This is a genomic window from Dactylosporangium sp. NPDC051484 (assembly GCF_040689395.1).
Lineage (GTDB): Bacteria > Actinomycetota > Actinomycetes > Mycobacteriales > Micromonosporaceae > Dactylosporangium.
Window position 1 is genome coordinate 1 of sequence record NZ_JBFAZX010000005.1, and the last position, 114,951, is coordinate 114,951.

106 protein-coding genes and 3 pseudogenes (1 of these 109 only partly in view) are annotated in these 114,951 nt (G+C 71.3%); 49 read left to right on the top strand and 60 right to left on the bottom strand.

The features are described 5' to 3' along the window. Window positions 1-265: transposase (locus tag AB0367_RS10910; RefSeq protein WP_366226408.1), on the bottom strand; the 265-nt coding region annotated here is incomplete at its 3' end. 775 nt (window positions 266-1,040) lie between these two features. Here AB0367_RS10910 and AB0367_RS10915 point away from each other — a divergent pair. The 4 genes from AB0367_RS10915 (at window position 1,041) to AB0367_RS10930 (ending at window position 3,793) form a co-directional block, all read left to right on the top strand. Beyond that, the gene (locus AB0367_RS10915; RefSeq protein ID WP_366226052.1) at window positions 1,041-1,430 is read left to right on the top strand and encodes a transposase family protein; all 390 of its coding nucleotides are present in this window, start codon (window positions 1,041-1,043) and stop codon (window positions 1,428-1,430) included. 127 nt (window positions 1,431-1,557) lie between these two features. Beyond that, window positions 1,558-1,722 (top strand): hypothetical protein, encoded by a 165-nt coding sequence (locus tag AB0367_RS10920; RefSeq protein WP_366226053.1) that lies wholly within the window; start codon window positions 1,558-1,560, stop codon window positions 1,720-1,722. After that, complete coding sequence (locus AB0367_RS10925) at window positions 1,665-2,162, top strand: transposase (protein ID WP_366226054.1); 498 nt, start codon at window positions 1,665-1,667, stop codon at window positions 2,160-2,162. The genes AB0367_RS10920 and AB0367_RS10925 overlap by 58 nt, the downstream gene beginning before the upstream one ends. A gap of 323 nt (window positions 2,163-2,485) precedes the next feature. Continuing rightward, window positions 2,486-3,793: an MFS transporter gene (locus AB0367_RS10930; protein ID WP_366226055.1), complete on the top strand. Its 1,308-nt coding sequence runs from the start codon at window positions 2,486-2,488 to the stop codon at window positions 3,791-3,793. Window positions 3,794-4,021: 228 nt separating this feature from the next. Here the strand turns inward: AB0367_RS10930 and AB0367_RS10935 are convergent, their stop codons facing one another. Continuing rightward, window positions 4,022-4,759 carry a carbon-nitrogen hydrolase family protein gene (locus AB0367_RS10935; protein WP_366226056.1) on the bottom strand — a complete coding sequence of 246 codons (738 nt, stop codon included), beginning with the start codon at window positions 4,757-4,759 and terminating at the stop codon, window positions 4,022-4,024. A gap of 155 nt (window positions 4,760-4,914) precedes the next feature. Between AB0367_RS10935 and AB0367_RS10940 the strand changes: the two genes are divergently transcribed. Both AB0367_RS10940 and AB0367_RS10945 read left to right on the top strand, forming a co-directional pair. Continuing rightward, window positions 4,915-5,670 (top strand): Clp protease N-terminal domain-containing protein, encoded by a 756-nt coding sequence (locus AB0367_RS10940; protein WP_366226057.1) that lies wholly within the window; start codon window positions 4,915-4,917, stop codon window positions 5,668-5,670. Next, entirely contained in the window at window positions 5,667-6,641 is a 975-nt protein-coding gene (locus AB0367_RS10945) for an asparaginase domain-containing protein (RefSeq protein ID WP_366226058.1), read from the top strand. The genes AB0367_RS10940 and AB0367_RS10945 overlap by 4 nt, the downstream gene beginning before the upstream one ends. 40 nt (window positions 6,642-6,681) lie before the next feature. Here AB0367_RS10945 and AB0367_RS10950 read toward each other — a convergent pair whose 3' ends face one another. The 11 genes from AB0367_RS10950 to AB0367_RS11000 form a co-directional block, all read right to left on the bottom strand. Next, on the bottom strand, window positions 6,682-7,890 hold the full coding sequence (locus tag AB0367_RS10950; protein WP_366226059.1) for a HAMP domain-containing sensor histidine kinase: 1,209 nt from the start codon (window positions 7,888-7,890) through the stop codon (window positions 6,682-6,684). Window positions 7,891-7,900: 10 nt separating this feature from the next. Then, window positions 7,901-8,566: a response regulator transcription factor gene (locus AB0367_RS10955; protein WP_366226060.1), complete on the bottom strand. Its 666-nt coding sequence runs from the start codon at window positions 8,564-8,566 to the stop codon at window positions 7,901-7,903. Between the two features lie 176 nt (window positions 8,567-8,742). Beyond that, window positions 8,743-10,140 carry a PQQ-binding-like beta-propeller repeat protein gene (locus AB0367_RS10960; protein ID WP_366226061.1) on the bottom strand — a complete coding sequence of 466 codons (1,398 nt, stop codon included), beginning with the start codon at window positions 10,138-10,140 and terminating at the stop codon, window positions 8,743-8,745. Next, entirely contained in the window at window positions 10,137-11,501 is a 1,365-nt protein-coding gene (locus AB0367_RS10965; RefSeq protein ID WP_366226062.1) for a PQQ-binding-like beta-propeller repeat protein, read from the bottom strand. The genes AB0367_RS10960 and AB0367_RS10965 overlap by 4 nt, the downstream gene beginning before the upstream one ends. Further along, window positions 11,498-12,886: a PQQ-binding-like beta-propeller repeat protein gene (locus tag AB0367_RS10970; RefSeq protein WP_366226063.1), complete on the bottom strand. Its 1,389-nt coding sequence runs from the start codon at window positions 12,884-12,886 to the stop codon at window positions 11,498-11,500. The genes AB0367_RS10965 and AB0367_RS10970 overlap by 4 nt, the downstream gene beginning before the upstream one ends. A 327-nt stretch (window positions 12,887-13,213) precedes the next feature. Then, window positions 13,214-15,181, bottom strand: coding sequence for a 1-deoxy-D-xylulose-5-phosphate synthase (dxs, locus tag AB0367_RS10975; RefSeq protein ID WP_366226064.1), 1,968 nt, complete (start codon window positions 15,179-15,181; stop codon window positions 13,214-13,216). A 258-nt stretch (window positions 15,182-15,439) separates the two neighbouring features. Continuing rightward, complete coding sequence (locus tag AB0367_RS10980) at window positions 15,440-16,585, bottom strand: hypothetical protein (protein WP_366226065.1); 1,146 nt, start codon at window positions 16,583-16,585, stop codon at window positions 15,440-15,442. 91 nt (window positions 16,586-16,676) lie between these two features. Then, window positions 16,677-17,036, bottom strand: coding sequence for a hypothetical protein (locus tag AB0367_RS10985; RefSeq protein ID WP_366226066.1), 360 nt, complete (start codon window positions 17,034-17,036; stop codon window positions 16,677-16,679). After that, the gene (locus AB0367_RS10990) at window positions 17,033-17,782 is read right to left on the bottom strand and encodes a type I 3-dehydroquinate dehydratase (RefSeq protein ID WP_366226067.1); all 750 of its coding nucleotides are present in this window, start codon (window positions 17,780-17,782) and stop codon (window positions 17,033-17,035) included. Before AB0367_RS10990 ends, AB0367_RS10985 begins: the two co-directional genes overlap by 4 nt. Window positions 17,783-17,896: 114 nt before the next feature. Then, complete coding sequence (locus AB0367_RS10995) at window positions 17,897-19,096, bottom strand: class I SAM-dependent RNA methyltransferase (protein WP_366226409.1); 1,200 nt, start codon at window positions 19,094-19,096, stop codon at window positions 17,897-17,899. Between the two features lie 2 nt (window positions 19,097-19,098). Continuing rightward, window positions 19,099-21,102 carry an APC family permease gene (locus AB0367_RS11000; RefSeq protein ID WP_366226068.1) on the bottom strand — a complete coding sequence of 668 codons (2,004 nt, stop codon included), beginning with the start codon at window positions 21,100-21,102 and terminating at the stop codon, window positions 19,099-19,101. Window positions 21,103-21,200: 98 nt separating this feature from the next. Here AB0367_RS11000 and AB0367_RS11005 point away from each other — a divergent pair, with 98 nt between their 5' ends. Continuing rightward, the gene (locus AB0367_RS11005) at window positions 21,201-21,866 is read left to right on the top strand and encodes a TrkA family potassium uptake protein (RefSeq protein ID WP_366226069.1); all 666 of its coding nucleotides are present in this window, start codon (window positions 21,201-21,203) and stop codon (window positions 21,864-21,866) included. After that, window positions 21,863-22,564 carry a TrkA family potassium uptake protein gene (locus tag AB0367_RS11010; RefSeq protein WP_366226070.1) on the top strand — a complete coding sequence of 234 codons (702 nt, stop codon included), beginning with the start codon at window positions 21,863-21,865 and terminating at the stop codon, window positions 22,562-22,564. Before AB0367_RS11005 ends, AB0367_RS11010 begins: the two co-directional genes overlap by 4 nt. A gap of 3 nt (window positions 22,565-22,567) precedes the next feature. Here AB0367_RS11010 and AB0367_RS11015 read toward each other — a convergent pair whose 3' ends face one another. From AB0367_RS11015 to dut, 4 genes are all read right to left on the bottom strand, one after another. Further along, a complete protein-coding gene (locus tag AB0367_RS11015; protein ID WP_366226071.1) occupies window positions 22,568-23,272 on the bottom strand; it encodes a DUF3159 domain-containing protein in 705 nt (234 codons plus the stop codon). A gap of 6 nt (window positions 23,273-23,278) precedes the next feature. Further along, window positions 23,279-23,668, bottom strand: a complete 390-nt coding sequence (locus AB0367_RS11020) for an OB-fold nucleic acid binding domain-containing protein (protein WP_366226410.1) — start codon at window positions 23,666-23,668, stop codon at window positions 23,279-23,281. Between the two features lie 66 nt (window positions 23,669-23,734). Then, entirely contained in the window at window positions 23,735-24,412 is a 678-nt protein-coding gene (locus tag AB0367_RS11025; RefSeq protein WP_366226411.1) for a DUF3710 domain-containing protein, read from the bottom strand. Between the two features lie 95 nt (window positions 24,413-24,507). Beyond that, window positions 24,508-24,987 (bottom strand): dUTP diphosphatase, encoded by a 480-nt coding sequence (dut, locus tag AB0367_RS11030; RefSeq protein WP_366226072.1) that lies wholly within the window; start codon window positions 24,985-24,987, stop codon window positions 24,508-24,510. A gap of 52 nt (window positions 24,988-25,039) precedes the next feature. Between dut and AB0367_RS11035 the strand changes: the two genes are divergently transcribed. Continuing rightward, window positions 25,040-25,507, top strand: a complete 468-nt coding sequence (locus AB0367_RS11035) for a DUF3093 domain-containing protein (RefSeq protein ID WP_366226073.1) — start codon at window positions 25,040-25,042, stop codon at window positions 25,505-25,507. Here AB0367_RS11035 and AB0367_RS11040 read toward each other — a convergent pair. Together AB0367_RS11040 and AB0367_RS11045 are read right to left on the bottom strand one after the other, a co-directional pair. Beyond that, on the bottom strand, window positions 25,486-26,319 hold the full coding sequence (locus AB0367_RS11040; protein ID WP_366226074.1) for a hypothetical protein: 834 nt from the start codon (window positions 26,317-26,319) through the stop codon (window positions 25,486-25,488). The two genes, AB0367_RS11035 and AB0367_RS11040, sit on opposite strands and share 22 nt — an antisense overlap. Before the next feature lie 130 nt (window positions 26,320-26,449). Further along, window positions 26,450-26,746, bottom strand: a complete 297-nt coding sequence (locus AB0367_RS11045) for a DUF4193 domain-containing protein (RefSeq protein ID WP_350545298.1) — start codon at window positions 26,744-26,746, stop codon at window positions 26,450-26,452. Between the two features lie 378 nt (window positions 26,747-27,124). Between AB0367_RS11045 and AB0367_RS11050 the strand changes: the two genes are divergently transcribed. Further along, a complete protein-coding gene (locus AB0367_RS11050; RefSeq protein ID WP_366226076.1) occupies window positions 27,125-27,670 on the top strand; it encodes a LytR C-terminal domain-containing protein in 546 nt (181 codons plus the stop codon). A gap of 220 nt (window positions 27,671-27,890) precedes the next feature. Here AB0367_RS11050 and AB0367_RS11055 read toward each other — a convergent pair whose 3' ends face one another. Beyond that, a complete protein-coding gene (locus AB0367_RS11055; protein ID WP_366226077.1) occupies window positions 27,891-28,697 on the bottom strand; it encodes an inositol monophosphatase family protein in 807 nt (268 codons plus the stop codon). Between the two features lie 250 nt (window positions 28,698-28,947). Between AB0367_RS11055 and AB0367_RS11060 the strand changes: the two genes are divergently transcribed. Next, a complete protein-coding gene (locus AB0367_RS11060) occupies window positions 28,948-30,618 on the top strand; it encodes an RNA polymerase sigma factor (RefSeq protein WP_366226078.1) in 1,671 nt (556 codons plus the stop codon). 327 nt (window positions 30,619-30,945) lie between these two features. After that, window positions 30,946-31,179: a hypothetical protein gene (locus AB0367_RS11065; protein ID WP_366226079.1), complete on the top strand. Its 234-nt coding sequence runs from the start codon at window positions 30,946-30,948 to the stop codon at window positions 31,177-31,179. Window positions 31,180-31,311: 132 nt separating this feature from the next. On the opposite strand, the gene AB0367_RS11070 is transcribed toward AB0367_RS11065, so the two are convergent. Then, window positions 31,312-33,033 (bottom strand): DEAD/DEAH box helicase, encoded by a 1,722-nt coding sequence (locus tag AB0367_RS11070; protein WP_366226080.1) that lies wholly within the window; start codon window positions 33,031-33,033, stop codon window positions 31,312-31,314. A gap of 291 nt (window positions 33,034-33,324) precedes the next feature. Further along, on the bottom strand, window positions 33,325-33,603 hold the full coding sequence (locus tag AB0367_RS11075; protein ID WP_350545315.1) for a DUF3039 domain-containing protein: 279 nt from the start codon (window positions 33,601-33,603) through the stop codon (window positions 33,325-33,327). Window positions 33,604-33,664: 61 nt separating this feature from the next. Between AB0367_RS11075 and AB0367_RS11080 the strand changes: the two genes are divergently transcribed. Together AB0367_RS11080 and AB0367_RS11085 are read left to right on the top strand one after the other, a co-directional pair. Beyond that, a complete protein-coding gene (locus AB0367_RS11080) occupies window positions 33,665-34,573 on the top strand; it encodes a pseudouridine-5'-phosphate glycosidase (protein ID WP_366226081.1) in 909 nt (302 codons plus the stop codon). Between the two features lie 37 nt (window positions 34,574-34,610). Further along, the gene (locus tag AB0367_RS11085) at window positions 34,611-35,498 is read left to right on the top strand and encodes a PfkB family carbohydrate kinase (protein WP_366226082.1); all 888 of its coding nucleotides are present in this window, start codon (window positions 34,611-34,613) and stop codon (window positions 35,496-35,498) included. A 27-nt stretch (window positions 35,499-35,525) separates the two neighbouring features. On the opposite strand, the gene AB0367_RS11090 is transcribed toward AB0367_RS11085, so the two are convergent. Together AB0367_RS11090 and mscL are read right to left on the bottom strand one after the other, a co-directional pair. Then, a complete protein-coding gene (locus AB0367_RS11090; RefSeq protein WP_366226083.1) occupies window positions 35,526-35,873 on the bottom strand; it encodes a DUF3099 domain-containing protein in 348 nt (115 codons plus the stop codon). A 38-nt stretch (window positions 35,874-35,911) separates the two neighbouring features. Next, window positions 35,912-36,388: a large conductance mechanosensitive channel protein MscL gene (mscL, locus tag AB0367_RS11095; RefSeq protein WP_366226084.1), complete on the bottom strand. Its 477-nt coding sequence runs from the start codon at window positions 36,386-36,388 to the stop codon at window positions 35,912-35,914. A gap of 202 nt (window positions 36,389-36,590) precedes the next feature. On the opposite strand from mscL, the gene AB0367_RS11100 reads away from it, so the two are divergent. The 4 genes from AB0367_RS11100 (at window position 36,591) to AB0367_RS11115 (ending at window position 41,420) form a co-directional block, all read left to right on the top strand. Continuing rightward, window positions 36,591-37,130 (top strand): hypothetical protein, encoded by a 540-nt coding sequence (locus tag AB0367_RS11100; RefSeq protein ID WP_366226085.1) that lies wholly within the window; start codon window positions 36,591-36,593, stop codon window positions 37,128-37,130. A gap of 457 nt (window positions 37,131-37,587) precedes the next feature. Next, complete coding sequence (locus tag AB0367_RS11105; protein WP_366226086.1) at window positions 37,588-38,718, top strand: tryptophan dimethylallyltransferase family protein; 1,131 nt, start codon at window positions 37,588-37,590, stop codon at window positions 38,716-38,718. A 25-nt stretch (window positions 38,719-38,743) separates the two neighbouring features. Then, the gene (locus AB0367_RS11110; RefSeq protein ID WP_366226087.1) at window positions 38,744-40,120 is read left to right on the top strand and encodes a tryptophanase; all 1,377 of its coding nucleotides are present in this window, start codon (window positions 38,744-38,746) and stop codon (window positions 40,118-40,120) included. A 31-nt stretch (window positions 40,121-40,151) separates the two neighbouring features. After that, window positions 40,152-41,420, top strand: a complete 1,269-nt coding sequence (locus AB0367_RS11115) for a styrene monooxygenase/indole monooxygenase family protein (RefSeq protein ID WP_366226088.1) — start codon at window positions 40,152-40,154, stop codon at window positions 41,418-41,420. An 87-nt stretch (window positions 41,421-41,507) separates the two neighbouring features. Here the strand turns inward: AB0367_RS11115 and AB0367_RS11120 are convergent, their stop codons facing one another. The 4 genes from AB0367_RS11120 to AB0367_RS11135 are packed head-to-tail and all read right to left on the bottom strand — an operon-like array spanning window position 41,508 to window position 45,383. Next, window positions 41,508-42,059: an ATP/GTP-binding protein gene (locus AB0367_RS11120; protein WP_366226089.1), complete on the bottom strand. Its 552-nt coding sequence runs from the start codon at window positions 42,057-42,059 to the stop codon at window positions 41,508-41,510. Between the two features lie 18 nt (window positions 42,060-42,077). Continuing rightward, on the bottom strand, window positions 42,078-42,443 hold the full coding sequence (locus tag AB0367_RS11125) for a DUF742 domain-containing protein (protein WP_366226090.1): 366 nt from the start codon (window positions 42,441-42,443) through the stop codon (window positions 42,078-42,080). After that, complete coding sequence (locus AB0367_RS11130) at window positions 42,433-42,834, bottom strand: roadblock/LC7 domain-containing protein (protein WP_366226091.1); 402 nt, start codon at window positions 42,832-42,834, stop codon at window positions 42,433-42,435. Before AB0367_RS11130 ends, AB0367_RS11125 begins: the two co-directional genes overlap by 11 nt. Before the next feature lie 32 nt (window positions 42,835-42,866). Further along, the gene (locus AB0367_RS11135; RefSeq protein WP_366226092.1) at window positions 42,867-45,383 is read right to left on the bottom strand and encodes a nitrate- and nitrite sensing domain-containing protein; all 2,517 of its coding nucleotides are present in this window, start codon (window positions 45,381-45,383) and stop codon (window positions 42,867-42,869) included. Between the two features lie 410 nt (window positions 45,384-45,793). Between AB0367_RS11135 and idi the strand changes: the two genes are divergently transcribed. After that, window positions 45,794-46,333 (top strand): isopentenyl-diphosphate Delta-isomerase, encoded by a 540-nt coding sequence (gene idi, locus AB0367_RS11140; protein ID WP_366226093.1) that lies wholly within the window; start codon window positions 45,794-45,796, stop codon window positions 46,331-46,333. 53 nt (window positions 46,334-46,386) lie between these two features. Here the strand turns inward: idi and AB0367_RS11145 are convergent, their stop codons facing one another. Then, window positions 46,387-47,046, bottom strand: coding sequence for a hypothetical protein (locus AB0367_RS11145; RefSeq protein WP_366226094.1), 660 nt, complete (start codon window positions 47,044-47,046; stop codon window positions 46,387-46,389). A 162-nt stretch (window positions 47,047-47,208) separates the two neighbouring features. On the opposite strand from AB0367_RS11145, the gene AB0367_RS11150 reads away from it, so the two are divergent. After that, window positions 47,209-47,781, top strand: coding sequence for an HhH-GPD-type base excision DNA repair protein (locus AB0367_RS11150; protein WP_366226095.1), 573 nt, complete (start codon window positions 47,209-47,211; stop codon window positions 47,779-47,781). A gap of 28 nt (window positions 47,782-47,809) precedes the next feature. On the opposite strand, the gene AB0367_RS11155 is transcribed toward AB0367_RS11150, so the two are convergent. Further along, window positions 47,810-48,238, bottom strand: a complete 429-nt coding sequence (locus AB0367_RS11155; protein WP_366226096.1) for an SRPBCC domain-containing protein — start codon at window positions 48,236-48,238, stop codon at window positions 47,810-47,812. A 78-nt stretch (window positions 48,239-48,316) separates the two neighbouring features. On the opposite strand from AB0367_RS11155, the gene AB0367_RS11160 reads away from it, so the two are divergent. From AB0367_RS11160 to sigB, 6 genes are all read left to right on the top strand, one after another. Next, on the top strand, window positions 48,317-48,784 hold the full coding sequence (locus tag AB0367_RS11160; RefSeq protein WP_366226097.1) for a heme-degrading domain-containing protein: 468 nt from the start codon (window positions 48,317-48,319) through the stop codon (window positions 48,782-48,784). A gap of 43 nt (window positions 48,785-48,827) precedes the next feature. Further along, window positions 48,828-49,328 (top strand): hypothetical protein, encoded by a 501-nt coding sequence (locus AB0367_RS11165; RefSeq protein ID WP_366226098.1) that lies wholly within the window; start codon window positions 48,828-48,830, stop codon window positions 49,326-49,328. A gap of 186 nt (window positions 49,329-49,514) precedes the next feature. Further along, on the top strand, window positions 49,515-49,811 hold the full coding sequence (locus tag AB0367_RS11170; RefSeq protein WP_366226099.1) for a hypothetical protein: 297 nt from the start codon (window positions 49,515-49,517) through the stop codon (window positions 49,809-49,811). 17 nt (window positions 49,812-49,828) lie between these two features. Further along, window positions 49,829-51,331 carry a methyltransferase gene (locus AB0367_RS11175; RefSeq protein WP_366226100.1) on the top strand — a complete coding sequence of 501 codons (1,503 nt, stop codon included), beginning with the start codon at window positions 49,829-49,831 and terminating at the stop codon, window positions 51,329-51,331. Further along, complete coding sequence (dtd, locus tag AB0367_RS11180) at window positions 51,331-51,753, top strand: D-aminoacyl-tRNA deacylase (protein ID WP_366226101.1); 423 nt, start codon at window positions 51,331-51,333, stop codon at window positions 51,751-51,753. Before AB0367_RS11175 ends, dtd begins: the two co-directional genes overlap by 1 nt. A 117-nt stretch (window positions 51,754-51,870) precedes the next feature. Next, window positions 51,871-52,878: an RNA polymerase sigma factor SigB gene (sigB, locus tag AB0367_RS11185; RefSeq protein WP_366226102.1), complete on the top strand. Its 1,008-nt coding sequence runs from the start codon at window positions 51,871-51,873 to the stop codon at window positions 52,876-52,878. Window positions 52,879-52,945: 67 nt separating this feature from the next. Here sigB and AB0367_RS11190 read toward each other — a convergent pair whose 3' ends face one another. After that, window positions 52,946-55,564 carry a GNAT family N-acetyltransferase gene (locus tag AB0367_RS11190; protein WP_366226103.1) on the bottom strand — a complete coding sequence of 873 codons (2,619 nt, stop codon included), beginning with the start codon at window positions 55,562-55,564 and terminating at the stop codon, window positions 52,946-52,948. A 39-nt stretch (window positions 55,565-55,603) separates the two neighbouring features. On the opposite strand from AB0367_RS11190, the gene AB0367_RS11195 reads away from it, so the two are divergent. Continuing rightward, window positions 55,604-55,870, top strand: coding sequence for a DivIVA domain-containing protein (locus tag AB0367_RS11195; RefSeq protein WP_366226104.1), 267 nt, complete (start codon window positions 55,604-55,606; stop codon window positions 55,868-55,870). 84 nt (window positions 55,871-55,954) lie between these two features. Here the strand turns inward: AB0367_RS11195 and AB0367_RS11200 are convergent, their stop codons facing one another. Next, a complete protein-coding gene (locus AB0367_RS11200) occupies window positions 55,955-57,133 on the bottom strand; it encodes an acetoin utilization protein AcuC (RefSeq protein WP_366226105.1) in 1,179 nt (392 codons plus the stop codon). Further along, window positions 57,130-57,921, bottom strand: coding sequence for a sulfurtransferase (locus tag AB0367_RS11205; RefSeq protein WP_366226412.1), 792 nt, complete (start codon window positions 57,919-57,921; stop codon window positions 57,130-57,132). The genes AB0367_RS11200 and AB0367_RS11205 overlap by 4 nt, the downstream gene beginning before the upstream one ends. A gap of 392 nt (window positions 57,922-58,313) precedes the next feature. On the opposite strand from AB0367_RS11205, the gene AB0367_RS11210 reads away from it, so the two are divergent. The 3 genes from AB0367_RS11210 (at window position 58,314) to AB0367_RS11220 (ending at window position 60,554) form a co-directional block, all read left to right on the top strand. Continuing rightward, complete coding sequence (locus AB0367_RS11210) at window positions 58,314-59,021, top strand: metal-dependent transcriptional regulator (protein WP_366226106.1); 708 nt, start codon at window positions 58,314-58,316, stop codon at window positions 59,019-59,021. Window positions 59,022-59,183: 162 nt separating this feature from the next. Beyond that, on the top strand, window positions 59,184-59,555 hold the full coding sequence (locus AB0367_RS11215) for a helix-turn-helix domain-containing protein (protein ID WP_366226107.1): 372 nt from the start codon (window positions 59,184-59,186) through the stop codon (window positions 59,553-59,555). Between the two features lie 30 nt (window positions 59,556-59,585). Next, complete coding sequence (locus AB0367_RS11220) at window positions 59,586-60,554, top strand: hypothetical protein (RefSeq protein ID WP_366226108.1); 969 nt, start codon at window positions 59,586-59,588, stop codon at window positions 60,552-60,554. Here the strand turns inward: AB0367_RS11220 and AB0367_RS11225 are convergent. Together AB0367_RS11225 and lhgO are read right to left on the bottom strand one after the other, a co-directional pair. Further along, a complete protein-coding gene (locus AB0367_RS11225) occupies window positions 60,541-61,092 on the bottom strand; it encodes a hypothetical protein (protein ID WP_366226109.1) in 552 nt (183 codons plus the stop codon). The genes AB0367_RS11220 and AB0367_RS11225 overlap by 14 nt on opposite strands. 10 nt (window positions 61,093-61,102) lie before the next feature. Further along, on the bottom strand, window positions 61,103-62,284 hold the full coding sequence (lhgO, locus tag AB0367_RS11230; protein WP_366226110.1) for an L-2-hydroxyglutarate oxidase: 1,182 nt from the start codon (window positions 62,282-62,284) through the stop codon (window positions 61,103-61,105). Window positions 62,285-62,338: 54 nt separating this feature from the next. Between lhgO and AB0367_RS11235 the strand changes: the two genes are divergently transcribed. Then, window positions 62,339-63,529, top strand: coding sequence for a lysylphosphatidylglycerol synthase transmembrane domain-containing protein (locus tag AB0367_RS11235; RefSeq protein ID WP_366226111.1), 1,191 nt, complete (start codon window positions 62,339-62,341; stop codon window positions 63,527-63,529). An 18-nt stretch (window positions 63,530-63,547) separates the two neighbouring features. Here AB0367_RS11235 and AB0367_RS11240 read toward each other — a convergent pair whose 3' ends face one another. Continuing rightward, window positions 63,548-63,925, bottom strand: coding sequence for a GNAT family N-acetyltransferase (locus tag AB0367_RS11240; protein ID WP_366226112.1), 378 nt, complete (start codon window positions 63,923-63,925; stop codon window positions 63,548-63,550). Window positions 63,926-64,020: 95 nt separating this feature from the next. Between AB0367_RS11240 and AB0367_RS11245 the strand changes: the two genes are divergently transcribed. Continuing rightward, on the top strand, window positions 64,021-65,022 hold the full coding sequence (locus AB0367_RS11245; protein ID WP_366226113.1) for an ADP-ribosylglycohydrolase family protein: 1,002 nt from the start codon (window positions 64,021-64,023) through the stop codon (window positions 65,020-65,022). 44 nt (window positions 65,023-65,066) lie between these two features. Here the strand turns inward: AB0367_RS11245 and AB0367_RS11250 are convergent, their stop codons facing one another. Beyond that, complete coding sequence (locus AB0367_RS11250) at window positions 65,067-65,831, bottom strand: hypothetical protein (protein WP_366226114.1); 765 nt, start codon at window positions 65,829-65,831, stop codon at window positions 65,067-65,069. Beyond that, window positions 65,815-66,738, bottom strand: coding sequence for a DNA-processing protein DprA (locus AB0367_RS11255; protein ID WP_366226115.1), 924 nt, complete (start codon window positions 66,736-66,738; stop codon window positions 65,815-65,817). Before AB0367_RS11255 ends, AB0367_RS11250 begins: the two co-directional genes overlap by 17 nt. 724 nt (window positions 66,739-67,462) lie before the next feature. On the opposite strand from AB0367_RS11255, the gene AB0367_RS11260 reads away from it, so the two are divergent. Beyond that, on the top strand, window positions 67,463-67,615 hold the full coding sequence (locus tag AB0367_RS11260) for a hypothetical protein (protein WP_366226116.1): 153 nt from the start codon (window positions 67,463-67,465) through the stop codon (window positions 67,613-67,615). Further along, on the top strand, window positions 67,612-68,652 hold the full coding sequence (locus AB0367_RS11265) for a hypothetical protein (protein WP_366226117.1): 1,041 nt from the start codon (window positions 67,612-67,614) through the stop codon (window positions 68,650-68,652). Before AB0367_RS11260 ends, AB0367_RS11265 begins: the two co-directional genes overlap by 4 nt. A gap of 153 nt (window positions 68,653-68,805) precedes the next feature. Here AB0367_RS11265 and AB0367_RS11270 read toward each other — a convergent pair whose 3' ends face one another. The 6 genes and pseudogenes from AB0367_RS11270 to AB0367_RS11295 all read right to left on the bottom strand — a co-directional run bounded on the left by AB0367_RS11270 (window position 68,806) and on the right by AB0367_RS11295 (window position 75,493). After that, window positions 68,806-69,954: a protein kinase family protein gene (locus tag AB0367_RS11270; protein ID WP_366226413.1), complete on the bottom strand. Its 1,149-nt coding sequence runs from the start codon at window positions 69,952-69,954 to the stop codon at window positions 68,806-68,808. A gap of 63 nt (window positions 69,955-70,017) precedes the next feature. Continuing rightward, the gene (locus tag AB0367_RS11275) at window positions 70,018-70,551 is read right to left on the bottom strand and encodes a hypothetical protein (RefSeq protein WP_366226118.1); all 534 of its coding nucleotides are present in this window, start codon (window positions 70,549-70,551) and stop codon (window positions 70,018-70,020) included. Next, on the bottom strand, window positions 70,529-71,113 hold the full coding sequence (locus AB0367_RS11280) for a hypothetical protein (protein ID WP_366226119.1): 585 nt from the start codon (window positions 71,111-71,113) through the stop codon (window positions 70,529-70,531). Before AB0367_RS11280 ends, AB0367_RS11275 begins: the two co-directional genes overlap by 23 nt. A 202-nt stretch (window positions 71,114-71,315) precedes the next feature. Beyond that, window positions 71,316-74,189: a vitamin B12-dependent ribonucleotide reductase gene (locus tag AB0367_RS11285; protein WP_366226120.1), complete on the bottom strand. Its 2,874-nt coding sequence runs from the start codon at window positions 74,187-74,189 to the stop codon at window positions 71,316-71,318. Window positions 74,190-74,465: 276 nt separating this feature from the next. Next, window positions 74,466-74,888, bottom strand: a pseudogene (gene nrdR, locus AB0367_RS11290) (transcriptional regulator NrdR); the annotation flags it as partial. 284 nt (window positions 74,889-75,172) lie between these two features. Continuing rightward, a complete protein-coding gene (locus AB0367_RS11295) occupies window positions 75,173-75,493 on the bottom strand; it encodes a LysM peptidoglycan-binding domain-containing protein (RefSeq protein WP_366226121.1) in 321 nt (106 codons plus the stop codon). A gap of 439 nt (window positions 75,494-75,932) precedes the next feature. Between AB0367_RS11295 and lexA the strand changes: the two genes are divergently transcribed. Beyond that, window positions 75,933-76,613: a transcriptional repressor LexA gene (gene lexA / locus AB0367_RS11300; RefSeq protein ID WP_366226414.1), complete on the top strand. Its 681-nt coding sequence runs from the start codon at window positions 75,933-75,935 to the stop codon at window positions 76,611-76,613. A 935-nt stretch (window positions 76,614-77,548) separates the two neighbouring features. Here the strand turns inward: lexA and AB0367_RS11305 are convergent. Then, on the bottom strand, window positions 77,549-79,447 hold the full coding sequence (locus AB0367_RS11305; RefSeq protein ID WP_366226122.1) for a hypothetical protein: 1,899 nt from the start codon (window positions 79,445-79,447) through the stop codon (window positions 77,549-77,551). An 87-nt stretch (window positions 79,448-79,534) separates the two neighbouring features. Further along, window positions 79,535-80,860 carry a GTPase HflX gene (gene hflX, locus AB0367_RS11310; RefSeq protein WP_366226415.1) on the bottom strand — a complete coding sequence of 442 codons (1,326 nt, stop codon included), beginning with the start codon at window positions 80,858-80,860 and terminating at the stop codon, window positions 79,535-79,537. A 255-nt stretch (window positions 80,861-81,115) separates the two neighbouring features. On the opposite strand from hflX, the pseudogene AB0367_RS11315 reads away from it, so the two are divergent. Next, window positions 81,116-82,507, top strand: a pseudogene (locus tag AB0367_RS11315) (NAD-dependent malic enzyme); the annotation flags it as partial. A gap of 109 nt (window positions 82,508-82,616) precedes the next feature. Here AB0367_RS11315 and dapF read toward each other — a convergent pair. The 3 genes from dapF to AB0367_RS11330 are packed head-to-tail and all read right to left on the bottom strand — an operon-like array spanning window position 82,617 to window position 85,076. Next, window positions 82,617-83,471, bottom strand: coding sequence for a diaminopimelate epimerase (gene dapF / locus AB0367_RS11320; protein WP_366226123.1), 855 nt, complete (start codon window positions 83,469-83,471; stop codon window positions 82,617-82,619). Between the two features lie 4 nt (window positions 83,472-83,475). Continuing rightward, window positions 83,476-84,378, bottom strand: coding sequence for a tRNA (adenosine(37)-N6)-dimethylallyltransferase MiaA (gene miaA, locus AB0367_RS11325; protein WP_366226124.1), 903 nt, complete (start codon window positions 84,376-84,378; stop codon window positions 83,476-83,478). A 17-nt stretch (window positions 84,379-84,395) separates the two neighbouring features. Next, window positions 84,396-85,076 carry a class III extradiol dioxygenase subunit B-like domain-containing protein gene (locus AB0367_RS11330; RefSeq protein WP_366226125.1) on the bottom strand — a complete coding sequence of 227 codons (681 nt, stop codon included), beginning with the start codon at window positions 85,074-85,076 and terminating at the stop codon, window positions 84,396-84,398. A gap of 196 nt (window positions 85,077-85,272) precedes the next feature. Between AB0367_RS11330 and AB0367_RS11335 the strand changes: the two genes are divergently transcribed. Then, entirely contained in the window at window positions 85,273-86,481 is a 1,209-nt protein-coding gene (locus AB0367_RS11335; protein WP_366226126.1) for a DUF349 domain-containing protein, read from the top strand. A 77-nt stretch (window positions 86,482-86,558) separates the two neighbouring features. Here AB0367_RS11335 and AB0367_RS11340 read toward each other — a convergent pair whose 3' ends face one another. Further along, complete coding sequence (locus AB0367_RS11340; protein WP_366226127.1) at window positions 86,559-86,732, bottom strand: hypothetical protein; 174 nt, start codon at window positions 86,730-86,732, stop codon at window positions 86,559-86,561. A 110-nt stretch (window positions 86,733-86,842) separates the two neighbouring features. Then, complete coding sequence (gene miaB / locus AB0367_RS11345) at window positions 86,843-88,306, bottom strand: tRNA (N6-isopentenyl adenosine(37)-C2)-methylthiotransferase MiaB (protein ID WP_366226128.1); 1,464 nt, start codon at window positions 88,304-88,306, stop codon at window positions 86,843-86,845. A 249-nt stretch (window positions 88,307-88,555) separates the two neighbouring features. On the opposite strand from miaB, the gene AB0367_RS11350 reads away from it, so the two are divergent. The 5 genes from AB0367_RS11350 to AB0367_RS11370 all read left to right on the top strand — a co-directional run bounded on the left by AB0367_RS11350 (window position 88,556) and on the right by AB0367_RS11370 (window position 94,886). After that, complete coding sequence (locus tag AB0367_RS11350) at window positions 88,556-89,302, top strand: amino acid ABC transporter ATP-binding protein (protein ID WP_366226129.1); 747 nt, start codon at window positions 88,556-88,558, stop codon at window positions 89,300-89,302. 108 nt (window positions 89,303-89,410) lie between these two features. After that, complete coding sequence (locus tag AB0367_RS11355) at window positions 89,411-90,376, top strand: glutamate ABC transporter substrate-binding protein (protein ID WP_366226131.1); 966 nt, start codon at window positions 89,411-89,413, stop codon at window positions 90,374-90,376. Between the two features lie 61 nt (window positions 90,377-90,437). Beyond that, entirely contained in the window at window positions 90,438-91,094 is a 657-nt protein-coding gene (locus AB0367_RS11360) for an amino acid ABC transporter permease (protein ID WP_366226132.1), read from the top strand. Further along, window positions 91,091-91,963, top strand: a complete 873-nt coding sequence (locus AB0367_RS11365; RefSeq protein ID WP_366226133.1) for an amino acid ABC transporter permease — start codon at window positions 91,091-91,093, stop codon at window positions 91,961-91,963. The genes AB0367_RS11360 and AB0367_RS11365 overlap by 4 nt, the downstream gene beginning before the upstream one ends. A 43-nt stretch (window positions 91,964-92,006) precedes the next feature. Next, on the top strand, window positions 92,007-94,886 hold the full coding sequence (locus AB0367_RS11370) for an ABC transporter substrate-binding protein (RefSeq protein ID WP_366226134.1): 2,880 nt from the start codon (window positions 92,007-92,009) through the stop codon (window positions 94,884-94,886). A gap of 39 nt (window positions 94,887-94,925) precedes the next feature. On the opposite strand, the gene rny is transcribed toward AB0367_RS11370, so the two are convergent. The 7 genes and pseudogenes from rny to dhaM form a co-directional block, all read right to left on the bottom strand. Continuing rightward, a complete protein-coding gene (gene rny, locus AB0367_RS11375; RefSeq protein WP_366226135.1) occupies window positions 94,926-96,707 on the bottom strand; it encodes a ribonuclease Y in 1,782 nt (593 codons plus the stop codon). A 1,400-nt stretch (window positions 96,708-98,107) separates the two neighbouring features. Then, a pseudogene (locus AB0367_RS11380) lies at window positions 98,108-98,653 on the bottom strand (regulatory protein RecX); the annotation flags it as partial. 1,185 nt (window positions 98,654-99,838) lie between these two features. Then, window positions 99,839-100,888, bottom strand: coding sequence for a recombinase RecA (gene recA, locus AB0367_RS11385; protein ID WP_366226136.1), 1,050 nt, complete (start codon window positions 100,886-100,888; stop codon window positions 99,839-99,841). Between the two features lie 156 nt (window positions 100,889-101,044). Next, a complete protein-coding gene (locus AB0367_RS11390; protein ID WP_366226137.1) occupies window positions 101,045-101,245 on the bottom strand; it encodes a DUF3046 domain-containing protein in 201 nt (66 codons plus the stop codon). A gap of 10 nt (window positions 101,246-101,255) precedes the next feature. Then, window positions 101,256-102,509: an MFS transporter gene (locus AB0367_RS11395; protein WP_366226138.1), complete on the bottom strand. Its 1,254-nt coding sequence runs from the start codon at window positions 102,507-102,509 to the stop codon at window positions 101,256-101,258. Between the two features lie 32 nt (window positions 102,510-102,541). Then, window positions 102,542-102,802 (bottom strand): HPr family phosphocarrier protein, encoded by a 261-nt coding sequence (locus AB0367_RS11400; RefSeq protein ID WP_366226139.1) that lies wholly within the window; start codon window positions 102,800-102,802, stop codon window positions 102,542-102,544. Next, window positions 102,786-103,169, bottom strand: coding sequence for a dihydroxyacetone kinase phosphoryl donor subunit DhaM (gene dhaM / locus AB0367_RS11405; RefSeq protein ID WP_366226140.1), 384 nt, complete (start codon window positions 103,167-103,169; stop codon window positions 102,786-102,788). The genes AB0367_RS11400 and dhaM overlap by 17 nt, the downstream gene beginning before the upstream one ends. A 65-nt stretch (window positions 103,170-103,234) precedes the next feature. Between dhaM and dhaK the strand changes: the two genes are divergently transcribed. Beyond that, on the top strand, window positions 103,235-104,230 hold the full coding sequence (gene dhaK, locus AB0367_RS11410) for a dihydroxyacetone kinase subunit DhaK (protein WP_366226141.1): 996 nt from the start codon (window positions 103,235-103,237) through the stop codon (window positions 104,228-104,230). A gap of 2 nt (window positions 104,231-104,232) precedes the next feature. Further along, window positions 104,233-104,865: a dihydroxyacetone kinase subunit DhaL gene (dhaL, locus tag AB0367_RS11415; RefSeq protein ID WP_366226416.1), complete on the top strand. Its 633-nt coding sequence runs from the start codon at window positions 104,233-104,235 to the stop codon at window positions 104,863-104,865. Here the strand turns inward: dhaL and AB0367_RS11420 are convergent. Further along, the gene (locus AB0367_RS11420) at window positions 104,840-105,982 is read right to left on the bottom strand and encodes an acyl-CoA dehydrogenase family protein (protein ID WP_366226142.1); all 1,143 of its coding nucleotides are present in this window, start codon (window positions 105,980-105,982) and stop codon (window positions 104,840-104,842) included. The two genes, dhaL and AB0367_RS11420, sit on opposite strands and share 26 nt — an antisense overlap. A 164-nt stretch (window positions 105,983-106,146) precedes the next feature. Between AB0367_RS11420 and AB0367_RS11425 the strand changes: the two genes are divergently transcribed. From AB0367_RS11425 to AB0367_RS11435, 3 genes are all read left to right on the top strand, one after another. Then, on the top strand, window positions 106,147-107,361 hold the full coding sequence (locus AB0367_RS11425; protein WP_366226417.1) for a bifunctional pyridoxamine 5'-phosphate oxidase family protein/GNAT family N-acetyltransferase: 1,215 nt from the start codon (window positions 106,147-106,149) through the stop codon (window positions 107,359-107,361). Continuing rightward, entirely contained in the window at window positions 107,337-107,978 is a 642-nt protein-coding gene (gene leuE / locus AB0367_RS11430) for a leucine efflux protein LeuE (protein ID WP_366226143.1), read from the top strand. Before AB0367_RS11425 ends, leuE begins: the two co-directional genes overlap by 25 nt. Before the next feature lie 77 nt (window positions 107,979-108,055). Next, entirely contained in the window at window positions 108,056-112,555 is a 4,500-nt protein-coding gene (locus tag AB0367_RS11435) for an ATP-dependent helicase (protein ID WP_366226144.1), read from the top strand. 135 nt (window positions 112,556-112,690) lie between these two features. Here AB0367_RS11435 and AB0367_RS11440 read toward each other — a convergent pair whose 3' ends face one another. Next, window positions 112,691-113,467, bottom strand: a complete 777-nt coding sequence (locus AB0367_RS11440; RefSeq protein ID WP_366226418.1) for an SAM-dependent chlorinase/fluorinase — start codon at window positions 113,465-113,467, stop codon at window positions 112,691-112,693. A 19-nt stretch (window positions 113,468-113,486) separates the two neighbouring features. Here AB0367_RS11440 and AB0367_RS11445 point away from each other — a divergent pair, with 19 nt between their 5' ends. After that, window positions 113,487-114,425, top strand: a complete 939-nt coding sequence (locus tag AB0367_RS11445) for an LLM class F420-dependent oxidoreductase (protein ID WP_366226145.1) — start codon at window positions 113,487-113,489, stop codon at window positions 114,423-114,425. A 370-nt stretch (window positions 114,426-114,795) separates the two neighbouring features. Continuing rightward, window positions 114,796-114,951, top strand: the 5' end (the start) of a protein-coding gene (locus AB0367_RS11450) for a cellulase family glycosylhydrolase (RefSeq protein ID WP_366226146.1). 1,059 nt of this gene lie beyond the right edge of the window; only the first 156 of its 1,215 coding nucleotides appear in the window; it begins with the start codon at window positions 114,796-114,798; the stop codon falls past the right edge of the window.

Consider the following 114,951-nt stretch of genomic DNA (forward strand, 5'->3'; position numbering starts at 1 on the left):
GCAGGATGTCGCGTTCCTCCTCCAGCTCACGGACCCGCCGCCGCAGCTGCGCGTTCTCCTCCTCGACCGAACCGGCCGGCTGCGGCCTCGCCGAAACCATCGCACCGCCAGCCCGCCGCTGGTCATCGGCCCGAACCCAGCTACGCAACGTCTCCCGATTGACGCCCAGATCGTCGGCGATCCGCGCGATCGTCGCTCCCGGCCGAGACCGGTACAACGCCACCGCGTCGGCCTTGAAATCGGGCGGGTAGTGCTTGTTCACCATCGTGTTCCAGGACTCCTGATCTCCCGGGACCATCAACATCCCAGGTTCAAGTGTCCAAGATCAGGGGGCAACTCCCCCCGACCGAAACCGCCGCCCCGAACGGCAGTCCATAATGTCAGATGGTGCACGCACATGCCCGCGATCCAGTGCACCGGGGTCCAAGCGATTTGCTCCCGGTGCGGCCGATCTCGTGACTCACGGTCACGGCAACGCGGAAGAGTAATCTTTGCATGGGTCCGGCTGTGGCATCCGGCCGAACCGATTTCGTCCGTCGCCGTCAGTGGACGGGGACCGAATCCGCCAACGTAACTGAGAATCCTTGACGACTTGGTCTCGCTATTGCTGTCGAAGCCCAGCATGCTCATGCCGAACGTCGGGGTTCGGAGCGTCGGGATCGTCTCGAGCTATGTGTCGAGTGCCAGCTTGGCGTCATGATCATTCGACATGATGTGGTCCCAGGCAGATGGTCAGGCCACCGGGCGGATGCGATCGACGGTCTTGTCGTGAAGTGCGGTTTCCAGCCGGTCGCGGGCGCCGGTGTGGCAGGCATGGCAGGAACACGCGCACGTCGTCCAGGGTCAGTCCGGCGGCCAGCAGGTGGCGGATGCGGACCCGCACCGCGGTCTGCTCGTCGTAGATGCGGTTACCGCTGGAGGCCCGTTCGCGATGTCCGGCTCAGGCTGTCAACGCTCTCGTCGACTTGGATCTGACCCTCTTTTCGTGATCAGAGACTAACCCCCGGCTTCCAAAAATCCACTGTGTATGGTCGGCCGCCATGCGAGTTTCTGATCTTGCTGTGGTTCTGCCTCACCTGGCAGCTGTGGTCGTTGAGAAGGTCGAACGCGTGGCATCTGGGCTGCGATTACACGTGCGAGCGAGGTCTCGCCGGGCCGCGTGTCCGCGGTGTAGCCGCCGGTCGAGCAGGGTGCATAGCCGATACGAGCGTCGCTTGACCGATGCTGCGGTGGCCGGCTCCCCGGTGGAGTTGCGGTTGCGGGTTCGCCGGTTCTTCTGCGACGTAGATCTCTGCCCGGCCCGGACCTTCGCAGAACAGATTCCGGGACTGACCAGCAAATGGGCGCGTCGCAGCCCGCTGATGCGCAGATCGCTCGAGATCATCGCGCTCGCCCTGCCGGGCGAGCCGGCGCCCGACTGGCCATGCTGATGGGTCTTGCGGCCAGCCGCAGCAGCATGCTGCGCCTGATCCGCGCGCTCCCGGACCCCGCTGATGGTGAGGTGACGGTTCTGGGCGTTGATGACTTCACGTTGCGCCGGGGCACCGCTACGCGACCGTGCTGGTCGACGTCGATACCCACCGTCCGATCGAGGTTCTTGCCGATCGGCGGGCGGAGACGTTGCAACGTTGGCTGGGCAGCGGCGTCACCAACGCCGTCACGTTGTGCGCCGAGCTCCGCGAGCGCGGCTACCGCGGCAGCACTACCACCCTGCGCACCTAACTACGTCCGCTGCGGGCCGCTGCCGGCCGACCACCGGCACCACGACGGCCACCGAAACCTCGCCAGCTCACCAGCTGGCTGCTCACCCACCCAGACCGGCTCACCGACGACGACCGCGACCAACTCGCCCAAGCGCGTGCCGCCTGCCCGCACCTCGACGCCCTGGCCACCACATCTCGGCCTTCGCCGAGATCCTGACCGCCCGACAAGGACAGCGACTCAACGACTGGATCACCACGGTCGAAGCCGACGACCAGCCCGACCTGCGATCCTTCACCGCCGGCCTGCGCCGTGACCACGACGCCGTCGTCAACGGACTGACCCTGACCTACAGCTCAGGCGTGGTCGAAGGACACGTCAACCGCATCAAGATGATCAAGAGACAGATGTACGGCCGCGTCAACCTCGACCTACTCCGCAAACGAATCCTTCTCACTTGATCAGGTCGATATGCCTCTCATGCAATCACTGACACCGAGGGGCCAGTGAGGCTCCGGGAGCGTCCGGTACTGAAGTGGCCCAGCAAAACCTTGTTACCCGAGTGAGGATCTTTAGCTAGGGTGAGGACCGTAAGTGATCCCGTGAGGAGCTGAGGCATGGTCGGTCGTTCGAGCGCGCGTTGACATCGTAGGCCGTGATCGGCCTGTCATCGCGTGCTGCCCTTGATAAGCGCGGCATAGCGAGCCTTCCTACCTACCACCGTCAGTGCATTCATGCACGACGGTAGGTGGACCTTGCCCAACGCCTCTCAAGGGATACCCCTGTGCCGTCCAACTCCTCCGCCTTCTCCGATTCTGCTCGGCCCGACAGCCCACCTAGCCTGTGGCGCAACTCGAGTTTCCGCAGTCTTTGGGCAGGGCAGACAGCCTCACAGCTGGGTGAACAATCCGGCTTCATTATTCTGCCGCTGATCGCTGTCTTGACGCTGGACGTCGACCCTGGCCAACTCGGCGCCCTGCGTGCCGTCGAGCAAGCACCACAACTGCTGCTCACGCTCTTCGCCGGCGTGTGGGTGGACAGATGGCAAACCCGCACCGTCATGGCGCTGTCGGACCTCGGCCGTGCCTTGATATTCAGCGCAGTCGCCGCTTGCGCCCTGGCCGGGCTTCTCAGGCTGCCGATGCTGCTGGCCTGCGCCTTGACCGTCGGCGTCCTGTCAGTATTGTTCAATACGGCTTATCAGGTGTCACTGGTACGCCTGTTGAAGCGCGATCAGCTCCTGCACGGCAACAGCGCGATCGAAGCGAGCCGGTCCGCCTCCCAAATGACAGGTCCTGCCCTGGGAGGGGCGTTGGCGGCGCTGCTGTCAGCACCGCTGGCCATCGTGTCCAGCGCACTGTTCTTTAGCGCTTCGTTCCTAGCCATCGCTCACATCCGCCACCGCGAGACGATCCCGCAGCATCCGAACGGTCCACGCAAGATGCGGCAGAACATGCGCGAGGGCATCCGCTTCGTTACCGGCAACAAAATCCTGCGCACGGTGAGCCTCGCCTCGGCAGCGTTCCAGCTGTCCCTGGCCGCCACGACGACCGCCTACCTGCTCTTTCTCCCACGAGAACTACACCTGTCCGCTGCCGTCATCGGATTAGCGCTAGCGGCCGCAGGACCCGGCGCTCTGCTAGGCGCGCTGCTCGCCGCACGCCTACCCAGCCGCCTAGGCTACGGTCCAGTCCTCATAGCCGCTGCCGTGGTCGGAAACGGCATCATGCTGTTCCTGTCCGCGCTGCGCGGCAACTCGCTGACCACCATCTGCGCACTCATCGCGATCAACTTCACGTTCGGCGCATGCGGACAACTGATCAACGTCAGCATCATCGCCGTCCGACAAGCTGTCACCCCCGGCTTCCTGCAGGGTCGCGTCGCCGCAACAATCAGCTTCGCCGGCATGGGCATGAGTCCGCTCGGGGCCCTGATCGGCGGCCTCCTGGCCGACCACCACGGGCTTCGCGCCGCTCTGCTCATCTCAGCTAGCGGCCTATTGATGTCTCCCATATTGATGATCTTGTCTCCACTTCGCCGACTAGGACGGATCGTTCCCAGGCCAGACCCGACCTATGAACAGGCGCACTGACGCTGGCCTATCAACACACGCTTGCCAGAACCTGCCGTAGCCTTTGCGACATCACGGAAAGTGGGTCAGATCCAGTCTTGCGGGAGCGTCAACACAGGCGCCGACCGCGGCCGGTTCCGCGCCGCCTCCCGCTGGCCTACCACGACCCAGCCAACACCGACCTGAATCTGTTCGCCATCGAACTGATCGGTGATGCAGCCTGTCGTCGGCGTGACGGCACTTTCAAGGTCAGCGGATGTCGGCGACGACCATACCCGTCGTCATCAAGGGCACCTGCGCCACGACCTCGGCGCGCGGGCTGATCACGCTGGTTGGACCCCAACCGATGCGGAACTCGTCGCGTTCACCGGTAACGTCAGCCGACACCAGCCACATACCGGTTTCCCGGACACGTTCAGCGCGGATGGCGTGGTGCAGATCCTTCCAATGCAGCGCGGCAGCGTGACGCATCATGTTCTGGGCTGGCACGAGGAGCAGCCGTGCCCCCTGGGTCACGATTGGCGCCGCGGCTTCGCCGAATTGCGTGTCGTAACAGATGTTGATGCCGAACCTGACACCGCGCAGTACGAAGGTCGGGAAGGCATCGCCCTTCTCAAACAGGAACTCGCCGGGCACGAGGTGGGTCTTGCGATAAGCCCCCACCAGTTCGCCCTGCGCGACGACGACAGCCGTGTTGAAGTACCTGCCATCAGCCTGTTCGATGACGCCGAACACGAGTGTCTGCCCGATCCGTGCCAGCCTCTGCAACACCACGGCGAACCGGGCAGAGTCGAGGCTGAGCGCATGCTCGCGCACATGCTGCTCCTCCACAAGATAGCCCTGCAGGAAGCACTCCGGGAACAACAACAGATCCACGTCTTGTGCGTCGGCTTGCGCTGCGAAGCCCTCGATACACAACAGTGCTCGTTCGATGTCGCCGAGGAACTCCGGCGTCTGGCAGGCGCCAACCCGCAACCACCCGCGCACGCCCCGATCCTAAAGCGCAACGACAGCACCGCTGCGAACAATCCGGCCGCACTTTCGATGAGACAGCACAGCGCGATCGACCCGCTGCCGTTCATGCGCGCCCACGGCACCCCCACCGGCTAGACATGTAACCCTAGTGGGGGTATACAGGGGGTATGCCGAAAATCAACGTGTACCTTCCCGACGAGCTGGCCGAGGCCGTTCGCGAGGCCGGCGTGCCCGTTTCCGCCGTCTGCCAGCGTGCCCTGGAGCAGGCGGTGCGGCGCATCACCGCGATCCGCGAGACCGTCCTCGGCGACCTCGACGACGCCGCCCTCGCCGCGCGGCTGCCCAGCTTCACCGCGCGTGCGCGCACCGCGCTGCGCCTGGCCGCCGATCGATCCGCCGACCCAGCCGACCCAGCTAGCGCGACCGGCGACGCCGCGGTCGGCACCGGGCACGTGCTCGGCGGCCTCGTCGCCGAGGGCGACAACCTGGCCCTGCACGTGCTGCGGGCGATCGAGATCGAGCCGGACCGGGTCGTGCGCGAGCTCGCCGCCCGGCCGCTCGCCGAGGCCGGCGGCGACGGTGCCGCGCGGCACTTCAGCGCCCCGGCCGCCGGCGCCCTCGAGCTGGCCGTCACCGAGGCGACCGCGCTCGGGCACAACTACGTCGGCTGCGAGCACCTGCTGCTCGGGCTCATCGCCGAGCCCGACGGCACGGGCGGCCAGCTGCTGCGCTCGCTCGGCGCCGAGCTGCGCCTGACCCGCCGGGCGGTCGCCGCCGCCCTGGCCGGATACGTGCACCTGCGGGCCACCCAGGCCGCCGCCCAGGCCGCCCCGCCCGCCACCGACCCGGTCATGGCGGCGCTGGCCACGCTGACGGAGCGCATCGAGCGCCTGGAACGGCAGAACCGGCAGGACACCGCATGACCCGGCGCGTGCTGCTGCTGGCCACCAAGGACACCATCGCGTACGGGCACGAGTCCGTCGCCACCGGCGCCGAGCTGCTCGCCACGATCCCGGCCGACCGGCTCGCCGCGGACGTCGCCGTCGAGGACGTCCTCGCCGAGCCCGGCTGGGACATGACCCCGGGCACGATGCTCGCCCTCGCGCGCCGGGCCCGCGCCGCGATCGCCGAGGACGGCTTCGACGGCGTCGTCATCACGCACGGCACCGACACCCTGGAGGAGACCGCGTACCTCGCCGACCTGCTCGCCGGGCCGGCCGCCGCACGGGGCACGATCGTGCTGACCGGCGCGACCCGGGCACTCGACGAGCTCTCCAGCGACGGGCCGCGCAACCTCGCCGCGGCGATCGCCGCCGCCGCCGACTCCGCGCTCGCCGGGGCCGGGGCGGTCGCCTGCCTCAACGACGAGCTGCACGCGGCTCGCTGGGTCACCCTGGCCGACGCCGCCGGCGTGGCCGCGTTCTCCTCCGCGCCGCACCCGCTGCTCGGCCGCGTGACCGGCGGCAAGCCCGGCGAGGGGGTCGAGCTGCTCGCCGCCCCGCCGCCACGCCCGCCCGACCCGCGCGGCGACCCGGAGACCGACGTCGCCCTGATCAAGACGTACCCGGGCATCGACGGGGCGCTGCTCACCGCCGTGGTCGACGCCGGGGCGCGCGGCGTGGTGCTGGAGGGCACCGGCATGTTCAACGTGCCGGCCTCGCTACTGGCCACCATCAGCGACCTCACCGAGTGGGACATCCCGGTGGTCGTCGCCTCCCGGTGCCGCACCCGCCCGGTCGCCCTCGACGCGCTGCCGCTCGGCACCGCCCTGGCCGGCAAGGTCGGCGCGATCGGCGCCCGCGGCCTCGCGCCCGCCAAGGCCCGCGCCGCCCTTATGGTCGCCCTCGGCGCCGGCGGCGTCGCGGCCGCCCGCGACTACTTCGACCGGCTCTGAACCGACCGGCTCCGCAGGAGGAGATAGCCCGCGATCACATCTATCGGGCCGCGGGCCGCACCGTCGCCGTGCCGCTGAGGACCGGGGTGACCGCGGCGGCGGGCAGCGACACGGTGACCTCCAGGCCGCCGCCTTTCAGCGCGATCGCGCTGACCCCGCCGCCGTGCGCCTCGCAGACCGCCCGCACGATCGACAGGCCGAGCCCGGTGCCGCGAGCCCCGGTGCGCTCCCGCCCGCCGCGGCGGAACGGCTCGAACAGCGCCGGCAGGTCGGCCGGCTCGACCTCGAAGCCGGTGTTGCCCACGACGAGCCAGGCGAGGGTCTCGTCGGTGCCGGTGCGCACCCAGATGCGCCCGGCGAGGTGGTTGTACCGGACCGCGTTCTCGATGAGGTTGCCGGCCAGCCGCTCCAGCAGGCCTGGGTCGCCGACCACGTTGGCCGGGGTCAGCTCGGTGCTGACGTCGAGGCTGAGCCGCTGGATCTCCTTGCCCATCGCCGACAGCGCCACGGCGACCCCGGTGGCCAAGTCGGTGCTCACCTTGCGGCCGAGGCGCCGGCCGGCCTGCGCCTCCGTGCGGGCGAGCAGCAGCAGCGACTCCACGAGCGCGTTGGCGCGCATGGAGGCGTCGCGGACCACGGTCGCCATCCGCCGGTACTCCGCGACGTCGGCCTCGGGGTCGTCGAGGGTCACGTCGACCTCGGTGCGCATCACCGCGAGCGGGGTGCGCAGCTCGTGCGAGGCGTTGGCGACGAACCGCTTCTGCGTCTCGAACGCGGCCGTGATCCGGTCCAGCATCGCGTCGAAGGTCTTCGCCAGCTCCGAGACCTCGTCGTCGGCGCCGTCGTAGTTGATCCGGGCGTCGAGCGACTCGCCGGACAGCCGCTGGGCGGTGCTGGTGACCTTCTGCAGCGGCCGCAGCGCCCGCCCGGCCACGATGTAGGCGCCGGCGACCCCGACCGCGCCGATGAGCAGCAGCGCCAGGCTGCCGCGGGTGAGCAGCTCCCACTCCGCGGAGTCGACGAGTTCGGTCTGCCAGGTGTGCGCGTCGACCTCGGTGCCGTTCTCCAGCACCACCCGGGTGCCGGGCTGCAGCTGGTCGGCGGGCTTGAGCGCGCCGTCGACGAGGATGTAGGCGAGCACGACCAGCACCAGCCCGGCCCCGACGAGCAGGATGCCGTTGAGCAGCGTGAGCCGCAGCCGCAGCGTGGGGCGGAACACGGCGGCGCGGCGCGCGTCGTAGATGGTCATGGTTCGGGCCTCACTGGGGTGCTCTGGTGCGGTATCCGGCGCCGACGACTGTTTCGATGAGCGCCGGCTCGCCGAGCTTCTTGCGCAGGGTCATCATCGTCACCCGCACGGTGGTGGTGAACGGGTCGGCGTTGGCGTCCCAGACCCGTTCCAGCAGCTCCTCGCTGGACACCACCGCGCCACGGGCCTTGAGCAGTTCCTCCAGCAGGCCGAACTCCTTGCGGGTCAGATCCAGCGGCTGCCCGCCGCGGGTGGCGACCCGCTTGGCCTGGTCGAGCACCAAGTCGCCGATGGTGAGCACCGGCGGGGCGGCCGGGGTGGCCCGCCGGCCCAGTGCCTGCACCCGGGCGACGAGTTCGTCGAACGCGAACGGCTTCGGCAGGTAGTCGTCGGCGCCGATCTGCAGCCCCTCGACCCGGTCGGCGACGCTGCCGCTGGCGGTCAGCATCAGCACCCGGGTCAGCGCGCCCGAGGCGACCAGGTCGGCGCAGATCTCGTCACCGTGCATGCCGGGCAGGTCCCGGTCGAGCACCACGACGTCGTAGCGGGTGACCATCGCCATCTCGTGCCCGCGCGTCCCGTCGTAGGCGACGTCGACGGCCATGCCTTGCCGCCGCAGTCCCCGAACGATCGCGTCGGCGAGGTTCGTCTCGTCCTCGATCACCAACACGCGCACGCTTCACCCCCTAAGCCGAGTTGCGCCCCGAGGCCAGCCCGAGCCAGTCTCGTGCCGGGGACGTGAAGTCCCCGTGAAAGCACCGTTCGAGCCAATGTAACTACCCCGACAACCTCCACGGGTGTACCGAGTCGCCGGCGGCCAGGCACGACAGCCGGTACCGGTGCACGGCCGGGCTAACCGCCCGCGGTCACCGGCAGCCTCCAGACGGTCAGGTCTCCGACCACACCGCAGGCGACGAAGCCGCCGCCGGTGACGCACCTCGGCTCCCCGGCCCAGGAATCGCCCCGGCCGAAGACCGCGATCCGCCCGGACGCCGGGTCGAGCAGCCCGACCACGGTGGCCCGCTGCCCCTCATCGCGCCGCCACACGACGCCCCGCCCGCCGGGCGCCCGGATGGCGCGCCAGCCGTCGAGGCGGTGCCGTGGTGTGCCGGTGCGCCCATCGACGACCAGCAGGTCCGGCAACGGCCGCCCCTCCTCGCCGAGGCGGCCGAGCACCAGGTCGCCCCCGGCGTCGCCGAAGATCAGGTCGTAGGCCTCGACGCGCCACACCTGCTCGCCGGTGGCCGGGTCGTAGGCCGCCAGCCCGTGGCTGTCGGTGGTGCACCAGCGCCCCGGCGCGCAGCCGGTCAGCACGGCGGACGGCTCGGAGACGTCCAGGTGCCACAGCAGCCGGCCGGTGGCCAGGTCGTACACGTCTTCGCTGGCCTGGCGGTCGCGGTGCGCCGGGTGGAGATCCCGAAAACCGACCGCGACCTGCCCGGCGCGCGCCCCGGGCGCGGACAGGCCGTCGTCGTCGCCGAGCACGAAGTGTGCGGAGCTGCTGGAGCGCTCGATCCGGTAGGTGCGCTCAACCGCCCCGTCGGCCGGGTCGTAGACGCGCAGCGTGCCGTCCGGGTCCATCACGGCGAGCGAGCTCACGCCGTACGGATTGCGAGGGTCGCGGCCGTAGGACGAGTTCGAGCCGGCCGGCACGACGAGGGTCCACGCCACCGCGCCGGTGCGCGCGTCGACGGCGAGCACCCGGCTCTCCGGCGGCACCCTCTCCGCGCCCTGCTCCGGCTCGGCCTTGCTGAGATCCGACGTCAGGATCCGGCCGCCGACCATACCTACCACCCTCGCCCCGCCGCGGCGCCACAGCTCGGCGCCGGTGCGCGCGTCGCGCACCGTCACGGTGGCGAGCGCTGGGTCGTTGGCGCTGTACTCACTCAGCACCACCACGCCCGCGTCGGCGAAGGCGAGCTGCTGACCGTCGTCCAGCTCGGTACTCCACAGCACGGCGCCCCCGGCCGCGTCATAGGCGTCGAGCCGGTGGCCGCCCGCCCCGAGGGACCGGGTGACGAACAGCCGCCCATCGCCCAGCGTCGCGTCGCTGACCCCGGCGCCGATGTGCAGCAGCGGCCCGGAGACGGCCGCGTCGGCGACCGGCAGCCCCGCGGCAAGCGTGGCGACGAGCAGCAGCGCGGCCAGGCGCGTCCCCGCACTCGCGCGGCGCCGCGGCCGCAGCGTGTCCGGCGGCGCCCACGGCTCGGCCGCGCCGAGGTCGATGACGACCGGCTCGGACCCGGTCACGGCCACCTCCACACAGTCAGGGTGCCGCCGGCGGTACAGGCGACGACGCCCGCCCCGGCGGCGCACCTCGTCCCGAGGCCCGTGGCGACGCGTCCGAGCACGGCTACCCTGCCGGAGCCCGGGTCATAGACCCCGACGAGCGCGTCGCGGCGACCGAGGTCCGGCAACGTCATGAGGACCGTCCGGCCGGAGCCCGCGTACCAGCCGTCGAGGCGGTGCCGCACCGCACCGGTGCGAGCGTCGACTGCGAGCACCACCGGCTCGTGCGACGGCGCCGCGGACGTGCCGAACCCGCCAAGGACGACGATGTCACCGACCAGCCCGAAGACGCTGTTGTACTCAGCGACACGCCAAACCTGCTCGCCGGTGCCCGCGTCGTAGGCCCGCATGCCTTCCCCGTCGACGCGGCACCAACGCTCGGGCGCGCAGGCGAACAGGGGCGTGTAGAACGCGACGTCACCCTGCCACAGCAGCCGCCCGGTGCCCCGCTCGTAGGCGCCGACGATGGCCTGCCTGCCCGCCGTGGCGACGACCACCTGCGCGGCGCCGGTCGTGTACGCGAACACCGGGCCGGACCGCTCCAGCCGTTCCCGGCGTACGACCGCACCGGTGGCCAGGTCGTGCGTCCGCAGCACGCCGTCCGGGCCAAGCTGGGTGAGCGACTCCAGCCGGGCTTCGTCGCCGTCGAGCCCGTGCAGCTCGACCCGAGCCCCGGCCGGCGCGGTCACCGTCCACGCCGCCGCGCCGGTGCGCTCGTCGACGGCGACCAGCGTGGTCTCGGGCGGCGACTCGCCGCCCCCGGCCCCGCCGGCCCCGCCGACCTCGCCGGCCAGGTCCTTCAGGATGATCCGGCCGCCGGCCGCTCCCCGGTCCTCCGCCGCGTCGCGCCGCCACAGCTCGGCGCCCGTGCGCGCGTCGCGCACCACGACCCGGCTGGGCGCGAAGGCCCCTTGGGGGTACCGGTTGGTCAGCACCACCACATCCGCGGTGGCGAACGAGAACGCCTGGTTGGGCTCCAGCGGTGCGCCCCAGAGCAGCCGGCCGCCGGGCGTGCGCGCCTCCACCCGGAGCGCGCCGTCCTCCACCGCCCGGGTCACGTACAGCCGGTCGCCGGTCACGTGGACGTCGAACATCCGGCCGGGGAGCGTGAACACCGGCCCGCCGGGCGGCGCGTCCGCGGCCGGCAGCAGCACAGCGAGCACTGCGGCGGCCAGCAGTGCGGACCCGCGCCGCCGGCCGGCCCAGCCGCCCCGGCCCGGCCGCCCCGCCCTGCCCGGGCGCTGCGGCCGTGGCGGCTCCGGTGGCGCCCAGCGCTCGACAACGCCCAGGTCGATCACGGGTCCGGTCGCGACGCCGGTCACGGCAGCGCCCAGACGTGGAGGAAGCCGACGGCGAGGCAGGCCAGCCGCCCGGCGGTGGCGGCGCACACCGGCGAGCCGTAGAAGTCGCCGGCCCGGCCGATCACCTCGACGGTCCCGTCGCCAGGGTCGATCCGGCCGATCACGGCGTCGGTGTTGCTGACCAACCGCCAGACGAAGTACCCGGGGGCGCTGTCCATGCGCCTGTCGCAGCCGTGCGTCAGGCGCCAGTCCCGTTGGTGCCAAACGACCGCGCCGGTGCGCGCGTCGAACGCCGCGATGTCGTCGGGCCTGGACTCGTCGGCGGGCGGCCGGTGCAGCAGCAGCCGGCCGGGCACGGCGCCGAGTATCGAGCTGTAGCCCTCGGCGCGCCAGAGCCCGGCTCCGGTGGCCGCGTCGAGCACGTCGATGCCGTCCTCGCCGAAGACGCAGTACCCGTCGCCAAGACACGGGGACGGCCCGTCGTACGCCGGCACGACCCGGCCCGCTACGGGCCATTGCCACAGCAGCCGCCCGGAGGCGCGGTCGTAGATGTCGGTACCCGTCCCGCCGGCTCGCCAGACCACCTCCTGCCCGGACGCGCCGGCCTGGTGCCGGGCGACCGGGCCGGACCAGTCCAGTCGGTACGTGCCGGTGACCGCTCCGGTGGCCAGGTCGCGCACCCCCAGCACCCCCTCGGCGTCGAGGTCGCTCACCTGCGTCACCCACGGGCATTCGGAGTTGAACGGGCTCGGCACCGTCCCCGGCGGGAACTCGGCCCGCCAGGCCTCGGCGCCGGTCTCGGGGTCCAGCGCGATGTACCGCTCGTGGTGCGGCAGCGACGCCTGCGCCACCGACGGGTCCTCGGGGCCGCCGTACGCCGGGTCGAACCCCCGCGGCTCGTCCGGCCACGCCAGGTCTTCGGTGTGCACCAGGCCGCCGGCCAGCCCCGCGAACCGGGCCCGCGGCTGCTCCCACAGCGGCGCGCCCGTGGCGGCGTCCAGCGCGACGAGCCGCCCGGCGTGTCTGCCGCCCTCGTCCACCCCATCGAACCGCAACAGCACGATCCGCTCGGTGAGCGTGACGAACGACTCGTTAACCTCAGTGGTCCGCTGCCACAGCACCGTGCCGAGCCGCGCGTCGATGGCCTCGATGACGGGCTGCCCACCGCCGGCCCGGTACCGCACGACGACGAACCGCCCGCCCGCGGCCTGCAGCGACACGACCTGGGAGTCGATGCTGTACAGCGGCGCGAGGTCTCGCGGCGCGGCGCTCGCGGGCAGCAGGCTCACGGCCACGGCCAGCACGAGCGCGCCCCAGCCCCACCACCGCCGGCGCCGCCGCACGACCGGCCGCGGCGCGGGCTCCCAGGGCGTGCTGATGTCGAGTTCGATGATCGCTTCGGGCACGGGCCCCCTCTCCTCGCCTGAGAAGAGTCGCACGCGCGCCCAGCGGTTTCCGTCCCCGCGGCGGCCGTTCGCCCGGACAATGGATAACTCCAGAAGCGGCCGCGTCCGGGTTTATCCGACTTATCCGCATGTAGCGCCCTGGTCATCGCGGACGGCCGTGAGATTCGGGTCGAAATCCAGACACTGGAGAGGCCCGGACGCCTCGGGACGACGGCTCGCAAGACGCGGACGCCCGGGTCGCCGCACATGGCGACGGCCCGGGCGCAGACGCTCAGCGGCCGGTCAGCGGCGCGGAGCGCGGGAGGACAACGGCGCGGAGCAAGGGGATCAGCGGCGCGAGGCGCGGTCGCGGACGGCCGGGGCGGCCGGCAGCGGGGCGGGCTCCTCGATCCGGCTCACCCACTCGGTGACCTGCCGGGCCACGTCCTGGGCGGTCAGGCCCAGGTCGGCCAGGATCTCGTTGCGGGTGCCGTGCGCGTGCCAGCCCTGCGGGACGCCCAAGTCGCGCAGCGGCACCCACACGTCCGCGTCGCGCAGGGACTTCGCGATCGCGTCGCCCACGCCGCCGGTGCGCACGCCGTCCTCGAGGGTCACGACCAGGCGGTGCTCGCGGGACAGGGCGACCAGCTCGACCGGGACCGGGCGCACCCAGCGCGGGTCGACGACCGTCACGCCGTAGCCCTGCTCGGCCAGGCGCGCGGCCACGTCGACCGCCATGTGGGCGAACGCGCCGACGCTGACCAGCAGCACGTCCTTACGGGCGTGCTCGGCGAGCACGTCGACGCCGCCGAAGCCATCCACCCCGCCGACGCGGCGCAGGGCCGGCAGGTCGGCCGGGACCGACCCGGTCGGGAAGCGCAGGATCGTCGGGCCGTCCTCGATGCCGACCGCCTCGCGCAGCTCCTCGCGGACCGTCTGCGCATCGCGGGGGGCGGCCAGGCGCAGGCCGGGCACCACGCCGAAGACCGACATGTCCCAGATGCCGTAGTGCGACGGGCCGTCGGGGCCGGTGATACCGGCCCGGTCGAGCACGAACGTGACCGGCAGCTTGTGCATGGCCACGTCGAGCAGGACCTGGTCGAAGGCGCGGTTGAGGAAGGTCGCGTAGACGGCCACGACCGGGTGCAGGCCGCCGATGGCCAGGCCGGCCGCGGCGGTGGCGGCGTGCTGCTCGGCGATGCCCACGTCGAAGGCGCGTTCCGGATACTTGCGCATGAGCTTGGCGATGCCGGTCGGCTCGGCCATCGCGGCGGTGATGCCGACGATGTCGGCGCGCTCGTCGGCGATCGCGACCAGTTCCTCGGCGAACACGCCGGTCCACTTGACCGACGCCGGCGCCAGCAGCTTGCCGGTCTCGATGTCGAAGGCGCTGCCCGGGCCGTGCAGGCAGTCGGCCTCGTCCTCCTCCGCGGGGCGGTAGCCGAAGCCCTTGCGCGTCACCGCGTGCACGATCACCGGGCCGCCGAAGTTCTTCGCCTTGCGCAGCGCCGACTCGACGGCCTCCAGGTCGTGGCCGTCGACCGGCCCGACGTACTTGATGCCGAGGTCCTCGAACATCGCCTGCGGCGCGATGGCGTCCTTGATGCCCTTCTTGACCGCGTGCAGCACCTCGTACAGCGGCGGCCCGACCAGCGGGGTGCGCCCCAGGTTGTCCTTGACCAGGTCGAGGACCTTCTCGTAGCCGGGGTTGAGCCGCAGGTTCGACAGGTGATCGGCGAGGCCGCCGATGGTCGGGGAGTAGGAGCGGCCGTTGTCGTTGACGACGATGACCAGCGGGTTTCGGGCCGCGGCGATGTTGTTCAGCGCCTCCCAGCACATGCCACCGGTCAGCGCGCCGTCGCCGACGACGGCGACCACGTGCCGGGGCTCGCCGCGCAGCGCGAAGGCCCTGGACAGCCCGTCGGCGTAGGACAGCGCGGTGGAGGCGTGCGAGTTCTCGATGATGTCGTGCTCGCTCTCGGCCTGGCTCGGGTAGCCCGTGAGCCCGCCGCGGCGGCGCAGGAGGTCGAAGCCGTCCTGGCGGCCCGTGACGATCTTGTGCACGTACGCCTGGTGGCCCGTGTCGAACAGGATCCGGTCCTTCGGCGAGTCGAAGACGCGGTGCAGGGCGAGGGTCAGTTCGACCACGCCGAGGTTAGGACCCAAATGACCGCCGGTGCGCGAGACCTTCGCGATGAGGAAGTCGCGGATCTCCGCGGCGAGCACGTCGAGCTGCTCGGCGGTAAGTTTCCGAAGATCACCCGGGGCCCGGACCGTGCTCAGCAGGGACGCGGCCTCGTTCTCCTCTGTGCTCATGCCCGCCGAGTCTAGTGTGGTCGCGCCGTAGCGCACCTTGGCCGATCGAATCTTGACATGTTCCACACATCCCGGTCACATAGGGCGGCCGGCGACCGCCGCAGCAACCGTGCGGTGTGCTTGCTGCACGAACTCGCCCGGACGAACGTGCCCGGACGAACGTGCCTGGCCGAAGGCGGCGCCCGCGACCACCCCCGTGGGTGAGCGAGCCGACCACCTCCGCCAGGTCCCCATCCCACCCGTGCCGGCGGTGTGGCGTCAGGCCGGCGGCGCGACCCACTCCGACCGCGGGGTCGGGGTGATGCCGATCTCGGCGGCCAGGGTCGCCGTCGACAGCGGCTCGTGCCGGGCGCGCATGTCGGCGTAGGCGGTCACGACGAGCACGTCGGTGAGCGTCCGCACGCCGGCCGAGAGCAGGCCCGAGACCAGGACGCGGGCGATCACCGCGGCCGTGGTCGCCGTCGCGACCCCGGCGACCCGGGTGCCGTCCGGCACCACCGGGGTGTCGGAGGGGAAGGCCACCTCGATGACCTGGCCGATCACGTACGCGATGACGCCGACCGCGAACAGCAGGCCCGCGATGGTCGCCACCCGGGCGATCGCGCTGCCGAAGTCGCGGTGGAACAGCTGGAAGCAGCGGCCGATCCCGGCGCCGCCCCGCTCGAACGTCACCACGGCCGGCAGGACGAGGAAGACCGCGTACAGGTAGATGCCCGGCAGGACGCAGGCGCAGAACCCGACGATCATGATCAGCGAGGCGAGCACCTGCCAGCCCCACAGCGGCAGGCACCGGCGCACCGCGAGGCCCAGCGCGGCGCCGAGCCGGGGCGGTTGCCCGGCGGCGACCGAGACCGCGATGTGGTTGCCGGCGACCGTGACCGCGGCGGCGACCAGGGTGCTTGCCACCAGGGCGCCGATGGCGACGGCGAACACCCCGAGCAGCGGGGACAAGTCGGGCATCGTCCCGGGCTCGGCGGCGTCGGCGGTCCGGATGAACTTGTCGATGGCCTTCGTTCCGTACAGGGCCTCGGGGATCGCCACGACCAGGCCGGCGAAGAGGCCGACGAACTGCAGCGCCAGCAGCTGCTGCCAGGCGCCACGGAAGATCGCCAGGCCGCGCTGCCACCAGCCGGAGTAGTCGGGGCTGATCAGCGGGTCGAAGCCCGCCTGCTGCCCGGCCGCCGGCACGCCGTACCCGCCGGTCGGCGCGGCCTGGTACACGACGTACGCCTGCGACGGGTCATAGTGCCCGCCGTACTGCGGCACCGGCGGGACGGGCGGAATCGGACCCGGCGGGGGCCCGAACGGCTCGCCGGGCGCGCCCGGGCCCGGCCCCGACGGCGGCGCGAACCCCGCGTCGCCGGACGGCTCGTCGGGTCCCGGTGTCGTCGGGGGCTGCGTCATGTCTCCTCCGTATCGCCGGCCGCGCGGCGCGGCACGACACAGAAGAAGAAGATAGGGGCAACCGCGCCGGTCGCGGCGACCCGCCCGGCGCTCAGCGCGACGGCGCGGGGACCATCTCCGCATACACGATGGTCAGGGCGAGCCCGGCCAGCCACACCCCGGCGCTCCACCACACGGTGGCCCGCCCGGTCGCGGCGGGTTCCCGCCCGCGCAGCGTCATGACCGCGAGCACCGCCGCGACGACCATCACCGCGACCCCGGCCCCCCACACGGTCCACGCCGCGGGGGTGCGGTGCACCTTCACGCTGCTGAGGCCGAGCGCGGCCTGGCCGATCGCGAAGACGAACACGACGGTGAACAGCACGACGCTCTGTGCGATGGTCTTGCGCAGCGCACGCAGCGAGTCGCGCCGCGGCGCCTGGTCCGGCGCGGGCGGTTCCGGCTCCGTCACCCGCGGACCCCCGCGGCCCGGCGGTGCTCGGCGTAGCCCGGCGAGAACGTCTCCAGCAGCCGGACCGTCTCGGCGAACGGCAACTGGCCCGGAGCCGGCCGACCGCCGATCGCGGAATACGTGATCCGGGAGCCGAGCAGGGGGAAGAAGACCCGCGAACCCGCGCCCTCGGCGCCCATGCCAATCACGATCATGGAGTCGTACCGCACGAGCAGCCCGGCGAGCACCCGCAGGTCCCCCGGCCCGAGCGCCATGGTGCTGATCTTGACGAAGTCGGCCCCAGCGGCCACGGCGGCCTCGACCGTCGCGCGCAGCGCCGCCTCGTCCGGGGTCGCGTCGAAGTCGTGGTACGACACGATCACCAGCCGGTCGGCGGCGTGCGCCGCGGCGACCACGCCGGGCAGGATCGCCGCCGAGGAGAGCTCCACGTCGACGGCGTCGACCTCGGGCAGGACCGCCTCGAACAGCGCCAGCCGTCGCGCGTCGTCGCCGGGCCAGTGGCCGCCCTCGGCCTTCGAGCGGATCGTGGCGAGGGTCGGCAGGCCGGCGGCGCGGAACGGCGCGACCGCGCGCAGGACGTAGTCGGGGTCGGTGCTGCCATACCAATCGATGCGCAGCTCGGCGAGGTCGACCCCGAGCGCGCGGGCGCGCGCCGCGTCGCCCTCGGCGTCGTCGTCGCCGAAGCTGACGGCGACGAGCGGCACCCCGCCGGCCAGGCGCTCGCGCAGCGTTGCCAGCGTTGCCATGGACTCCCCCTGCCTTTCGACAGTGGGAGTCTACGGCCCGGACGCGGCTCAGGACGGCCAGGTGCCCTCGCGCCCGCCCTCCAGCAGCGCGATCATCCCGAAGCCGGCGGGGTGTCAGCGTGGGGTCAGCAGGCCGATCGTCTCGAAGTGTTGCGTCATCGGGAAGCTGTCGAACGCGCGCAGTGACGTCAGCCCGTAGCCATGTTCGCCGAAGGTGCGCACGTCCCTCGCGAAGGCCGCCGGGTCACACGCGACGTATGCCACGGCGCGCGGGCCGCGGGACGCGATCAACGAAACCACCGCCCGGCCGGCGCCGGAGCGTGGCGGGTCGAGGACCACCACGTCGACGGTGCGCCAGCTCGGGTTGGACAGCACCTGCGCCACGTCGCCGCGGACGAACGTCACGTTGCGCAGGTCTCGCAGGGCACGCCGGCCCGACGCCACCGCGCGTTGCTCGGACTCCACGACCGTGACGGGGCCGCAGTGCGGGGCCAGGGCCGCGGCGAAGACCCCCGCGCCGCCGTAGAGGTCCCACGCCCGCTCCCCCTCCGCCGGGCGCAGCATGTCCAGGACCGTGGCCGTGAACGCCTCGACGGCGTGCGGGTGTACCTGCCAGAAGGCGCCCGGGTCCAGCGTCCACTCGTGACCGGCGGCGTGCTCGCGGACCGGGGCGGCGGGGGACGTCACCCGGCCCGTGCGGGAGGCGCGGGTCACGGTCGCGGTGTCGCCGGACGAGGACACGACTGCCTCGATGGTCGCGCCCGGGGGCCACGTGCGCTCGAGAATCGGCAGGGCCTGGATCGCGGGATGGGCGATGCGGCAGCGGTCGACGGGGACGATGCCGGAGGAGCGATGGCGGTGGAAACCGGCCCGGCCCTCGGCGTCGACGGCGTACTGGACCCGGGTGCGCCACGACAACGGCCCACCGGGTAGCGCCTCCACCAGTTCCGACAAATCCGATACAGACGACAAATCAGAAAGGTCCGAAACACCGCCGAGCCGCGTCAGCTGCTCGCGCAACACCTGCGACTTCAAGCGGCGCTGGGCGGGCCACGACGCGTGCTGCCAATCGCAACCGCCGCACGCGCCTGGGCCGGCGAACGGGCACGGCGGGATGACCCGATCCGGCGAGGGCAGGAGGATCTCCACCGCGTCGGCGCGCAGGAAGCCCTTGCGACGGTCGGTGACCCGGGCCCGCACCCGCTCGCCCGGCAGCGCGTGACGGACGAAGACGACCTGTCCCTCGTGCCGGGCGACGCAGATCCCGCCGTGCGCGACCGGCCCGATCTCGAGCTCCAGCAGTTCTGTGGCCATGCTCACGACTCCGGGGTGGCGGTCGAGCGCGGTCCGCGCTTCGGGCCCCGGCTCAGGGTCGCGTCGAGGCGGTCGATGTCGACGTCGCCGATGGAGCTGAGCTGCCACGGGACGCTGGTCACCATCAGGCCGGGCTCGAAGAGCAGGCGGCCCTTGAGGCGCAGCGCGCTCTGGTTGTGCAACAGGTGCTCCCACCAGCGGCCGACGACGTACTCGGGGATGAAGACGGTCACCACGTCGCGCGGCGAGTCGCGCCGCTTGTTGCGCACGAAGTCGAGGATCGGGCGGTTGATCTCGCGATACGGGCTGTCGACGACGGTGAGCGGGACTGGGATGCCGCGCCGTTCCCAGTCCTCCTGCAGCACGCGGGTGTCGTGGTCGTCGACGTTGACGGTGAGGGCGGTCAGGGTGTCCGGCCGGGTGGCCTGCGCGTAGGCGACCGCGCGCAGCGTCGGGCGGTGGACCTTGCTCACGAGTACGACCGCGTGATTGCGCGCGGGGAGCACCGGCCGGTCCTCGGAGGGGGTGAGCTCGCGGGCGACGGTGTCGTAGTGCTTCTTGATGCCGACCATCAGGAAGTAGATGACGATCATCGCGATGATGGCGATGTACGCGCCGAGCAGGAACTTGGTGATGAGGACCACGACGAGCACGGCACCCGTCAGGGTGAGGCCGATCATGTTGATCGCGCGGGACCGGATCATCTGGTTGCGGACCTGCTTGTCGCGCACGGTGCGCAGCAGCCGGTTCCAGTGCCTGATCATGCCGGCCTGGGAGAGCGTGAAGGACACGAAGACGCCCACGATGTACAGCTGGATGAGCCGCGTGACCTCGCCGTTGAAGCCGACGATGAGCACCATGGCCGCCAGCGCCAGCAGGATGATGCCGTTGGAGAACGCCAGCCGGTCGCCGCGGGTGTGCAGCTGGCGCGGCAGGTAGCGGTCCTGGGCGAGGATCGAGCCGAGCACCGGGAAGCCGTTGAAGGCGGTGTTGGCCGCCAGGAACAGGATCAGCGCGGTGATGATCGCGACCACGTAGAGCATGATCGACCCGGCACCGAAGACGGTCTGCCCGAGCTGGGTGGTGACGGTCTTCTGCACGTAGTTGGCCGGGCCGCTCTCAATCTGGCTCGGGTCCTCCACGAACTTCAGGCCGGTCTTGTTGGCCAGCAGGATGATGCCGAGCAGCATCGTGATCGAGATGGTGCCGAGCAGCAGCAGCGTGGTCGCCGCGTTCTTGCTCTTGGGCTCCTTGAACGCCGGCACGCCGTTGGAGATCGCCTCGACGCCGGTGAGCGCCGCGCAGCCGGAGGAGAAGGTGCGCAGCAGCAGGAAGGCCATCGCCAGGGTGGTCATGTTGGTGTGCTCGGCGTGGATGACGAGATCGGCGCTGGGCGCCTTGAGGTCATCGCCGAGCACGAAGATCTTGAAGAACCCGGTGATGACCATCCCGATCATGACGATCATGAAGCCGTACGTCGGGATCGCGAACGCCGCCCCGGACTCCCGGATGCCACGCAGGTTCACGGCCGTGAGCAGCGCGATCGCGATGATGGAGATGGCGACCTTGTGGGTGGCGACCCATGGCACGACCGAGCCGAGGTTCGCCACGCCGGAGGCGGTCGACACCGCCACGGTGAGCACGTAGTCCACGAGCAGGGCGCTGGCCACCGCCACCCCGAAGCGCGAGCCGAGATTGACCGTCGCCACCTCGTAGTCGCCGCCGCCGGACGGGTACGCGTGCACGTTCTGCCGGTAGCTCGCGACAACTGTGAGCATCACCACGGCGACCGCGAGCCCGATCCACGGCGAGATCGTCAGCGCCGTCGCGCCCGCGATGGACAGGGTCAGCAGGATCTCATCGGGCGCGTACGCGACCGACGACAGCGCGTCAGAGGCGAATACCGGCAGCGCGATGCGCTTGGGTAACAGTGTGTGTTTGAGCCGGTCCGAACGGAACGGTCGACCCAGGAGCAGCCGCTTCATCAGGGAGGTGGGACTGGCCACGACGTCTAAGCGTACGGGCCGCCCCTCCTGCTGATGCACGGGTGGCACCGCACATGACATCCTCGTGTCTGAGTGCCGAGGGACACGGAGGCGGGGACGTGCACGTCGTGATCATGGGTTGCGGACGCGTGGGTTCCACGCTGGCGCAGATTCTGGAACAGCGCGGTCACACCGTCGCGGTGATCGACATCGACGCCGACGCGTTCCGCCGGCTGGGCTCGGAATTCCAGGGCACAACGGTCAACGGGGCCGGCTACGACCGCGAGGTACTGCTGCAGGCCGGCATCGAGCGCGCGGACGCGTTCGCGGCCGTCTCCTCGGGCGACAACTCGAACATCATCTCGGCCCGGGTGGCGCGCGAGACGTTCGGCGTGGGCCGGGTCGTGGCCCGCATCTACGACCCGAAGCGCGCGGAGGTCTACGAGCGCCTCGGCATACCGACCGTGGCGACGGTGCGCTGGACGGCCGACCGGATGCTGCGCCACCTGGTGCCCGAGGGCAACGTGGAGGTCTGGCGCGACCCCACCAGCACGGTCTCCATCGTCGAGGTACCGATGCACCCTGACTGGATCGGGCACACCGTCGGACAGCTGGAGCAGCGCAGCGGCACCCGGCTGGCCTACCTCATGCGCTTCGGCCTGGCGATGCTGCCCACCGAGTCCACCGTGATCCAGGACGGTGACCTCGCGTTCATGTTGCTCACCGACGAGATGGTCAGTTCCGTGACGAAGGTCACCACCTCCGCACCCGAAGGGGGACATTGATCATGCGTATCGCAATCGCCGGAGCCGGCAACGTGGGCCGCTCCATCGCCAAGGAGCTCGTCGACAACGGCCACCAGGTCATGCTGATCGAGCGGGTGCCGCGGATGGTGCGCCCCGAGCGGGTGCCCGCCGCCGAGTGGATCCTCGCCGACGCGTGCGAGCTGTCCAGCCTGCAGGAGGCCGACCTCTCCTCGTGCGACGTGGTCGTCGCGGCCACCGGCGACGACAAGGTCAACCTCGTGGTCTCGCTGCTGGCCAAGACCGAGTTCGCCGTACCGCGGGTGGTCGCCCGCATCAACCGCGCCGAGAACGAGTGGCTGTTCAACGAGCAGTGGGGCGTCGACGTCTCGGTGAGCAAGCCGCGGCTGATGGCGGCGCTGGTCGAGGAGGCGGTGTCGGTCGGCGACCTGGTCCGCCTGATGACCTTCCGGCAGTCCGAGGCCAACCTGGTGGAGATCACGCTGCCGGACAACGCGCCGTATGTCGGCCACCCGGTCCGCGACGTCCCGCTGCCGCACGACACGGCACTGGTCGCGGTGCTGCGCGGACGGCGGGTGCTGGTCCCGACCCCCGACGACCCGCTCGAGGCGGGCGACGAGCTGGTCTTCGTCGTCACGTCGGAGATGGAGGACTCGGTGCGTGCCGTGATGCTCGGGGAGGACAGCCTGGAGAAGGCCCGCGACCGGCGCGGCCCGTAAGCGCTAGACCTCTGGCTCTGGCTCCGCGGGCTCGTCGCGCAGGATACGGCGGGCCTGCCAGACGGTGAGGGCGGCCAGCAGCGCATACGGCGGCCAGCCCAGCGCCAGGCGGGCGATGCCGAGCAGGTCGTCGGAGTTGGCGCTGCTGTCGCGGTAGAGGAGCACCTGCACGCCGAGTTTGAGCGCGTAGACGACCGCCCACACCACCGTCAGCCAGATGAACGCTCGGCGCAGCCGGGTGTTGTCGTACCACCGGGAGGTGCCGCCGTCCAGCGTCACCGACCACAGCCAGCCCACCAGCGGCCGGCCGATGAGCACCGAGACCACCATGCCCACCACGTAGCCGACGGTGAGCAGCATGCCCGGCAGGTAGACGTCCTTGGCGTCGCCGCTCTTCCACGCGATGTACGCGCCGATCCCGATGCCGAACACACCGTTGAGCGCGTGCCGGGTCGGCTCGCGGCGGGAGAGGCGGTAGACCGCCATCGCCAGCGCCGCGCCGACGGCCACGATGAGCGAGGTGCGCAGCGACCACCACTTGTAGTGCCCGCCCAGGAAGTTGACCACGATGAACAGCGTGATCGGGATGCTGGACTCGATGAGCCCCCGCGCACCCCCGAGCTGCTGGGCCATCTGCACCGAGAAGGGTGGTAGCGGCTCCTCCTCGCCCGCGGCGGTCTCGGCCTTGGTCTCGTTACCTGGCTGCATCCGGCCTCATCGTGGGGTCTCGAGCTCATAGTACGGGTTGTAGAGCACCTTGCGGCCATCCCGGACCGCGATGCGGCCCTTCGCCGAGATGGCCCGACCCGGCTCGATGCCGGCGATGTGCCGTCGGCCCAGCCACACCAGGGTGACCAGGTCGCTGCCGTCGAAGAGCTCCGCCTCCAGGGTCGGCAGGTTGGTGCGCGGGGTGTAGACCACCGTGCGTAGCCGGCCCTTGAGGCTCACCACCTGCCCTCGCTGACACGACAGCGCGGGCATGCTGCCGCACTGCTTCGCGTCGCGCTGCAGCTCCTCCGCGTCGAGCTCGGAGTCGCTCGCGGTCAGCCGGCGAAGAAATCTTCGCAGGCCCCGCTCCGGCACCGCTTCACTGTCCGTGGCCATGCTGACGGTGCCACCCTTCCCTTCGGCCGTCATGACACCCCCGCTACGACGGTACGCGCTTTTCCTCTATTTGCGACGTGGCCTGGGCGACGGCTTTCGGCCGGCGGCGGCCGCGCCGTTGGCACCCGCCTCGCCGGCCCCGTCCTCGTCGGCCTGCGGCTCGGCACCGGCCTCGGCGACCTCCTTGGGCAGGTGCAGCGGCAGCGGTTCGCGCACCGGCATGGCCTCGTGGCCGCGATCGACGACCAGCTTGCGCAGGCACTCCAGCAGCGGCGGGGCGACGGACGGGTCGACCGCGGCCGGGCCCTGAAAGACGGCGCGGACCAGCCAGCGCGGGCCGTCGACGCCGACGAACCGGATGTCGGTCAGGCCGTCGGGGGTGCGGACCCGGGCGCGCAGCTCGCTGCCGTAGTCGCCGTCGACCTCCTCGGCCGCGACGCCGTCGTTGAACAGCTGCTTGCGGATCTCAGCGCGGACCTCGTCCCAGATGCCCTCACTGCGCGGCGCGGCGAAGACGCCCAGCTGCAGCGCGCTTTCCTGGGAGACCAGCACGATCTGCTGGATCTTGCCGTCGTTGTCGGCCTGGACCCGCACCTCGACGCCCTCGACCGCGGGCACCTTGAGCGCGCCGAGGTCCAGCTGGGCGATGCCGGTCGGCGCCTCGGTGACGTCATACGGGCCCTCGGCGCGCGGCGACTTGCCGGAGCGGGGCTCGTCGTCGTCCTCGGCCGCGGCGGCGTCCAGATCGTCGTCAAGCTGCTCGTCGAACGACTCCTGGCCCCGTGCGGCGAGCGTGTCCGGCTTGGCGTGCCGCCCGCTCCCGCGATTGCGCGAGAAGATCACTGCTCTGCCTCCAAGATCGCTGCCGGTGCGAGCCCGGCATGCCCGCCGGTGGACCCGTGGCCACCGGCCCCGCGCACAGTATCGGGAAGGTCCTCGACGACGTGGAAGTGTGCCCGCTCCACGCGCTGGATCACAAGCTGGGCAATCCGGTCACCACGGCATATCTTCGCCGATACCGCTCGATCGTGATTGATGAGGTTCACCAGGATTTCGCCCCGGTAGCCCGCATCCACGGTGCCCGGCGCGTTGAGCACCGTCACACCCATCCGCGTGGCGAGCCCGGAGCGCGGGTGCACAAGGCCGACGTACCCGGTGGGCAACGCGATCGCGATCCCGGTGCGCACCAGCGCCCGCTCCCCCGGGCCGATCTCCACGTCCTGCGCCGCGAACAGGTCGGCCCCGGCGTCGCCCGGGTGCGCGTAGGCGGGCAGCGGCAGGCCCGGGTCGAGCAGCCGCACGAGCACGTCCATCACCATGCCTTCCATCCTGCCGGGTCCGCTCGGCGCGTGAGCACGTACCCTCGCCTACGTGGCACAGCCGAACCCGTACCGTGAGCGACTCAGCCTGTCCTGGTGGCTGTGGCTGCCCGCGCTCGCCGTCGCGGCCGCGCTGGCCGCCGAGGTCAGACTGGGCGCCCCCGGCGCGGCCACGTGGGTCGCCTACCTGGTGCTGCTGCCGCTGACCGTCGGCGGGCTCTGGCTGCTGGGCCGCATCCGCGTCGAGGTGTCCGACGGCGAGCTTCGGGTCGACGACGCGCGTATCCCGCTGCGGTACGTCGGCGAGGTGACCCCGGTGAGCGCCGCGGACAAGCGCGACCTGCTGGGGCCGTACTCGGACCCGGAGGCGTTCGTCGTCCAGCGGCCGTGGATCGGCGGCGCCGTGCGGGTGGAGGTCCGCGACGAGGCCGACCCCACACCGTACTGGCTGGTCAGCACCCGGCGGCCGGAGGCGCTGGCCGCCGCGCTGCGGGAGGCTCAGGCCTCGATCACGCGCTGATCCGGCGGCGCGGCCAGGTCCCTGCGGATGTCGTGGCCCAGCGACAGGGTGGCGCGGCGGTTCAGGAAACCGCCGACCGCGGCGCCGGTCAGGAACGGCCCCAGGGTGCTCAGGTTGCGCCCGAAACGCCTCAGCAGCCGGTCGCGCAGCTCCTTGCGCAGCGCGGTGCCCATGGCCGCGGCCACGCTGCCGCCGACCCGCAGCGGGTTGACCCCGCGGCGCTCGGCCCACGCCTGGATCAGCGTGATCGCGCGCTGAGTGCCGTTGCCGGGGATGGGGTGTCCGTACACCGCATGCAGCTCGCCGATGAGCTTCATCTCCACCGCCACGACCGCGACGGTCTCGGCGGCGAGCAGCACCGGCGCGGAGAGCAGGCTCGGCGTGGCGACCCACTCGACCGCGGCCACGCCGCCACCGGCCGCACCGATGCCGGCGGTGACCCGCGAGGCGTTGCGGACGAGCCGCTCGGCCAGGGCGTCGCGGTCCAGGCCGGGGTGGTGCGCCCGCAGGGTGTCCAGGTCGCGCACGGGGATGTACGGCGCGACGCGGGTCACCGTGTCGGTGACCCAGGCGATCGCCTTCTGGGGCCGGAACAGGTCCCTGAGCCCCCGCTCGCCGAGCTCGATGCGGACCAGCCGGCCCAGCATGCGCCGGCGGTCCTCGGCGGGGACGTCCTCGCCGGTCAGCGCGACGACGGCCTGCGACAGCTCCGCCTCGTCGGCCGGGCCCGCGGCAGCACCGGCCCGCCCCTCCGGCTGGACGGGGGCGTTCTCGGCCGCCTCGTCGGCGGGCACCGGCTCGACCATCGTCAACCTCCGGGGGGTACGGAAACGGTCGCCGCTTCAAACTGAAGCACGCCGCCGCCAGGTTCGCGTGATCAACTCGTGGTCACGGCGCTCACCGCACCGGTCCTGCCGCGTGTGCGGCCACGCGGCAGAACGGTCACACGCACTCGCGGCAGATCAGCTCCCCGTTGCGCTCGGCGGCCAGCTGGCTGCGGTGGTGCACCAGGAAGCAGCGCGAGCAGCGGAACTCGTCGGCCTGCATCGGCAGGACCTTCACCGTCATGTCCTCGTCGGCGAGGTCGGCGCCCGGCAGCTCGAAGTTCTCGGAGAGGTCGGAGTCGTCGACGTCGACGGTCGCGGACTGCGCGTCGGTGCGGCGGGACTTGAGCTCCTCGAGGCTGTCCTCCCCGAGGTCGACCTCGTCGCGACGTGGCGCGTCGTAGTCGGTGGCCATCGGTGTTCACACTCCCAATTTCGTGTCGCCGGTCAGGTTGGGCGCCCGAAGCAACGTTGTCTTCTACATCCAAGGGCGGCGTACCTTACCGCCCTTGAACGTTTGTTGTACGCCCACGCGCGGAAACTTGTTCCCACTGTGACCGAGGCGACACAACGATCTTGCCGGAGCGTGCCCGGGGGCCCGCCGCGCGGCGATGCGACGATACCGCCCGTCCGAGACTTCTGTGGGGAGTCATCCCACGACGCCGAGTAGGAACTTTGTGGTATGTCGGTGGGGACTTCAGCATCTCCCGCGCGCAGGCGCTAACCTCTCCGGCAGCCAGAGCGTCTTCTCTGGTGAAGCAACGACGTTCGAGGCGGGCGCGGGGAGCGAGTCATGAGTTTTGCGCGGGTGAGAGCACTCGCGGTGATCGGCGCACTTATCGTCGCCGCGGGGGTGTTCGTGATCGTCGCCGTGGTGAAGGACCGCCAGGGCGGGTCGGCCGCAGACGCGGGCAAGTGCGCCGAGGGATCGGTGACGGCCAACGCCAAGCTGCCGACACAGGAGGAGGTCAAGGTCACCGTCTACAACGCCACCAACCGCACCGGCGCTGCCTCCGACGTGGCCAACGACTTCATCAGCCGGCGGTTCAAGGAGGCGAAGGTGGTCACCACCGCGCCCAACCCGCCGGTGAACAAGCCCGGCGACGTGGTCGCGGTCATCCGCTTCGGCCCGCAGACGGTCGGCGCGGCGTGGCTGGTGCGCGCCTACTTCCTCGACCAGGCCCGGACCGAGTTCGACAAGGCCCGCGAGGACGACAAGGTGGACATCATCCTGGGCGGCAGGTTCCGGCAGCTGCCGACGACGACCGAGGTCAACCAGGCGATCGCGGCGCTGGGCAACCCGGAACTGCCCGAAGGCACCTGCGCCCACGACGCGTGAGCGACGACACGAAGCACGACACCTGAGCCCCGACGAAGCCTGAGGCACGACGACGCCCGAGCCATGTGACCGCGCAGCCCCCGCAGACACCGGGGGCCCGGTCGTCGACCCCGTGACCGGCGGTGAGCCCCCGACCGGCGAGCCGCCGCCCCACGGCGGCCTCCCGGCGGCGGGCGCCGGGTCACGGGGCGGTGGGGACCCGCGAAGAGCGGGCGGCCGCTCACGGACCGCCGGCGGCGTCCAGCTCGCTCAGGTGGTCGTGCAGGGCGGGGTGCAGCCCGGGCGGGGCGGCGATGAGCATGTCCGGGCCGGGCGGCGCGCCGTCCAGGCCGGTCACCAGGGCACCCGCCTCGGCGGCGATCAGCCCGCCGGCGGCGTGGTCCCAGGGGTTGAGGCCCTTCTCGTAGTAGGCGTCGAGGGCCCCCTCGGCGACCAGGCACAGATCGATCGACGCCGCGCCGAAGCGGCGGATGTCGCGGATGTGCCCGATCAGCCCCGCCAGCACCCGGGCCTGGTGCAGCCGGCGCTGGGCGGCGTAGCCGAAGCCGGTGCCGACCAGCGCCTGGGCCAGGTCGGTCTCGCCGGACACGGTGAGCCGGCGGTCCCCGGCGAAGGCCCCGCCACCCCGGGTCGCGGTCCACTCCCGGCCCGTCGCCACGTTGCGCACGACGCCGGCCACCACGACTCCGTCGACCTCGGCGGCCAGGGACACCGCGTACTGCGGCAGGTCGTAGAGGTAGTTCACGGTGCCGTCGATCGGGTCGAGGATCCAGCGCACGGCGGCCCGGTCCCGGTCGCCGCCGTACTCCTCGCCGAGCACCGCGTCGCCCGGGCGCGCCTCGTGCAGCCGCTCGCGCACGTGCCGCTCGACCGCGCGGTCGGCGGCGGTGACCACATCAGTGGCCGTCGACTTGGTGGCGACGGCCGCGACGCCGTCGGCTCGCATGCGCCTGGCCAGGTCGCTCGCGGAACGGGCGACGGAGAGGGCAAGGGGCAGAAGTTCAGCCGGTCGGTCCATGGTCACCATCCTTACAAAGGCTCCTCGGGCCCTTCCTGGCCCATCCGTTCGGTCACAAGAAGGGCGCTCAGCCCCCTCAAGAGGGGATGTTGGGGCGAGAGAGCGTTACAATTCACGCGCTGCCCGCTGTCGTTAGTGAATCCGCCCGGAGTCACGGCACACGGGAGCCACCAAAGCAACCCGGCCACTCAGCACGGCCGCGCCGTGCGCGAACCGGCCGCACCGGCCGTCGCTCGCTCTTCGCACCGGAAGGTCGTTCGTGACAGCAGCTCACCAGCCCAGCGTTGACGTACGCTCCCTCGCCGACGCGCTGATTGCGCGTGCGACCGCCAACGGCGGTCATCTCACCTCGGCAGAGGTCGCGCAGGCGGTCGACACCGCAGACGTAACCCCAGCGCACGCCAAAAAGCTGCTGAGGAGCCTGGCCGAGGCGGGCGTGACCGTCGTGGTCGACGACTCCGCCCACAGCCGGCGCCGGGTGGCCGCGGCCCGCTCCGCCACCCCGGCGTCCAGGGCGGCCACCGCCAAGGCAGCGCCGGTCCGCAAGGCACCCGTTGCCAAGCCGCTCACAGCCGTCGAGTCCGCGCTGGACCCGGCGGCGGCGAAGAAGGTCCCAGTGAAGAAGGCCGCGCCATCGGCGCCCACCGCATCCGCCGCGGCTGCCGCCGCGCCCGCCGCCGTGGCCCCGGCCGCGACACCGGCGAAGAAGGCCCCGCCAGCCAAGAAGGTGGCGGCGAAGAAGGCGGCGCCCGCCGTGAAGAAGGCTTCGCCGGCCGGGTCGGCCGATCCGGCCGCCCCGACGGCCGGCTCCGGCGACGAGCCGGATCTCGAGGAGCTCGACGACGCGGCCCTGGCCGCCGAGATCGAGGACGTCGTCGTCGAGGAGCCGGTCGAGGCGACCAAGGCCGCCGAGGCCGACGCCGAGGCCAACGCCTCCGACGACGACTTCGCATGGGACGACGACGAGTCCGAGGCCCTCAAACAGGCCCGGCGCGACGCCGAGCTCACCGCCTCCGCCGACTCGGTCCGCGCGTATCTCAAGCAGATCGGCAAGGTCCCGCTGCTCAACGCCGAGCAGGAGGTCGAGCTCGCCAAGCGCATCGAGGCCGGCCTGTATGCGGCCGAGCGCCTGCGGGCGGCCGAGGAGGCCGGCGAGCCGATGACCCTGCCGGCCAGCCGCGACTTCATGTGGATCTCGCGGGACGGCGAGCGGGCGAAGAACCACCTGCTCGAGGCCAACCTCCGGCTGGTCGTGTCGCTCGCCAAGCGGTACACCGGCCGCGGCATGGCCTTCCTGGACCTCATCCAGGAGGGCAACCTCGGCCTCATCCGCGCCGTGGAGAAGTTCGACTACACCAAGGGCTACAAGTTCTCCACCTACGCCACCTGGTGGATCCGCCAGGCCATCACCCGCGCCATGGCCGACCAGGCCCGCACCATCCGCATCCCGGTGCACATGGTTGAAGTGATCAACAAGCTCGGGCGTATCCAGCGCGAGCTGCTCCAGGACCTGGGCCGCGAGCCCACCCCGGAGGAGCTGGCCAAGGAGATGGACATCACGCCGGAGAAGGTGCTGGAGATCCAGCAGTATGCGCGCGAGCCCATCTCCCTCGACCAGACCATCGGCGACGAGGGCGACAGCCAGCTCGGCGACTTCATCGAGGACTCCGAGGCGGTCGTCGCGGTCGACGCGGTCTCCTTCTCGCTGCTGCAGGACCAGCTCCAGCAGGTCCTGCAGACGCTGTCGGAGCGCGAGGCGGGCGTGGTGCGGCTGCGGTTCGGCCTCACCGACGGCCAGCCGCGCACCCTGGACGAGATCGGCCAGGTGTACGGCGTTACCCGCGAGCGGATTCGCCAGATCGAGTCGAAGACCATGTCGAAGCTGCGCCACCCGTCGCGTTCTCAGGTGCTGCGCGACTACTTGGACTGAGCCCTGATTGACCGCTGACTGAACGCTCATTTTCGCTCTGCGCGAACCCGGGCCGTCCCATTTGGGGCGGCCCGGGTGTGTTTCCGGTCACGGAGGGCATTACAGGAGACGTGGCGGCGCGCCAACCCACTTGTGATCGCAGGCAAGGCGCGATAGGAAGCACGTAGCGGGTAGTTCGGATCCCAACTGGAGCCGGACTCTCGGCACGACCGAAGTGTGACGTCGGTCCCGCACACCAGACGGGAACGATGTCGGGCTACACGGTGTTGAACCATCTGTGAACGACGCAAGGACGCGTTCGTCGGTGACGATCAGAGGAGGAAGGCGATGACCCCGACCCTCACGCCGCCGCCGGAGACGGCGGCGCCCCCCGCCGCCGAGGAACGGTGCGACCGCTGCAGCGCGGCAGGGAAACTTCGAGTCAGGCTCGCCGAAGGCGGCGATCTGATCTTCTGTGGACATCACGCCAACAAGTACGCCGACCAGCTGGTCAAGATAGCTGTCGAGTATGCCGTCGCCCCGGACTTCTCGTGGCGCGGTTCGGAGCTCTCGGCCGGCTGAGACCGATACCTGTTACCTCAGGGCGTCCCTTCGGGGACGCCCTGAGGTCGTTTTCAGGCCCTGGAGATCCCGACGCCGCGCCCCGTGCCGGTCGCCAGGGCGCTGGAAGCCTCGCAGGGCCGCCGGGCGGCCTCACAGGGTCTGGATCGTGGCGATGCGCTCCTCGAGCTGCTCGATGGTCGCCTGGGCGCTCGGCGGGCCCCCGCACAGCCGGCGCAGCTCAGCGTGGATCTTGCCGTGCGGCAGGCCCGTGCGGTGGTGATGCGCGGCGACCAGCGTGTTGAGCTGCCGGCGCAGCACGATGCGCCGCTCCCCCGCGGTGCGCGGCTGCGCTGGAACGTCCGGGGCGGCCGTCGCCGTCGCCGCAGGCCCGCGCCGGCGCTCGGCCGCCGCCTGCTCCGCCTGCCGCTTAGACAGCAGCGCCGAGACCTGGTCCGGGGTCAGCAGGCCGGGCAGCCCGAGATACTCCTCTTCCTCCGGTGTCCCGGTCTGCGCCGGCAACCCGAACGTCGCCCCGTCGAAGATGACCTGGTCGAGCTCGGCGGTGGCGGACAGCGCCTCGAAGCTCTTCTCCAGCTCACCCGAGGCCTTCTCCTCGCGGTTGGCCCGCTCCAGCTCGTCGTCGTCGAAGCCGTCCTTGCTCTTCGGCTCGCCGAGCACGTGGTTGCGCTGGGCCTCCAACTCGCTGGCCAGCTCGAGCAGGTGCGGCACGCTGGGCACGAAGACCGTCGCCGTCTCGCCGGGCCGGCGGGCGCGCACGAAACGGCCGATCGCCTGGGCGAAGAACAGCGGGGTGGAGGCGCTGGTCGCGTATACGCCGACGGCCAGGCGCGGGATGTCCACGCCCTCGGACACCATGCGGACCGCGACCATCCAGCGCTCGTTCGACCCGCTGAACGTGGCGATGCGGCCGGACGCGCCGTCGTCGTCGGAGAGGACCACGACGGCCTTCTCGCCGGTGAGCTCGCCCAGGACCTTCGCGTAGGCGCGGGCCGACTGCTGGTCGCTGGCGATGACCAGGCCGCCGGCGTCCGGCATGCCACCGGCGCGCAGGTTCTGCAGGCGGGAGTCGGCGGCGCGCAGCACCTGCTGCATCCAGTCGCCGGTCGGGTCGAGCGCGGTGCGCCAGGCCTGCGCGATGAGGTCCTGGGTCATCGGCTCGCCAAGGCGGGCGGCCAGCTCGTCGCCGGCCGACGTCCGCCAGCGGGTCTCGCCGGAATACGCCAGAAAGATGACCGGGCGGACGACGCCGTCGCGCAGCGCCTCCGCGTAGCCGTAGACGGTGTCCGAGCGCGACCGGGCGATGCCGTCGGACCCGCGCTCGTACTCCACGAACGGGATCGGGTTGTCGTCCGAGCGAAACGGCGTACCGGTGAGCATCAGCCGCCGCACGGCCGGCTCGAACGCGGCCTTCACCCCGTCGCCCCACGACTTCGAGTCGCCGGCGTGGTGAATCTCGTCCAGCACCACCAGTGTGCGCCGGGTTACCGTCCGCCGCTTGTGTACGGCGGGGGCGATGCCGACCTGCGCATAGGTGACGACGGTGCCGTGGAAGTCGGAGGCGGCGTGCACGTCGGAGTTGCGGAACCCGGCGTCGAGGTCGATGCCGACCCGGGCCGCGGCCTGCGCCCACTGCGTCTTGAGGTGCTCGGTCGGGGTGACCACCGTGAGGTTGTCGATGGTGCCGTCGCCGAACAGCTCCAGCGCGACACGCAACGCGAACGTGGTCTTGCCGGCGCCGGGCGTCGCGACGGCCAGGAAGTCCTCGCGCTTGCCCCGCAGGTACTCCATCAGGGCCTTGCGCTGCCACACCCGGAGCGTCTGACCTTGCTGCACCACCGGACGCGGCGGCATGCGGCACCCCTCCCCGTTGAACGTCACATCGCGTGGTCCCGTCGCCCCGGCCCGTCCGGCCCGGCACGTTACCCGGCCCGTCCGGTCGGTTTCGATCAGCTCCGACCAGCTCCCGACCAGCACGGCCCGGCGCGCTGCCCGGCCACGTCATCCGGTTTGTCGCCTTGGCCCGTTTGGTCGGGGCCTGGGCGCATGAAAACGCCCTCGCGTCAGCGCGGACCGCGAAGGCGTTGACAGCCTAGCGGTCCGCGCTGACGCGAGGAGCGGCGATGGGACGAACCGAGCCGAATGTCACGGAGTCGGGTCGTCGTTCTGGACCACGTTCTCGTAGATGTCCTTGCACACGGGGCAGACCGGGAACCGGCTCGGGTCGCGCGAGGGCACCCAGAGCTTGCCGCACAGCGCCCGTACGGGTGTCCCTTCGATCATGGCCTGCATGATCTTGTCTTTCGGCGCGTAGTGCGAGAACTTCTCGTGGTCGCCGGCGTCGTAGCGGTAATCGGTGCTGGTCTGCTCTTCGACGCGCTCGTCGGTGAGAGTCCCGCCACCGTTCTCGGGAGTGGTCGTCACGGGTCTCAGTCTGCCAGGCTCGACGCGAATTGGCCCACATCGGCAGGGCTATCGTGGGCTGGTGATCAACCACGCCATCCGCTTCGGCCCACATGTCGAGGCCGCCCGCAACGCCGGCGCGCCGATCGTCGCGCTGGAGAGCACCATCATCTCGCACGGCCTGCCCCGCCCGGCCAACCTCACCGTGGCGAAGGAGATCGAGGCGACGGTCCGCGCGGCCGGCGCCGTGCCCGCCACCATCGGCATGATCGGCGGCGAGATCGTGGTGGGCCTCGACGACGCCGAGATCGGGCACCTCGCGGCGAGCGACGACGTGGTCAAGCTGTCCGTGCGCGATCTCGCCCCGGCCGCCGCCACCCGCGCCGACGGCGCCACGACGGTCGCCGCCACCTCGGCGATCGCGGCCCGCGCCGGCATCGCCGTCTTCGCCACCGGCGGCCTCGGCGGTGTGCACCGCGGCGCGGCGTCCACCTTCGACGAGTCCGCCGACCTGACCGCGCTGTCCCGCCTGCCGATCACGATCGTCTGCGCCGGCGTGAAGTCGATCCTCGACGTCGGCGCGACCCTGGAGCGCCTGGAGACCCTGGGCGTCAGCGTGGTCGGCTACGGCACCCGCCGCTTCCCCGGCTTCTACCTCACCGACGCCGGCTACGACCTGGACTGGTCGGCCGGCGACCCGGAGGCGGTGGCCGAGATCATCCGCGCGTCCCTCACGCACGACCTGCACCGCGGCGCCCTGGTCGTGGCCAACCCGCTGCCCGCGGACGAACAGCTCGACCCGGCCCTGCACGACCGGGTCCTGGCCGAGGGCCTAGCCGGGCTGGAGCGCGACGGCATCACCGGCAAGGAGGTGACGCCGTACCTCCTGTCGCACTTCCACGTCGCGACCGAGGGCCGGAGCCTGGACGTGAACGTGCGCATCATCCTGCGCAACGCCGACCTGGCCGCCCGCATCGCCGCGGCCCTGTGATCCGGCATCGCCGGTATCGGCCCGGCGGCGACGTGCGGTGAGCGTGGTGGTCATCGGCGACGTCGTCACGGACATCCTGACCGTGCACGAGGGCCCGCTCGCCATCGGCTCGGACACCATCGCCAGCGTGCGCATCGGCGGTGGCGGGTCGGCGGCCAACACGGCGGCCTGGCTCGCGGCGGCGGGGTGCCCGGTCGTCTTCGCCGGGGTCGCGGGCGACGACGAGCCGGGAGACGCGCGGGTCGCCGAGATGCGCGCCGCGGGCGTGACGACGAGCGTGCGGCGGGTGGCCGGGGCCGCGACCGGGACCGTGGTCGTGCTGACCTCCGACGCCGAGCGCACGATGTTCACCGACCGGGGTGCGAACCGGCTCCTGGACCGCTCCGACGTCGAGCGGGCGCTCGGGCTGCCCGAGGTGCGGCACCTGCACCTGTCCGCCTACGTGCTCTTCGACGCCGACTGCGCCCCGGCCGGGCGGTACGCGCTCGCGGAGGCCCGCCGCCGGGGGCTGACCACGAGCCTGGACGCCGCGTCGGCCGCGCCGCTGCAGCGCATCGGGGCGAGCGCGTTCCTGGCTTCGGTACCCCGGCCAGGCATCCTGTTCGCCAACCTGGACGAGGCGCGGGTGATCGCCGGGCCCGGCGGCGGGGCGGACACCGCCGCGCTGGCGCGGGCCTTGCTGGCCCACGCGGACGCGATCGTGGTCAAGTCGGGGCCGGGCGGCGCCACCTGGGCGGCCCCGGGTGAGGTCGTGCACGCGCCGGGGGTCGCGGTGGCCGGGGTGGTCGACCCGACCGGGGCCGGCGACGCGTTCGCCGCGGGCTTTCTGGCGGCGTGGCTCGGCGGCGCCGGGCCGGAGGCGGCGCTGCGCCGCGGCAACGAACTCGGCGCGCGGGCGGTGTCCAGGCTGGGCGGGCGCCCCTGACGCCCTTCGGCCGGCACAGGGGGCGTATCAGTCGGGGTCGATGACCCGATGCTGGTGCTCGTCGAGGGCGTGGCCCGGGTCCGGGTGGGACGTCGCGCGGCGGCGCAGCCGGTTGCGGAGCCTGTTCTCCGCGCGCGGGGGCGCGTCGTTGGCCAGCAGCACCGCGATCATCGGCAGCCCGACACCGCCCAGGAAGCAGAGGGTGAGCCACAGCCACAGCAGGGGCGGGCGGGCCGCGACCAGGATGGCGGCCATCACGATGCAGGCGGCACGCAGGAGCATCATGACCACATATCGCACCTCACGGGCGCGAAGCTCCTGTTCGGGGCTGCGCGCCGCATCGGTGATCAGCTGCGGTCGTTCCCTGCGGGCCATTAACCCGAGTCTGCCACGCCCCCGTGGCCGGCTGTGACTCAGGTGGCGGTCGGCTTCGTGGGTGGGTTCTGCGCCGCGGAGTAGGCGGAGCCTTCCAAGAGCGAGGCAACGCTCGCGCCCTGCTCGCGGGCCGTGGTCCCGGTGGCCAGCAGGTCGCGGATCTCGGTCAGGAGGCGGATCTCGTCGCTCGGCGCCTCAGGTTCGGGTGCGATGCCACGCTTGCGGCGCTCGGCGAGCTTGTTCATGGGCACCACGATCAGGAAGTACACCGTCGCGGCCGTGAGCAGGAAGGTGATCACGGCGTTGACGAACGCGGGCCACTCGAACACCTGGCCGCCGATCTCGAAACCTTGAGCGCCCTCGATGCCGATGCCGCCGCTCATCGCGATCAGCGGCTGCAAGAAGCCCTTGGTGAACGCGGTGACGACGCCGTTGAAGGCGGCACCGATGACGACGGCGACGGCAAGCTCGATGACGTTGCCGCGCGAGATGAAATCCCGGAAACCTTTCAGCACGTAGGCACCTTACGGCCGGGCGGGGCACCATGCACACTCCCGTCCGGCCCGAATCCCGTGCGCCGTTCGCACGGGCCGCGGCCGGGCGGGAGCGCTCTCAGCCGCGGCGCGCAGCTCGCCGTGCACGCACTCACCGCCCGGGCCGCGGAGTCTGTACGACAGGGCGGGGCGCCCGGTCCTCGTCGAGGCGACCACCTACCGCGTGGCCGGGCACAGCACCTCCGACGACCCGCGCCGGTATCGCCGCGGACGACAAGGTCGAGGCGTGGCCCCGGCGCGACCCGATCGCCCGCCTGGAGCGGCTCGTCCGCACCCGGGACTGGGCCGACCAGCGCCGCTTCGACGAGCTCGAGGAGGAGGCGGCGCAGGTCGCGACCGAGACCCGGGCCGCGTGCCTAGCGCTGCCCGACCCGAGGCCCGAGGACATCTTCCGGTTCGCCCTCACCGAGGAGACCGAGCCGCTGCGCGAGCAGCGGGAGTGGAAGGAGACACACCGCACGTCATTTCACGACGCATTGATGGCGCCGCCTTCGGCTTGAACGGCGCCATCCAGCATGGCCAATGCCGTCGATGCGACCGATCACAGCGTCCGGCAGCCGGGCCAGGTCCGCGTGCCACTCTCGGTCGTTTGTGCCGATGCTCGGCACGGTCGATGTCGTTTGCGCCGATGCTCGGCACGGTCGATGCTCACCTCTGGCCAGATCCGAACCGCGAGCTCCCGGGGCCGAGCCCTGCAGGCTAGCACGTCCGGGCACCACACCTCGCTACCGAACGGTAGCGCCGACGCCCGCCTCAAATCGGCGCGGCTTGCGCTCAGTGAGCGATCCAACACGACTAGGCCGCCACGTCAGGAGCCCTCGGCGCCACATTGTTGCACCTCAGCCAACAGTGCTCCGCGCATCATATCTGATTGCCGTCGGCCAATGTCACTGTCAGCGACAGAATGGCACCCGATTGTGAGCATCATCTCACTCGACTCAGCGTTATCAGTCGACCACGATGTTGGCGCAGGATGATCCTCTAGCCGACTGAGTCGATGTCAAACCGCGCTGCCCGAATCTCCGACAACGCCGATTGCGACGCTCTGTGGCGTCAGCAGCACCCGTAGCAACAGGCGCGATCAACCCCGAACGCCCACGCGTAGGTCACGAGCAAACGCGAGGCGAAGCCGATTTGATCAACCCCGGGAGGACTGGTTCATGGATGGTTTGTCCGTTTTCGAGCACTTGAGTGGCCAATTGACACGCTTGTGCGATGTGGCGGAGCTCGATCCGGATGCGCCTGTGGACCTACTGAGGGATCTTCTCGGTCCCGTCGGATCTCGCCGATTGTCCGACCCTCCGGCGTGGCCGTCGGACGTCGCGGACGATCACACGCCCGTCGAGTTCTCGATCGCGTACAACGAGGGGGAGCCTCCCTCGTTGCGGATTCTCGGCGAGGCGATGGGCTCGCCACCCAGCGTGCTGACGAACCTGTCCGCCGCACACGAATTTCTCCGCACGCAGGCGCATCGGTTCGGCCTGTCCACGTCGCGCTTCGATCGAGTCCAAGATCTCTTCGCCACGGAGCAGCCCCAGGGGGAGTTCTCCCAATGGTGGTCGCTGGTGTTTCGCAGCGGCCGCCGGCCCGAGCTCAAGGTGTACTTCAATCCTGAGGTCGAGGGAGCGCAGCGAGCGCCGGAACTGGTGGCCGAAGCGCTGCACCGGCTCGGGTTGGGTGCGGCGTACCGGGCCATGCTGGACCATGCTGTCCGGCCAGGCGAGCTGGGCCAGGGCGATCGGCTGACGTTCTTCGCGCTGGACCTGCACGACGGGCCGCACTCCCGCGTGAAGCTCTACCTCACCCATCACAACGCCAACGTCCTGGACGTGGTCCGGGCGGCCGGCGTGGTCGACGGCGTGGACGTGGCGGCACTCGCCGAGTTCTGCGCGGTGGCCGGCGGCGGCCCCGGCCCGTTCGACGGCCGCCCGCTCGTGGGCAGCTACACCCTCACCGGGGATGCCGACACGCCGGTTGGCTACAGCTTGTACGTACCGATTCGAAGCTACGTCCACGACGACGAGGAAGCCCGGGACCGGGTGGTGGCGCTGCTCGCCCGGCACGGATTCGACAGCTCAGCGTTCGATCGGGCGCTCGCCGCGGTGACCCAGCGGCCCCTTCGCGCCGGCGTCGGGCTGATCGCGCACGTCTCGCTGCGGCTGGGCCCGCCGCGACCAGGTGTGACCGTCTACCTGTCCGCCGAGGCGTACCAGGTGGCTCCGCCGCGTCCACGGCAGACACCGGCCCTTCGGAACATCGCGAAGCGCCCGGCCACCCGGACCGCCGCCTGACCCCGCTGACTTCGAGGAGTTCGTTATGAATATCCAGCTGCCGCCGCCATGGCGGATCAAGGTCGTCGAAGAGATCCCCTTCCTGAGCGAGGAGGAACGCCGGCAGGCCTTGGCCGAGGCCGGCTACAACCCGTTCAACCTGCGCGCGGACCAGATCACCATCGACCTGCTGTCCGACTCGGGCACGGGCGCCACCTCGGCCGCGCAGGAAGCCGCCGCCGCGCTCGGCGACGAGTCCTACGCGGGAGCACGATCGTGGTTCCGGTTCCGCGATGAGGTCGGCGATCTCACCGGGTATCCGCACATCCTGCCGGTTCACCAGGGCCGGGCCGGTGAGCGCATCCTGTTCACCAGCCTGCTCAAACCCGGCCAGGTCTGCATCAGCAACACCCACTTCGACACCACCCACGCCAACGTCCAAATCGTCGGCGCCGAGCCACGGGACCTGCCGTGCCCCGAGGCGGCCGACCTCGACAGTGCGGAACCGTTCAAGGGCAACATCGACCTCGCCGCGCTCGAGCGGACCCTGACCGGGCCCGAAGGACCCAAGGTCGGCCTGGTCCTGATGACCATCACGAACAACGGCCTCGGCGCGCAACCGGTGTCCATGGCCAACCTCGAAGCGGTCGGCGAGCTGTGCCGGCGTCACAGCGTGCCGTTCTTCCTCGATGCGGCGCGATTCGCCGAAAACGCCTGGCTGGTACGCGAGCGGGAGCCGGCCTACAGCGACTGGACGCCGCGGCAGATCGCCACTCGCGCGTTCCAGCTCGCCGACGGATGCCTGGTGTCCCTGAAGAAGGACGGGCTGACGGCCATCGGGGGATTCATCGGCCTGCGCGACGACGACCTGCACGCCGCGTGCGAGGCGAACCTGATCGCGACCGAGGGGTTCTCCACCTACGGCGGGCTGGCCGGCCACGACCTGGAGCGGCTTGCCCAAGGGCTACGGGAGGTGGTCGAGCCGGCATACCTGCGGTCACGGGCCGCCTCTACCGCCCGGCTGGCGCAGATGATCAACGATGCCGGCGTGGAGACCATCCAGCCGCCCGGCATCCACGCCCTGTACCTCAACGCCGGCAGGCTGCTGCCGCACCTGTCACCGCACGAGTTCCCGGGCCACTCCCTGGGGTGCCAGCTGTATCTCGACGGTGGCATTCGCTGTGCCGAGCTCGGGTCGCTGTATCTGGGCGGCATGGACGACGCGCACCGGCTGGTGACCCCGGCGCCCTTTGAACTCGTACGGCTGGCAATCCCACGCCGGGTCTACACCGACGCCCACCTTGAATACGTGGCCTCGGTACTCGCCGGCATCGCCAAGGCACCCGAGCGCGTCCGCGGGTACCGGATCGTCTCATCGCCGCCTCTGCTGCGCCACTTCAAGGTGAGGCTGCAGCCACTGTAGGCCGTGATCTCGACCCTGAAAGGGAGCACCGATGCGCAGAGTCCTGATCGTGGGCGCCGGCCAATGCGGCCTGTTGCTCGGCCATGGCCTGCTCCAGGCAGGCAACTACGAAGTGACCATCCTGACGGCGCGGACACCTGACGAGATCCGTCAGGATCGGCCGACCTCCACCCAGGTCATGTTCGGCCCGGCGGTGGCCATCGAACAGCAGCTCGGACTCGACCTGTGGGCGGCCGAGACACCGGACATCGCCGGGCTGCACTGGACCGTCGCCACCCCCACCGGCGACCGCCTCGACATCTACGGCGCCCTGGACGCACCGGCGCGAAGCACCGACCAGCGGGTGAAGATGGCCGGCTGGCTGGAGTTGTTCGAGAAGCGCGGCGGGACCGTGCACACCGCGAACATCAGCATCGGCGAGCTCGACGAGATCGCCGAGTCCGGCCGTTACGACCTGATCGTCATCGCCGCCGGCCGCGGCGACCTGACGGCACTGTTCGACCGGGACCCAGCTCGCTCCCCGTACACCACACCGCAGCGCGGTCTGGCCGCCGCCTACGTCAACGGCATGGACCGCGAGCCGCGCACCGACCTTTGGCCCAACGTCACGTTCACCGTCCTGCCCGGCGCCGGCGAGCTCATCCTCATCCCGGCGCTGACCACGACGGGGCCGTGCGACATCCTGTTCTGGGAGGCTGTACCCGGCGGGCCGCTGGACGTGTTCGGCGACCGTCCCGACCCGGACGAGCACCTGGCGCGGGCCGTCGGCCTGATCCGCGAGCACACCCCGTGGCTGTACGAGCGCTGTGCCAACGTGGAGTTGACCGACTCCCGCGCCACCCTGACCGGCCGGTTCACTCCCACCGTGCGGCGACCGGTCGGCGAGCTGCCCTCCGGCGCGCTCGTCCTGGGCGCCGCCGACGTGATCGTCACCAACGACCCCGTCGTCGCGCAGGGCGCCAACGCCGCCGCACGTTGTGCCGCCGCCTACCTGACCGCGATCCTTGACCGCCGCGACGACGATCCGTTCGACCGTGACTGGATGCACAGCACCTTCGAGCGGTTCTGGGTGGACACCGCCGCGCAGATCACCAACGTGAGCAACGGGATGCTCCAGCCGCCGCCCGAGCACGTCCAGCGCATCCTGGGCGCGGCGACGCAGCACCCGGAGGTGGCCAATCGCCTCGCCAACGGGTTCGCCGACCCGAACCAGCTCGTCGACTGGTTCATGACCCCCGACGGCGCCGACCGCTACCTCGGCCGGATCGCGGCCCACGCCTCGGCCGACGCCGGCCGTTAGGCTGCTCCGATGCCCGGCCGGCTTGCGGCGGCCGGGCATCGGATCAACCCGAAGCTGCGTGCGTGGCGAGCGCCGTCGAACGATCGATCAAGCGACAGGCATGCGTGCCATCGCGTGCCGGATCAGCACGATCAATGCCTGCTTGCTGGATGCTCTGTCCCTGGCGTCGCACCACAGGAGCGGAACGGAGGCGTCCAGCTCCAATGCCTCGCGGATCTCCTCCTGGGTGTACAGGCACTCGCCGTGGAACCGGTTGATGACGGCGACGAACGGGATGCCTCGGCGCTCGAAGTAGTCGATGGCGGGAAAGCTGGTGCCGAGCCTTCTGGTGTCGACCAGCACGATCGCACCGACCGCGCCCTGCGCGAGCTCGTCCCACATGAACCAGAATCGGTCCTGTCCCGGCGTGCCGAACAGATAGAGCACGACGTCGGGGCTGATGGTGATGCGCCCGAAGTCCAGGGCGACCGTGGTGTTCGTCTTGCCCTCCACGCCCGTCACGTCATCGACGCCGACGCTGGCCTGGGTAAGGACTTCCTCCGTGGTCAACGGCGCAATCTCGCTAACCGAGCCGACCATGGTGGTCTTACCGGTGCCGAAGCCGCCCGCCACGACGACCTTGACCGATTTGCGATCCACGTGTATCAGTCCCTCTGCCTAGATTCGTTCGAGACCGGCAAGAACCTCTTCCAACACCCAAAGATCCGCGATCCTCTCCTGGGCGGGAGATCCGACGCCTAGATACCCCTGGTCGAGGAGCACATCGACCATGACCTTCATGATGGTCAGCGGGAGATGCAGGTAGGCGGACAGTTCGGCGATGGACATCCAGTTCGCGCACCGTCTGACGATCTCCTCGTACTCGGGCTCCAGCCGCTGCACACCAGGTAGGAGGGCGATGACCTGAGTCGCCAGGTCGAGGCTGGTATTGCGCGGACTCGTCTGCCCATTGACAAGGATGTAAAGGGGGACGAGCCGGCCTGCCTCGGCCGGATCGTCGCCCTCCCACATGTCATACGCCATGGCCCGTGCCAGGTAGGCCGTTGACCGTGAGCGCGGACGAGCGCGCCTCGGTGCCGAGATACTCGCCGATGCGGGTCACCAGGCGTCGCACCTCGTAGGCGACCGTTCCCATGTCGACACTCGGCTCGCACAGCACAGCCAGGCGAGCGTGGTGGCCCGCGGCGGCAAGGAACAGGATGTGATCGTGATATTCGACGACGATCTGATCCACCGGCCCGCTGCCGATACGCCGGCCTACTCCTGCCGCGATGCTGTACAACGAAGCCGAACCAGCGGCCACGATCTCCGCCGTGTCTTGCAGCAGCGACGTGGATTTCTGAACGATCAGCCCATCGGTGGACACGACAACCGCATAGGCAACATGCGGAACCTCCACAAGACCGTCCAGCATCCACGCTAGATCATGTTGCTGTGCTGAGTGGGTCACGCCATCCCGCCTTGATCAGGTCTCGTACGTGTGTTGTTGTTGACAGCCAGACCTTCGGCCCGTCCCCGTTGATACCGCGCATACCGATCCCGGGAGTCCTCCGGCGACCTCGTAGGCGCGTTGGTCGCCTGCGGGCCGGTTGCCGGCGGCTCGCCGTCACGCAGCTCGGGCACGAGGTGATGTTGAGGCTGGCGGTGGGGTAGCGCCGGCCGGTCAGCGGCATTCGGCCTGGGCGAGTCGGTGCCGGCCACGGGAGCCACCGGGGATTGCTGGGGAACGCCCGCGCCGGTGCGGAGATGGCCGCTCGTCGCGCCGCCCGTAAGGTCGGGTCGGCGGCTTGCGCCGGCGTTGTCGTCGCGCGCACCCGCTACTGATCCGTTCATGGCCGTCGCGGCCGCGGCAGCAGCAGGGGGACGCACGTCGTAGCGAGGGACGTCGTCCAGTGGGGACGCCATCGCCGCCGTCTGGACCGAATGGGCGCCGGTGTTCATCCACTCGTCGGGCACGCCGGGTTCGGCGGGCTGGTCGCCGCCGACGGGCTCGGCGGCGAGCACCCGCTCTGGCAGCAGCACGATTGCCAGCAGCCCGCCGTAGGCCGACTTGCGGAGCCCGACCTGCACGCCCTCACGCTTGGCCAGCTCGGCCACAACGTACAGGCCGACCTGCTTGCCGCCCTCCAGCTCGGTCACGTCCGGCGTGGGCGCGGTCGCCAGCAGTACGTTGGCGCGTTCCACGGCCTCCGGCGCCATGCCCACGCCGGCGTCCTCGATCTCCACCGCGACGCCGTGCGGCACCGGGACGCACGTGACCCAGACCGTCGTCGTCGGCGGGGAGAAGGCGAGCGCGTTGTCGAGCAGCTCGGCCAAGAGATGGATGGTTCCGGCGACGGCCGGGCCCGCCACCGACACATCCGGTGCGCTGCGCAGCGAGAGTCGCTGATACTGGTGCGTCTCGGCGAATGCCGCCAGCAGCGCCCGGCGCAGCGGCACCGGGTTCTTGAAACGCCGGCCGATCTGCCCACCGGCCAGGATGACGAGGTTTTCCAGGAAGCGCCGAGTCTGGTTGAGCTGATGATTGACGTCGAAGAGCTGCGTGAGCAGTTTCTCGTCGCCGATCCGGCTCTCCAGGTCCTCGATGACCATGAGACCGCGCTGCAGCGGACGCTGAGGGCGGCGAGCGACGCCCATCAGCATCTCGGTGCTGGCAGCCCGGGTCTTCGCTTCGTCGATGGCGGCACCCGCCGCAACCCGCAGCGACCGGTTGATGACGTCGGCGACCTGGCCGATCTCGTCGGCTCCGTAGTCCCGGGTCGGAAGCTCGACGTCAAGGTCAACCGCTTCCCGCCGACGCAGCCGGTTCATCATGGCCGGCAGCCGCTCATCGACCGTCTCCGCGGCATCCTTGCCAAGCCGGGCCAAGCGGACGGACAGCCCCTGGTCCACCAGGACCTGCGATCGACGGACCGACCACAGGATCGCGCCGACCGCGATCGCCAGCGCGATGAAGCTTCCCAATGACGCGAAGAGCAGCTGATTGTTACCGGTGCTCAGCGTCCGGGCCGAAACCTCATCGGCTTGCAGAACGGTCAGGCCGATCAATTCGTCGGATACCTGGCGGGTGAGCGTCTGCCAACGAGCCAGGTCAACGGACAGGGCACGAGGCACGCCATTGCGCCACGGGCCATTGGCGATGATCGAGTTCTCCGCGGCGGCCAACTGCTTCCACGCGTCGCCCGCGGCGAGAGTCTCATAGCGTTGACGTACTTCTGGCTCCATGTGCGGCGCGACGGTGGTCAGGCCGAAACGGTAGGCGCTCACCAGGCTCGCGAACTCGAGGTGTTCCTGATCGTTGAGCGCACGAGCGCCGAACGCGGCCTCAATCGTCGATCCGGCTCGGGACATCAGGTCGCTGGCCCGCCACACCTCGGTCGCCGCGATGCCGCCCTTGGTCGCCGTGGAATCAGGCACCATCCGGGCCTGAGTGTCGAAAAGGGCGGTCGCGGCATCGAGCAGCTCGTTGTAGAAGTCGTACGCCGGCTGCACGCCCGACGACCTGGAATCGATCGCGGTTCGTATACCTGGAAGCCGGTCCAGATAATCTGTCATCGCCTTCCATCGCGTCACGATGGACTGCGGAGCGTTCGACAACCCCGCGTCAGCGACGGTGCGCAGCTCGGCCAGTCGCTCATCAGTCTGACGCCGTTCCTTGAGCAGCTCCTGCTCATCTTTCGCCGGCTGGCTGAGGAAGGCGATGCTCAGCCGTCGCTCCTGCTGGATTGACGCCAGTGCGGAAACCGCCGGAATCGATACCTGGCGGACACCGCTGGCGACCTCCCGGTTGTAGAAGCCCTGAAAGACGAGATATCCGGAAGCCACGAGCCATAGAATCACGGCGACGGCACTGGGTATCAGGACCAGCCTGATGACCTGCCGCTTGATGGACACCTGCCGACCAACGGGCCGGCTCGGCGCCATCGAGTGATCGCGCTTATCCGAACCAACTTGCTCGCTCACGGGGTCGGCCTGCTTTCGCGCCAACTCGAATCCAATCATGGGCAGCCCAAAAGAAACGGCGGGCGACAACTGCTGGCCAACGCCGATGCGAGTGCAAACCCTACCGGTGTCCCTGCGCGCCGCACTACCCGGCATTCTGCCGGATGCCTAACCTATGGCCCCGCGCTGGTCAAAGTGAAATCCGTCGCCGAGCTCCATCACGACATCCACCCCGAGCGATCGTGGTGGCGACCTTCGAGCGCGGCGCGCATCGTGCCCGACCCGACAAGACCCCTACCAAACCCCTACCAACTTGCCGATCTCCACCTCACAATGTCAACAACGGTCTTCATCGGATCCGGCGCCGCCCGGCGCCTACAGATGGTCCTCACCTCCGGCCGCTTGGCGGCGTAGCGCATCGCAGGAGTGTCGTGAACACACGGGAACAACACCTGGTCGAGCTGGTCGGCACCGACGGCAGCGCGATCGGCGAAACCACCGTCGACCTGGCGCACCGCGCGCCCGGCCAGCTGCACCGCGCCTTCTCGGTGCTGCTGGTCTCCCCCGAGGGAAAGCTGCTGCTGCAGCAGAGAGCCGCGGTGAAGACCCGGTTCCCGCTGCGATGGGCCAACGCCTGCTGCGGCCACCCAGGCCCGGGTGAGGCGCTCATCGAGGCCGCCGACCGCCGGCTGATGGAGGAACTCGGCGTGACGAGCGTGGCCCTGCGCGAGGTCGGCGTGCACCTCTATCAAGCCGCCGACCCGGACTCCGGGCGGGTCGAGTTCGAATACGACCACGTGCTGGTCGGCACCTACTCCGGCGACCCGACTGGCGTGGACCCGGACGAGGTCGCAGCCGTGGACTGGGTCGCACCCGCCGAACTGGCACAGCGGATCACGCAGTCTCCCGACTCGTACGCGCCATGGCTGGCAGGGGTTCTCGACGCCTGGCAGGTGTCCGCCAACGGGTGATCAAGGATTGATCGGGGCGCGCCGGCCCATGGCGCTCGGCGGGATGATGTGCGTCACCATCCGCCGTCGAAAAAGGCCAGGAGTGCCGGCGCCGCGTCCGCCGCGGTGGCCGTATTCGCCACCGCGACAACGATCACCAAAAGCGACGACAACACCGCGAGAACCCCGAACGAGCCCAGCACACGCCTCGCAGCCCTGTCGGACGACGCCGTTGCCGCGAACCTCTTCCACAACAGCACGCTCATCGCGATGAGGACCACCGCCACGATCGCGGCGATCACGGCCATCGCCACGTGATATCGAGAGAAGTCGCTGATCATCACCTGGACGGGGTACAGGCTGTCGCCGCGTCGCGACGGCGTCGGGGCGTCGTCCGCCAGCCGCAACCGCCACCGCTCCACGCCGGCCACGGCGAGGGCCAGCCTCGGCCCCACGAGCGCGAGCAGGCCCACACCGATCAGACCGAGCCCGGCTGCGACAAACACGTAGGTGCCGGCCCACCGAAGTGGCGCGTCCTCGACCGGGCTGATCCGTCCGGTCCGCAGCACCCCGACGGCCAGGGCCAGCGGAGCCAGCGGGCCGGCGAGCACGAGCCAGAGCGCCGCTGATGCCACTGCCGTGCTCGCGCTGTAGGCGATACCGCGCCAGGGCCACGCCGACACGAGGAAGCGGGGCCACAGCACCGCCCTGAGCAGCGTGTTGGTCGACGTCATGCACCCAAGCTAGGCGTAATCGGCCGGCGCGAACCAGGACGCTGGATCGAGTCTTCCGGTAGGGCTAGCCATACCCGGCGTCACCCGCCCGCCGACCCCGCACAGTCGTGACGTACGGCGAATCACGTGACGATCGGGGCTCCACGCGGGCAGGATGTCGGCATGGCCATCACGCTGCCGATCGATGATGCGGCGAACGAGTACCTCACCCGCAGCCCTCTCGCGCTGCTCATCGGGATGACGCTGGACCAACAGATCCCGCTGGAGAAGGCGTTCACATCGCCGTGGGTGCTGGCGCAGCGGCTCGGCCACGAGCCGAGCGCGCGGGAGCTTGCCGACTTCGACCCGCAGGCGCTGGTGGAGGTCTTCGCGACGCCGCCGGCGTTGCACCGGTTCCCCAAGGCGATGGCCGCGCGGGTTCAGGAGGTCTGCCGGGTGATCGTCGAGCGCTACGACGGCGACCCGGCCGGGATCTGGGCTGGCGTCACGGACGGTGCGCAGCTGCTGCGGCGGGTGCAGGAGCTGCCCGGCTTCGGCAGGCAGAAGGCGCAGATCTTCGTGGCCCTGCTGGGCAAGCAGCGCGATGTGCGGCCCGAGGGCTGGCGGGACGCTGCCGGCGGGTACGGCGAGGAGGGCTCGTTCCGGTCGGTCGCCGACATCGTCGACGAGCCCTCGCTGGTGCGGGTGCGCGAGTACAAGAAGCAGGTCAAGGCCGAGGCGAAGGCCAAGGGCTGAGGAGCGCGGCACCGGTCGCCCGCGATCGCTACCCGGGCAGCGGCGCGCCGGTCTCCAGGACCGTCTTGAGGCCGCTGACGATCCGCGACCACGCCTCGTCGCGCTCCGGGTCGGGCCACGGGTCGAGGTCGTCGCAGGTCAGCGCGGCGCGGGTGAGCGCCGGCTCGACCGGGGCGAGGTCCCAGGTGACCCAGCAGTGGGCCTCCTGCTGCGCGCCGACGCCGGTGTAGATGTTGTGGATCAGCTGTACGCCGGGTATGGCATGGATGATCTCGCCGTGCAGGGCGTCGGGGACCGGCCCCTGCGTGGTGCGGAAGACGATCGGGGCTCCCGGGCACCAGCGCGACTCCACGGCGAGGCCGAGGTAGTAGCGGCGGGTCTGTTCCGGGTCGGTGAGGGCCTGCCAGACCCGGTCGGGGGTGGCGGCGATGTACAGCGTGAACGTCCGGGTTCTCATGCTGCAGAATCCTCCGGGCCGGACTTGCCGGTGACTTGAGCGCGGCTTGGTTCGCCGCGGGACGAGGAGCGCAGAACCGTGGAAGAGCTGATCACCGAGCTGGAGGCGCAGGAGGAGCGGCTGCGGTTCGACCGGTTCGACAACGACGACGCATGGGCGCTGGGCAGCATGCTGGTCGAGGTGGCGCGGGAGCGCGGGCTGCCGATCACGATCGACGTGCGCCGCGGCGGGCAGCAGCTCTTCCACGCCGCGCTGCCGGGCACGACGCCCGACAACGACCGCTGGATCGAGCGCAAGATCCGGGTCGTGGAGCGGATGCACGCCTCGTCGTTCCTCGTCGGGCGGCGGCTGGCGGCGAAGGGCGAGGCGTTCGACGCCGGCTACGGGGTCGACCCCGCGCAGTACGCGACCCACGGTGGCGCCTTCCCGATCCGTGTCCGCGATGTGGGCGTCGTCGGCGTCGTCACGGTGTCGGGTCTGCCGCAGGCGGAGGATCACGCGCTGGTCGTCGAGGTGCTCGGGCGCTTCCTCGGCCACCTGTCGTGATGCCGACAAGCGCGCGGCGCGGCCAGGCCTCACGATGCCGCATGTGAATACACGAATCGCTGTACCGGTCGCTGTCTCGGGCATGCTCCTGGCGACCGTTCTGGCCGGCTGTTCCGACGACACGCCGGCCGATAGCGAAGCCGCCGCCACGACCACGACCGCGACCTCGGCCACCGCACCGTCCAGCGCGGCGGCCGAGGCGAGCAGCGAAGCGCCGAGCAGCGCCTCGCCCTCGGCGAAGGCCGGATCGAGCACGGCGACGGCCGGCTGCCCGGTCACCGCGGCCACGCTGGAGAAGGCGTTCCGGGCCAACATCAAGGTCGCCTCGGCGGTCGTGCTGGGCAAGGGGCTCAAGGACGTCAGCTGCCACAACGGCTGGGCCACCGCGGTCACCCAGCCGACCAACCTCGAGCCGGCGGTGGTGCTGTTCAAGTACGACGCCGCGAAGAAGACCTGGGCCGCGCTCGTGGGCGGCACCGACGGCGTCTGCCGGGACACCGTGCCTGCGGACACCGCGACACACCTCAAGGGCTGCCAGAACTAACCCGATCGAATGTCGTAAATTGTTGGAGTGAGACACCCACTCCACACTGTCTTCGCCGGAGCGGCCGCCACCTTTGCGGCCCGCTCCGGCGGGTCAAGGATGGGCGCTGGTACAAATTCCCGCTTTGTGGTCATATAGAGCATGGAGCGTGAAGCACTGCTCCGGCTCCTCGCGGAGGAGCCTGGAGTGGCCTTCGAGGCGTGCCGAGCCGCGATTCGCGCCGGTGCCGAATACATTGTCTGGGACCACACGCTGCCCGCCGACCAGCTCGCGCGCAACTATTCCCGCCGCGCGCAGCACATGGCGAAGATCGGCAATCCCATGCTCGGCGGCACCGAGGCGATCGAGCAGTTACGGACCTCGGGCGACCGGCCGCTGCGCGTCGGCGAGGCGAAGGTGGCCGACCCGCCCACCCACTTCCAGCTGTTCCTGGCGGCCGACGGGTCCCGAGTCGTGGCCTGCATAGGCATCGATCAACGCTGAAGTACCAGGATGTCGGTGTGGACGCACTGCTGGACGGCACCGCACTGGCACGGCTTCGCGAGGCGCTCGCCTCGGCGGGGTACACCTCGGAAGGCATCAAGGCCCACCTCGGCGAGGAGGCCACGGCGGCGTGCGCGCGCAACGACTTCCGTGCCGCGCTGCGCGTCACCGAGGCGCAGGGCGACCGGCTCGCCACGCTGATCCGGCTGTTCATCTGCGGGCAGACCGAGCCGCCGGACCGGGTCGCGGCCGCACTCGCGCCGCTGCCGCTGGAGTCCGCCGGGCCGCTGCTGGAGCCCGACGGCGACGGCCTGCGCGCGGCGCTGGAGCTCGAGCCGTACGGCGACTGGTGGGTCGTCGCCGACCTCTCCGCCGGCATGCGCCCCGGCCGTGCGCTGCCCGGCGACCACGTGCTCGGCATCGGCGGCGCCTCCACCACCCTCGCCGCCGCGACCCTGCGCGGCCCGGTCGGCACCGCGCTGGACCTCGGCACCGGCTGCGGGGTGCAGGCCCTGCACCTGTCCACGCACGCGCGGCGGGTCACCGCCACCGACGTGCTGCCCCGGGCGCTGCGGTTCGCGGCTACCACCGCCGCCCTCAACGGCCTGGACTGGGAGCTGCTGGAGGGCGACCTGACCAGGCCGGTCGAGGGCCGCCGCTTCGACCTGGTCGTGAGCAACCCGCCGTTCGTCGCCGGGCCAGGCACGACCGCGCACACGTACCGCGACTCCGGCCGCCCCGGCGACGCCGTCTGCGCGGAGCTCGTCGCCGCCGCGCCGGGCCTGCTCGCCGCGGGCGGGCACATGCAGTTCCTGGCCAACTGGCTGCACGTGGCCGGCCAGGACTGGCGGGACCGGGTCAACGACTGGCTCGCCGGCACCGGCCTGGACGCCTGGGTCATCCAGCGCGAGGTCTCCGATCCCCTCGCGTACGTCAACCTGTGGCTCGCCGACGCCTCCGAGGACCCGGCGCGCCAGCCGGCCCTCGCCGCGGCCTGGCTGGACTGGTTCGACGCCCAGCGGGTGGACGCGGTCGGCTTCGGCCTGATCACGCTGCGCGCGGCCGGCCACGACGACCCGACCGTGCGCATCGAGGACCTCCGCCAGGGCGTCGAGGGCCCCCTGGGGCCGCTCATCGGCGACTGGTTCGACCGGCAGGACTTCCTGCGCCACCGCGACCTGCTGCGCGCCAGGCTGGTCGCCGCGCCCGGCCTGCGGCTGCGGCAGGAGGCCGGGCTGGGCGCGGAGGGCTGGGAGGTGGAGCGGCAGCTGCTGGCCCTGCCCGACGGCCTGCGGTGGGTCGAGGAGGTGGACCCGGTGGCCCTGACGCTCATCGGCGCGTGCGACGGGTCGGTGACCCTGCGGGATCAGGTGGACGTGCTGGCGGCGGCCCATGAGGTACCGCCGGAGGTCCTCGCCGACGTGGCGGTGCCCCTGGTGGCCCATCTCGTCGAGCGCGGCATCCTGCTCCCCGCCGAGCCCGCCCGCACCCAGGCCGCCGAGTCCGTCGGGCCCGCCTGATGCGCGCCCTGGTCCAGACGGTCAGCCGGGCCAGCGTGAGCGTCGACGGCGCGGTGGTCGGCGCGATCGAGGGCGGGCTGCTGGTGCTCGTCGGCGCGACCCATTCGGACACTCCCGAAATTTCCGGAACACTCGCCCGAAAGGTGCACGAGCTACGCATCCTCGACGACGAGCAATCCGCGGCCGACACCGGGGCGCCACTGCTCGTCGTCTCGCAGTTCACCCTCTACGGCGACGCGCGCAAGGGGCGCCGGCCCAGCTGGAGCGCCGCGGCGCGGCCCGAGGTCGCCGAGCCGCTAATCGAGGAGTTCTGCAGGGCGCTTCGCGACCGGGGCGCAACCGTCGAAACCGGGCGATTTCGCACCCACATGCTCGTCGAAAGCGTGAACGTCGGACCGCGCACCGTGCTGCTGGAGGTCTGAGACTCACGGTTTCGTGCCACGGCTTCGCCGCCTCACCGCCACTTCACGCCCGTTCAGCGAAGCTACTTCTCGCAGGAATGATCGCGCCACTTGTCAAACCACGGGAGGCGAGCGAAAGTGGCCCAGCCGCTGAGTGACACCACGGAGTTCAACGCCGTCGACGTTGAGGCCGAAGACCAGCACGAGCAGGAACACGGCGCGCTCGACAACACGGGCGTCTCAGCGGATCTGGTTCGCGCATACCTCAACACGATCGGCCGCACCAAGCTGCTGACGGCCGAGCAGGAGGTCGACCTCTCGAAGAAGATCGAGGCCGGACTGTACGCCGAGGAGAAGCTCTCCGCCGGCATGGTGCACCCGGCGTGGATGACCACCTACGAGATCGTGATCCGCGAGGGGCGCGCCGCCAAAGCCCACCTGCTGGAGGCCAACCTCCGGCTGGTCGTGAGCATCGCCAAGCGGTACACCGGCCGCGGCATGGCCTTCCTGGACCTCATCCAGGAGGGCAACCTCGGCCTCATCCGCGCCGTGGAGAAGTTCGACTACGCCAAGGGCTACAAGTTCTCCACCTACGCCACCTGGTGGATCCGCCAGGCCATCACCCGCGCCATGGCCGACCAGGCCCGCACCATCCGCATCCCGGTGCACATGGTCGAGCAGGTCAACCGCATGGTCCGGGTTCGCCGTGACCTGTCCGCGACTCTGGGCCGCGAGCCCGTCGTCGCCGAGGTGGCCGCCGCGCTGGGCATCGAGGAATACCAGGTCATCGAGCTGATCTCGTACGACCGCGAGCCGGTCAGCCTCGACCAGGCCGTCGGCGAGGACGGCGAGAGCGCGCTGGGCGACTTCGTGGCCCGCATCGACCCGCGCGAGGAGCCGGCCGACAGCGTCTCGCAGGGCATGCTGCGCTCCGAGGTGGAGATCGTCCTGTCCACCCTCTCGCAGCGTGAGCAGGAGGTCATCCGCCTGCGCTTCGGCCTCGACGACGGCCGGCAGCGCACGCTGGACGAGGTGGGCCGCGAGTTCGGCCTGTCGCGCGAGCGCATCCGCCAGATCGAGAAGGTGACCCTGCTGAAGCTGCGCCACCCGTCGCGGGCGAAGCGCCTCGAGGCGTACGCCTCCTGATCGCCACCAAGCGAAGGCCGCCCTCGGGCGGCCTTTTTGTTCGACCACCTCACCGTCGCGGAGCGGGTCAGAGGCGGCGGGGGCCGCTGTCGGGGCGGGGCTGGTGCGGGGCGAAGCCGGCGCTCGCGTGCAGGACGGCCAGGCCCGCCGGGCGGGCCAGGACCGGGTTCAGGCTCAGCGACGACAGGGACGGCTGCTCGTCGACCAGGCGCCCGATGCGCAGCAGCAGGTCGGCCAGGGCGTCCAGGTCGACGGGGGCGGCGCCGCGGTAGCCGGTCAGCAGCCGGGCGGCGCGCGGGGCGCGGACCAGGGCCGCGGCGTCGCGGTCGGTGAGCGGGACCGGGCGCCAGGCGCGGTCGCCCAGCAGGTCGGCGGCCTCGCCGCCGAGGCCGAAGCCGACGACGGGGCCGAAGGAGGGGTCGTCGACGACCTCGACCACGCACGCCACGCCGGGGGCGACCATCGGCTGGACGACGACCTCGACGCCCAGGCCGAAGAGGCGCTCGAGCTCCAGGTACGCCTCCGCGACGGCGGCCGGCGAGGTGAGGTTGAGGCGTACCGCACCCAGGTCGATACGGTGCCGCCAGGGCTTGGTGGCGACCTTGAGGGCGACCGGGTACCCGACCTCGGCGGCCACGTCGGCGACCCGGGCGCCGACGGCCCAGCGGGACGGGACGACGGGAATCCCGTACGCGGCCAGGAGCTCGTCGGCCTGGTCCCCCTGGCCCTGGTCGCCGGCGCCGGCCAGGGCCAGTCGGGCGGCGATCTCGGTGCCTCGGGTGGTGTCGACGCCGGGGAGGGCGGGCACGGCGCCGACCGGCTCGCGTCGCCACGCGGCGTAGCGGGCGACCCGGCCCAGGGCGCGGACCGCCTCCTCGATGGCGGGGTACATCGCCAGGGCGGGCGGGTCGTCGTCGCCGTAGGCGGGTGCGACGGCGAAGGACGGGTCGGCCGGCATCACCACCGCGAGGGGGCGCGGGGCGGCGGCGGTGGAGACGCGCAGCAGCTCGGCGACGCCGAGCGTGTCGCCCTCGGCGAGGGCGGGCGCGTACGCGGCCACGACGGCGTCCACGCGCTCGTCGTCGAGGGCGGCGTGCACGGCTTGGACGAAGTCGACGTCGGACACGGTGGGGCCGAGGTCGCGCGGATACCCCTCGGCGACGCGCAGCCCGGCAGCCGGCGCCTTGGCCACGGTGAGCACGCCGAGGGCGGCGGCGTTGGTGACGACGGCGATGCGGTTCCCGGTCGGCAGCGGGTGGCCGGCGATGAGCAGGCCCACGTCGAAGAGCTCGGCGACGGTGTCCACGCGGATCACGCCCGAGCTGGCGAACAGCGCGGCGACGCCGCGGGCGTCGGGGCCGACGGTCACCGCGTCCAGGGCCGGCGGGCGGACAGGGCTCGCGACGGCGGCGACCGGCTTGCGGCGGGCGAGCTCACGGGCGATCCGGGCGAACTTGCGCGGGTTGCCGAAGGTCTCCAGGTACAGCAGCACCGCGTCGGTGTGCGGGTCCTCCCGCCAGTACTGCAGCGCGTCGTTGCCGGACACGTCGGCGCGGTTGCCGGCGGAGATGAACGTGGACAGGCCCAGGCCCCTGCGGTCGGCCTCGGCGAGCAGGGCGGTGCCCAGCGCCGCGGACTGGCTGAAGAACCCGACGCGGCCGGCGCGGGGCAGCAGCGGCGCCAGCGTGGCATTGATCCGAACGCCCCGGTCCGTGTTGGCGACGCCGAGGCAGTTCGGGCCGACCAGGCGCATGCCGTGGTCCCGCACCACGCGCAGCAGCGCGGCCTGGGCCTCGGCGCCGGCCGGGCCGGACTCGGCGAAGCCGGCCGAGACGACGACGAGCCCGTGCACGCCCGCCGCGGCGCAGTCGGCCACGACCGCGGGCACCGCGTCGGCGGGGACGGCGACGACGGCGAGGTCGATTCCCGCGGTACCGCTGAGGGACCGAACGGCGGGAAGACCACCGACCACCTCGGCGGACGGGTGGACCGGGACCAGATTGCCGGCGAAGCCGGCGCCCTTGAGGTGCGACAGCAGCGCCGCGCCGATGCCGGAGCCGCCCGCGCGGGCCCCGTAGACGGCGACGCCGGCCGGGTTGAGCAGCCGCGCGATCGAGCGGGCCTCGGCGCGCTGCTCGCGGGACCGCTGCACGCGCATCGAGTCGGGGGTAGCCGCGATCGGGAACCACAGGTGCACGACCCCGTCGGCGAACTCGCGCTCGATGTGGAAGCCGGCCGCCATGAACACGTGCAGCATCGCCCGGTTCACGGGCAGTACGTCGGCCTCGAACTCGGTGATGCCCTCGTCGCCGGCCGCGGCGATCAGGTGCTCGATGAGCACCGACCCGATGCCCCGGCCCTGGTGCGCGTCCTCCACCACGAAGGCGACCTCGGCCTGGTGGGAGCCGGCGCCGAGGCGGTCGTAGCGGCCGACCGCGATCAGCTCGCCGGCGTGCTCGACCACGAACGCCTCGCGGTCGTGGTGGTCGACGTTGACGAACCGGTCCAGGTCGCGCTGCGGAATCCGGGGATACGCCGAGAAGTACCGCAGATATCTGGTCCGCTCGGAGAAGCGGGAGTGCAGCGCGACGATCCGGTCCGCGTCGTCGGGGCGGATCGGTCGCAAGTGGACGGTGGTCCCGTCGGAGAGCAGCACGTCCGCCGCTCGGTCCGAAACGTCGTTCACCCGCCTAGTTTCCCACCCGCTTGGGTTACGGTGTCTCGCATGAAGCTGACCCCGGCGGATGTGCAGGCCCTGCGGTTCGCCAAGGCGCCGTTCGGCAAGCGCGGCTACGACGAGGACGAGGTCGACCAGTTCGTCGACGCGGTCGCACAGACGCTGGTCGCGCTGCACGACGAGATCGCGGCGCTGCGCGGAGTCGCCGGCGAGGCCGCGTACGGCACGTCGAAGGCGGCCGAGACCGAGATGCTCGCCGAGCTGGACCTGATCAAGCAGCGCCTGGCCCGCCTCGAAGCGGCGGTCCAGCGCTAGCGTCAGGCCGCCTGGCCGGACTACATCTCGCCCTACGCGGGGTGGCCGGGGCCGCACACCGCGTCGCCGGCGACCGCTCGGGGATCAGTCGCGCGGATCGTGCGGGTCCAGCCCGAAGGACGGGAACACGGCCCGCCGGGTCGCCATGATGGCACGGTCCACGGCGTCCGGGGACTCGCCCGGCACCCACGGCGTCCACGTCGCGTCGCCGCCATCGGTCATCGCGGCCGGCAGCGGGTGCTCCGGGCGCCGGGCCGTGGCCAGGTCCCGCCACTCCCCCGGGATCGGCAGCGCCGGGTCGAGCGGCTCCCCGGTCATCACCGCCAGCAGGTGCGTCCAGGCCCGCGGCACGCACTCGACCAGCGCGTATCCGCCACCACCGCTCGCCACCCACTTCCCGTCCGCGACCTCGGCGGCGAGGTCGCGCAGCGCCAGGTACGCGGCGCGCTGGCCGTCGACGGTGAGCCACAGGTTGGCGAGCGGGTCGTGACGGTACGTGTCGGCGCCGCACTGCGTGAAGAGCAGCTGGGGGCGGAAGGCGCGCAGGACCCCTGGTACCACGGCATGGAACGCGCGCAGCCAGCCCGCGTCGGTGGTGCCAGGCGGGAGGGCCAGGTTGACCGCGGAGCCCGGCGCGCCGGGGCCGCCGGTCTCGTCCGGGTATCCGGTGCCGGGGAACAGCGTGCGCGGCGACTCGTGCACGCTGATCGTGAGCACGCGGGGGTCGTCGTAGAACGCGTCCTGGACGCCGTCGCCGTGGTGCACGTCGATGTCGACATACGCGACCCGCTCGGCGCCGAGCTCGAGCACGCGCTTGATCGCCACGGCCGGGTCGTTGTACACGCAGAAGCCCGACGCCCGGTCGCGCATCGCGTGGTGCAGGCCGCCCGAGATGCTCACCCCGCGGTCGGCCTGCCCCAGCCACACCGCCTCGGCCGCCCGCCGGGTCGCGCCGGCGATCAGGGCGCTGGCCTCGTGCATGCCCTCGAACGTCGGGTTGTCCGCGGTGCCGAGGCCCATCATGCTGATCCGCCGGCCCGTCGAGGCCGCCTTGACCACGGCGATGTAGTCGCGGTCGTGGACGGTGGCGAGCATCTCGTCGGTCGCGGGCTCGGCCCGCTCCAGCACGACGCCGGGCCGGTCCAGCACGCCGAGCCGGCGGGCGAGCGCCATGGTCAGCTCCACGCGCACGGGGTCGAGGGGATGATCGCCCATGTCGTACCGCAGGAGCCGCTCGTCCCACACCACCAGCGTGCTACTCATGCACCTTCACCCTTCGCGACGGGACGGCTGGGATCGGTGATCCAGTGGCTCCAGGAGCCCACGTACAGCGCGGCGGGCACGCCCCGCTCGTGCAGCGCGAGCACGAGCTGCGCGGCGGTGACGCCGGAACCGCAGTAGGCGCCGATGCGATCCCCGTCGACGTCCGGCGGGCGCAGCAGCCCGCGCTCGTCGACCGTCTCGGCGGCGGGGAGGTTGCGCGCGCCGGGGATGTGGCCGGCGACGGGATCGACCGGCTCGGTCTCTCCGCGATACCGCTGCGGGATCCTCGCGTCCAGCAGGACGTTGCGCGGGTCGGACGCCTCGGCCTCGGTCCACACCGGCATCCCGCCGGGCGTGACCGTGACGTCGCCCACGGCCGGCTCGACGGGCTCGGTGGTCACGGGCCGGCCGTCGGCCACCCACGCCGCGTAGCCGCCGTCGAGCACCGAAACGTCGTCGACGCCCGCCCAGCGAAGCGTCCACCAGGCCCGGGCCGCCGCACCGGTGGGATTGGCTCCGCCCGCGTCATACACCACCACCGGGTGGCCGGCGCGGACCCCCAGTCTGCGCAGCGCGGCCTCCAGCGCGGCGGGATCGGGCAGCGGATGGCGCCCGCCGGCGCCCGGCTGCCCGCAGAGGTCTTCGTCGAGGTCGGCGAAGACCGCGCCAGGCAGATGTCCGGCGGCGTAAGCGGCTCGGCCGTCTTTCGCCAGGGTCCAGCGCACATCCAGAACGGTCGGCGGTTGGGCGGAGCGCACCAGCTCGGCGAGCACGGAGACGCTCAAGATCGCCCGATTGGCTGTCACGCTCCAATCTTGTCGTACTCACCCGGTCACCGTGGGGTGCGGTCGCCACCGCTTTTGACTGTGGTGATCAGCACACTGGTTTTCGTCGCAGAGCTTGATCGGCCGCTCCAGCTCAGGCGGCCGGCGAGCCGGATGACCGTTGGCCAGGGCGATGATCCGGGCCGCGGCGGCGCGCCGAATGTGCTCGCGGACACATCATTTTCGATGTGAACCCTGGCGACCAGGTAGCCTTGCTTCGCAGCGAGCGCCCGGCAGTCCTCTCCTGGCTTGCCACTCCGTGCTCAAGGCCCTCGCGGTCCTACGAGATACGGCAGTAGATACAGGCTCGCTTAGGCTTGGTCAGGGCGACCACGGGCGGGAAGTGGGTGAACACCATGAGAGTACAGAACCTTCAGGTACATAAACACGACCTCGTGGACACCACCGAGATGTACTTGAAGACCATCCTCGAGCTCGAGGAGGAGGGCGTCGTTCCGAAGCGCGCCCGGATCGCCGAGCGGTTGCACCAGAGCGGCCCCACCGTCAGCCAGACCGTCGCCCGCATGGAGCGCGACGGGCTGCTCATCGTCGAGGGCGACCGCCAGTTGGCGCTCACCGACCAGGGCCGCGAGCACGCGGTCGCCGTCATGCGCAAGCATCGCCTCGCCGAGCTGCTGCTCGTCAACGTGATCGGCCTGCCCTACGAGGAGGCCCACGAGGAGGCGTGCCGCTGGGAGCACGTCATGAGCGACGCCGTGGAGCAGCGGGTCTACGACCTGCTCGGGCGGCCGAGCCGCTCGCCCTACGGCAACCCGATCCCAGGGCTGGAAAGCCTGCGCGGCAGCGAAGAGGCCGACGAGGCCGCCGACCGGGAGCGTAACCTCGCGTTCCCGGGGCTGGCCGGCGCGGTCGTTGTGAGCCGCATCTGCGAGTCGGTCCAGATGGATGCCGACGTGCTGCGGCAGCTGCACACGGCCGGGATCGACCCGGGGGCGACCGTGACGGTCGCCCAGGAGCGGGACGGGGTCAGCATCGACCGCGAAGGGGAGCTGATTCGGCTTCCCAGGGAGGTCGCGTCGCGGGTGTTCGTCGCGGCGGCATGACGGTCGCCGGCTCGTGGGTCCGGGGTGCTCTCGGGGTGCCACGGACCCTCGCCGGCGCTACCGTGCCGGGCGCCGCCAGGCCGTCTGCCGCCTTGCCTGAGCGCCCGCTCAGGCAAGATCCGCTGGGCCGCCGCGGTCCGAGGTTTCAGGAGGCGTGCGCAAGTGTCGTCGCATGACCCGCCGGCCGCTGCCTGTGGTTCGTGCTCCGTCGAAGAGGTCATTGACCGCGTCGGGTCCAAGTGGAGCGTCGGGATCCTGCTCGCGGCCGCGGACGGGCCCATCCGGTTCTCCGGGCTGGAGCGGGCCATTCCGGGGATCAGCCGGCGGATGCTGACGCTCACGTTGCGCAATCTCGAGCGCGACGGGCTCGTCGTCCGGACCATTCATCCGACCGTGCCGCCGCGCGTCGAGTACTCGCTCACGCCCATGGCACTCGAACTTCGAGCGGCGCTCGTCGCCCTCGCGGGCTGGGCACGACGGTACAGGGGTGATATTGCGGCCGCGCGGGTTCGATATGACGAGCGCCGGGACTGAGCGGACCCGTTTCGTGCCTAGGCTGAGCCGGTGGGGCTTGATCTTGCCTTCTCCGACGAACGGCTCGAGAAGGCGCTCTGGGCGCTTACCGACGATGCCGAGGCCACGCCCGCGCTGGAGCTGATCGCGGGCATCGATGACATACACGAACGAGAGCGCGCCGTCAGCGTGCTCGGCGCCGGCGGGGTGCGCCAGCTCGAGCCGCTGCGCGAGCTGGCGCGGCAGCAGGCGTACCGCCGCGAGCGGTGGCTGCTGCTCGGGGCCTCGCTCGCGGCCGCGGCCTGGGAGGTGCGCGACCCGGGGGCGTCCGACAAGGCCACCTACCAGCAGACGATGCAGCAGCAGGCGCTCGTCGCCGAGGCGCGCTCGGCGCTGCGGCACGCCGCGGCGCTCGGGCGGGACGATCCGGTGCCGTGGAGCGAGCTCGCGGGGGTCGTGATCGGCGCGCCGCTGCACGCCACGGAGGCGGCCGACGTGTTCAAGCGGGCCGCGACCATCGCGCCCGACCTGTACCTCGCGCATGCGCGGCGGCTCACGGGGCTGACCCGGCGCTGGTACGGCACCCCGGACTACTTCCTGGCGTTCGCCCGGACGCGGGTGGAGGGGCGGCCCGACGGGCATCCCCTGCACGCGCTCGTCGCGCTCGCCCACATCGAGGGCTGCGTCGACGGGCTGCTGCGCGGCAACGTGCTCGGGCGGTTCTGGCGGGCGTGGCGGTACTTCGGCGACCCCGAGGTCCGCCACGAGACCGACGCGGCCGCGGACCGGCTGCTCGCGGGGGACGGCGAGTACCGCTCCCACCCGTGGGCGATGCCGGCGCACCAGGCCTTCGCGGCGCTCTACCACCAGGCCGGCGACGCGGAGCGGACCCGGGCGCACCTGGAGCTCGCCGGGGACCGGCCCGCGGTGTGGCCGTGGCGGTACTTCGGCGACCCGGGCAAGCTCTTCGCCGCCGCCCGCAAGTCCGCCGGGCTCCAGAACCTCGTCACAGGCTGCTGAGATCGATGAGCTTGGCCAGCTCGACGACCTTCGGCATGGCCTCAGCGGCCTGCTCGTCGGGGGTGCCCGGGGCGAAGCGCAGCGACAGCTCGATGATCCGCTTGTTGCCGGCCAGCCAGCCGACCTCGACGCCCGGGCCGGCCTTGTCCGCGGGCGGGGTCGGCATCTGGTACCCGGCCACGCCCAGGCCCTGTACCGGGGTCGCGTCCTTCGGCTGGATCATCGAGCCGAACACGTCGGCACCGATCGTCGTCGAGCTGACCGACAGCACCAGGTCGGGGTAGCTGGCGCCGCTGGCCTGCAGCACGCAGCTGAACGTGTTGTCCTGCGACGCGCCCGCGGCGACGCTCAGGTTGAGGCCGAGCTTGGCGTTGACCATGCCGAAGTCGAGCAGCTGGCAGGCTCCGCCGGCGGCCGCCGCCGGGGCGGTCGAGGTCTTGGCGCCCGGGCTCGCGCCGGCGTCGTCACAGCCGGCGACGAGCACGCCCGAGAGGCCGACGGACGAGAGGGCAAGGACGGCCATCAGCACCCTTCGCACAGCGGGCACCCTATACCGGCAGGCGTGCGGTGATGTACTTGGCGATCTCCAGCGAGCTCGTCGCGGCCGGCGACGGGGCGTTGAGCACGTGGACCTGCCGGCCCTCGTTGACGATGAGGAAGTCGTCGACGAGGTCACCGGAGGGCGTGATCGCCTGCGCCCGCACGCCCGCCTCGGCCCGCACCAGGTCGTCGGCGGTCACCGCAGGCACCAGCCGGGCCAGGCTCTGCGCGAAGAGCCGTTTCGACAGCGAGCGGCGGACCTCCGTCACGCCGTACCGCAGATGCTTGCGCGCCAGCCGCCACAGCCCGCCGTAGGTGGCGGCGTCGGCCACGTCGCGGGGGCGGATCTTCCCCCACGTGTAGCCCTCCCGCGCCATGGCGAGCACCGCGTTCGGGCCGGCGTGGACGCTCCCGTCGACCATGCGCGTCAGGTGTACCCCCAGGAACGGGAACTGCGGGTCCGGCACCGGATAGATCAGGCCGTTGACCAGGTGCCGGCGATCCTCGCGCAGCTCGTAGTACTCGCCGCGGAACGGGATGATCCGGGCCGGCGGCCGGATCCCGGCCATGCGGGCCACCCGGTCGGCCTGCAGGCCGGCGCAGTTGACCACCACGTCCGCGACGATGTCCCCGGTCGTGGTGCGCACCACCACCTCCCGGTCGGTGGCCCGGATGCCGACGACCGCGGTGTTGAGCCGCAGCGTGGCGCCCGCCTTCTCGGCGATCTCGGCCAGCTTGTCGCACACCGCCTTGAAGTCGGCGATGCCGGTCGAGGAGACGTGGATGCCCTCGACGCAGGCGACCTCCGGCTCGTACTCGCGCGCCTCCGCCTGGCTCACCAATCGTGCCGGAAGCCCGTTGGCCTGCGCCCGCTCGAACAGGGCGTGCAGCCGGGGCAGTTCCTCGGCGGAGGTGGCGACGATGAGCTTGCCGGTCACCTTGTGCGCGATGCCGTGCTCGGCGCAGAACTCGACCATCGAGGCGCTGCCGGCCTTGCAGAGCGTGGCCTTGAGGCTGCCGGGCTTGTAATACACGCCGGCGTGGATCACGCCCGAGTTGTGCCCGGTCTGGTGGGCGCCCCAGCCGCCCTCCTTCTCCACGACCGTGACCCGGGCGTCGGGCCGATCCAGGAGCAGCCGGTGGGCGGTGGCCAGCCCGACGATTCCCCCACCGATGACCACGTACTGCACGCTGACTCCTCTACATCGGATCGCTGCATCTTATGCGTGCTAGCGTGACCGACCGTGACGCGTGAGTCCGAGACGATCACCGGAGTTGCGATGAACGACGGGCCGATCACTCCCGCCAACCCGGCCGCACCGGCTGGCAGTGTCTCACCGGCTGGCAGTGTCGTACCGGCTGGCAGTGTCTCACCGGAAGACGGTGTCGCACCGGAGGGTTCGGTCACGCCGAAGGATACGACGGCCGAGCCGGGCGACCGGGTCGCGCCGCCCGCGGCCACCGGCCGGAAGCCGTGGCGGGCGCGGGCCGTCCAGGCGGTGCGGATCCTCGCCGCCCTGGGTATCGCATATTTCATCGTGGCCACCACCGTCCGGCAGTGGTCGGGCGTGTCGGCGACGTTCCGCAGCCTGTCCTGGCCGTCGCTGGGCGCCTCGCTCGCCGCCGCGGTCGCCTGCCTGTGGGCGACGATGATGGCCTGGCGGACGATGGTCGGCAGCCTCGACCGCCCGGTGCGCATCCGTGACGCGGCGCCGATCCAGCTCATCGGCGCGCTGGGCAAGTATCTGCCCGGCACGGTCTGGGCGTACGTCGTGCAGATGGAGCTCGGGCGCCGCGTCGGCGTGTCCCGGTCGAAGGTGTTCATCGGCTCGGCCGTCGTCACCGGCCTCGGCGTCACCGTCGGCCTGATCCTCACCGCGCCCGGCTTCGGGGTCGCGTTCGACGGCGCCGACGCCACCGAACACCAGACGTTCGCCGCCGTTGCGGTGTGGTGCGCGGTGATCCTGCTGCCCTTCGGCCTGGTCTGCTGCTACCCGCCGCTGCTCACCTGGCTCGTCGGCCGGGCGATGCGGGTGCTGCGCCGCCCGGCCCTGGACCGCCCGATCACCTGGCGCGCGGTCCTGGTCTCCAGCGCCTGGTGCGCCGTCGGCTACCTGGCCGCCGGCGTGCACGTCTGGCTGCTGGTCCGCTCCCACCTGCCGGGCGTGCACGGCCTGTTCGGCAGCGTCTTCGCGATGGCCCTGGCGATGAGCATCAGCACGTTCGTCATCGTCGCCCCGTCGGGCCTGGGCGCCCGCGAGTTCCTCATGGCGATCGCGCTGGCCGGCCTGGGCGTGTCGTGGCCGACGGCGTGGGCCCTGACCCTGGTCTCCCGCCTGCTGTTCACCGTCGCGGACGTCGCCGCGGCGGGCGTCTCCGCCGCGGTGGGCCTGCGCCGCATCCGCCACTCGGCCTCACCCCCGGCCGCGCGGTAGGCCACCCCGGCGTCATCGTCAGAGAGCGATCACCCCGGCCTCGGCCGGGGTGAAGCCGCACGCGTCGAGGTAGTAGGCCGTCAGGTGCGGCTCGAAGTCGACGTGCAGCCACTCACAGCCCGCCGCCCGCGCCTCGGCCGCCGCCGTCGCCACGAGACGGGTGCCGACGCCGCTGCGACGGGCCCGCTCGGCCACCCACGTGTCCAGGATGAACGCGTGGCCGCCACCGTCCCAGGCCACGTTCACGAAGCCCACCAGGGCACCGGCGGCGTCGCGAGCGCAGACCCAGCCCAGGCTGTGCCGGTTGACCCGGGCCCACCAGCCGGGAAAGGCGGTCGCCACGGCGGACAGCTCGGCGTCGTCGAAGGGTGCGCGCCAGGCGTAGGAGATCGTCACCGTGCCAAGGCTAGGCGCCGGGCCGGGGGTCCCGGGGTCGCGCATCGAGATCGTTCGGGTATAGCTTGCCCGACGGCTTGTCATCGGAGGTTGCCATGTCGAAGGTGCGGGGTGCCCTGTTCGGTCTCGCGTTCGGCGACGCGCTCGGCGCGCCGACGGAGTTCATGAGTTACGAGGAGATCCTGCGGCGGTACGGCGAGCGCGGCCCCCACGAGCTGCCCCCGAGGGGGCTGGTCACCGACGACACGCAGATGACCCTCGCCGTCGCCGACGCCCTGGTGAGCGCCCTGGAGAAGCCGCCGGTGACCGCCGAGCACCTCGAGCCGCGCCTGCGCGGCCGCTTCCTGCAGTGGTGGAGCAGCGACGAGAACGACCGCGCCCCCGGCCGAACCTGCATGAACGCGTGCGCCGCGATGGCCGGCGGCAAGCCCTGGTGGGAGGCGACGATCGCCGGCTCGAAGGGCTGCGGCGCCAACATGCGCGTCGCCCCGATGGGCCTGGCCCCCGGCCTGAGCGACGACGAGCGCGCCGGCGCCGCCCAGCTGCAGGCGGCGCTGACCCACGGGCACCCGACCGGCCTGGCCGCCTCGGAGCTGACCGCCCTGGCCGTGCGCTGGCTCCTCGACGGCCTGCCGGTCGCCGAGCTGCCGGTCGCGTTGCGCGCCCGCTGCGACTCCCAGCGCGAGGTATACCGCGGCGACTGGCTCGGCGACCACCTGTGGCGCCGCTCACTGGCGGAGTCCCCCGAGCGGTTCATCGCCACCGGGTGGGACGAGTGCCGGGCCGCCCTGGCCGGCCTCGAGGACGCCGTGCGCCATGTCGGCCCGGACGCCGACCCGTGCTCGGCCGCGGGCGCCGGCTGGGTCGCCGAGGAGGCCTTGGCGACGGCCGTGTACTGCCTGCTGCTCTTCCCGGACTCCCCGATCGACGCGATCGCGAGGGCCGCCGCCTCCTCCGGCGACTCGGACTCGATCGCCTCCCTGACCGGCGGCTTCGCCGGCGCCATCCACGGCGAGCACGCCTGGCCGGCCGAGTGGTACACCCGCATCGAGTACCGCGAGGACCTGGACCGCCTCTCCACCGCCTGGACCGCCTAGCCCGGGACTGGCCCGGAGCAGCCTCGGACCGGAACAGGGCAGCTCTACCGCCCCTCCGGTTCGAGGCAGCATTGCTCCACATCGAACCACTGCGCCGATCTGAGACGGCCCATCATCGGCGCCGATGGCCCGAAGGCCGGATTCACGTGCCGGCCCAGAATCACGGCCGCGACAGCAGCGGCGCCGGCATCCTTGAGCGCGAAGGCGAGCGACTGCAGCCTGCCGCCGTTGGTCCAGGTGTCGTCGAGGAGCAGTACCCGGGCCTTGGCCGCCCGCCCGGGCGGGACGAAGAACCGATCGCGATGGAAGTCCCGATCCTCACTGGAGTAGGCAGAGCTGGTCATCGCCTGCAGCATTGGAAGTCCGACCCGGCTCGCGAGAATGATCTCGACCGGATGCGGGCCCCGCCGTCCCCTTGTGGACGGAACGATCGTCGCGTGCGTCAAAGGCCCGCCGGCCGCTTCGGCAAGGCATTTCCAGTGTTGCCGAAGAAACATGATGCCGAGAGCGGAGAGGCTACGCTGTGCCAGCCGCGACGGATACGGGGCCTTGTACGCCGCCAGGTTGTGTGCGTGCTGCCCGTTCTTCACCGCATAGGCGATGGGGACGACCACGTCCGCCAGTCGGCCGCCCGATGCATGCCGATGCTGCCGGCACGGATAACAGAATTCGAAGCGTGGTTCGACCGCCCCCCGGCAGACCGCGCAAATACCGGCGCCCGCTGGAAGCGGGTTACGCAGAAAGTTACGCTGCGTTTCCACAGATCGCCGGGCAGCGGTCCAGATGTCGTCGTTACCGTCTTCGGACAAGGGGAGGCAGCCCCTCCAGCGGGTCCAGAGCGTCAGGAATCTGGCTGACAATGTACTCCACCGCCTCGAGCAATTGCTCGACGGTCCGAACCACCATTACGCCCGGCCGGGTGGCGTAGTCACGCGCCCAATCGTGGACAAGCAGCGAATCGATCAGCACCACCGGGCGGCCATGCTGCAACGCAAGTCTGGCCTGCATTCGAGCGCCACTCTGATACGCCGCCTCGATAACGACCGTCGCCGCCGCGTATCCACTCATGACCGCATTACGCATAGGAAACGTCTGCTTGGTCGGGGACGCGTCGGGCCAGAACTGACTCAGCACCAGTCCGTCTTTGACAATCTGGTCCTGAAGCGACCGGTTGGTTGCCGGATAGTACCGATTGACGCCGGTTCCGATGATCGCGACCGTGCGGCCACCCACGCGCAGCGCCGCCTCGTGCGCGGCAGTGTCTATGCCCTTGGCAAGTCCCGACACCACGGTCACGCCGCTCTCGGCCAACGCGCCCGCCACGGTCCGGGCGGTCGCGAGGCCGCGCTCGGTCGGGTTCCGCGTTCCCACGACGGCCACCGCCCGCCGATCCCCAGCCAAGGTTCCTCGGGTGAAGACCACCGGTGGCATCTGATGGATGTCGCGCAGTTGCGCCGGATACGTGTCATCGAAGAGGCAGTGCACGGCGATGCCGCCGGCGAGCCAGTCGCGCACCTCGGCCGCGGCGGCGTCGAGCACACGGTCGATCGCGTTGTCGTCGTCGAACAGCGTCGCGCCGAAGTACAGCGCCCGACGTAACACGGGCATCGCGCTGCCCTCGGCAAGCACGTCCGCGGTGATGTCCGCCCACCGAGCGCCCGGACGTCGCAGCAGCGCCACCAGGGCGGCGGTCTCGGCCAAGCGATCTTCCGGCATGCCTTCGATCCTAGGAGCCGTAAGTGCCGGCGGCAGCGGTGCATGGACCACGACTGCTCCCCCCTTCGACCCATTCGCCCTTCAAGGGTATACGTGATCGAACGTGCGTTCGACAAGACCCGGGAACGGGAGGTGCCCCGGCCGTGCGTGGCCGGGGGCACCTGGATCGTTCGGCTTGTCGGGTCAAGAATTCCCGGGAAGTTTGGGAGTGCCTCCCCGAGATCAACTGTCTCCAGGAACTTTTGTCGCTTCGCATTCGACCTGGCGAGTTCTCATGCGTCGTGACGGCGGTGGTGGCGAGTTTCTTCGCCGATGTGGCGAACGAGATGATGTCGCGGTGCTTGAGACAGGGCCGAGGCGTTCGGGCCTCGATGAGTGGTTCGAGGTCATGTCCGCCGGCGAGGACGGTGCCGAGCAGCGGCCGCCATGGCAGGAGATGCCGGAGGTCGTCGATGGGCTGAGTCGGCCGGCGCGTTCCTTCCCGTCGAGCCGAGGGTCAGTGCGACTTCCCGGGTTGGCACTGGCCAGCCACGATGAGGCACCGGATCGAGTTCGAGTCCTGGGTCTAGCAGATCCACCTGATCGCCCTGGACTTCGGCCCGTCGGTCGTGGCAATGGTGTCGCAGCCATTCCGGCCGCACTGGATCGAGCGCGGAAGCACGGCGCGGCGACACGTCGCGGACTTCCTGATACGCATGGACGTCGGGGCAGGTGGTGCTGGGAGTTGCGGCCGGCCGAGGCCGTCCGGAACGCCGCCGAGCAGCAGCAGACCGCCCTGGCCCGTCAGGACGACAACGCCGACCGCCGGTACGAGGGTCTGCTCGCCGCCCTCGCCTGCGGCGGCTTCACCGCCACCGACGCCAGGCTCCCCCGGTGAGCGCCCACCGCCGTTCTCCGGATCCAGTCCGCTACGGCAAGTCCGACAACCGTTTGCTGCGGCTGGCACTGCTAGAGGAGTGGGAATGGCGCTGTTACTGGCGCGGCGAGCCGTTGACCTTCTCCACCGCGCAGATCGACCACATCATCCCGCGCACCGTGAAACCGCTCCGGCTCGCCGAGCTCATCGTGCAGCACCACCTACCCGCCGGCTTCGACCTGGACGCCCCGGCCAATCTCGGCCCGATCTGCGCGTACTGCAACAACGACAAGCGGAACCGCGACTACCTCGAAGCCCCTGCCGTGCACGCAAAACTGGACGACGCACGCCGGCGTGCGCCAGCGGTCGTCCGGCGGGTCAGGGCACACATGACGGCCGTCACGGTCGGTCGCGCGCTCATCGCCGCCGCCACTGCGGAGCTGACCGAACCGAAAGCCCGCGATGAGTTCCTGGAATACGCGCCTGCGGTCGTACAGACCCTCGCGCTGCTGGACGAGGACCGGGCCGATTTCGTCGTGCGCCGCGACGTCGTTCTTTGCCTCAGCGCTGAGATCCTGCGGGCGTCCTTCACCCTCGATGCGCGAGGTCGCGCGAGGTATGCGTGGGTGGAGGAGATCTGCGGCAGGGCCTGGCCGGAGCTCATCAAGGACGGCATGCGCGAGGTGGTCAGCGACGCGGAGGCATCGTTCGAGCAGGCCGTCCGTAACGAATGCGGCGACACCGCCGGCATCGTGTCCAGCGACACCGACGGTCTGACGGCCTCGATGGAGATCGCCGACGTCCGCCGCGACGGCAACCTGATGACATGCCAGGTGAGCGGGCAGCTGGAAGCTCGCTTCGACGCCCTCGTGCACGACGCCAACCCCGATGCCCCCGACTTCGACATCATCTACATGGAAGTGGAAGCGTACATGGAAATCCGGTTCCTGCTCACCGTGTCCTGGGATCTCACCGCAGCTCTCACTGAGCTCCCCGCCACCAATGTGGTCATCACCGGCGCCGACGCCAACGTCGGCGTCGACCGGAAGTTGAAATGACCGGGGCGAGCAGTCAACTCCCCGGGCGCCTGGCCACCGACCTTTGATTGTCCCCTCGCGCGTATGCGCTGACGAACAACACGTCGGCTTGGCTGATAGCGGCAGGGCTTGGACTGAGACCGCAACTCGCCCAGGCCTCACCGGTCGTGGCTCTCAAGCGGATCTTTCCGCTGGCGGTGCGGTGAGTTGCTCGACGTCAGCGATCAAGTCTCTGACCGACTGGTATCGGCTCGCGATGTCGTGCGCCGCGCACTTCTGCACGATGCGGCTCACCTCGTCGCCGGTCGTTGATAGCGACTCGCGGCCCGTGAAGATGTACGACAGCACCCAGCCGATGGCGTAGATCTCGTTGACAACCCCGTACAGCCGGAAGTCATGCAGGAGCGGGTCGCGTATGGTGCCACGCATCTCCGTCCGGGTCCGGGTGAACGTCGACGAAGGGTCCTTGACCAGACCGAAGTCCGATAGCTTCACCAGAACCGCGCCGCTCTCGTACACCTTCAGCAGCACATTCTGAAGGCTGATGTCGCGGTGCAGCAGAGGCTGGCTGTGCAGATAGCTGATCGCGTATAGGAACTGCAGCGCAATGCGCTTACGCGACGGGAAAGACAAATTATTGTTACGCCGCGCGATGAACGATCTCAGAGTGTCATTGCAGAACTCCATCCGATACTCGTTGCGGGCATCGTCGTACTGATATACATCGAGGATGTACGGGAAACTCAGCCGCTTCATCGTCTCGAACTCGTTCTTGAAACGGATTAAGTCGCGATCGCCGATCCCCTTCTTCGCGCGCTTGATCGCAAACTTAATGCCGTAGTCTGGGTCGATGTACGAGTACACGATCGCGTAAGACCCTTCCCCTTCCATCTTCAGGTTCGCAGGTCTGCGATCTTTCTTCAGCACGGTCGTCGTCGCCGTCCGGACGAACACGGGCTCGTATCGCACCAGCACGACCGGTTCGAAGTCCTCGGGGACGGTACTGCCGCCACCCATCGACAACCACGGCAGGCACCGGTCGACAGCCAGCCGGTAACGGTCGTCGAACCGCAGGGCGACGCCAGAGGCCTTCAACACCTGAAAGGCCTGGGCCAAGTCGTCGACCAGGGCGATCAACTGCCGGCTGTTATCCGCCCAATAGTGCCTGGTGCTTCGGGCTCTACCGTTGATGCTGTCGAAGTGCTCGGTCAACTGTTCGTGAAAGTACGCGAACATGGGTCCGAGTTCTGGGTCGTCGTACAAACGGGTGAAGGCCTGCGACGGGTTCTGGGCAGCGTACTTCTCCTTGAGGTCCGCCAGCATCAGATCCAAGGGTGTCATGGCCTCAGCTCACGCTCCGCTTTGCTTATCGCCTATCAGAACGCGCTACGGCGCTGTCCACCTGCGACCGGTGCTCGGCGCCAACGCGCGACCCGAAGGTAGTGTCTCGCAATCTGGTCGCGCCATCGTACCCGTGGAGCGGGCGTTGCCCGCTACGCAAGTGCTGGTCGCCGTTGTGATCCCGTGAATGTGGTGAATCTCCTCGATCACCTCGATGATGCGTGCGATCCGATGGTTGACCTTCCAGGTGGTGCGCTGAGGAGCCATCCGGTTCTTTGTCTTGTAGTCGCGCATGGTGACCACTTCGTAGGTCTCGCCGTTGGGCCGAGTCTTGGTCTCGCGCTTGATGCAGGCCGGCGTGAGACAAGCGAGGTCCTTGTCCCGCAATCCGCAGGTGGCTGCAAGGTAGTCCATGGCGTAGTAGACCAGCGCGCTCTGCCAGAAACGCAGTTCGTCGCGGACGGGCAGAAGCCGGCGGGCCCAGGCCGTGTTGCCAGTGCTGCCGGTCCGCGGAAATTCGGCAATTGGCAGGTCGCAAGGGTTTCCGCCGTCTTCGTCAAGGTCCTCGTTTCGCGGCATCGCGGTCGACAGTTCGCACGTCGTGCTGGCGACCGTCCCGGTCGATCCGCAAGGCGCCTTGGACGAACAGATCGACGAAGCCTGGGGTGATCGGGGTGCCACGGCTGCCGGTGCGGCGGCGCGGCTTCAGGCCCGCGATTGCTTGAACGCAGCGGCCGTTGGGCAAGTTGATGCGTTCGAGGTCGAACGGCAGCGGCACGTTGTAGGTGCGATGCAGGAACTCGTGGAATTGCTTGAGGGTGGAGCGCTGGGCCTGCCAGGTCGCTGAGGAAACCTGCGTGTCCTGGTCGTACTGCCCGGGCGCGTAGTAGGCGAGCAGGTCGTCTTCATCGGCAACGAATACGTCGCTGCGGTGCTCGGCGGGGTCGATGCGGTGTCGCACGACGCGTAGGTACTCGATCCAGGCGGCAAGTCGGCGAGCGTGTGCGACGGTCGTGTCCATCACCGGTCGTCGCTGGTGCTTGCGATGGAGCCAATGCGACGCGGCCGTATCGTAGCGACCGTCGACGAGGATGGACGGACTGTCGACGTGCTCGACACGTAACGACGGCTCGCCGAGCATTTACTCGAGCAGTTCACGATCGACAGGGCACGGCCGGACGACGCTCACCGACATGTCCGCTCCTTCCCCGTACGCCCAAAGCAGATGCCTCCCACCCGGATTCGGGTGGGAGGCATCTGTTGTAGAGCTTCACCAGGAGCGATGTCAAACAGTGATTCCTCTTAGGAATCAGCCACAGGAGACATGCCTGAACTTCCCGGTTTCAGCTGCAGCCGCTGGTGGAGCCGCAGCCCTCGCAGACGTAGCAGCTGCCGGCGGGGCGCATCTTCGTGCCGCAGGTGAAGCACAGCGGCGCGTCGGCGGCCTTGCCTTGGACCAGTTCGAGCAGTTCCGTGGAGGAGCCGATGCGGCGCGGGGTCTCGATCTCGACTGGCTTCGAGGCGGTCGCGGGCTTCTCCGCGGCGGCCGGCTTCACCACCGGGGCCGAGTTTCGCATCTCGGTGAGGTCGACGTCGGACTCGCCGCCGCCGGCCTCGGCGCGCAGCTGGGCCGCGCGCTCCGCCGAGGTCAGGATGCCCAGCTCCGAGCGGGTGTCGAAGTCGAGGAAGTCCAGCGCCAGGCGGCGGAAGATGTAGTCCATGACCGAGCTCGCCAGGCGGATGTCCGGGTCGTCGGTCATGCCGGCCGGCTCGAAGCGCATGTTGACGAACTTCGAGACGTAGGTCTCCAGCGGCACGCCGTACTGCAGGCCGATGGAGATCGCCACGGAGAACGCGTCCATGACGCCGGCGAGGGTGGAACCCTGCTTCGACATCTTGAGGAAGACCTCGCCGAGGCCGTCGTCCGGGTAGGACGAGGCGGTCAGGTACCCCTCGGCGCCGGCGACCGAGAACGACACGGTCGAGCCGGGCCGCTTCTTCGGCAGCCGCTTGCGCACCGGGCGGTACTCGATCACCTTCTCGTTCTTGACGACCTCCTGGACGGCCGGCTCGGGCTCGGCGTCCTTCTTCTTCGACACGGCCGACAGCGGCTGGCCGACCTTGCAGTTGTCGCGGTAGATCGCCAGTGCCTTGAGGCCGAGCTTCCAGCCCTGGTAGTAGATCTCCTCGACGTCCTCGACGCTGGCCGCCTCCGGCATGTTGACCGTCTTGGAGATGGCGCCGGAGATGAACGGCTGGATCGCCGCCATCATCCGCACGTGGCCCATCGGGGCGATGGTCCGCTCGCCCATCGCGCAGTCGAACACGCTGTAGTGCTCGATGCGCAGGCCCGGGGCGTCGACGACGTGGCCATGCGACGAGATGTGCTCGACGATCGCCTCGACCTGCTCCTCCTGGTAGCCCAGGGTGCGCAGGGCCCGCGGCACGGTCTGGTTGACGATCTGCATCGAGCCGCCGCCGACGAGCTTCTTGAACTTGACCAGGGCCAGGTCGGGCTCGACGCCGGTGGTGTCGCAGTCCATCATCAGGCCGATGGTGCCGGTCGGGGCGAGGACGCTGGCCTGCGAGTTGCGCCAGCCGTTCTTCGCCCCGATCTCGTTGCCCAGGGCCCACTGCGCCGTCGCCGCGTCCTTGATCGCGGCGTCGACGGCGCCCACGCTGCCGATGGCGTCGTTCGCGGCCGCGTGCTTGTGCATGACCCGCTGGTGCGCGGAGGCGTTGCGGGCGTAGCCGTCGTACGGTCCGACGACGCCGGCCAGCTCGGCCGAGCGGCGGTAGGCGGTGCCGGTCATCAGGCTGCTGATCGTCGCCGCGACGGCCCGGCCGCCATCGGAGTCGTACGCCAGGCCGCTGGCCATGAGCAGCGCGCCCAGGTTGGCGTAGCCGATGCCGAGCTGACGGTACGCGCGGCTGGTCTCGCCGATCTTCTCGGTCGGGAAGTCGGCGAAGGAGATCGAGATGTCCATCGCGGTGATGACGAGCTCGACGGACTTGACGAACTTCTCGACGGCGAACGTGCCGTCGGCGTTGAGGTACTTGAGCAGGTTCAGCGAGGCCAGGTTGCAGCTGGAGTTGTCCAGGTGCATGTACTCGCTGCAGGGGTTGGAGGCGGTGATGCGGCCGGTCTCCGGGCAGGTGTGCCAGTCGTTGATCGTGTCGTCGTACTGGATGCCGGGGTCGGCACACTCCCACGCGGCCTGGGCGAGCTTGTGGAACAGCTCCTTGCCCTTGACGGTGGAGATCACGGTGCCGTCGAGGCGGGAGCGCAGCCCGAACTCGGTGTCGTCCTCGACCGAGCGCATGAACTCGGCGGAGACTCGCACCGAGTTGTTGGCGTTCTGGTACTGGACGCTGACGATGTCCTTGCCACCGAGGTCCATGTCGAAGCCGGCGTCGCGCAGCGCGCGGATCTTGTCCTCTTCGCGCGCCTTGGTCTCGATGAACTCCTCCACGTCCGGGTGGTCGACGTCGAGGATCACCATCTTGGCCGCACGCCGGGTGGCGCCGCCGCTCTTGATGGTGCCGGCGGACGCGTCGGCGCCGCGCATGAACGACACCGGGCCGCTGGCGGTGCCGCCGCTGGACAGCAGCTCCTTGGAGGAGCGGATCCGCGACAGGTTGACGCCGGAGCCGGAGCCGCCCTTGAAGATCAGGCCCTCCTCCTTGTACCAGTCGAGGATCGAGTCCATCGAGTCGTCGACGGCGAGGATGAAGCAGGCGCTGACCTGCTGCGGCGACGGCGTGCCGACGTTGAACCAGACCGGCGAGTTGAAGCTGAACACCTGGTGCAGCAGCATCCAGGTCAGCTCCTGGCCGAACACCTCGGCGTCGTGGTCGGTCGCGAAGTAGCCGTGCGCCTGCCCGGCCCGCTGGTAGATCGACACCACGCGGTCGATCAGCTGGCGCAGCGACTGCTCGCGCGCCGGGCTGCCGACCGCACCACGGAAGTACTTGGTGGTGACGATGTTGGCGGCGTTGACGCTCCACGTCGCCGGGAACTCGACCCCCCGCTGCTCGAAGTTGATCGAGCCGTCCCGCCAGTTCGTCATGACGATGTCGCGGCGCTCCCACGCCACCTCGTCATACGGGTGTACACCCTCGGTCGTCCAGACCCGCTCGACCCTCAGCCCCTCCCGCTGGTCCTTGCGTGCCGACGCCTTCGTCTTCGTCTCCCCCGCCACCGGCGGCCCCCTCATCAGCGTTGTGTCGTTCGTCGTGCGTGATCGTTCGCGGCCGGGCGACTTCGCACCGTCCGCGGGTGATCTCTTCCCTTATTCGGTACCGCGTGTTGCCGGCGCCGCGCCTCAGCCCGACCCGCGCGCCAGGCGCGAGGCCCCACTGGTGCTCAGCGCCCCGTCGGCCAGCTCGCCGGCGCGGGTGGCCGGGGCCGGCGGCCCCTCCCCCTGCTGCTGGTCCGGCTTCGCCGGCGCCGGCTGCGCGTCCGTCTTCGGCGCGCCCGCCCGCAGCGCCGCGATCTCGCGCTCGAAATCGCTCAGCGAGTCAAACGATCGGTACACACTGGCGAAACGCAGGTAAGCGACCTCATCGAGGTCCCGCAGCGGTGTCAGGATGGCCAGGCCGACCTCGTGGCTGGGCAACTCGGCGGCACCCCGGGCACGGACCGTCTCCTCGACCTTCTGCGCGAGCAGCGCGATGGCGTCCTCGTCGACCGGCCGGCCCTGGCACGCCTTGCGCACCCCGGCGATGATCTTCGATCGGCTGAACGGCTCCGTCACCCCGCTGCGCTTGACCACGGCGAGCACGGCCTCCTCGACGGTCGTGAACCGCCGCCCGCACTCCGGGCAGGAGCGACGCCGCCGGATGATCTGACCATCCTCGGCCTCGCGGGAGTCGACCACCCGCGAGTCGGCGTGCCGGCAGTACGGGCACCGCATCTCGATGGACCTCTCTCCATGGTACGCCGGACAAATCCGCGCAAAAGGGCATGCCAAGTCCGGCGAGCTCCCTCCGAGGCGGGCTCCGCCGGATATCTACGTTCGGTGATGGGCGACTGCCGGATCCACAAGTTATGGACGACTTACACCCCTGTAACTACTACATCTAGGGGGTAGACGCTATGCCGACGCCTACGCCGACGCAAGTCGAACGTGGATCCCGACACGTTCGTGTAGCACGCGTCTCACCGGGCCGTGCGGTGCGGCCACGGGATCACCGCAGGTCAGCGCGTGCGGGGCAGGATCAGCCGCTGCCCGGCGTCGATACCGTAGCCGTCCAGCTTGTTGAGACGGCGGATCTCCTCGACCATGGCGTCACGCCCCCGCCGCCCGCGGCGCTCACTCGCGATGCCCCAGAGCGTGTCGCCCGGCTGGACGATGACGGTCGGCGCCGGCCCCGGCGGGTCGGCGGCCTGCCCCGGCGCGGCGACGAGCGCGACGAGCCCACCGGCGAGCGCGAGCAGGAAGCAGAACAGCACGACCCGGCCACGCCGAGTGAGGCGGATCGGCGCCGCATCGTGCCCGTTTGCGGCCTTCCGTCCCATGTCAGCCCTCATTTCCGCACACCCGTTCGATAGAACAGTCGTACGATTGTGTATCAGAGCAGGGGATCCGTGTCGAGCGGACTCGCCGAAAAATTGACGCGCCACGTAGTACAGATGTTTGAAACTGTCGTACCTCGGCGATACGGTGATCCACACACGATCAATCGCCTTTGATCGGGAATACGGAACTGTGCGACAACCGGCTCCCCCGCACCCGCGGGAAGCCCGGGTGACGGACCACCCGACGGCCCGTCAGCAGGCGCGGCGCCAGCCCGCTCCTGCCAACACGAGGGAGGACTACGTGTCAGCCGACGACCGCACCGACGCATCCGCAAGCGAGCCGGACGAGACCATCGACGGCCCTGGCGCCGAGGTCACCGCCATCGCCGGCCGCTCCAGCACGAAGCGCGCCACCCGCCGCCGCGGCGGCGAGCCGGAGATGCGCGCGGTCACGGCGGTGGTCAGCGCCTTCCCCGACCTCTTCGCCGCCGACCTGACCGTCCGCCAGCGCCGCATCCTCGAGTTCATCCGCTCTGCCGTTGAGCGCAACGGCTACCCGCCGAGCGTGCGCGAGATCGGCGAGGCCGTGGGTCTCGTCTCGCCGTCGAGCGTCGCTTACCAGCTCAAGGAGCTCGAGCGCAAGGGCTACCTGCGCCGCGACCCCAACCGCCCGCGCGCCGTCGACGTCCGCCCGCCGAGCGAGCTGGTCTCGGTCGATGAGGAGGCCGCGCGCGCCGCCCGCCCCGCCCCCGCATTCGTGCCGGTCCTGGGCCGCATTGCCGCCGGCGGCCCGATCCTGGCCGAGCAGGCCGTCGAGGACGTGTTCCCGCTCCCCCGCGAGCTGGTCGGCGAGGGCACCCTCTTCATGCTCCAGGTCAAGGGCGACTCAATGCTCGACGCCGCGATCTGCGACGGCGACTGGGTCGTCGTGCGGCAGCAGCCCAACGCCAACAACGGCGAAATCGTGGCCGCCATGCTCGACGGCGAGGCCACCGTGAAGACATACCGCAACCGCGACGGCCACGTCTGGCTGATGCCCCAGAACGCCGCCTTCGACCCCATCGCCGGCGACCACGCCACGATCCTGGGCCGCGTCGTAACGGTGGTCCGCCGCATCTGACGCCCACACCCCCGCCGACGCCGCCCAGTTCGCACCTGCGCGGCCGACAACCACGGCAGCGCACAACGCCATAGCTCGCACCCGTTCCCGGCAGGCCGCAGGTCGCGGTTGGCCGGGGCGGCGCCGAACTCGTTGCTGAACCCTTCGGCGAGCACGCGATCGAGCGTGACGGCGGCGCCTTGGACGAACTCATCGGCGATCAGCCCCGCGGCCCGATGTCGCTCTACGACGGGACGCTGAGCACGAAGTACGGCAACAAACAGCGGTGCAGGCGGTAGGCAGGGCTGCCACGGGCAGGACGACAGCGCTGGGCCAGGGACCTCAGGGGCCTGAGCTGCGTCCGGGCAGACCCCGAGCCGCCTCGGCAGGGCTACGACGGGCGCGACAGCACCGCAGGGCCAGGCACCGACCCGGCAGGACCCAGCCCGCGTCGGGCAGCAGCCAGGTAAGGCGGCGGCCAGGTCGGGCGGGGCAGAGAGCCGAACAGGGCCGGCCCGCGGCGGCGCAGGCCGGCGGAGCGTGCCGCTGTGGGCAAACTCGGGCTGCGGCAGGTCACCCGGCCAGGCCGGAAACCGGCAGCCACCGGCCAGACGGACACGCGCCGACGCCGAGAGGCTGGGTGTCGCGCACGGGCGCAAACGCGCCAGGCGGGCACGCGCCGACGCCGACGGGCGGCGTGGCATACGCGGACGCCAGCGGCCAGGGGCACGCGCCGTCGCCAGGGACAGAGTGACGCGCTGGCGCTGGACGGCCAGGCGGGCACGCGCCGACGGGCGGGGTGGCATACGCGGACGCCGGCGGCCAGGCGCGCGCGCCGTCGCCAGGGACAGAGTGACGCGCTGGCGCTGGGCGGCGAGGCGGGCACGCCAACGGCCGAGGCGAGCAGGGGCGAACGCTACGAGGCAGGCGCAGAACAAGCAGCGGCGCGGGCCGTGTCAGCGGTGTGGGGCGTAGCCGCGGTCGTAGCCGCCGCGCTGGTCGTGCGCGGACGGTGGGGGGCCCTCGGCGTAGCCCCGCGCGGACTGCGGGCCGTAGCCGCCCCTCGGCACACCGCCGCCGGGGCCGCCACCGTAGGCGTTACCGCCACCCGAGCCACCATCCGAGCCGCCACCGTAGGCGTTGCCGCCGCCCGAGCCACCGCCTGGGCCGCCGCCATAGGCGTTGCCGCCACCGCCTGGGCCGCCGCCGTACGCGTTACCGCCACCGCCCGAGCCGCCGCCTGGGCCGCCGTAGACGTCGCCGGCGCCGCCTGGGCCGCCCACGTTGCCTGGACCGCCGCCGTAGACGTTGCCACCACCGCCCGGGCCGCCGCCGTAGACATTGCCACCACCGCCGGCCGGGCCGGCCGAGCCGCCACCGTAGGCGTTGCCGCCGCCCGAGCCACCGCCTGGGCCGCCATAGACGTTGCCGCCGCCACCGGCCGGGCGGGATTGCGGGCCTGAGGACTGGCGGCCGCCGCCGTAGACGTTGCCGCCGCCGGCCGAACCGCCGGAGCCTCCGGAACCGCCAGGGCCACTGCGGCCACCCCGGCCACCGCGGCCGCCGCGCGGGCTGCCGGGACCACCGCGGCCGCCGCGCGGGCCGCCGGGACCGTAGGGGTCGTCAGCGGCGAAGAGGTCGTCGGGGCCGAAGGAGCCGTTGCCGTACGCACCCACCGGGGCCGACCTCGCAAGGTCGCCGGGCACGGCGTCGGACTGCCCTCGGACGGAGCCGGTGTTCGGACTGTTCGGGCCGTTCGGGCCGGCGGCACGGGCCGCTCGGGCGCGGCGGATGCCAATCACGCCGGCGATCACCAGGCCCAGGCCCAGGACGCCGATGAAGGCGACCGCGTAGGTGATGTCCTGCAGAGTGAGGGACTTCATGAAGCTCTGGTCCTTCGCCTTGGGCGACGGGATGCCGTTGCCATCGCCGTTGCCGACCGAGGTGTCGGTCGGTGTGTACTTCAGCAGCGGCGCCTTGTTCGGGGATTCCACGTCGGAAGCGGTGATGTAGTGCTTGCCGTCCGGTGTGTAGGTGATCGCCTCGCCCTGGGGCTCGTTGGGCAGCGGGGTGATGCGCGGCTTGCCCGTCGTGATCGCCTTGACCACGTCGCCGTCGGGGACGTCGAACTCGTAGGCGTCGGAATAGGTGCGCACGACGACCTTCGAGCCGTCCGGGGATGACGCGGCGCCGGTGACCAGCTTCCAGCCCAGCATGCTCAGCGGATTGGGGGTCTTCGTCTCCTGGGCGGTGAAGGTGCCGACCTTCTTGAGCTTGACGGTCTTGTCGGGCTCCAGGGGGCCCTCCGACACCCACACCTCGCTCGGCGGCGCCTTGGTGATGATGATCGGCAGGCCGTCGCCGTTGATCAGCAGGGCCTCGGCGTCGTGCTTCTTGCCATCGGGGTAGGCCAGCCGGTTGATGGTGGGCTGCTTCGCGCCGTCGGCCAAGGTCCAGATCGCGACCGTCGGGCGCGGGTCCTTCGAGCCGCCGCTGGCCTCGTCGTTGTCGCCGATGTCGGCGATGTAGAGCGTGCCGTTCTTGTCCATGGCGGCGTCTTCGGGATCGAGCGCCCTCGTCGGGTAGTTGATCGTGTTGATGAGCTTGCAGGCGTTGTCGAGGACGAAGATCTTCGGCTTGCCGGGGGGCGGTTGGCTGTCCTGGATGGCGTAGTAGCCGGTCTGCGTGGCGACCAGGCCGGAGATCTCGCTGACTTCCTTCGAGCTGGGCGTGCAGACGACGGTGCCGGGCGACGGGTCGGTCGCGGGTGACGGTGCGTGAGCCGCGGCCGGTGCGGGGACCCCAGCCGATAAACCGATCGCTGCGGCCGCACTGAACACCACCCGTCGTCGCATCGCACAAGTTTGGCAGAGCCGGACCAGGATTGGGGCCGCCCGGTCCGGCTGTCACTCCAAGTAATCGATCGATGCGATGCTACGTAATCACACGGCGTAGGGTGCGAGTTCGGCGGCGAGGCTCTCTGTCACCCGGGCGCGCAGCCGCGTGCCCTCGGCCAAGTGCGAGGTCTCCAGGACCTCGCCGATCGAGTGCACCCGCGCGACCAGGTCGCCACGCTCATACGGCACCACGGCCGTCAGCTCGATCGCCGGCCACGGCAGCCGGCGCTCGATCGCGGCCCGCACGTCCTCGATGCCGGCGCCGGTGCGCGCGGAGGCGAAGACCGCCTCGGGCCACAGCCGCTTGAGGCGCAGCTGGGTCTCCTCGTCGGCCGCGTCCAGCTTGTTGATCACCAGTAGCTCCGGCACGGCGTCGGCGCCGACCTCGGCCAGCACCTCGCGGACCGCCCTGACCTGAGCCTCGGGGTCCGGGTGCGAACCGTCGACGACGTGCAGTACGAGATCTGCCTCGGCGACCTCTTCGAGGGTGGACCGGAATGCCTCGACCAGCTGGTGGGGCAGGTGGCGGACAAACCCGACCGTGTCGGACAGCGTGTAGATGCGCCCGTCCGCGGCCCGGGCCCGCCGGGTGGTGGTGTCCAGGGTGGCGAACAGCGCGTCCTCGACCAGCACGCCCGCCCCGGTCAGCCGGTTGAGCAGGCTGGACTTGCCGGCGTTGGTGTAGCCGGCGATGGCCACCGCGGGCACCCGGTTGCGCCGGCGGGTGGCGCGCTTGGTGTCGCGGATCGTCGCCATCGCGGCGATCTCGCGCTTGAGCCGTGCGATGCGGGTGCGGATGCGCCGCCGGTCGATCTCCAGCTTGGTCTCACCGGGACCGCGCAGGCCGACGCCGCCGTTGCCGCTGGCGGAGCCACCGGCCTGCCGGCTGAGCGCCTCGCCCCAGCCCCGCAGGCGCGGCAGGAAGTACTGCAGCTGCGCCAGCTCGACCTGGGCCTTGCCCTCCTTGCTCTTGGCGTGCTGGGCGAAGATGTCCAGGATCAGCGCCGTGCGGTCGATGACCTTGACGTTGACCTGCGACTCCAGTGTGCGCAGCTGCGACGGGGACAGCTCGCCGTCGCAAATGACGGTGTCCGCGCCGCTGCTGGCCACCACGGCGCGCAGCTCCTGGACCTTGCCCCGGCCGATGAAGGTGGACGGGTCGGGCCGGCCACGGCGCTGGATGAGGCCGTCGAGCACCTGGGAGCCGGCCGTCTCGGCGAGCGCGGCCAGCTCGGTCAGCGAGTTCTCGGCGTCGGTGACGCTGCCCTCGGTCCACACGCCGACCAGCACGACGCGCTCCAGGCGCAGCTGCCGATACTCGACCTCGGTGATGTCGGAGAGCTCGGTGGACAGCCCGGCGACGCGCCGCAGGGCGTGCCGCTCCTCGAGTTCGAGATCGCCGTCGTCAACGAAATCCTCGAACTCCTCTGCGTCCGCGTCGTAGGCGTCTGCGGAAAAGCTCGTTCGTGCGCGCAAGATGATCTCCTCGGTGAAGCTACGTCAACCCTGCAATCCTGACACTTCACGCCGCCTAAGGCACTTGATATTGGCGGTACCGTATCGACGTGCCGCAATCCGGGCACACCGGGTGGCCGGGCGGGTGATCGCCGGGGTGAGAATGGGCTCGTGACACCTGCCACACACAGACTGCCCAGCGCCGGGTTCTCCATCACTATCCGTGTCTCCGTCATCGCCGACGCCTCGGCCATCGGCCGCCTGACCACCGCGGTCGGCGAGGCCGGCGGAATCGTCACGGCGGTCGACGTCGTCGACTCCGACAGCGCCACCGTCGTGGTCGACCTCACGTGCGACACCGCCGACTCCTCCCACGCCGAGCAGGTCGTGGCCGGCCTCGAGAAGCTCGACGGGGTCGACGTGCGCAAGGTCTCCGACCGCACGTTCCTGCTGCACCTCGGCGGCAAGATCGAGGTCGCGCCGAAGGTCGCGCTGCGTAACCGCGACGAGCTCTCCCGCGCCTACACGCCCGGCGTTGCCCGCGTGTGCCTGGCGATCGCCGAAAACCCGGACGATGCCCGGCGCCTGACCATCAAACGCAACACGGTCGCCGTGGTCACCGACGGCTCGGCGGTGCTCGGCCTCGGCAACATCGGGCCCTACGCCGCGATGCCGGTCATGGAGGGCAAGGCCGCCCTGTTCAAGCGCTTCGGCGGGGTGGACGCCTGGCCGGTCGTGCTCGACACTCAGGACACCGAAGAGATCATCTCGATCGTGCGGGCGATCGCCCCGGCGTACGGCGGGATCAACCTCGAGGACATCGCCGCCCCTCGCTGCTTCGAGATCGAGGAGCGGCTGCGCGAGGAGCTGGACATCCCGGTGTTCCACGACGACCAGCACGGCACCGCGATCTGCGTGCTGGCCGCGCTCACCAACGCGCTGCGCGTGGTGGGCAAGCCGATCAGCCAGGTCCGGGTCGTCGTCAGCGGCGCCGGCGCGGCCGGTACGGCGATCATGAAGCTCCTGCTGCGCCAAGGCGTCGGCGACGTGATCGCCACCGACCGGCCGGGCGCGCTGCACCGCGGCATGACCGGGCTGTCAGCCGCCTGGCAGTGGCTGGTGAACAACACCAACAAGGACAACTACTCCGGCGACCTGCGCGGGGCGCTGCGCGGGGCCGACGTCTTCATCGGGGTGAGCGCGCCCAACCTGCTCACCGGCGACGACATCGCCACGATGGCGCCCGGCTCGATCGTGTTCGCGCTGGCCAACCCCGACCCGGAGGTCGACCCGCGGGAGGCGCGCGAGCACGCCGCGATCGTCGCCACCGGCCGCTCCGACCAGCCCAACCAGATCAACAACGTGCTCGCGTTCCCCGGCGTGTTCCGGGGCATGCTCGACGCGCAGGCCCGCGAGTTCACCGACGAGATGGCCCTGGCCGCGGCGCGGGCGATCGCCGACACGGTGGGCGAGGACAAGCTCAACCCGACGGTGATCGTGCCGAGCGTGTTCGACGCGCGGGTCGCCCCCGCCGTCGCGGCGGCGGTGCGGGCCGCGGCCAAGGGTCCCCAGCTGGACTCGATGCCCGACGGGGTCACGCCCGGCGGCGGGCCCGCGGTCCGGTAGCCCCGGGCCCGCGGCAGGCCCCAAGCGCGGGCCTCAGAGGCGGGCCTCAGGAGTAGGTGGGAGCGAGCTGCCGGATGGCCTGCGCGTCGACGTCGCCGTGAGCGACGATGACCGCAGGCCCCCGCAGCAGGAACTCCGTCGGCGTCGCGGTGACGGTGAGCCGGCCGCCGAGCACGTCGACCACGACCACGCCGCCGTCGAGGCCCGCGTGGTGCAGCGCCTCGGCGGCCACCGCGCACGCGCCGGACCCGCACGACTGGGTCTCCCCGGAGCCGCGCTCGTACACCCGCATCCGCCGGTACAGGTCGGCGCCCGCGGGGGCTGGGCCCACGGCGGCGAACTCGACGTTGACCCCCGCCGGGAAGATCAGCTCGTCGACCGCCGGCGCGCGGGTCAGGTCGAGCCGCTGCAGGGTGGGCTCGTCGACGGCGCAGACCAGGTGCGGGTTGCCCACGTCGACCGCCGTGCCGGTGAAGCTCGCCTCACTGGTGACGGCCTCGCTGCGCACGTAGACCCGCGGCAGCGGCATCCCGGCCGAGATCTCCTCGCCCATGGTGACCGGCACCACACCCGCGCGGGTGACCAGGTCGAACGTGCCCTCCGGGTCGACCAGTCCGGCCTCGGCGAGGTATCGCGCGTAGACCCGCACCCCGTTGCCGCACATCTCCGCCTGCGAGCCGTCGGCGTTCCAGTAGTCCATGAACCACTCCGCGCCGGCGGCGGACGCCTCGGCGTCAGGGTGAGCGGCGCTGCGCACGACGCGCAGCACGCCGTCGGCGCCGATGCCGCGGCGCCGGTCACACAGGGCGGCGACGAGGGCCGGGGTCAGCGGCAGGGTGCCATCCGGGTCGGGCAGGATGACGAAGTCGTTGCCCGTGCCGTGGCCTTTCGCGAAGCGCATGGCGTCAATCTTGCCGCACGGCGCTCAGGGCCGCGTCGGTGATGTCCGCCGCGGCGCCGTCGAGCCAGCGGATCCGCCCGTCCCGGCGGAACCAGGACCGCTGCCTGCGCACGAAGCGCCGGGTGGCGCGCGCGGTCTCCGCCCGCGCCTCGTCCTGCCCGCACAGTCCGTCCAGATGATTCATGATTTGGCGGTACCCCAGGGCGCCGCCGGCCGTGCGCCCCTCCCGCAGCCCGGCGTGTAGCAGCCCGCGCACCTCCTCGACGAAGCCGGCCGCCCACATCGCGTCCACCCGCGCCTCGATCCGCGCGTCGAGCACGGCGGTGTCGACATCGACGCCGAGGTGCACCGCGTCGTACACCGGGCGCGGCTGCGGCAGCGCCGCGGTGAACGCCGTGCCGGTGAGCGCGTTGACCTCCAGGGCCCGCACGATCCGGCGGCCGTTGCTGGGCAGGATCCGCCCGGCGGCGATCGGGTCGGCGGCCTTCAGCCGGGCGTACAGGGGCGCCGGCCCCGCCTCGGCCAGCTCCCGTTCCAGCTCGGCGCGCAGGCCTGGGTCGGTGCCCGGGAAGTCGAAGTCCTCGAGCACCGCCCGGACGTACAGGCCCGAGCCGCCGACGAGCAGCGGCACCCGGCCGCGGGCGGTGATGTCGTCGATCGCGGCGCGGGCCAGGCGCTGGTAGACCGCGACGCTGGCGGGCTCGGTGACGTCCCAGATGTCCAGGACGTGGTGCGGCACGCCGCCCCGCTCGGCGGGGGTGAGCTTGGCGGTCCCGATGTCCATCCCGCGGTACAGCTGCATGGAGTCGGCGTTGACGACCTCGCCGCCGAGGGCCTCGGCTAGGCGCAGGCTCAGTGCGGACTTGCCCGCCGCCGTGGGCCCGACGACGGCGAGGACCCTGTTCATCAAGAATTCACCTTCGGTTACTGCCAGGTTGCCACGAAGTAGCCGACGCCATACGGGGCCGCTTCGTACAGCAGCTCACCGGTCATCTTCCGGTCGCCGTCCTGGCAGGCGCCGGCCAGCACCTGCCAGGGCGCCCGGCCCGCGACCAGCAGCTCCTCGGCCTCGCCCGGGTCGATCGCGGCCAGCGCGGCGGCGTCGGCCCCGGCCAGGGCGGCCGCCACGGCGGCGTCGAAGGGCTCGGCACGGGCGTCGAAAAAGCCGGGAGCCTTCTCGGTACGGCAGGACGACCCGTCGCCGAGCACCAGCAACCCGACGCGCTCGGCCTGCCCGGCCAGCGCCCGGCCGAGCCGCGCGCACTCCGCGGGCGGGGCGTCGACGGCGACGCTCTGGAAGTCTGCGGCGTGCGGGGCGAGCCACGCGCCGATCAGCAGGCTCAGCGGGAGCTGCTCGCCGGACGGGTCGCCGACCGGCAGATCGATGCCCCAGGGGGACAGGGTTCCCCCGAACGGCGGCTGACGGCGTACCGTCGTGGTATCGGAACCGACGACGATGAGCGAGTCGACCGAGGCGTTCGTCAGGTGCGCCACTGCGGCGCGGCAGGCAACCCGCAGGTCGTCGAGCTCGGCGGCCGCCCCGGCGGCCACCTCCGGCACGAGTAGTGGTGGATGTGGGCAGACCGCGGCGGCGACGAGTGACACGGCCTAACGTTATCGGGGAAGGTCGCTGCGCAGCCGTGCGACCCATGAATGGCACCGGAATGGTCACGGTTCGGCCGCAGGCACTCGACCGGCCCCGGGGCACACCTGTGAGAATGCCCTGGGGAACTTTGCTGTGCGATGGCGGCGTAACGGTGGGATACCCGATCCTGCCGGCGCCGGGAGCGAGGATGGGCAGATGAGCGACCCTATGGAGTTTGGACGGATCGACGCCGACGGCAACGTCTTCGTGAAGACGGCCGCCGGTGAGCGGGCCATCGGGTCCTGGCAGGCAGGAACACCCGAGGAGGGCTTGGCCCACTTCGCGCGCCGGTTCGCCGACCTGGTGACCGAGGTCGACCTGATCGAGGCTCGGCTGGGCAGCGGCGCCGCCGATGCCGGCCATTCACTGTCCACCATTCGCCGCCTGCGCAGCGGCCTCGACGAGGCACACGTCGTCGGTGACATCGACGGGCTCGCCGCCCGCCTCGAAAAGCTCACCTCGGTGGCGGAGGAGAAAGCCGGCGCCGCCCGGGCCGCCCGCGACGCGGCGCGCGCCGAGGCCCTCGCTCGCAAGACCACCCTGGTCGAGGAGGCCGAGGCGATCGCCGCCGAGGCGACCGGCTGGAAGACGGCCGGCGACCGGCTCAAGGAGATCCTCGACGAGTGGAAGTCGATCCACGGCGTCGAGAAGAAGGCCGAGAGCGAGCTCTGGAAGCGCTACGCGGCCGCCCGCGACGCCTTCACCCGCCGCCGGGGCGCGCATTTCGCGACCCTCGACGCGAGCCGCAAGCAGGCCCAGGGCCGCAAGGACGAGCTCGTCGCCGAGGCCGAGTCGCTGTCGGAGTCCACGGAGTGGAACGCGACGGCCGCCCGGCTCAAGGAGCTCATGACCGAGTGGAAGTCCGCCCCGCGCGCCGCGAAGGACACCGAGCAGAAGCTCTGGGAGCGGTTCCGGGCCGCGCAGGACGCCTTCTTCAAGCGGCGCAGCGAGGTCTTCTCGGCCCGCGACGCCGAGTTCAAGGGCAACCTCGACCGCAAGCAGGAGCTGCTCGTCCAGGCCGAGGCGCTCGACATCGACGGCGACCCGAAGGGCGCGCAGAACAAGCTCCGCGAGATCCAGGGCGCCTGGCACGACGCGGGCCGGGTGCCGCGCGAGGCGCAGGCCGGCCTGGACCGCCGCCTGCGCGCGGTCGAGGACAAGGTGAAGTCCGCGATGGACGCGGCGTGGCGGCGCACCCCGCCCGAGGCGAGCCCCCTCCTCGCGCAGATGCGCGAGCAGGTGGCGCGGGCGGAGCAGCAGCTGGCGAGCGCCCAGGCCGCGGGCGACCAGCGTCGCATCAAGGATGCCGAGAAGGCCCTGGAGTCGAAGCGCAAGTTCCTGGCGATGGCGGAGCACACCGGCTGACGGACTTCTGCAGTGACGGGCAGAGTCCCCGTCCGACATAGAAAAGTTGACCACTACACGCCGCCTGCGTGTAGTGGTCAACGCATTTCCGGCTCCAGTTCGCCCAGCTCAGGGACCGGTTCCGAACCGGCACGGGTCCCCACCGGGCCGGACAGGTGCCCGCCAGCCGAGCGCGCCGCCGATCGGCGTCGAGCAGCCATCATGGTCTTCATGATCACGGAGTGAAAATGCACAAAAAGCAGCACGTTCACTCCGTGATCATGGAGGACCCCGCGCGTCGTGGACGCCAGGCGCATGATCACGGAAACGTTGCTCTCCGGCTGCCGCTACCCGCGCGGGTCTCACGCCCGGCGGCGGTTCGTCAGCAGTGGGAGGCGGGCTGCGGTGGTGGTGAGCCGATCGACGGCATGCCCAGGGACACGCCAGGGGTGCGGGTGACCCGGCCGGCCTCCCACGCGTCGCCCGCGCGGGTGCGGCGGTGCGCGACGAGCGGGCCGTCGGCGTTGAGATGGTGCGGCGCGGCGTAGGTGACCGTGGTGTGCACGATGTCGCCGGGGCGGATGCCCGCGTCCGGGTCGGCGGCGAAGTGCACCAGCCGGCCGTCGCGGGCGCGGCCCGAGAGGCGGCCCGTCGCGGTGTCCTTGCGGCCCTCGCCGACTGCGGCCAGGACCTCCAGCGTGGAGCCCACGAGCCGCTTGTTCTCCGCCCAGCTGATCTCCTCCAGCGTGGCGATCAGGCGCTCATACCGCTCCTGCACTACCGGCTTCGGCACCTGCTCGTCCATCGTGGCGGCCGGGGTGCCGGGACGCTTGGAGTACTGGAAGGTGAAGGCGCTGGAGTAGCGGGCCGCCCGGACCACCTCGAGGGTCTGCTCGAAGTCGGCGTCGGTCTCACCCGGGAAGCCGACGATGATGTCGGTGGTGATCGCGGCGTCCGGCATCGCGGCGCGGACCTTGTCGATGATGCCGAGGTACTTCTCGGCGCGATACGAGCGGCGCATCGCGCGCAGCACGGCGTCGGAGCCGGACTGCAGCGGCATGTGCAGCGAGTGGCAGACGTTCGGCGTCTCGGCCATCGCGGCGATCACGTCGTCGGTGAAGTCCTTCGGGTGCGGGCTGGTGAACCGGACCCGCTCCAGGCCGTCGATCTCGCCGCAGGCGCGCAGGAGCTTGCCGAAGGCGTAGCGGTCGCCGAACTCGACGCCGTACGAGTTCACGTTCTGGCCGAGCAGCGTGACCTCGAGTACACCCTCTGCGGCGAGGGCCCGGACCTCGGCCAGGATGTCGCCGGGGCGGCGGTCCTTCTCCTTGCCGCGCAGCGCGGGCACGATGCAGAACGTGCACGTGTTGTTACAGCCCACGGAGATCGACACCCAGCCGGCGTAGGTCGACTCGCGGCGGGTCGGCAGCGTGGACGGGAAGACCTCGAGCGATTCGAGGATCTCCACCTCGGCGGCGGCGTTGTGCCGGGCGCGCTCGAGCAGCACCGGCAGGGAGCCGATGTTGTGCGTGCCGAAGACGACGTCCACCCAGGGCGCCTTCTTCACGATCTCGCCGCGGTCCTTCTGCGCCAGGCAGCCGCCGACGGCGATCTGCATGCCGGGGTGGGCGAGCTTGGTGGGGCGCAGGTGGCCGAGGTTGCCATACAGCCGGTTGTCGGCGTTCTCCCGCACCGCGCACGTGTTGAACACGACGACGTCGGGCTCGCCATCGCCGGTCGCCGACACGTAGCCGGCCTCCTCCAGCAGCCCGGAGATGCGCTCGGAGTCGTGCGCGTTCATCTGGCAGCCGTAGGTGATCACGCGGAAGGTGCGGTTGTCAGTCATAGCAGGAGAAATACTAGCCCCCGATGCGCTCACCGGTCGTATCCACGAGGACGGGTGGCGTCCGCGGCCGGGTAGGTGGACGTCGGCCGCCTCGCCTGCCGTGTGACCAAACCGGCCGGTCGGGCAGACGCCAGGCAAATCGTCCGTCGTTATCACCCCGTGACCAGTGTGTCGCGGATCAACGCCCTTTGCCCCGCTAACGTCGTTCGCACCACAGAGAAAGACGGCCATCGCTACGCAGTGGGGCGGATGATGACTGATCAGCCTTTGATCGTGCTCAGTGGTGTGAACAAGTGGTTCGGCGACCTGCACGTGTTGAAGGACATCAACCTGTCCATCGGGCGGGGCGAGGTCGTGGTCGTGATCGGACCGTCCGGCTCGGGCAAGTCGACGCTGTGCCGGGCGATCAACCGGCTGGAGCCGATCAATCAGGGCGAGATCGTCTTCGACGGCACCCGGCTGCCCGAGGAGGGCCGGCCGCTGGCCAGGCTGCGCAGCGAGGTCGGCATGGTGTTCCAGTCGTTCAACCTGTTCGCGCACAAGACCGTGCTGGAGAACGTGATGCTCGGCCCGGTCAAGGTCCGCAAGGAGAAGCCGGCCGTGGTCCGGGAGCGGGCGATGAGCCTGCTCGAGCGGGTCGGGATCGGCAAGCAGGCGCAGAAGTACCCGGCTCAGTTGTCCGGCGGTCAGCAGCAGCGCGCGGCGATCGCGCGCGCCCTGGCGATGCAGCCCAAGGCGATGCTGTTCGACGAGCCGACGAGCGCCCTGGACCCGGAGATGGTCGGCGAGGTGCTCGACGTGATGACCACCCTGGCGAGCGAGGGCATGACCATGGTCGTGGTCACCCACGAGATGGGCTTCGCCCGGCACGCGGCCAACCGGGTCGTGTTCATGGCCGACGGGCAACTGGTCGAGGAGGCCGCGCCGGCGGAGTTCTTCGCCAACCCGCGCACCGAGCGCGCCAAGGACTTCCTGTCGAAGATCCTCACCCACTGACGTTCAGGCATTACTCGGCACACGAGATCAGGCGTACCGGCCCCGGTGCGCCCGCGGCCGGCCGGCTCGCCCGGGCGGTCATGAGGTCATGGAAGGAGCAGGCAGAACATGCGAATCACGCGGATCGCGGCCGTCGCAGCGGTCGCCACGCTTTCGCTCGGCCTCGCCGCTTGCGGCAAGGAGGGCACCCCCACGCCGGAGACGCCAACCGGCCAGTCCGGCGCGCCCGCCGCGGCGAGCGACGCGTGCACCTCCTCGGGCACGTCGTTCACGCCGGCCAGCGGCGCCGACATCGCCGGCAGCCCGGCGTTCGCCAAGATCAAGGCGGCCGGCAAGGTCGTCGTCGGCGTCAAGTTCGACCAGCCGAACCTCGGCTACAAGGACGCCTCCGGCAAGCGCTGCGGCTTCGACATCGAGATCGCCCAGCTGATCGCGTCGAAGCTGGGCATCGACCCGGCCAAGATCGAGTACAAGGAGATCCAGTCCGCCAACCGCGAGTCGGCGATCAAGGGCGGCGAGGTCGACTACTACGTCGGCACGTATTCGATCACCGAGAAGCGCAAGGCCGACGTCTCCTTCGCCGGCCCGTACTTCATCGCGGCCCAGGACCTGCTGGTGCGCAAGGACGACACGTCCATCACCGGCGCGGACTCCCTCAAGGGCAAGAAGGTGTGCTCCGTGAGCGGCTCGACGCCGATCCAGCGGGTGCGCGACCTGAAGCTCACCGAGGACGGCAACGTCGTGGAGTTCAAGACGTACTCCGAGTGCGTGTCGCAGTTGATCGACAAGAAGGTCGACGCGGTCACCACCGACGACGCGATCCTCAAGGGCTACGCCGCTCAGAACCAGAGCAAGCTCAAGGTCGTGGGCAAGCCGTTCATCAACCCGGCGACCAGCCAGCCGTACCCGGAGAAGTACGGCATCGGCCTCCCGCACGACGACAAGGCGCTGCGCGACTTCGTCAACGGCGCGCTGGAGACCGCCGAGAAGGACGGCATCTGGCAGAAGATCTACGACGGCACGCTGGGCAAGTCGGGCTCCTCGGCCACCGCGCCGCCGCTCGAGAAGTACTGATCGTGCCATCGGGACGCCGCTCCTACCGGGGCGGCGTCCCGCGCGAAGCGCGGAGGGGCGAGTGAACGAGTTCTTTCACGTCCTGACGGACAACTGGGACGTCATCGGGTCGCACTTCCTGGCCACGATCGAGCTGTTCCTGATCGCCGCCGCGGGGTCGCTGGTCTTCGGCACCCTGCTGGCCGCGATGCGCGTGTCCCCGGTGCCGGCGCTGCGCGCCTTCGGCACCTCCTACGTGCTGCTGCTGCGCAACTGCCCGCTGACGCTGGTCTTCGCGCTGCTGGTGTTCGCCGTGCCGAAGCTGGAGGTCAACATCGACTACTTCCCCAGCGCGTGCGTCGCCCTCATCGCCTACACCAGCGCGTTCGTCTGCGAGGCGCTGCGCTCGGGCATCAACACCGTGCCGGTCGGGCAGGCCGAGGCCGCCCGCGCGCTGGGTATGACGTTCGCCCAGGTGCTGGGCTCGGTCGTGCTGCCGCAGGCGTTCCGCACGGTGGTGCCGCCGATGATCAGCGTGCTCAACGCCATGCTGAAGAACACGACGATCGCGGCCGGCTTCTCGGTCGCCGAGGCGGGCGCGATCCAGGCGTACCTGTCCGAGCGCGGCGAGAACCAGATCTACGTCCTGCTGTGGATCACGGTCGGCTTCCTGATCCTGGTGGTACCGCTGATCGTCCTGCAGCGGATGCTCGAGCGGCGCTGGAGGGTCGCGCGATGACCAACGTGCTCTACGACCTGCCCGGCCCGAAGGCGCGGCTGCACAACCGGATCCTCGGCGTGGTGAGCGCCCTCGGGATCGGGGCGCTGCTGGCGTACATCGTCTGGCGCTTCTACGACACCGGCCAGTTCGAGCCGCTCAAGTGGCAGCAGTTCGAGTACACGGCGATCCGGTACCAGCTACTGGACGGCTACCTGACCACGCTGCGCGTCGCGGGCACTGCGGCCGTGCTGGCGCTGCTGCTCGGCGCGCTGCTGGCCGCCGGGCGGCTGAGCGAGCACGCCTGGCTGCGGGCGCCGGCCACCTCGTTCGTCGAGCTGTTCCGGGCGATCCCGCTGCTCGTGCTCATCTTCTTCGCCTACTACGGCCCGATCCAGCTCGGCTACAAGGTCGGGCCGTTCTGGCCGCTGGTGATCGGCCTCATGGTCTACAACGGCGCCGTGCTCGCCGAGATCTTCCGGTCCGGCGTGCTCGCGGTCGCGCGGGGGCAGTCGGAGGCGGCCTACGCGCTGGGCATGGGCAAGACCCAGGTAATGGTGTCGATCCTGCTGCCGCAGGCGGTGCGCGCCATGCTGCCCGTCATCGTCAGCCAGCTCGTCGTGCTGCTCAAGGACACCGCGCTTGGCTTCATCATCGCGCTGCCGGAGCTGCTGTACGCCGGCAAGCAGATCGGCGGGCGCCTGCCCTTCGGCCTGCCGTACGTGCCGAGCTACCTGGTGGTCGCCGCGATCTACATCGCCACCTGTGGTCTGCTGTCCTGGTTCGCGTTCTGGCTGCAGAAGCGTCTGATCGGCGGCCCTCGCCGCAGGCTGACCGCGGGCCGGGTGCCGCTGACGACGGACCAGGGGGCCACCGGGCCGGCGCTCTAGAGTGGACATTGGCAAGGTTGCTCCCACTGCGTACGCTGCGCGGGTGGTGGACACCGGATTCAGGTTGGGCATCGACTTCGGCACCTCGAACACGGTCGCGGTGCTGCGCTGGCCGGACGGGCGCACCAAGCCCCTGCTCTTCGACGGCTCGCCGCTGCTGCCCTCGGCGGTGTACGTCAACGCCGACGGCACGATCCTGACCGGTCGCGACGCCGTGCACTCCGCGCGGCTGCAGCCGCACCGGTTCGAGCCCTACCCGAAGCGTCGCATCGAGGAGGGCACCGTCTGGCTCGGCGAGCGGGACGTGCCCGTCGGCGAGCTCGTCGCGACCGTGCTGCGCCGGGTCGCGGCCGAGGCCGAGCGGGTCGCCGGCGCGAAGCCGTCGCAGGTGATGATGACCCACCCGGCGACCTGGCCGCCGCAGCGGCGCCAGACCCTCTCCCAGGCCGCCATCGCGGCCGGGCTGCCCGAGCCGCTGCTGTCCTCCGAGCCGGTCGCCGCCGCCTCGTACTTCGTCGGCACGGTCGGCACCCACGTGCCGGTCGGCGGCATCGCGGTCGTCTACGACTTCGGCGCCGGCACGTTCGACGCGAGCGTCGTGCGCCGCAACGCGGGCGGCGGCTTCGACGTGCTGGCCAGCGAGGGCCTGCCCGACGCCGGCGGGCTCGACGTGGACGCGACCGTGGTGGCATACCTCGGGCGCAACTTCGCCGGCCGCGAGGGCGACCGGTGGCACAGGCTGACCAACCCGGAGAGCGAGGCCGACCGGCGGGCCGCCTGGCAGCTGTGGGAGGACGCGCGGCTGGCCAAGGAGATGCTCAGCCGGGCCGCCACCACATATGTCCACGTGCCCCTGTTCGACGAGAGCGTGCCGATCGGCCGCGAGCAGCTGGAGCAGCTGGCCCGGCCGATCCTGGACCGCACGGTCACGGCGACGCAGATCGCGGTGACAGCCGCGGCGCTCGGCGACCGCCCGGTGTCGGCGGTGTTCCTGGTCGGCGGCTCCAGCCGGATCCCGCTGGCCGCCACGCTGCTGCACCGCGCGATGGGGCTCGCGCCGACCGCGATCGAGCAGCCGGAGTTGGTCGTCGCCGAGGGCGCGCTGCACCTGGCCCCGCCGACCGGTCGTGCCCCGGTGTCGGGCGCCGCCGCCGGCGCCTCCTCGCCGCTCTCCGGGCCAAACTCCGGGTCAATCTCCGGGCCGCCGATCTCGGGCGTCCCCGGCCTGGAGCCCAGCGGAGACGTTGCCGCGGCGCCGGTGTCGGGCTCCCCCGTCTCCGGGCAGCCGGTGTCGCCGGCGTTCTCGATGCCGTCGAACACGCCGCACCTGCCACCGCTGCTGCAGACGAGCTCGATGCAGGTGGTGCCACCGCAGCCCACGTCGCCGCCGATCGCGCCGCCGCAGCCCACCTCGCCGCCACCCCCGCAGCTCCCGGCCGGCTTCCCGCAGCAGCGCCCGCCGGCGCAGCCCGCCGTGCCAGCCGTGCCCGCTCAGCCCGCCGCCTACGCCCAGCCGCGGCCGCCGGTCGCACCGCCGCAGCCCGTGACCGGGCCGCCGGCCAGCCCCGCCCCGGCGTGGCAGGCGCCCGCCTCCACCCAGCCCGTCTCCGCCCAACCCATGTCTGCCCAGCCCATGTCTGCCCAGCCCATGTCCGTGCAGCCGATGTCGGGACAGCCCGTCTCCGGCGGGTACGGGCCGCCCGGGGTGCAACCGCCGCGAAAGCGCAACAGCGGGCTCATCGCGGCCGCCGGTGTCGGCGGCCTCGCGCTCCTGCTCGTCATCGGCGGAATCGTCTGGGTCGCCACCAGGGGCCACGACGGAGAGGGCGGGGGCGGCGGCAACCCGTCGAACCAGGCGATGCCGGCCGTGTCCCCCGCGTGCGGGCACAAGATCGGATACCTCGGCATGTCCAGCGGCGACAACGCCGACGACGGCGTGATGATGCGCAACAGCGTCAAGATGGCCATCGACGACTTCAACGCCACGCACTCGAACTGCCACGTCGACTTCAAGGAGTTCGACACGACGGGCACCGACGAAGGCAGCAAGAAGAAGGCGCAGAACGCGGTCGACGACCCGGAGGTCATCGGCGTGGTCGGCCCGGTGTACGACAACGAGATCCTCGCCGCCGGCCCGATCCTCAACAGGGCGAACCTGCCGATGATCGCGCCGTTCGCGCCGGGCGTGAAGCTCGCCGAGCAGGGCTGGGCCACGTTCCACCGGATCATCGGCTCCGACGAGGACCAGGCCCGAGCGGGCGCGCGATACCTGAAGAACACGCTCAAGGCGAAGAAGACCGCGATCGTGTACGACGACTCGGACTTCGGCAGGGTCGGGCGTCAGCAGGTGTCGAACGAGCTGGGCAGCGCCACCGGCCAGACGGTGCAGATCCGCGAGACCGACACCGACTTCACCTCCGCGGTCAAGCAGATCGCGGACTCCAACGCGGACGCCGTCTACTTCGCGGGCCAGTCCGACGACGGCATCGCCTTCGTGAAGGCGCTGCGGACGGCGAAGCCCGACCTGCCGGTCGTAGGCTCGGACAATCTGTTCACGCAGGGCTTCGTCAGCAAGACCGAGGGCAAGGCCGAGGGCGTCATCGTCACCTGCCCGTGCGTGCCGTCGAAGGAGGCGGGCGGCGACTTCGCGTCGAAGTACCAGGGCGTGTTCGGCACCCCGGCCAGCTACTACGGCCCGGAGGCGTACGACGCGGCCAGCGTCTTTCTGGCCGGCTTCCTGGCGGGCAAGGGCACCCGCGACGAGATGGTCGGCTTCATGTCGACGTACAACGCCAAGGGCGTGGCCACGGGCCGCCAGATCAAGTTCGACGGCAGCGGCAACCTGTCGGCGCCGGATCCGCTGATCTGGGCGTACAAGGTGCAGGGCAAGTACATGGTGAAGGACTCCGTGATCCAACCCTGATCCGGCCCTCAACCCCGGCGCTCAGGGCGGGTGCGCCGGTCAGCGGGCGATCTCGGTGACCCGCGACTCCCGCACGACCGTGACGCGGATCTGCCCCGGGTAGGTCAGCTCCTCCTCGATCTGCTTCGCCACGTCGCGGGCCAGCACCGCCGCCCCGATGTCGTCGACGTCATCGGGCCGGACCATGACCCGGATCTCGCGCCCGGCCTGCATCGCGAAGACCTTCTCCACGCCGGACTTGCCGCCGGCGATCTCCTCGATGCGCTCGAGGCGGTTGACGTATGCCTCCAGGCTCTCCCGCCGCGCGCCCGGGCGGCCGCCGGAGCACGCGTCGGACGCCTGCGTCAGGACGGCCTCGATGGTCTGCGGCAGGACCTCGTTGTGGTGCGCCTCGATCGCGTGGACGACTTCGTCGTGCTCGCCATACTTGCGCGCGACATCGGCCCCGATCAGCGCATGGCTGCCCTCGACCTCGTGGGTAAGCGCCTTGCCGATGTCGTGCAGGAAGGCGCACCGCTTGATCAGGGCCGGGTCCAGCCGCAGCTCGGAGGCCATGATGCCGGCGATGTGAGCGGTCTCGACGAGGTGCTTGAGGACGTTCTGGCCGTACGAGGTTCGATACCGCAGCCGCCCGAGCAGCGTCATCAGCTCGGGGTGCAGGTCAGTGATCCCGACCTCGACCAGCGCGTCCTCGGCGGCCCGGTGGCACAGCCGCTCGACCTCGTGCTTCGCCTGCTCGAAGACCTCCTCGATGCGGTGCGGATGGATCCGCCCGTCGAGCACCAGCTTCTCGAGGGTGAGGCGGCCGATCTCCCGGCGGACCGGATCGAAGCAGGACAGCAGCACCGCCTCGGGCGTGTCGTCAATGATCAGGTTGACCCCGGTCGTCGACTCGAACGCGCGGATGTTGCGTCCCTCGCGCCCGATGATCCGGCCCTTCATCTCGTCGCTGGGCAGGTGCAGGACGCTGACCACGCTCTCCGCCGTCTGCTCGCTGGCGACCCGCTGGATGGCGTCGACGACGATGTGCCGGGCCCGCTGCTCGGCGGTGTTGCGCGCGTCGTTCTCGATATCACGCACGAGGAGCGCCGCCTCGCGCTTGGCCTGTGCCTCGATCGTCTCGACGACCTCGGTCCGGGCCGCTTCGGCCGTCAGCCCCGCGATGCGCTCCAGCTCCTCGCGGTGCCGATCCTCACCCTCGGCGAGATCGGCCTCACGCCGGGCAAAGGACGCTTCGCGTTCCGAAAGATCCGATTCGGTACCGCTGATGCGCCGGTCCCGCTCCGCCAGCCGCTCGGCCTCCTCGGCCAGCAGCCGCTCCCGCTCGTCGAGCCGGCGCTGCCGGCGTTCGGCGTCCTGCGACTGCTCTTTGGCCACCGTGGTGAGCTGGTTGACCTCGCGCTCCCCCGCCCGCCGCGCCGCCGCCCGCGCCTTCTCGGCGTCGATCTCGGCCTGCCGGTGCGCGCGCTCGATCAGCGAGTCGGCGTCGGCCCGGGCCCCGTCGATGATCCGCCGCGCCTCCGACCTGGCCGCGCTTGCCTCCGCCTTCGCCGCCGCCGCCTCGGTCCGCGCCGCCGCCGCGGCAGCACGCGCCTCGTCGACAGCCGCCGTGGCGTCCTCGGCGGCGGTTCGCAGCGACGCCAGCGAGTGCTCCTGCCGGTCCTTCTCGGCGAGGAAGACGGGATCGTCCACCGCCGGCGCCGCGGCCGGCGCGCTCATCCCGAGCCGCCGGATGACCTTCAGCGCGACCACGAGCGCCACGACCACGACGACGCCGAGCACGGTCATCGCCACCGTCAGCGCGATCTGAAACCCAGTCACGCCGCCACCTCACCGGCTGCCGCACGGTACACGCCCGCCCGGTTTCCACACGCTCTGTTCACAACTACCGCCCTGTCCGCACGGGCGGTCCCGCCCCCGGTTGCAACCCTACTTGCGTCGACGGCCCGGGTTCGTCGCTCGAGCCGGAAGGGCGCGGTTGCGCCTCGGCCGCCGCACGCCACGATCCGGTCGCCGCTCTCGCCGGGCACCGCGCGACGGGCCGGTTCCGTCCGGTCCCGCCCACTCACCGCGGCGACCGCCCGGAGGCACGGTTCGGTCCGGCCCCGGCCACTCACGGTGGCGACCGCCCGGAGGTGCGGGCCCAGGCTTCGGCTTCCCTCGTCGCCGTCGGCATCCGGCGCCGTGCCGGACCGTTCGCCGTCGCGGACTCGTCCCGTGGTCGCCGCGGTGGCCGTCAAGCCACCGTTGCTTTCGGGGTCGCAGAGGATGACACGAGCGCACTCCGTCACGACGTCACCTCGCTCCGCTCGGCGCCGCGCATCTGCGACGGCGGGTGATGTGGAGGAGACGCCCAACCACTACGCATCAAGATATATCGATATCGAGGCTTAGAAGGCCCCGCTGCCGGGTCACTGCTAGCGCCAACGTCTCCCGCAAGGCGTGGCGCTTCATATCCGCTACGAACGTGGTAAGTGTTGCTGATCTGTGATGCGATCTATGTTGTGCGGTAAACCCGCAGTGGTTGGGCGGTCTCCATCTGGTAACGCCGAGGCTAGGTCTTGAGGGCGCTTCGGTCAAGGACTCATGATCGGGCACCATACGGGACGTAAGTCCGCCAAGTACCGTTGCCAGCCGAAACGCCCCAGCGGCAACATTTGGCCGGATGTTTCCGGCAAGTCGGTCGCCGAGATCCACCCCCCGTGACGACTAGTTCGACGCAGCGCACATTCGCCTCGACCTAGCCTGCAATCATTCCACCACAGAACGTGGCCGCCACCAACACCACCATCGACATCCATCACGCAAGCCGTGCCGCATTCGGAGAGGCGGCCGGCCCTCATTCGAGGTGGCAGCGCACACCTGGCCTGGTGGCGCCGCGCTGGATAGCGGGTGGCAACCCCCGACGGACCCGGCCACCACGCACCACCCCGGACCGGAACAGCACAGTGGCGCGAATGTGACACCAATCGATCGGACGCTGCGGACCGCGATACGGCGATGGACGATACGACGGATCTCGACACAGCGCCGTGAAGGCTGCAAGAGATGGCTGCCGCGGACATGGCGGCGAAAAGGCAGGCGGCGCGGAGCCGCGGACCGGCGGCGGGCTGGCAGCGCGGAGCGGCGCAAGGCGGGCAACGCAGAAGCGGGTGCGGTGCGCGGCTCGGGCGGCGCGGTGCGGTGCGGTGCGGTGCGGTGCGGAAGCGGCGGGCCGGTGGTTACTGTGCGTCGGGATCGAGTGCGGCGTCGGCCAGTGCGTCTGGGTCGATGCCGTCGGCGAACTCGGCGGACTCCTCCCGATCGGCCATGACCTCCTTGACCACGCGGATGGCGAGGCCGACCGGGTAGCCCTTGCGCCCGAGCATCCCGACCAGGCGCCGGAACACGGCCTCCGGCCCGCCGCGGGTCTCGGTGCGCAGGCGGCGGGCCACGAGCGCCCGCGCGGTCTGCTCCTCCACCTCTGGGGCCAGCTCCTCGAGCGCCTCGCTCACCTCGTCCGCGGAGACACCCTTGCGCCGTAGCTCGCCGGCCAGCGCGCGGCGGGCCAGCCCGCGTCCGTGGTGGCGGCTGGCGACCCAGGCCCGAGCGAACGCGGCGTCGTCGATGATGCCGACGTCGTCGTACCGCTCGAGGATCTCGGCCGCGATCTCGTCCTCCACCCCGCGCTTGCGCATGGCGGTGGCGAGCTCGGCGCGCGTGCGCGGCCGCACCGCCAGCTGCCGCAGACAGATCTCCCGCGCCGCCTCCCGCGGATTGACCGCCGCCGCCGGCGGCGAATCGCGACGCTCCCGGCCGCGGCCCCCGCGCCTGCCCCGCCGATCCCCGTCCCGGCCCCCGCCTCCGCCGTCACGCTCGCCGCCAGAATCGGGAATTCCTGAAATGTCCGAATCATCCACGGAACGGCGCTGGACTTCACCCGGCGAAAAGGACAGAGCCTCAGTGCGCGAGGAGAACGACTCAGGCAAATCCTGTGACGAGGCCCGTGAGGAGGAGGCACGGCCGGACGCACGTCGGGAAGGCGAGCCTGTCGAGGCCGACCGTGGTGCGTCGGCGTCCGCCCACGGGTTGCCCGGCCCGGGCTCCCATGCCGGCCGCTGCGCCGACTCGGCCCGGGCATCGCCGGTCGAGAGCCAGGGATTGTCCGAAGGGGTCCCCGGACGCTCGCCTGAAGAGGCCCCGGGACGGCCAGAATCCCCTCCCGGATGGTCCGAAGTGGTGTCGGGACGGCGTGAACCCCCTCCGGGACGGCCCGACGAGGTGTCGGAACGGCCGGAAGAGGCCCGCGGATCGTCGGCTGAGGTCGGGGCAGCCTCGATCGGGAAGCCGCCGCCGGAACCGGCCGGCGGCAGGGGCGCGTCGCCACGCGGGGCCGAGGCGGCGCCAGTGGCCGGGCTGGCGGAGCCGGGCGAGGTCGCGAGCCAGGGGTTCTCGCCGCCCGGATCGTCCCAGGGCAGCACCGGCCCCGCGGCCGCGGCGCGCCGAGGCGGCACGGGCCGCGTGGAGTCACCGGCGGTGAGCCACGGGTTCTCCTCGTCCGACCCGGGCTCGGCCCAGGACTCGGCAGCGGCGGCATCATCCCCGCCGGGCATCAGCACACCTCCGACAACAGCACCGGCATCGAAGCCGGAATCACCCGCAACCTCCCCGGCGGACCGGCGACCGCGGCCCCGGAAGAGACCCGATGCCGGCCAAGCGGCTTGGCCCGCTTGGCCGGCATCGGGTGGTCACGAGCGCAACGAAGACCAACGCGACGCCGGCACCGACGAGCCGCAACAACCACGGCGCGACACCGCGGTCCGCACGGCGACCGCCGACCCCGCACCCACAGCGCGATGCCGCCGAGCCGCGGCAACCACGACTGCGACATCGCAGCGACGTAATCAGCGCACCGCGACGACCGCGACCAATGCCACGCGAGGGCGGTGCCCCCGCACAGCGGTGGAGGTGCGTCAGAAGTCGACCGGGGCGGCCTCGGGGCCGCCTGCGGCGTCGGCCGCCTGGCCGACACCGACGCCGAGCTTCTCCTTGATCTTCTTCTCGATCTCGGCGGCCACGTCCGGGTTGTCACGCAGGAACTTGCGCGAGTTCTCCTTGCCCTGGCCGAGCTGGTCGCCGTCGTACGTATACCACGCACCGGACTTACGAATGATCGCCTGCTCGACGCCCACGTCGATGAGGGAGCCCTCGCGGGAGATGCCCTTGCCATACATGATGTCGAACTCGGCCTGCTTGAACGGCGAGGCGACCTTGTTCTTGACGACCTTGACGCGGGTGCGGTTGCCGACCACGTCGGTGCCGTCCTTGAGGCTCTCGATGCGGCGCACGTCGAGGCGGACCGAGGCGTAGAACTTCAGCGCCCGGCCACCGGTCGTGGTCTCGGGACTGCCGAACATGACGCCGATCTTCTCGCGCAGCTGGTTGATGAAGATCGCGGTGGTGCCGGAGTTGTTGAGCGCACCGGTGATCTTGCGCAGCGCCTGGCTCATGAGGCGCGCCTGGAGGCCGACGTGGCTGTCGCCCATCTCGCCCTCGATCTCGGCGCGCGGCACGAGAGCGGCGACGGAGTCGATGACGATGATGTCGAGGGCGCCGGAGCGCACCAGCATGTCGACGATCTCGAGGGCCTGCTCACCGGTGTCGGGCTGGGAGACCAGCAGCGCGTCGGTGTCGACGCCCAGCGCCTTGGCGTAGTCGGGGTCGAGCGCGTGCTCGGCGTCGATGAACGCCGCGATGCCGCCCTGGGCCTGTGCGTTGGCGATCGCGTGCAGGGCGACGGTGGTCTTACCGCTCGACTCCGGACCGAAGACCTCGATCACCCGGCCGCGCGGCAGCCCGCCGATGCCCAGCGCCACGTCGAGGGCGATGGAGCCGGTCGGGATCACCGCCTGGGGCTGCTGGACGCGCTCGCCGAGCCGCATCACGGAGCCCTTGCCGAACTGCTTGTCGATCTGCGAGAGGGCGAGGCCCAGCGCCTTCTCCCGGTCCGGTTGCACTGCCATGTCCGTCACCCCTGGGTTCGCGGTCTTCGTCGGCGTTCGCTTGTTCACGCTGACACGTTAAGCGCCGGGTATGACAAAAACTGCCGCGTGACGCCCGACCAGGGAGAAGAGTACCCGTACACCTGTACGATCAACATGCCGACACGCCAGAAAACATCAGCGTAGGCGGGCTGGAACACGCTCCGGGTATGCCTCGACCACAGCGCGCCACACCTGCGCGGTATCGAAGCCGCCGGCGAGAGCCTCCTCGATCGTGCGGCCGCCCAGCTGCGACAACACCTGATCGTGGGCCATGCTTTTCGCGTAGGCCGAGCCGAACACCTGCTCCAGCCGCTGCCAGAAATCCGTCAGACGCACGCCTGCCAACCTAACGGAGGACGCGGGCGACGAGCGGCGCCACCGCGACCGCGGCGAGCAGTGTCAGCACCGGATACCCGAACAGGTCGACCACCAGCCCGGACAGCGCCCCCGCCGAGGCGCCCGCCACGCCCATGACGATGTCGGAGAGCCCTTGAACGGCGGCACGCCGCTCCAGCGGTACCGACTCGGAGAGCAGGGTCGAACCGGCGACCATCGTGCCGCTCCAGCCCAGCCCGAGCAGGGCCATGCCGATCGAGAGCCGCCAGGTGTGCTCGCCTGCGGTGCCGCTGAGCGCGCAGGCGAGCACCAGCAGCGCGGCGCCGCCGAGGATGACGGGGCGGCGCCCGAAGCGGTCCGCGAGCCAGCCGGCCAGCGGCGACAGGGCGTACATCCCGGTGATGTGAATGCTGATCACCAGGCCGACGGTGCGCAACAGGTCGCCGTGGTCGTGCACGTACGCCCCGATCTGCACCGGCGTCATCGACATCACGCCGACCATCACCACGTGACCGACCGCGACCGCGACGACACCGGTTCGGGCACCGGCGCTGTCACGGATCGTGCGGGCCGCCTGCCGCCAGACGCCCCGCGCGGGCGCGGCGGTCTCACCGGCGAGGCGGCGCGCCGTCAGCAGCGGGTCCGGGCGCAGCACCGCCAGCAGCACGACCGCCCCGAGGCCGAACGCGACGGCGCTGAACAGGTACGGCCCGCCGTACTCCGGCACGCCCCACCGCGCCAGCAGCCGATCGGAGAGCGGGGCGAGGTTGGGCCCGGCCACCGCCCCGATCGTCGTGGCCCACACCACGATCGACAGCTGCCGCGCCCGCCGGTCGGGGGCGGCGAGGTCGACGGCCGAATACCGCGCCTGCAGGTTCGCCGCGCTCGCCCCGCCGAACAGCAGCGTGCCGAGGAACAGCAGCGGCACGCTGGAGACGGCCACGGCGAGGGCGACGAGCAGCGCGCCGACGGCGCCGGTGGAGTACGCGAACACGAGTCCGGGCCGGCGACCGCCGGTGCGCATCAGCCGGGTCGCCGGGATCGCGATCAGCGCCGCGCCGATGACCGCGCAGCTGCCGGCGAGCCCCGCGGCCCACGGGCCGGCCAGCGACGCGGCGAGCAGCGCGCCGACGGAGACGCCGCTGGCCACCCCGAGCCCGCCCACGATCTGCGTGCCGACGAGCAGGCTCAGCGTGCGCCGCTGCAGGGACGCGACATCGGTGGGCACTGGGGTGGACGTCACGCCAAGGATCACGCCGGTCATCCTCGCGTACGGACCGCGACCCGCACCACCCATTACGCCACGGCGGAGAGGGCCGACACGACGGCAGCGGCCGCCTCGTCGGCGTCGTCGCCGTGCGCGTGGACGCGCACCGTTGAGCCCGCCGTCGCGTTCAGCCCCATGATCGCCAGCACGCTGCGAGCGTTCGCCCGCTTCTCGTTGAAGATCACTTCGACGGTGCTGCGGAAGCGCGCCGCCACCCGCACCAGCGCGCCGGCGGGCCGGGCGTGCAGATCCTCGGGCAGCACCACGCAGCGCTCAGAGCTTGCGGACATCGCGGGCCTCCACCGCCGCCTGCGTGACCTCGCCGAGGCCGGCACCGGTGCCGGCCAGCACGGCCGCCGCGACCGCGCCCTCGACGAACGGCGCGTCGACGAGCACGGCGTCGTTGGCGACCCGGTCCTCCAGGACGGTACGCGCGGTGAGCACGGCGCTACCCAGGTCGGTCAGCACGAGGACCCCGGCGCCGCGGTCGGCCCGGTCGATGGCGACGAGAATCCGGCCGTAGCTGGTGCCCAGCCCGCCGTCGTCGGTCCCGCCCGCCGCCTCGATCGGCACCTCCTCACCCGCGACCTGCACCAGCATGTCCCGCAACCCGTGCGCCAGCCGCTCACTGTGCGAGACCAGGACGATTCCCACCATTTGCCCACCTGTTGCTCCCATGTCGGGCAATGCTATGTGCCCGCCGTACCGCCAAAATGGCAGGCATGAAGAAGTTCATCAACGACCCGGCCAACGTCGTCCGGGAGGCGCTCGCCGGCATCGCCGCCGCGCACCCTGAGCTGCGGGTGGACCTCGAGGCACAGTTCGTGGCGCGGGCCGGCGCGCCCCGGCCGGGCAAGGTCGGCCTGGTCTCCGGCGGAGGCTGCGGGCATGAGCCGCTGCACGCCGGGTTCGTCGGGCCGGGGATGCTCGACGCCGCCTGCCCGGGCGAGGTGTTCACCTCGCCCGTGCCCGACCAGATCCTGGCCGCCACCAGGGCCGCCGACGCCGGCGCCGGGGTCGTGCACGTCGTGAAGAACTACACCGGCGACGTCATGAACTTCTCCCTCGCCGCGGAGCTCGCCGACTCCGACGGCCTGCGGGTGGAGACCGTGCTCGTCGACGATGACGTCGCGGTCGAGGACTCGACCTGGACCGCCGGACGCCGCGGCACGGGCGCCACGCTGCTGGTCGAGAAGATCGCCGGGGCGCTGGCCGAGGAAGGCGCCCCGCTCGGCGCCGTCGCGGCCGCCGGCCGCCTGGTCAACGAGCGCTCCGCGTCGTTCGCTGTCGCGCTGACCGCGTGCACCACGCCCGCCGCCGCAAAGCCGGGGTTCGACCTGCCCGGCGACGAGATCGAGGTCGGCGTCGGCATCCACGGCGAGCCCGGCCGCAGCCGCCAGAAGATGCGCCCAGCGCGCGAGATCGCCGCGCTGGTCGTCGACGCCGTGCAGACCGCGAAGCCAATCGGGCCTGAGCCGCTGATCGTCCTGGTCAATGGGCTCGGCGGCACGCCGCTGATGGAGTTGTACCTCATGTTCGGCGAGATCTCCCGCCTGCTGGGCTCCGCCGGGGCGCGCATCGCCCGCTCCCTCGTCGGCAACTACGTGACCAGCCTCGACATGGCGGGCATGTCGCTCACCGTGTGCCGGGCCGACGACGAACTGCTGCGGTTGTGGGACGCCCCGGTGCGTACCCCCGCGCTGCGCTGGGGGGCGTGAGCATGGACGAGGCGCTGGCCCGGGCCTGGATCACCGCCGTCGCCGAGGCGGTGCGCGCGGAGGCCGACCGGCTCACGGATCTCGACGCCGCGATCGGTGACGGCGACCATGGCGTCAACCTGCGCCGCGGGTTCGACGCCGCGGTCGCCGCGCTCGATTCGCTCGAGCCGGCGACCGCGGGCGACGTGCTGGGCAAGACCGGCACGACGCTGCTGTCGAAGGTCGGCGGCGCCTCCGGCCCGCTGTACGGCACGGTCTTCCGCGCTCTGGGCAAGACCCTGCGGCAGGGCGGCTCGTTCGCCGACGGCCTGCGGGCGGCGCTGGACGGGGTACAGCACCTGGGAAAGGCGGTCGTCGGCGACAAGACCATGATCGACGCGCTGTCCCCGGCGGTGGCCGCCTACGCGGCCGCGGCCGGTGCGGGCGAGGCGGCCGCGGCCCGGGCGGCGGCGGACGCGGCGGCCGAGGGAGTCCGCGCCACCGTGCCGCTGCGGGCGCGCAAGGGCCGCGCCTCCTACCTGGGCGAGCGCAGTATCGGCCACCCCGACCCGGGCGCCACCTCCACCGCGCTGATCCTGGACATCCTCGCCGAGGTGACGAGCGGCGACGTCACAGCCCGAGGCTCCGCCCGATGATCTCCTTCATGATCTCGGTGGTGCCGCCGTAGATCGTCTGGACCCGGCTGTTGAGCCACGCCTTCGCGACCGGGTACTCCAGCATGAAGCCGTAGCCGCCGTGCAGCTGCACGCACCGGTCCGCGACCTTGTTCTGCAGTTCCGTCGTCCACCACTTGGCCTTGGCCGCGTCGGCGACGCTGAGCCGCCCCGCGTTCTGCTCCAGGATGCAGTGGTTGAGGAATGTGCGGGCGATCGTGACCTCGGTGTCGAGCTCGGCGAGCAGGAACCGGTTGTGCTGGAACTTGCCGATCGGCTGGCCGAACGCCTCGCGCGTCCTGGCGTACTCCAGCGTCATCGCCAGGGTGTGCTCCGCCGCGGCGACGGCGGACACGGCGATGCCGAGGCGCTCCCGCGGCAGGTTGGCCGTGAGGTGGTAGAAGCCGGAGTTCTCCTGGCCGATCAGGTGCTCGGCCGGGATCCGGCAATCGTCGAAGAACAGCTCCGCGGTGTCGTTGGCCTTGAGCCCGACCTTCTCCAGCCGCCGCCCCCGCGTGAAGCCGGGCGTGCCGGTCTCCACCGCGAACAGGCTGATGCCGTGCGCGCCCCGGGCGGGATCGGTCTTCGCCACCACGATCACCAGGTCGGCCAGCTCGCCGTTGGTGATGAAGGTCTTCTGCCCGTTGATCACCCAGGCGTCGCCGTCGCGCACCGCGCTGGTGCGGATGCCGGCCAGGTCGCTGCCGGCCCCCGGCTCGCTCATCGCGATGGCGGTCACGATGTCGCCGGAGCAGAATCCGGGCAGCCACCGCTCGCGCTGCGCCTCGGTCGTCAGCTCCGTCAGGTAGGGCGCGACGACGTTGTTGTGCAGCCCGAACCCGAGCCCCGACGCGCCCGCCGCGATGATCTCCTCGACGAGCACGGCGTTGAACCGGAAGTCCCGCTGCCCGCCGCCGCCGTACCGCTCGCCGACGTCCATGCCGAGCAGCCCCACGGCGCCGGCCTTGCGCCAGATCTCCCGGTCGACGATCCCGGCCCGCTCCCACTCGTCGTTGTGCGGCACGGCTTCGCGGGCGAGGAACTCGCGGCACAGGTCCCGGAACGCGTGGTGCTCGGCCTCGTACAGGTGCTGCTCCATGCGGGCCAGTGTGCGACGCGAGACTCCGTCGCGCCCAGCCTGATTTTCGCTTGTGGCCGATCAGGCGTGGCCGATATTGTACTGCCACAGTTCTCATTTTGTACTAGTACAAAGGAACCCACGTGGAGACGTACCAGCAGACGGCGCGGAACACCCCGCGGCGCATGCCCGAACGGGCCTCCTACGACGTCGAGCTCGCCCACGCCGTGCTCGACGAGGCGTATGTGTGTCACCTCGGCTACGTCGCCGACGGCGAGCCGCGGGTGCTGCCGACCCTGCATGCCAGGGTGGACGACACGCTCTACCTGCACGGCTCCACCGGCAGCCGCCCTCTGCTGGCAGCCCGCGACGGCGGCCTGCCGGTCTGCGTCGCGGTCACGGTCATCGACGGGCTGGTGCTGGCCCGCTCGCAGTTCAACCACAGCGCCAACTACCGGTCCGTGGTCGTGCACGGCACCGCACGGCTGGTCGAGGACGAGGTGGAGCGGGCGAACGCGTTCGCCGCGCTGGTCGACAAGGTCGCGCCGGGCCGGGCCGCCGACAGCCGACCGCCGGACCGCAAGGAGTTGGCGCAGACCGCGTTGCTGGCCGTGCCGCTGCGGGAGGTCTCGACGAAGGTGCGGACTGGCGAGCCCAAGGACGACGCGCAGGACGCGGACCTGCCGCATTGGGCCGGTGTCGTACCACTGCGGCTCACCCGCGAACTCCCGGTGCCCGCGGAGGCACTCGCGGTACTGCTGCCGGAATATTTGAGGCCGGAGCGGGACGCCTGGCACAGTCCCGCGACGCTGCGTGGCCGGCACGTCACGCTCGAGCCGCTCGATCACGCGCACGCCCCCGAGCTGTTCGAGGCGCTCGACGACGCGGCGGTGTGGACCCACCTGACCTCCCCGCGGCCCGCATCCGCGGCGGGGATGGCGGCGCTCGTGGCGGCGGCCCTGGCCGACCCCGACCGCGTGCCGTTCGTGCAGCGGGAGCCGGCGACCGGGCGCCTCATCGGCAGCACGTCGTACTATGCACCGAACCCGGTCAGCCGCTCGGTCGCGATCGGACACACGATGATGGGCCGGCCCTGGTGGCGCACCGGCGTCAACACCGAGTCGAAGCTGATGCTGCTGCGTCACGCCTTCGACACGCTGGGTGCGCTGCGCGTGGAGTGGCATACCGACGTGCGCAACGAGCGCTCACAGCGGGCGATCGAACGGCTCGGCGCGCAGCGCGAGGGGATCCTCCGGGCCCACCGGCGACGCCCGGATGGGAGCCAGCGCGATACCGTGCTGTACTCCATGATCGCCGACGAGTGGCCCGCCGCACGGGACCGGCTGGCCGCGGCGCTGGAAGCGGGAGGCGTTTCGTGCTCGGTGTCACCAACCCCCTGACGTACGTGCTCGGCACGGCGGCGATCGTGCTGCTGCCCGGGCCGAACTCGCTATACGTGCTGAGCGTCGCCGCCCGGCGCGGGGTGCGCGACGGCTATCGGGGCGCGGCCGGCGTCTGGCTCGGCGACGCGGTGCTGATGACGCTGTCGGCGGGCGGCGTGGCCTCGCTGCTGCACGCCTATCCGTGGCTGTTCGGGATCGTGAAGTACCTGGGCGCCGGATATCTGGCGTACCTCGGCGTCCGCCTGGTCGTCGGCACGCTGTGGCGACGGCGGCAGGCCGAGGCGCCCGCACAGGGGCAGCCGGCACCGGCGGACCGGCCGTTCCGGCGGGCGCTGGTGATCAGCCTGCTCAACCCGAAGGCGATCCTGTTCTTCGTCTCGTTCTTCATCCAGTTCGTGGACCCGGCGTATCCGCACCCGGCCGTCAGCTTCCTGGTGCTCGGCACCATCGCGGAGGTGCTCAGCGCGCTGTACCTCACACTGCTGATCTTCGGCGGGCGGTTCCTGGCCGGGCAGTTCCGGACCCGGCGGCGGCTGGCGGCCGGGCTGACGACGCTGGTCGGGGGCGCGTTCCTGGCCTTCAGCGTGAAACTGGCGACGGCCAGCCTGTCCTGAACCAGCCAATCGGTTCAATTCAGGCAAATCACCGCCGCCTCGAGGAATTGTCGTACCCCCGGGGCAGGATGGTGGGCATGGCAGAGCTGGGGGGTTTCGGGGCGGCGACACGCGAGTGGTTCCGCGCGGCGTTCGCGGCGCCGACCAGGGCGCAGACGGGCGCGTGGCGCGCGATCAGCGCCGGGCGGCACGCGCTGGTCGTGGCGCCGACCGGCTCCGGCAAGACCCTGGCCGCGTTCCTGTGGTCACTCGACCAGTTGGCCGCGCATCCGCCGGCCGACGCCGCGCGGCGCTGCCGGGTGCTCTACGTGAGCCCGCTCAAGGCCCTCGCCGTCGACGTGGAGCGCAACCTGCGCGCCCCGCTCGCCGGCATCCGGCAGGCCGCCGCCAGGCTGGGCCAGGATCCGCCCGACATCCGGGTCGGCATGCGCACCGGTGACACGCCGGCCGACGAGCGCCGCGCGTTCGCCCGCACCCCGCCGGACATCCTGATCACCACGCCCGAGTCGCTGTATCTGCTGCTGACCTCGCAGGCTCGGGAATCGCTGCGCGGCGTGGAGACGGTCATCGTCGACGAGGTGCACGCGGTCTGCTCGACGAAGCGCGGCGCCCACCTCGCACTGTCCCTGGAGCGGCTCGACGCGCTGCTGGAGCGGCCCGCGCAGCGCATCGGGCTGTCGGCGACGGTGCGGCCGATCGACGAGACCGCGCGGTTCCTCGGCGGGTCGGCTCCGGTGGAGATCGTCCAGCCGCCCAGCGCGAAGACGATCGAGGTCGAGGTTCAGGTCCCGGTCGAGGACATGACGGCGCTCGGGGAGGCCGCGCCCGGAGAGGACGACGACGGGGCGCCCCGGCAGGCGTCCATCTGGCCGGCGGTCGAGGAGCGGGTGCTCGACCTCATCGAGGGGCACCGGTCCACGATCGTGTTCACCAACTCGCGGCGCGGCGCTGAGCGGCTCTGCGCGCGGATCAACGAGCTGGCCGGGGCCAGGGCCGGGGTGGCGCAACCGGAGCCGGCGCGCACGCCGGCCGAGATGATGGCCCAGGCGGGCACCGCGGGCGGCGCCCCGCCCGTGGTGGCCCGCGCGCACCACGGCAGCGTCTCGCGCGAGGAGCGCAAGCACATCGAGGAGGCGCTCAAGTCCGGACAACTGCCGGCCGTGGTCGCCACGTCCAGCCTGGAGCTCGGCATCGACATGGGCTCGGTCGACCTGGTGGTGCAGATCGAGGCGCCACCGAGCGTCGCGGCCGGGCTGCAGCGGGTCGGCCGGGCCGGGCACCAGGTCGGCGCGGTCTCACGAGGCGTGGTGTTCCCCAAGCACCGCGGCGACCTGGTCTCCTGCGCCGTCGTGGCGGAGCGCATGGTTGAGGGCGGCATCGAGGAGCTGCGCTACCCGCGCAACCCGCTCGACGTGCTGGCCCAGCAGGTCGTGGCGATGGTGTCGATGGAGCCGTGGCAGGTCGACGACCTCGCCGCGCTCGTCCGCCGGGCCGCGGTCTTCGCCGACCTGCCCGAGTCGGCGCTGTTCGCGGTGCTCGACATGCTGGCCGGGCGCTATCCGTCGACCGCCTTCGCGGAGCTGCGCCCGCGCCTGGTCTGGGACCGCGCCGACGGCGTGCTCACCGCCCGGCCGGGCGCGCAGCGGCTCGCGGTCACCAGCGGCGGCACGATCCCCGACCGGGGCCTGTTCGGGGTGTTCCTGGCCGGTGCCGAGAAGGCGGCGCGGGTCGGCGAGCTCGACGAGGAGATGGTGTACGAGTCGCGGGTCGGCGACGTGTTCCTGCTCGGCTCGACGTCGTGGCGGATCGAGGACATCACGCCCGACCGGGTGCTGGTCTCTCCCGCGCCGGGCGCCGCGGCGAAGATGCCGTTCTGGAAGGGCGACTCGCCGGGACGGCCGGTCGAGCTGGGCCGGGCGATCGGCGCGCGGCTGCGCGGGTTCGTGAAGTCCGGCGATGAGGCGGCCCGGACGCACCTGCGCACCGGCGGGCTCGACGACTGGGCCGCCGACAACCTGCTGGCCTACCTGCGCGAGCAGCGCGAGGCGACCCGGCACCTGCCGGACGACCGCACGGTGCTCGTCGAGCGGTTCCGCGACGAGCTCGGCGACTGGCGCATGACCGTGCACTGCGTCCTCGGCGCCCGGGTCAACGCGCCGTGGGCGCTGGCGATCGCCCGGCGGCTGGTCGAGCGATACGGCGTGGACGCCCAGGTCATGCCCAGCGACGACGGCATCGTGGTCCGGCTGCCCGACGTGGCCGACGAGCCGCCCGGCGCCGACCTGGTCGCGTTCGACCCGGACGAGATCGCCGGGATCGTGGAGGAGACGGTCGGCACCTCGGCGATGTTCGCCGCCCGGTTCCGCGAGTGCGCGGCCCGGGCGCTGCTGCTGCCGCGCCGTGACCCGGGCCGCCGCCAGCCGCTGTGGCAGCAGCGGCAGCGCTCCGCGCAGCTGCTGGACGTGGCCCGGGAGTATGCGGACTTCCCGATCACGCTCGAGGCGGCCCGCGAGTGCCTGCAGGACGTGTTCGACGTGGCCGGCCTCGTCGAGGTGATGCGCGACATCGCCGGGCGGCGGCTGCGCCTGGTCGAGGTCGAGACCCAGCGGCCGTCGCCGTTCGCGCGGTCGCTGCTGTTCGGATACGTGGGGGCGTTCCTCTACGAGGGCGACGCGCCGCTGGCCGAGCGGCGGGCCGCCGCTCTCGCGCTCGACCCGACCCTGCTGGCCGAGCTGCTGGGCCGGGTGGAGCTGCGCGAGTTGCTCGACCCGGCGGTGGTCGCCGAGACCGAGCAGGGCCTGCAGTGGCTCGGCCCGCGACGCACCCCGCGCGACGCCGAGGACGTGGCGGAGATGCTGCGCGTCCTGGGCGACCTCTCCGACGCCGAGCTGACCGCACGCGGCGCCGACCCGGCGTGGGCCGTCGAGCTGGCCGCGCGGCGGCGCGCGATCCAGGTCCGAATCGCCGGCGAGCCGCGCTGGATCTCCGTCGAGGACGCCGGGCGATACCGCGACGCCCTCGGCGTGGCGCTGCCGGTCGGGCTGCCCATCGCCTACCTCGAGCCGGTCGCCGACCCGCTCGGTGACCTCGTGAGCCGGCACGCGCGCACCCATGGGCCGTTCACCGCCGCCGCGGCCGCGGCCCGGTTCGGGCTCGGCGTGTTCGTGCTCGAGCAGGCGCTGCGGCGGCTGCCCTCCGTCGTCTCCGGCGAGTTCTCCCCCGGCGGTGCGGGCACCGAGTGGTGCGACGCGGAGATCCTGCGCCTGCTGCGCCGCCGCTCGCTCGCCGCGCTGCGCCGCGAGATCGAGCCCGTGCCGCCCCGGGCGCTGGCCCGGTTCCTGCCGCAGTGGCACCACATCGGCGCCTCCCGCGCCCGCGGGGTCGAGGCCGTGGCGTCCGCGATCGAGCAGCTGCAGGGCGTCGCCTTGCCGGCCTCGGCACTGGAGCGGCTCATCCTGCCCGCGCGGGTCGCCGACTACAGCGCGGCATACCTCGACGAGCTCACCGCCTCGGGCGACCTGGTGTGGGCGGGCACCGGCGCGATCGGCGAGCACGACGGCTGGGTCAGCCTGGCCTTCGCCGACGCCGCGCCGCTGCTCCTGCCGCCGCCCTCCGACGTGGGCGGGCCCCTGCACGAGGCGGTGCTCGACGCCCTCGCCGGCGGGCAGGCGCTGTTCTTCCGGGGCATCGCCGAGCACATTCACGCGCCGGAGGAGGAGCTCATCGCCGTCCTGTGGGACCTGGTATGGGCCGGCCGGCTGTCCAACGACACCATCGCGCCGCTGCGGGCCAAACTCAGCGGTGGCGGGGCGCACCGGTCGCGACCGTCGGCGCCGCGGTCGCGATACCGGCGCACGGGAGGAGCGTCGCTCGGGCGCATGTCGCTCGCCGTGGCCCGCGCCGGGCCCCCACGGGCGGCCGGCCGGTGGTATCTGCTGCCCGAGCGCGACCTCGACCCGACCCGGCGCGCCACCGCCAACGCCGAGCTCCTGCTCGACCGGCACGGCGTGGTCACCCGTGGCGCGGTCATGGCCGAGGACCTGCCGGGCGCGTTCGCCGGCGTCTACCCGGTGCTCGCCGCGATGGAGGAGCGCGGCGCGGCCCGCCGCGGATACTTCGTCGAGGGCCTCGGCGCCGCGCAGTTCGCGCTGCCGGGCGCCGTCGACCGCCTCCGCGGCGGCACCGAGCACCGCGACGCGCTGGTGCTGGCCGCGACGGACCCCGCCAATCCGTATGGCGCGGCCCTGCCCTGGCCGGAGCGCGTCGTCGACGCCGGCGACGGCGAACGCGCCGGGCACCGCGCGGGCCGCAAGGCCGGGTCCCTGGTCGTCACCGTCGGCGGCGACCTGATCCTGTATGTCGAACGCGGCGGCCGCACCCTGCTGTCCTACGCCGACGACCCGGACCTGCTCGCCCTCGCCGCCAAGGCCCTCGCCGACGCCGTCCACGGAGGCGCTCTGGGCGTTCTGTCCGTCGAGCGCGCCGACGGCGAGTCGATCCTGCACTCGCCCCTGCGCGACGCCCTGGCGAGCGCCGGCTTCCGCAGCACCCCGCGCGGCCTACGCCTGCGCGGCTGAGCCGATCGATCGGGCCCGCGCCACCACGGCCGAGCCGATCGATCCCGGGCCCGCCGCCGCACGATGCCCGGCCGGCGCCGGGTCTCGAGGTGCGTGCGGCAGAGCGGCAGACCGGCCGGCTGAGGTCAGGAGGTGTCAGGAGGTGATGATCACCCGGTCGCCGGGGGCCAGCGACAGGCGGGCGGCCGCGTCGCCGCCGTTCACGGCCAGGGCAAGGTGGCCGGCCGAGTCGGCGAACACCACCAGGGCGCCCGCGGGCGCGTCGCCGAACGTGTTCGTGCGGGTCGCGGGGGTGCCGTTCACCGTGAGCTGGCATGGGGCCTCGGGCAGCAGGTCGGGCGCGGCCGCCAGCTGGACGTTGCCGAAATGGTCGACGGTCAGGACCTCGGCCACGAGGCGGCCCGGGGCCCGCTCGACGTGGGGCGCCGGCAGCACCACCAGGTCGTCGATCTCCTCACCGGCGTCCGGCAACGCCGCGCCCGAGCACAGGCGCGCCGCGACCGGGGCGAAGATGTCGCGGCCGTGGAAGGTGGCGGAGACCTCCGGGGCGAACCACCCGCGGTTGGTGAGGTGCACCGCGGCCGCGATGCCGCCCAGCGCCTCGGCGGCCGGGACCAGCAAGCCGTTATCGGGGCCGACCAGGAAGCCGCCGTCCGCCGCCGCGATCGCGATCGGGCGCCGGGCCGTGCCCACGCCGGGGTCGACGACCGCCAGGTGCACCGAGAGTGGCAGCGAGCGTACCGTCTGCGCCAGGACGGCGGCGCCGCGTCGGACGTCCCCCGGCGGGACCAGGTGGGTGACGTCGATGATCCGAGCCCGGGGCGCCAGGCGCGCGATCGTGCCGTGACACGCCGCGACGAAGCCGTCGGACAGGCCGTAGTCGGTGGTGAACGAGATCGTGCTCGGCGTCATCACGATAGTGTCGGGTCTCATGCGGCTTTGCGTGTTCACTGAGCCCCAACTGGGCGCGACATACGAGGACCAGCTTGCCATCGCGCAGCGGGCCGAGCAGCTCGGATTTGAGGGGTTCTTCCGTTCGGACCACTACGTGACCACGCTCGGTGAGGGGATGCCCGGTCCGACCGACTCGTGGGTGACGCTCGGCGCACTGGCGCGCGAGACGTCGACGATCCGGCTGGGCACACTTGTGACGTCGGCGACGTTCCGGCACCCGGGACCGCTCGCGATCGCCGTCGCGCAGGTCGACGCGATGAGCGGCGGGCGCGTCGAGATCGGGCTCGGCGCCGGGTGGTTCGAGCGGGAGCACACCGCGTACGGCATCCCGTTCCCGCCGGTTGGCGAGCGGTTCGACCGGCTGGGCGAGCAGCTGGAGATCCTGACTGGGCTGTGGTCGACGCCGGCCGGCTCGACGTACAGCTTCGAGGGGCGCTACTACGACATCGTCGACTCGCCCGCGCTGCCCAAGCCGGTGCAGCAGCCCGGACCGCCGGTGATCATCGGGGGCAAAGGGCCGAAGCGCACGCCGAAGCTGGCCGCACGGTACGGCGACGAGTTCAACGTGCCGTTCTCGTCCCTCGCCGACACCGACGCGCAGTACGCGAGGGTCGTCGAGGCGATCGAGCGCGAGGGGCGCGACGGCCGGGCACCGATCGTGTTCTCGTTCACCCAGACGATCGTGTGCGGCCGCACCGAGGCGGAGGTCCGCCGCCGCGCCGAGTCGGTCGGGCTCGACCCGAACGGTCCGCGGGAGCGGGGCGGGCAGCTGTACGGCACGCCCGAGCGCATCGCCGAGCAATTGCTCGACTTCGTGAAGGCGGGCGCGTCCCGGGCGTTCCTGCAGGTGCTCGACATGCGGGACCTGGAGCACTTGGAGCTGATCGCGACGGAGGTCGCGCCGCTGCTGCCGTAGCGGCTCCGCCGTCCTGATCACGGCCGAGGCCGGTAAATCACGAAAATCCGGGCAGAGGCCCGGGGTGGTGCTGCGGAAGAGGCCGCCGGGCGAGAACTCAGAACACCAACCGCCGCCCGGCGGGCCCCAACGCGACGAACCCCATCCCGACGAGGCCTCGAACCGCGACGAACCGCAGCCTGACGCGACCTCGGCAGACGAGCGCGAGCCGGACACGGCGCCGAACGACACTGACGCACCAGATATCTCGGATACGTCAGATATTCCCGATGATGCCGGTACACCGGAAGCGCCCCTGAATGGCACGGACATACCGGCAACGGTTCCGCCACGGGGTTCCAGAAGTCCCAGGCGGCGCCGGGAGCCTCCGGTGCCGCCGGTGCTGCGCAAGGGCCCAGCGCTGACGGCGGTGCTGTTGCTGCTGGTGGCGGCGATCGCCGTACCACTGGAGACTCCGCGGCCGGAGCGCGTCCTGTGCGTGGCCGACGACGTGCAGGCCCGGGCCGTGGCCGGGCTCGCCAACTTC

Bases quoted from the DNA above. Each gene is read 5' to 3' on its own strand.
- dtd (WP_366226101.1), top strand. From the start codon at position 51,331: ATGCGCGCCCTGGTCCAGACGGTCAGCCGGGCCAGCGTGAGCGTCGAC.
- AB0367_RS11395 (WP_366226138.1), bottom strand. From the start codon at position 102,509: ATGACCGGCGTGATCCTTGGCGTGACGTCCACCCCAGTGCCCACCGAT.
- AB0367_RS11425 (WP_366226417.1), top strand. From the start codon at position 106,147: ATGCCCGAACGGGCCTCCTACGACGTCGAGCTCGCCCACGCCGTGCTC.
- AB0367_RS10990 (WP_366226067.1), bottom strand. From the start codon at position 17,782: ATGGCAACGCTGGCAACGCTGCGCGAGCGCCTGGCCGGCGGGGTGCCG.
- dapF (WP_366226123.1), bottom strand. From the start codon at position 83,471: ATGCGCTTCGCGAAAGGCCACGGCACGGGCAACGACTTCGTCATCCTG.
- AB0367_RS11365 (WP_366226133.1), top strand. From the start codon at position 91,091: ATGACCAACGTGCTCTACGACCTGCCCGGCCCGAAGGCGCGGCTGCAC.
- AB0367_RS11070 (WP_366226080.1), bottom strand. From the start codon at position 33,033: ATGCCGCCGCGTCCGGTGGTGCAGCAAGGTCAGACGCTCCGGGTGTGG.
- AB0367_RS11020 (WP_366226410.1), bottom strand. From the start codon at position 23,668: ATGGCCACGGACAGTGAAGCGGTGCCGGAGCGGGGCCTGCGAAGATTT.
- AB0367_RS11275 (WP_366226118.1), bottom strand. From the start codon at position 70,551: ATGCCGCGAAACGAGGACCTTGACGAAGACGGCGGAAACCCTTGCGAC.
- AB0367_RS11280 (WP_366226119.1), bottom strand. From the start codon at position 71,113: ATGCTCGGCGAGCCGTCGTTACGTGTCGAGCACGTCGACAGTCCGTCC.
- AB0367_RS11335 (WP_366226126.1), top strand. From the start codon at position 85,273: ATGAGCGACCCTATGGAGTTTGGACGGATCGACGCCGACGGCAACGTC.
- AB0367_RS11050 (WP_366226076.1), top strand. From the start codon at position 27,125: ATGAGTTTTGCGCGGGTGAGAGCACTCGCGGTGATCGGCGCACTTATC.
- AB0367_RS11200 (WP_366226105.1), bottom strand. From the start codon at position 57,133: ATGAGTAGCACGCTGGTGGTGTGGGACGAGCGGCTCCTGCGGTACGAC.
- AB0367_RS11435 (WP_366226144.1), top strand. From the start codon at position 108,056: ATGGCAGAGCTGGGGGGTTTCGGGGCGGCGACACGCGAGTGGTTCCGC.
- dhaK (WP_366226141.1), top strand. From the start codon at position 103,235: ATGAAGAAGTTCATCAACGACCCGGCCAACGTCGTCCGGGAGGCGCTC.
- AB0367_RS11055 (WP_366226077.1), bottom strand. From the start codon at position 28,697: ATGGTGACCATGGACCGACCGGCTGAACTTCTGCCCCTTGCCCTCTCC.
- AB0367_RS11295 (WP_366226121.1), bottom strand. From the start codon at position 75,493: ATGGGACGGAAGGCCGCAAACGGGCACGATGCGGCGCCGATCCGCCTC.
- dhaL (WP_366226416.1), top strand. From the start codon at position 104,233: ATGGACGAGGCGCTGGCCCGGGCCTGGATCACCGCCGTCGCCGAGGCG.
- recA (WP_366226136.1), bottom strand. From the start codon at position 100,888: ATGGCAGTGCAACCGGACCGGGAGAAGGCGCTGGGCCTCGCCCTCTCG.
- dut (WP_366226072.1), bottom strand. From the start codon at position 24,987: ATGGTGATGGACGTGCTCGTGCGGCTGCTCGACCCGGGCCTGCCGCTG.
- AB0367_RS11305 (WP_366226122.1), bottom strand. From the start codon at position 79,447: ATGCGACGACGGGTGGTGTTCAGTGCGGCCGCAGCGATCGGTTTATCG.
- AB0367_RS11270 (WP_366226413.1), bottom strand. From the start codon at position 69,954: ATGCTGGCGGACCTCAAGGAGAAGTACGCTGCCCAGAACCCGTCGCAG.
- AB0367_RS11130 (WP_366226091.1), bottom strand. From the start codon at position 42,834: ATGCTGGACGGTCTTGTGGAGGTTCCGCATGTTGCCTATGCGGTTGTC.
- AB0367_RS10950 (WP_366226059.1), bottom strand. From the start codon at position 7,890: ATGACCATCTACGACGCGCGCCGCGCCGCCGTGTTCCGCCCCACGCTG.
- AB0367_RS11015 (WP_366226071.1), bottom strand. From the start codon at position 23,272: ATGCAGCCAGGTAACGAGACCAAGGCCGAGACCGCCGCGGGCGAGGAG.
- AB0367_RS11350 (WP_366226129.1), top strand. From the start codon at position 88,556: ATGATGACTGATCAGCCTTTGATCGTGCTCAGTGGTGTGAACAAGTGG.
- AB0367_RS11090 (WP_366226083.1), bottom strand. From the start codon at position 35,873: ATGGCCCGCAGGGAACGACCGCAGCTGATCACCGATGCGGCGCGCAGC.
- lexA (WP_366226414.1), top strand. From the start codon at position 75,933: ATGCGCGCGGTCACGGCGGTGGTCAGCGCCTTCCCCGACCTCTTCGCC.
- AB0367_RS11065 (WP_366226079.1), top strand. From the start codon at position 30,946: ATGACCCCGACCCTCACGCCGCCGCCGGAGACGGCGGCGCCCCCCGCC.
- miaA (WP_366226124.1), bottom strand. From the start codon at position 84,378: ATGAACAGGGTCCTCGCCGTCGTCGGGCCCACGGCGGCGGGCAAGTCC.
- AB0367_RS11155 (WP_366226096.1), bottom strand. From the start codon at position 48,238: ATGAGAACCCGGACGTTCACGCTGTACATCGCCGCCACCCCCGACCGG.
- AB0367_RS11255 (WP_366226115.1), bottom strand. From the start codon at position 66,738: ATGCCGGAAGATCGCTTGGCCGAGACCGCCGCCCTGGTGGCGCTGCTG.
- AB0367_RS10945 (WP_366226058.1), top strand. From the start codon at position 5,667: ATGACCCGGCGCGTGCTGCTGCTGGCCACCAAGGACACCATCGCGTAC.
- AB0367_RS11445 (WP_366226145.1), top strand. From the start codon at position 113,487: ATGCGGCTTTGCGTGTTCACTGAGCCCCAACTGGGCGCGACATACGAG.
- AB0367_RS11195 (WP_366226104.1), top strand. From the start codon at position 55,604: ATGAAGCTGACCCCGGCGGATGTGCAGGCCCTGCGGTTCGCCAAGGCG.
- AB0367_RS11150 (WP_366226095.1), top strand. From the start codon at position 47,209: ATGGCCATCACGCTGCCGATCGATGATGCGGCGAACGAGTACCTCACC.
- AB0367_RS11245 (WP_366226113.1), top strand. From the start codon at position 64,021: ATGTCGAAGGTGCGGGGTGCCCTGTTCGGTCTCGCGTTCGGCGACGCG.
- AB0367_RS11045 (WP_350545298.1), bottom strand. From the start codon at position 26,746: ATGGCCACCGACTACGACGCGCCACGTCGCGACGAGGTCGACCTCGGG.
- AB0367_RS11420 (WP_366226142.1), bottom strand. From the start codon at position 105,982: ATGGAGCAGCACCTGTACGAGGCCGAGCACCACGCGTTCCGGGACCTG.
- AB0367_RS11145 (WP_366226094.1), bottom strand. From the start codon at position 47,046: ATGACGTCGACCAACACGCTGCTCAGGGCGGTGCTGTGGCCCCGCTTC.
- AB0367_RS11355 (WP_366226131.1), top strand. From the start codon at position 89,411: ATGCGAATCACGCGGATCGCGGCCGTCGCAGCGGTCGCCACGCTTTCG.
- AB0367_RS11285 (WP_366226120.1), bottom strand. From the start codon at position 74,189: ATGAGGGGGCCGCCGGTGGCGGGGGAGACGAAGACGAAGGCGTCGGCA.
- AB0367_RS11105 (WP_366226086.1), top strand. From the start codon at position 37,588: ATGGATGGTTTGTCCGTTTTCGAGCACTTGAGTGGCCAATTGACACGC.
- AB0367_RS11440 (WP_366226418.1), bottom strand. From the start codon at position 113,467: ATGACGCCGAGCACGATCTCGTTCACCACCGACTACGGCCTGTCCGAC.
- AB0367_RS11400 (WP_366226139.1), bottom strand. From the start codon at position 102,802: ATGTCCGCAAGCTCTGAGCGCTGCGTGGTGCTGCCCGAGGATCTGCAC.
- AB0367_RS10915 (WP_366226052.1), top strand. From the start codon at position 1,041: ATGCGAGTTTCTGATCTTGCTGTGGTTCTGCCTCACCTGGCAGCTGTG.
- miaB (WP_366226128.1), bottom strand. From the start codon at position 88,306: ATGACTGACAACCGCACCTTCCGCGTGATCACCTACGGCTGCCAGATG.
- AB0367_RS11210 (WP_366226106.1), top strand. From the start codon at position 58,314: ATGAGAGTACAGAACCTTCAGGTACATAAACACGACCTCGTGGACACC.
- AB0367_RS10940 (WP_366226057.1), top strand. From the start codon at position 4,915: ATGCCGAAAATCAACGTGTACCTTCCCGACGAGCTGGCCGAGGCCGTT.
- AB0367_RS10995 (WP_366226409.1), bottom strand. From the start codon at position 19,096: ATGGCCACAGAACTGCTGGAGCTCGAGATCGGGCCGGTCGCGCACGGC.
- AB0367_RS10980 (WP_366226065.1), bottom strand. From the start codon at position 16,585: ATGACGCAGCCCCCGACGACACCGGGACCCGACGAGCCGTCCGGCGAC.
- AB0367_RS11115 (WP_366226088.1), top strand. From the start codon at position 40,152: ATGCGCAGAGTCCTGATCGTGGGCGCCGGCCAATGCGGCCTGTTGCTC.
- dxs (WP_366226064.1), bottom strand. From the start codon at position 15,181: ATGAGCACAGAGGAGAACGAGGCCGCGTCCCTGCTGAGCACGGTCCGG.
- AB0367_RS11110 (WP_366226087.1), top strand. From the start codon at position 38,744: ATGAATATCCAGCTGCCGCCGCCATGGCGGATCAAGGTCGTCGAAGAG.
- AB0367_RS11125 (WP_366226090.1), bottom strand. From the start codon at position 42,443: ATGGCGTATGACATGTGGGAGGGCGACGATCCGGCCGAGGCAGGCCGG.
- dhaM (WP_366226140.1), bottom strand. From the start codon at position 103,169: ATGGTGGGAATCGTCCTGGTCTCGCACAGTGAGCGGCTGGCGCACGGG.